This window comes from Deinococcus sedimenti (assembly GCF_014648135.1).
Lineage (GTDB): Bacteria > Deinococcota > Deinococci > Deinococcales > Deinococcaceae > Deinococcus > Deinococcus sedimenti.
The window spans coordinates 331,484-443,000 of the sequence record NZ_BMQN01000002.1; the positions used below are offsets into that span (position 1 = coordinate 331,484).

Annotated in this window: 114 protein-coding genes, 1 tRNA gene and 1 riboswitch (2 of these 116 cut by a window edge); of the genes, 65 read left to right on the top strand and 50 right to left on the bottom strand. The window is 70.7% G+C overall.

Annotated elements, in window-relative coordinates; all coding sequences use genetic code 11:
• The 3 genes from IEY69_RS08335 to IEY69_RS08345 all read left to right on the top strand — a co-directional run.
• Positions 1–97: the end of a hypothetical protein gene (locus IEY69_RS08335; protein ID WP_189072665.1), read on the top strand. It extends 857 nt beyond the left edge of the window; 97 of the gene's 954 nt are visible here — the last part of the coding sequence; its start codon lies off the left edge, out of view; it ends in the stop codon at positions 95–97.
• Positions 94–1,086, top strand: a complete 993-nt coding sequence (locus IEY69_RS08340) for a FadR/GntR family transcriptional regulator (RefSeq protein WP_189072666.1) — start codon at positions 94–96, stop codon at positions 1,084–1,086. The genes IEY69_RS08335 and IEY69_RS08340 overlap by 4 nt, the downstream gene beginning before the upstream one ends.
• Positions 1,087–1,202: 116 nt before the next feature.
• Entirely contained in the window at positions 1,203–1,739 is a 537-nt protein-coding gene (locus IEY69_RS08345; RefSeq protein WP_189072667.1) for a hypothetical protein, read from the top strand.
• A 10-nt stretch (positions 1,740–1,749) separates the two neighbouring features.
• Here the strand turns inward: IEY69_RS08345 and IEY69_RS08350 are convergent, their stop codons facing one another.
• The 5 genes from IEY69_RS08350 to IEY69_RS08370 form a co-directional block, all read right to left on the bottom strand.
• Positions 1,750–3,456 (bottom strand): helix-hairpin-helix domain-containing protein, encoded by a 1,707-nt coding sequence (locus IEY69_RS08350; protein ID WP_189072668.1) that lies wholly within the window; start codon positions 3,454–3,456, stop codon positions 1,750–1,752.
• 104 nt (positions 3,457–3,560) lie between these two features.
• Positions 3,561–4,346, bottom strand: coding sequence for a histidinol-phosphatase (locus tag IEY69_RS08355; RefSeq protein ID WP_189072669.1), 786 nt, complete (start codon positions 4,344–4,346; stop codon positions 3,561–3,563).
• 25 nt (positions 4,347–4,371) lie between these two features.
• The gene (locus IEY69_RS08360) at positions 4,372–4,965 is read right to left on the bottom strand and encodes a hypothetical protein (RefSeq protein WP_189072670.1); all 594 of its coding nucleotides are present in this window, start codon (positions 4,963–4,965) and stop codon (positions 4,372–4,374) included.
• A 49-nt stretch (positions 4,966–5,014) separates the two neighbouring features.
• Positions 5,015–6,007, bottom strand: coding sequence for an MBL fold metallo-hydrolase (locus tag IEY69_RS08365; RefSeq protein WP_189072671.1), 993 nt, complete (start codon positions 6,005–6,007; stop codon positions 5,015–5,017).
• Positions 6,008–6,083: 76 nt separating this feature from the next.
• On the bottom strand, positions 6,084–6,968 hold the full coding sequence (locus IEY69_RS08370) for an EamA family transporter (RefSeq protein ID WP_444542399.1): 885 nt from the start codon (positions 6,966–6,968) through the stop codon (positions 6,084–6,086).
• A gap of 190 nt (positions 6,969–7,158) precedes the next feature.
• Here IEY69_RS08370 and IEY69_RS08375 point away from each other — a divergent pair, with 190 nt between their 5' ends.
• From IEY69_RS08375 to IEY69_RS08410, 8 genes are all read left to right on the top strand, one after another.
• The gene (locus IEY69_RS08375) at positions 7,159–9,156 is read left to right on the top strand and encodes a M14 family zinc carboxypeptidase (RefSeq protein WP_189072673.1); all 1,998 of its coding nucleotides are present in this window, start codon (positions 7,159–7,161) and stop codon (positions 9,154–9,156) included.
• Positions 9,157–9,483: 327 nt separating this feature from the next.
• Positions 9,484–10,407, top strand: coding sequence for an ornithine carbamoyltransferase (gene argF / locus IEY69_RS08380; protein WP_189072858.1), 924 nt, complete (start codon positions 9,484–9,486; stop codon positions 10,405–10,407).
• 134 nt (positions 10,408–10,541) lie between these two features.
• The gene (locus IEY69_RS08385) at positions 10,542–11,192 is read left to right on the top strand and encodes an SIMPL domain-containing protein (protein WP_189072674.1); all 651 of its coding nucleotides are present in this window, start codon (positions 10,542–10,544) and stop codon (positions 11,190–11,192) included.
• A gap of 7 nt (positions 11,193–11,199) precedes the next feature.
• Positions 11,200–11,718: a GNAT family N-acetyltransferase gene (locus tag IEY69_RS08390; protein ID WP_189072675.1), complete on the top strand. Its 519-nt coding sequence runs from the start codon at positions 11,200–11,202 to the stop codon at positions 11,716–11,718.
• Complete coding sequence (locus IEY69_RS08395) at positions 11,715–12,227, top strand: NUDIX hydrolase (RefSeq protein WP_189072676.1); 513 nt, start codon at positions 11,715–11,717, stop codon at positions 12,225–12,227. Before IEY69_RS08390 ends, IEY69_RS08395 begins: the two co-directional genes overlap by 4 nt.
• Complete coding sequence (locus IEY69_RS08400) at positions 12,220–12,546, top strand: hypothetical protein (protein ID WP_189072677.1); 327 nt, start codon at positions 12,220–12,222, stop codon at positions 12,544–12,546. Before IEY69_RS08395 ends, IEY69_RS08400 begins: the two co-directional genes overlap by 8 nt.
• On the top strand, positions 12,543–13,466 hold the full coding sequence (argC, locus tag IEY69_RS08405) for an N-acetyl-gamma-glutamyl-phosphate reductase (protein ID WP_189072678.1): 924 nt from the start codon (positions 12,543–12,545) through the stop codon (positions 13,464–13,466). The genes IEY69_RS08400 and argC overlap by 4 nt, the downstream gene beginning before the upstream one ends.
• A 1-nt stretch (position 13,467) precedes the next feature.
• Positions 13,468–14,304 carry a shikimate 5-dehydrogenase gene (locus IEY69_RS08410; RefSeq protein ID WP_229783762.1) on the top strand — a complete coding sequence of 279 codons (837 nt, stop codon included), beginning with the start codon at positions 13,468–13,470 and terminating at the stop codon, positions 14,302–14,304.
• 57 nt (positions 14,305–14,361) lie between these two features.
• On the opposite strand, the gene IEY69_RS08415 is transcribed toward IEY69_RS08410, so the two are convergent.
• The 3 genes from IEY69_RS08415 to IEY69_RS08425 all read right to left on the bottom strand — a co-directional run bounded on the left by IEY69_RS08415 (position 14,362) and on the right by IEY69_RS08425 (position 17,397).
• On the bottom strand, positions 14,362–15,129 hold the full coding sequence (locus IEY69_RS08415) for a segregation and condensation protein A (RefSeq protein ID WP_229783763.1): 768 nt from the start codon (positions 15,127–15,129) through the stop codon (positions 14,362–14,364).
• A gap of 25 nt (positions 15,130–15,154) precedes the next feature.
• The gene (gene trpS / locus IEY69_RS08420; RefSeq protein ID WP_189072679.1) at positions 15,155–16,153 is read right to left on the bottom strand and encodes a tryptophan--tRNA ligase; all 999 of its coding nucleotides are present in this window, start codon (positions 16,151–16,153) and stop codon (positions 15,155–15,157) included.
• Between the two features lie 242 nt (positions 16,154–16,395).
• Positions 16,396–17,397 (bottom strand): LacI family DNA-binding transcriptional regulator, encoded by a 1,002-nt coding sequence (locus tag IEY69_RS08425; protein ID WP_174368203.1) that lies wholly within the window; start codon positions 17,395–17,397, stop codon positions 16,396–16,398.
• Positions 17,398–17,555: 158 nt separating this feature from the next.
• Here IEY69_RS08425 and IEY69_RS08430 point away from each other — a divergent pair, with 158 nt between their 5' ends.
• From IEY69_RS08430 to IEY69_RS08455, 6 genes are all read left to right on the top strand, one after another.
• A complete protein-coding gene (locus tag IEY69_RS08430; protein ID WP_189072680.1) occupies positions 17,556–18,086 on the top strand; it encodes a copper chaperone PCu(A)C in 531 nt (176 codons plus the stop codon).
• A 13-nt stretch (positions 18,087–18,099) separates the two neighbouring features.
• Positions 18,100–18,810 carry an SCO family protein gene (locus tag IEY69_RS08435; RefSeq protein WP_189072681.1) on the top strand — a complete coding sequence of 237 codons (711 nt, stop codon included), beginning with the start codon at positions 18,100–18,102 and terminating at the stop codon, positions 18,808–18,810.
• Positions 18,807–19,652, top strand: coding sequence for a cytochrome c oxidase assembly protein (locus IEY69_RS08440; protein WP_189072682.1), 846 nt, complete (start codon positions 18,807–18,809; stop codon positions 19,650–19,652). The genes IEY69_RS08435 and IEY69_RS08440 overlap by 4 nt, the downstream gene beginning before the upstream one ends.
• 442 nt (positions 19,653–20,094) lie before the next feature.
• Positions 20,095–21,360 carry an NAD(P)/FAD-dependent oxidoreductase gene (locus IEY69_RS08445; protein ID WP_189072683.1) on the top strand — a complete coding sequence of 422 codons (1,266 nt, stop codon included), beginning with the start codon at positions 20,095–20,097 and terminating at the stop codon, positions 21,358–21,360.
• Between the two features lie 5 nt (positions 21,361–21,365).
• Complete coding sequence (locus IEY69_RS08450; protein ID WP_373291011.1) at positions 21,366–21,983, top strand: VOC family protein; 618 nt, start codon at positions 21,366–21,368, stop codon at positions 21,981–21,983.
• A 66-nt stretch (positions 21,984–22,049) separates the two neighbouring features.
• Positions 22,050–23,090, top strand: coding sequence for a branched-chain amino acid aminotransferase (locus IEY69_RS08455; protein ID WP_189072685.1), 1,041 nt, complete (start codon positions 22,050–22,052; stop codon positions 23,088–23,090).
• 50 nt (positions 23,091–23,140) lie between these two features.
• On the opposite strand, the gene IEY69_RS08460 is transcribed toward IEY69_RS08455, so the two are convergent.
• Positions 23,141–23,947: a hypothetical protein gene (locus IEY69_RS08460; RefSeq protein WP_189072686.1), complete on the bottom strand. Its 807-nt coding sequence runs from the start codon at positions 23,945–23,947 to the stop codon at positions 23,141–23,143.
• 128 nt (positions 23,948–24,075) lie between these two features.
• On the opposite strand from IEY69_RS08460, the gene IEY69_RS08465 reads away from it, so the two are divergent.
• From IEY69_RS08465 to IEY69_RS08500, 8 genes are all read left to right on the top strand, one after another.
• The gene (locus IEY69_RS08465; protein ID WP_189072687.1) at positions 24,076–25,971 is read left to right on the top strand and encodes a 1,4-alpha-glucan branching enzyme; all 1,896 of its coding nucleotides are present in this window, start codon (positions 24,076–24,078) and stop codon (positions 25,969–25,971) included.
• Between the two features lie 95 nt (positions 25,972–26,066).
• Positions 26,067–26,363 carry a hypothetical protein gene (locus tag IEY69_RS08470; protein ID WP_229783766.1) on the top strand — a complete coding sequence of 99 codons (297 nt, stop codon included), beginning with the start codon at positions 26,067–26,069 and terminating at the stop codon, positions 26,361–26,363.
• Positions 26,364–26,908: 545 nt separating this feature from the next.
• Positions 26,909–27,916, top strand: a complete 1,008-nt coding sequence (locus IEY69_RS08475; protein WP_373291012.1) for an FAD:protein FMN transferase — start codon at positions 26,909–26,911, stop codon at positions 27,914–27,916.
• A gap of 38 nt (positions 27,917–27,954) precedes the next feature.
• Positions 27,955–28,512: a DUF2271 domain-containing protein gene (locus IEY69_RS08480; RefSeq protein WP_189072690.1), complete on the top strand. Its 558-nt coding sequence runs from the start codon at positions 27,955–27,957 to the stop codon at positions 28,510–28,512.
• A gap of 13 nt (positions 28,513–28,525) precedes the next feature.
• Positions 28,526–29,137 (top strand): PepSY-associated TM helix domain-containing protein, encoded by a 612-nt coding sequence (locus IEY69_RS08485; RefSeq protein ID WP_229783769.1) that lies wholly within the window; start codon positions 28,526–28,528, stop codon positions 29,135–29,137.
• Between the two features lie 108 nt (positions 29,138–29,245).
• Complete coding sequence (locus IEY69_RS08490) at positions 29,246–30,031, top strand: nitroreductase family protein (RefSeq protein ID WP_189072691.1); 786 nt, start codon at positions 29,246–29,248, stop codon at positions 30,029–30,031.
• 43 nt (positions 30,032–30,074) lie between these two features.
• Positions 30,075–31,262, top strand: coding sequence for a trans-sulfuration enzyme family protein (locus IEY69_RS08495; protein ID WP_189072692.1), 1,188 nt, complete (start codon positions 30,075–30,077; stop codon positions 31,260–31,262).
• Between the two features lie 98 nt (positions 31,263–31,360).
• Positions 31,361–32,365 carry an NADP-dependent oxidoreductase gene (locus IEY69_RS08500; RefSeq protein WP_189072693.1) on the top strand — a complete coding sequence of 335 codons (1,005 nt, stop codon included), beginning with the start codon at positions 31,361–31,363 and terminating at the stop codon, positions 32,363–32,365.
• A gap of 96 nt (positions 32,366–32,461) precedes the next feature.
• On the opposite strand, the gene IEY69_RS08505 is transcribed toward IEY69_RS08500, so the two are convergent.
• The 5 genes from IEY69_RS08505 to IEY69_RS08525 all read right to left on the bottom strand — a co-directional run bounded on the left by IEY69_RS08505 (position 32,462) and on the right by IEY69_RS08525 (position 35,870).
• Positions 32,462–33,463 (bottom strand): isocitrate/isopropylmalate dehydrogenase family protein, encoded by a 1,002-nt coding sequence (locus tag IEY69_RS08505; protein ID WP_189072694.1) that lies wholly within the window; start codon positions 33,461–33,463, stop codon positions 32,462–32,464.
• Positions 33,464–33,625: 162 nt separating this feature from the next.
• Positions 33,626–34,024, bottom strand: coding sequence for a copper resistance CopC family protein (locus IEY69_RS08510; protein WP_189072695.1), 399 nt, complete (start codon positions 34,022–34,024; stop codon positions 33,626–33,628).
• 64 nt (positions 34,025–34,088) lie between these two features.
• Positions 34,089–34,541: a DUF1775 domain-containing protein gene (locus IEY69_RS08515; RefSeq protein WP_189072696.1), complete on the bottom strand. Its 453-nt coding sequence runs from the start codon at positions 34,539–34,541 to the stop codon at positions 34,089–34,091.
• Positions 34,542–34,698: 157 nt separating this feature from the next.
• Positions 34,699–35,187 (bottom strand): hypothetical protein, encoded by a 489-nt coding sequence (locus tag IEY69_RS08520; protein WP_189072697.1) that lies wholly within the window; start codon positions 35,185–35,187, stop codon positions 34,699–34,701.
• Positions 35,188–35,231: 44 nt separating this feature from the next.
• Positions 35,232–35,870, bottom strand: coding sequence for a rhomboid family intramembrane serine protease (locus IEY69_RS08525; RefSeq protein ID WP_189072698.1), 639 nt, complete (start codon positions 35,868–35,870; stop codon positions 35,232–35,234).
• A gap of 80 nt (positions 35,871–35,950) precedes the next feature.
• On the opposite strand from IEY69_RS08525, the gene IEY69_RS08530 reads away from it, so the two are divergent.
• The 4 genes from IEY69_RS08530 to IEY69_RS08545 all read left to right on the top strand — a co-directional run bounded on the left by IEY69_RS08530 (position 35,951) and on the right by IEY69_RS08545 (position 40,666).
• Complete coding sequence (locus tag IEY69_RS08530; RefSeq protein WP_189072699.1) at positions 35,951–36,886, top strand: aldo/keto reductase; 936 nt, start codon at positions 35,951–35,953, stop codon at positions 36,884–36,886.
• Positions 36,887–36,969: 83 nt separating this feature from the next.
• Entirely contained in the window at positions 36,970–39,447 is a 2,478-nt protein-coding gene (hrpB, locus tag IEY69_RS08535; RefSeq protein WP_189072700.1) for an ATP-dependent helicase HrpB, read from the top strand.
• The gene (locus IEY69_RS08540) at positions 39,447–40,139 is read left to right on the top strand and encodes a class I SAM-dependent methyltransferase (protein WP_189072701.1); all 693 of its coding nucleotides are present in this window, start codon (positions 39,447–39,449) and stop codon (positions 40,137–40,139) included. The genes hrpB and IEY69_RS08540 overlap by 1 nt, the downstream gene beginning before the upstream one ends.
• A gap of 38 nt (positions 40,140–40,177) precedes the next feature.
• Entirely contained in the window at positions 40,178–40,666 is a 489-nt protein-coding gene (locus tag IEY69_RS08545; protein ID WP_189072702.1) for a hypothetical protein, read from the top strand.
• A 3-nt stretch (positions 40,667–40,669) separates the two neighbouring features.
• Here the strand turns inward: IEY69_RS08545 and IEY69_RS08550 are convergent, their stop codons facing one another.
• Both IEY69_RS08550 and IEY69_RS08555 read right to left on the bottom strand, forming a co-directional pair.
• Positions 40,670–41,443 (bottom strand): methyltransferase domain-containing protein, encoded by a 774-nt coding sequence (locus tag IEY69_RS08550; protein ID WP_189072703.1) that lies wholly within the window; start codon positions 41,441–41,443, stop codon positions 40,670–40,672.
• A 237-nt stretch (positions 41,444–41,680) separates the two neighbouring features.
• On the bottom strand, positions 41,681–42,298 hold the full coding sequence (locus IEY69_RS08555; RefSeq protein WP_189072704.1) for a Rad52/Rad22 family DNA repair protein: 618 nt from the start codon (positions 42,296–42,298) through the stop codon (positions 41,681–41,683).
• A 217-nt stretch (positions 42,299–42,515) separates the two neighbouring features.
• On the opposite strand from IEY69_RS08555, the gene hisB reads away from it, so the two are divergent.
• From hisB to IEY69_RS08570, 3 genes are read left to right on the top strand one after another with little or no spacing between them, the layout of a single operon-like run.
• Complete coding sequence (hisB, locus tag IEY69_RS08560; RefSeq protein ID WP_189072705.1) at positions 42,516–43,103, top strand: imidazoleglycerol-phosphate dehydratase HisB; 588 nt, start codon at positions 42,516–42,518, stop codon at positions 43,101–43,103.
• Positions 43,100–43,753 (top strand): imidazole glycerol phosphate synthase subunit HisH, encoded by a 654-nt coding sequence (gene hisH / locus IEY69_RS08565; protein ID WP_189072706.1) that lies wholly within the window; start codon positions 43,100–43,102, stop codon positions 43,751–43,753. The genes hisB and hisH overlap by 4 nt, the downstream gene beginning before the upstream one ends.
• 3 nt (positions 43,754–43,756) lie before the next feature.
• A complete protein-coding gene (locus tag IEY69_RS08570) occupies positions 43,757–44,035 on the top strand; it encodes a barstar family protein (RefSeq protein WP_189072707.1) in 279 nt (92 codons plus the stop codon).
• Between the two features lie 18 nt (positions 44,036–44,053).
• On the opposite strand, the gene IEY69_RS08575 is transcribed toward IEY69_RS08570, so the two are convergent.
• Positions 44,054–45,022, bottom strand: a complete 969-nt coding sequence (locus tag IEY69_RS08575; RefSeq protein ID WP_189072708.1) for an NAD(P)/FAD-dependent oxidoreductase — start codon at positions 45,020–45,022, stop codon at positions 44,054–44,056.
• Positions 45,022–45,732, bottom strand: coding sequence for a tRNA (5-methylaminomethyl-2-thiouridine)(34)-methyltransferase MnmC2 (mnmC2, locus tag IEY69_RS08580; RefSeq protein ID WP_189072709.1), 711 nt, complete (start codon positions 45,730–45,732; stop codon positions 45,022–45,024). Before mnmC2 ends, IEY69_RS08575 begins: the two co-directional genes overlap by 1 nt.
• 157 nt (positions 45,733–45,889) lie before the next feature.
• Here mnmC2 and IEY69_RS08585 point away from each other — a divergent pair, with 157 nt between their 5' ends.
• The 5 genes from IEY69_RS08585 (at position 45,890) to IEY69_RS08605 (ending at position 53,884) form a co-directional block, all read left to right on the top strand.
• A complete protein-coding gene (locus tag IEY69_RS08585; RefSeq protein ID WP_189072710.1) occupies positions 45,890–47,902 on the top strand; it encodes an elongation factor G in 2,013 nt (670 codons plus the stop codon).
• 67 nt (positions 47,903–47,969) lie between these two features.
• Positions 47,970–48,215, top strand: coding sequence for a hypothetical protein (locus IEY69_RS08590; RefSeq protein WP_189072711.1), 246 nt, complete (start codon positions 47,970–47,972; stop codon positions 48,213–48,215).
• Positions 48,216–48,235: 20 nt separating this feature from the next.
• Complete coding sequence (locus tag IEY69_RS08595; RefSeq protein WP_189072712.1) at positions 48,236–51,445, top strand: AAA family ATPase; 3,210 nt, start codon at positions 48,236–48,238, stop codon at positions 51,443–51,445.
• A 28-nt stretch (positions 51,446–51,473) separates the two neighbouring features.
• A complete protein-coding gene (locus IEY69_RS08600; RefSeq protein ID WP_189072713.1) occupies positions 51,474–51,830 on the top strand; it encodes a DUF6915 family protein in 357 nt (118 codons plus the stop codon).
• Positions 51,827–53,884 (top strand): hypothetical protein, encoded by a 2,058-nt coding sequence (locus IEY69_RS08605; protein ID WP_189072714.1) that lies wholly within the window; start codon positions 51,827–51,829, stop codon positions 53,882–53,884. The genes IEY69_RS08600 and IEY69_RS08605 overlap by 4 nt, the downstream gene beginning before the upstream one ends.
• Before the next feature lie 4 nt (positions 53,885–53,888).
• Here the strand turns inward: IEY69_RS08605 and IEY69_RS08610 are convergent, their stop codons facing one another.
• Entirely contained in the window at positions 53,889–54,554 is a 666-nt protein-coding gene (locus IEY69_RS08610; RefSeq protein ID WP_189072715.1) for a hypothetical protein, read from the bottom strand.
• A gap of 71 nt (positions 54,555–54,625) precedes the next feature.
• Between IEY69_RS08610 and IEY69_RS08615 the strand changes: the two genes are divergently transcribed.
• The 4 genes from IEY69_RS08615 (at position 54,626) to IEY69_RS08630 (ending at position 58,005) form a co-directional block, all read left to right on the top strand.
• Positions 54,626–55,645 (top strand): threonine aldolase family protein, encoded by a 1,020-nt coding sequence (locus IEY69_RS08615; RefSeq protein WP_189072716.1) that lies wholly within the window; start codon positions 54,626–54,628, stop codon positions 55,643–55,645.
• A gap of 71 nt (positions 55,646–55,716) precedes the next feature.
• Positions 55,717–56,679: a CPBP family intramembrane glutamic endopeptidase gene (locus tag IEY69_RS08620; RefSeq protein WP_189072717.1), complete on the top strand. Its 963-nt coding sequence runs from the start codon at positions 55,717–55,719 to the stop codon at positions 56,677–56,679.
• The gene (locus IEY69_RS08625; RefSeq protein WP_189072718.1) at positions 56,676–57,080 is read left to right on the top strand and encodes a YkvA family protein; all 405 of its coding nucleotides are present in this window, start codon (positions 56,676–56,678) and stop codon (positions 57,078–57,080) included. The genes IEY69_RS08620 and IEY69_RS08625 overlap by 4 nt, the downstream gene beginning before the upstream one ends.
• Positions 57,081–57,303: 223 nt before the next feature.
• The gene (locus tag IEY69_RS08630; protein WP_189072719.1) at positions 57,304–58,005 is read left to right on the top strand and encodes a hypothetical protein; all 702 of its coding nucleotides are present in this window, start codon (positions 57,304–57,306) and stop codon (positions 58,003–58,005) included.
• A gap of 49 nt (positions 58,006–58,054) precedes the next feature.
• Here the strand turns inward: IEY69_RS08630 and IEY69_RS08635 are convergent, their stop codons facing one another.
• Together IEY69_RS08635 and IEY69_RS08640 are read right to left on the bottom strand one after the other, a co-directional pair.
• On the bottom strand, positions 58,055–58,558 hold the full coding sequence (locus IEY69_RS08635; RefSeq protein WP_189072720.1) for a DUF456 domain-containing protein: 504 nt from the start codon (positions 58,556–58,558) through the stop codon (positions 58,055–58,057).
• A gap of 96 nt (positions 58,559–58,654) precedes the next feature.
• Positions 58,655–58,731: transfer RNA gene (locus tag IEY69_RS08640), tRNA-Met, on the bottom strand.
• A 173-nt stretch (positions 58,732–58,904) separates the two neighbouring features.
• Between IEY69_RS08640 and fni the strand changes: the two genes are divergently transcribed.
• Complete coding sequence (fni, locus tag IEY69_RS08645; RefSeq protein ID WP_189072721.1) at positions 58,905–59,915, top strand: type 2 isopentenyl-diphosphate Delta-isomerase; 1,011 nt, start codon at positions 58,905–58,907, stop codon at positions 59,913–59,915.
• Between the two features lie 173 nt (positions 59,916–60,088).
• Positions 60,089–60,964 (top strand): MJ1477/TM1410 family putative glycoside hydrolase, encoded by an 876-nt coding sequence (locus tag IEY69_RS08650; protein ID WP_189072722.1) that lies wholly within the window; start codon positions 60,089–60,091, stop codon positions 60,962–60,964.
• Positions 60,965–61,054: 90 nt separating this feature from the next.
• Here IEY69_RS08650 and ychF read toward each other — a convergent pair whose 3' ends face one another.
• The 3 genes from ychF to greA all read right to left on the bottom strand — a co-directional run bounded on the left by ychF (position 61,055) and on the right by greA (position 63,421).
• Positions 61,055–62,152 carry a redox-regulated ATPase YchF gene (gene ychF / locus IEY69_RS08655; protein ID WP_058976023.1) on the bottom strand — a complete coding sequence of 366 codons (1,098 nt, stop codon included), beginning with the start codon at positions 62,150–62,152 and terminating at the stop codon, positions 61,055–61,057.
• Between the two features lie 350 nt (positions 62,153–62,502).
• A complete protein-coding gene (locus IEY69_RS08660) occupies positions 62,503–62,874 on the bottom strand; it encodes an SH3 domain-containing protein (protein ID WP_189072723.1) in 372 nt (123 codons plus the stop codon).
• 76 nt (positions 62,875–62,950) lie between these two features.
• Positions 62,951–63,421 carry a transcription elongation factor GreA gene (gene greA, locus IEY69_RS08665; RefSeq protein ID WP_189072724.1) on the bottom strand — a complete coding sequence of 157 codons (471 nt, stop codon included), beginning with the start codon at positions 63,419–63,421 and terminating at the stop codon, positions 62,951–62,953.
• A gap of 130 nt (positions 63,422–63,551) precedes the next feature.
• Here greA and IEY69_RS08670 point away from each other — a divergent pair, with 130 nt between their 5' ends.
• Positions 63,552–63,878 carry a hypothetical protein gene (locus IEY69_RS08670; protein WP_189072725.1) on the top strand — a complete coding sequence of 109 codons (327 nt, stop codon included), beginning with the start codon at positions 63,552–63,554 and terminating at the stop codon, positions 63,876–63,878.
• Between the two features lie 59 nt (positions 63,879–63,937).
• On the opposite strand, the gene IEY69_RS08675 is transcribed toward IEY69_RS08670, so the two are convergent.
• The 3 genes from IEY69_RS08675 to IEY69_RS08685 all read right to left on the bottom strand — a co-directional run bounded on the left by IEY69_RS08675 (position 63,938) and on the right by IEY69_RS08685 (position 66,602).
• Complete coding sequence (locus IEY69_RS08675) at positions 63,938–64,984, bottom strand: phosphohydrolase (RefSeq protein ID WP_189072862.1); 1,047 nt, start codon at positions 64,982–64,984, stop codon at positions 63,938–63,940.
• A gap of 7 nt (positions 64,985–64,991) precedes the next feature.
• The gene (locus IEY69_RS08680; protein WP_119673757.1) at positions 64,992–65,789 is read right to left on the bottom strand and encodes an enoyl-CoA hydratase/isomerase family protein; all 798 of its coding nucleotides are present in this window, start codon (positions 65,787–65,789) and stop codon (positions 64,992–64,994) included.
• Positions 65,790–65,882: 93 nt separating this feature from the next.
• A complete protein-coding gene (locus IEY69_RS08685; protein ID WP_189072726.1) occupies positions 65,883–66,602 on the bottom strand; it encodes a phosphorylase family protein in 720 nt (239 codons plus the stop codon).
• 352 nt (positions 66,603–66,954) lie between these two features.
• Between IEY69_RS08685 and IEY69_RS08690 the strand changes: the two genes are divergently transcribed.
• The 4 genes from IEY69_RS08690 (at position 66,955) to IEY69_RS08705 (ending at position 71,232) form a co-directional block, all read left to right on the top strand.
• Entirely contained in the window at positions 66,955–68,127 is a 1,173-nt protein-coding gene (locus tag IEY69_RS08690) for an S-layer homology domain-containing protein (protein WP_189072727.1), read from the top strand.
• 241 nt (positions 68,128–68,368) lie between these two features.
• Entirely contained in the window at positions 68,369–68,710 is a 342-nt protein-coding gene (locus tag IEY69_RS08695) for a hypothetical protein (protein ID WP_189072728.1), read from the top strand.
• 56 nt (positions 68,711–68,766) lie between these two features.
• Entirely contained in the window at positions 68,767–70,812 is a 2,046-nt protein-coding gene (locus IEY69_RS08700) for a single-stranded-DNA-specific exonuclease RecJ (RefSeq protein WP_189072863.1), read from the top strand.
• Positions 70,813–70,878: 66 nt separating this feature from the next.
• Positions 70,879–71,232, top strand: coding sequence for a DUF3349 domain-containing protein (locus tag IEY69_RS08705; RefSeq protein ID WP_189072729.1), 354 nt, complete (start codon positions 70,879–70,881; stop codon positions 71,230–71,232).
• An 82-nt stretch (positions 71,233–71,314) separates the two neighbouring features.
• On the opposite strand, the gene IEY69_RS08710 is transcribed toward IEY69_RS08705, so the two are convergent.
• Genes IEY69_RS08710 through hemL form a run of 3 tightly spaced genes read right to left on the bottom strand, consistent with a single transcriptional unit; the run spans position 71,315 to position 74,121 of the window.
• Positions 71,315–72,331: an NAD(P)/FAD-dependent oxidoreductase gene (locus IEY69_RS08710; RefSeq protein ID WP_189072730.1), complete on the bottom strand. Its 1,017-nt coding sequence runs from the start codon at positions 72,329–72,331 to the stop codon at positions 71,315–71,317.
• A gap of 3 nt (positions 72,332–72,334) precedes the next feature.
• Positions 72,335–72,763: a CoA-binding protein gene (locus IEY69_RS08715; protein ID WP_189072731.1), complete on the bottom strand. Its 429-nt coding sequence runs from the start codon at positions 72,761–72,763 to the stop codon at positions 72,335–72,337.
• Complete coding sequence (gene hemL / locus IEY69_RS08720; protein ID WP_189072732.1) at positions 72,760–74,121, bottom strand: glutamate-1-semialdehyde 2,1-aminomutase; 1,362 nt, start codon at positions 74,119–74,121, stop codon at positions 72,760–72,762. The genes IEY69_RS08715 and hemL overlap by 4 nt, the downstream gene beginning before the upstream one ends.
• Before the next feature lie 123 nt (positions 74,122–74,244).
• Between hemL and IEY69_RS08725 the strand changes: the two genes are divergently transcribed.
• Complete coding sequence (locus tag IEY69_RS08725) at positions 74,245–75,531, top strand: glutamate-5-semialdehyde dehydrogenase (RefSeq protein ID WP_229783773.1); 1,287 nt, start codon at positions 74,245–74,247, stop codon at positions 75,529–75,531.
• 70 nt (positions 75,532–75,601) lie between these two features.
• Here IEY69_RS08725 and dxs read toward each other — a convergent pair whose 3' ends face one another.
• The 5 genes from dxs to IEY69_RS08750 all read right to left on the bottom strand — a co-directional run bounded on the left by dxs (position 75,602) and on the right by IEY69_RS08750 (position 80,885).
• Positions 75,602–77,491: a 1-deoxy-D-xylulose-5-phosphate synthase gene (dxs, locus tag IEY69_RS08730; RefSeq protein ID WP_189072733.1), complete on the bottom strand. Its 1,890-nt coding sequence runs from the start codon at positions 77,489–77,491 to the stop codon at positions 75,602–75,604.
• On the bottom strand, positions 77,488–78,186 hold the full coding sequence (locus IEY69_RS08735) for a hypothetical protein (protein ID WP_189072734.1): 699 nt from the start codon (positions 78,184–78,186) through the stop codon (positions 77,488–77,490). The genes dxs and IEY69_RS08735 overlap by 4 nt, the downstream gene beginning before the upstream one ends.
• 129 nt (positions 78,187–78,315) lie before the next feature.
• Positions 78,316–78,993 (bottom strand): PspA/IM30 family protein, encoded by a 678-nt coding sequence (locus tag IEY69_RS08740; protein WP_189072735.1) that lies wholly within the window; start codon positions 78,991–78,993, stop codon positions 78,316–78,318.
• Positions 78,994–79,155: 162 nt separating this feature from the next.
• The gene (locus IEY69_RS08745; RefSeq protein WP_229783775.1) at positions 79,156–79,920 is read right to left on the bottom strand and encodes a hypothetical protein; all 765 of its coding nucleotides are present in this window, start codon (positions 79,918–79,920) and stop codon (positions 79,156–79,158) included.
• A 77-nt stretch (positions 79,921–79,997) separates the two neighbouring features.
• Positions 79,998–80,885, bottom strand: a complete 888-nt coding sequence (locus IEY69_RS08750; protein ID WP_189072737.1) for a LysR family transcriptional regulator — start codon at positions 80,883–80,885, stop codon at positions 79,998–80,000.
• 127 nt (positions 80,886–81,012) lie between these two features.
• Between IEY69_RS08750 and mnmE the strand changes: the two genes are divergently transcribed.
• Complete coding sequence (gene mnmE / locus IEY69_RS08755) at positions 81,013–82,329, top strand: tRNA uridine-5-carboxymethylaminomethyl(34) synthesis GTPase MnmE (RefSeq protein WP_373291015.1); 1,317 nt, start codon at positions 81,013–81,015, stop codon at positions 82,327–82,329.
• Positions 82,330–82,665: 336 nt separating this feature from the next.
• Here the strand turns inward: mnmE and IEY69_RS08760 are convergent, their stop codons facing one another.
• Entirely contained in the window at positions 82,666–83,088 is a 423-nt protein-coding gene (locus IEY69_RS08760) for a VOC family protein (RefSeq protein WP_189072739.1), read from the bottom strand.
• Between the two features lie 52 nt (positions 83,089–83,140).
• On the opposite strand from IEY69_RS08760, the gene IEY69_RS08765 reads away from it, so the two are divergent.
• A complete protein-coding gene (locus IEY69_RS08765) occupies positions 83,141–83,716 on the top strand; it encodes a TetR/AcrR family transcriptional regulator (RefSeq protein ID WP_189072740.1) in 576 nt (191 codons plus the stop codon).
• Between the two features lie 59 nt (positions 83,717–83,775).
• Here IEY69_RS08765 and ruvA read toward each other — a convergent pair whose 3' ends face one another.
• The gene (gene ruvA, locus IEY69_RS08770) at positions 83,776–84,375 is read right to left on the bottom strand and encodes a Holliday junction branch migration protein RuvA (RefSeq protein ID WP_189072741.1); all 600 of its coding nucleotides are present in this window, start codon (positions 84,373–84,375) and stop codon (positions 83,776–83,778) included.
• A gap of 258 nt (positions 84,376–84,633) precedes the next feature.
• Here ruvA and IEY69_RS08775 point away from each other — a divergent pair, with 258 nt between their 5' ends.
• The 4 genes from IEY69_RS08775 (at position 84,634) to IEY69_RS08790 (ending at position 89,988) form a co-directional block, all read left to right on the top strand.
• Complete coding sequence (locus tag IEY69_RS08775; RefSeq protein WP_189072742.1) at positions 84,634–85,251, top strand: GNAT family N-acetyltransferase; 618 nt, start codon at positions 84,634–84,636, stop codon at positions 85,249–85,251.
• A gap of 268 nt (positions 85,252–85,519) precedes the next feature.
• A complete protein-coding gene (gene metG, locus IEY69_RS08780; protein ID WP_189072743.1) occupies positions 85,520–87,520 on the top strand; it encodes a methionine--tRNA ligase in 2,001 nt (666 codons plus the stop codon).
• A 250-nt stretch (positions 87,521–87,770) separates the two neighbouring features.
• Positions 87,771–88,616, top strand: a complete 846-nt coding sequence (gene rapZ / locus IEY69_RS08785) for an RNase adapter RapZ (protein ID WP_189072744.1) — start codon at positions 87,771–87,773, stop codon at positions 88,614–88,616.
• Entirely contained in the window at positions 88,609–89,988 is a 1,380-nt protein-coding gene (locus tag IEY69_RS08790) for a gluconeogenesis factor YvcK family protein (protein ID WP_308425453.1), read from the top strand. Before rapZ ends, IEY69_RS08790 begins: the two co-directional genes overlap by 8 nt.
• Before the next feature lie 64 nt (positions 89,989–90,052).
• Here IEY69_RS08790 and IEY69_RS08795 read toward each other — a convergent pair whose 3' ends face one another.
• The gene (locus IEY69_RS08795) at positions 90,053–90,640 is read right to left on the bottom strand and encodes a hypothetical protein (RefSeq protein WP_229783777.1); all 588 of its coding nucleotides are present in this window, start codon (positions 90,638–90,640) and stop codon (positions 90,053–90,055) included.
• 156 nt (positions 90,641–90,796) lie between these two features.
• Between IEY69_RS08795 and IEY69_RS08800 the strand changes: the two genes are divergently transcribed.
• Positions 90,797–92,176: an alpha/beta hydrolase gene (locus IEY69_RS08800; RefSeq protein ID WP_189072746.1), complete on the top strand. Its 1,380-nt coding sequence runs from the start codon at positions 90,797–90,799 to the stop codon at positions 92,174–92,176.
• A gap of 63 nt (positions 92,177–92,239) precedes the next feature.
• Here the strand turns inward: IEY69_RS08800 and IEY69_RS08805 are convergent, their stop codons facing one another.
• From IEY69_RS08805 to IEY69_RS08820, 4 genes are all read right to left on the bottom strand, one after another.
• Positions 92,240–92,884 carry a thiamine diphosphokinase gene (locus IEY69_RS08805; protein WP_189072747.1) on the bottom strand — a complete coding sequence of 215 codons (645 nt, stop codon included), beginning with the start codon at positions 92,882–92,884 and terminating at the stop codon, positions 92,240–92,242.
• Positions 92,881–93,855, bottom strand: a complete 975-nt coding sequence (locus IEY69_RS08810) for an ABC transporter ATP-binding protein (protein WP_373291016.1) — start codon at positions 93,853–93,855, stop codon at positions 92,881–92,883. The genes IEY69_RS08805 and IEY69_RS08810 overlap by 4 nt, the downstream gene beginning before the upstream one ends.
• Before the next feature lie 13 nt (positions 93,856–93,868).
• The gene (locus IEY69_RS08815) at positions 93,869–95,416 is read right to left on the bottom strand and encodes an ABC transporter permease (protein WP_189072749.1); all 1,548 of its coding nucleotides are present in this window, start codon (positions 95,414–95,416) and stop codon (positions 93,869–93,871) included.
• A gap of 365 nt (positions 95,417–95,781) precedes the next feature.
• Positions 95,782–96,816, bottom strand: coding sequence for a thiamine ABC transporter substrate-binding protein (locus IEY69_RS08820; protein ID WP_189072750.1), 1,035 nt, complete (start codon positions 96,814–96,816; stop codon positions 95,782–95,784).
• A 51-nt stretch (positions 96,817–96,867) separates the two neighbouring features.
• A riboswitch (TPP riboswitch) is annotated at positions 96,868–96,967 on the bottom strand.
• 86 nt (positions 96,968–97,053) lie between these two features.
• Between IEY69_RS08820 and IEY69_RS08825 the strand changes: the two genes are divergently transcribed.
• A complete protein-coding gene (locus tag IEY69_RS08825) occupies positions 97,054–97,500 on the top strand; it encodes an NUDIX domain-containing protein (RefSeq protein ID WP_189072751.1) in 447 nt (148 codons plus the stop codon).
• On the top strand, positions 97,497–97,970 hold the full coding sequence (locus tag IEY69_RS08830; RefSeq protein WP_189072752.1) for an NUDIX domain-containing protein: 474 nt from the start codon (positions 97,497–97,499) through the stop codon (positions 97,968–97,970). Before IEY69_RS08825 ends, IEY69_RS08830 begins: the two co-directional genes overlap by 4 nt.
• Here the strand turns inward: IEY69_RS08830 and IEY69_RS08835 are convergent.
• On the bottom strand, positions 97,949–98,659 hold the full coding sequence (locus IEY69_RS08835) for a hypothetical protein (protein ID WP_189072753.1): 711 nt from the start codon (positions 98,657–98,659) through the stop codon (positions 97,949–97,951). The two genes, IEY69_RS08830 and IEY69_RS08835, sit on opposite strands and share 22 nt — an antisense overlap.
• A 167-nt stretch (positions 98,660–98,826) precedes the next feature.
• Here IEY69_RS08835 and IEY69_RS08840 point away from each other — a divergent pair, with 167 nt between their 5' ends.
• On the top strand, positions 98,827–99,306 hold the full coding sequence (locus IEY69_RS08840) for a MarR family winged helix-turn-helix transcriptional regulator (RefSeq protein WP_189072754.1): 480 nt from the start codon (positions 98,827–98,829) through the stop codon (positions 99,304–99,306).
• A complete protein-coding gene (locus IEY69_RS08845; RefSeq protein WP_189072755.1) occupies positions 99,303–100,919 on the top strand; it encodes an MDR family MFS transporter in 1,617 nt (538 codons plus the stop codon). The genes IEY69_RS08840 and IEY69_RS08845 overlap by 4 nt, the downstream gene beginning before the upstream one ends.
• 74 nt (positions 100,920–100,993) lie before the next feature.
• Here the strand turns inward: IEY69_RS08845 and IEY69_RS08850 are convergent, their stop codons facing one another.
• Complete coding sequence (locus IEY69_RS08850) at positions 100,994–103,132, bottom strand: DNA internalization-related competence protein ComEC/Rec2 (protein WP_189072756.1); 2,139 nt, start codon at positions 103,130–103,132, stop codon at positions 100,994–100,996.
• Positions 103,133–103,179: 47 nt separating this feature from the next.
• Positions 103,180–103,689, bottom strand: a complete 510-nt coding sequence (locus tag IEY69_RS08855) for a helix-hairpin-helix domain-containing protein (protein ID WP_189072757.1) — start codon at positions 103,687–103,689, stop codon at positions 103,180–103,182.
• 169 nt (positions 103,690–103,858) lie between these two features.
• On the opposite strand from IEY69_RS08855, the gene rpmH reads away from it, so the two are divergent.
• The 4 genes from rpmH (at position 103,859) to yidC (ending at position 106,459) form a co-directional block, all read left to right on the top strand.
• Positions 103,859–104,002, top strand: coding sequence for a 50S ribosomal protein L34 (gene rpmH, locus IEY69_RS08860; RefSeq protein ID WP_046844501.1), 144 nt, complete (start codon positions 103,859–103,861; stop codon positions 104,000–104,002).
• A 74-nt stretch (positions 104,003–104,076) separates the two neighbouring features.
• Complete coding sequence (gene rnpA / locus IEY69_RS08865) at positions 104,077–104,577, top strand: ribonuclease P protein component (RefSeq protein ID WP_189072758.1); 501 nt, start codon at positions 104,077–104,079, stop codon at positions 104,575–104,577.
• Positions 104,578–104,594: 17 nt separating this feature from the next.
• Positions 104,595–104,828 carry a membrane protein insertion efficiency factor YidD gene (gene yidD, locus IEY69_RS08870; RefSeq protein ID WP_229783799.1) on the top strand — a complete coding sequence of 78 codons (234 nt, stop codon included), beginning with the start codon at positions 104,595–104,597 and terminating at the stop codon, positions 104,826–104,828.
• A complete protein-coding gene (gene yidC / locus IEY69_RS08875; protein WP_189072760.1) occupies positions 104,825–106,459 on the top strand; it encodes a membrane protein insertase YidC in 1,635 nt (544 codons plus the stop codon). Before yidD ends, yidC begins: the two co-directional genes overlap by 4 nt.
• A 59-nt stretch (positions 106,460–106,518) precedes the next feature.
• Here yidC and IEY69_RS08880 read toward each other — a convergent pair whose 3' ends face one another.
• The 4 genes from IEY69_RS08880 to IEY69_RS08895 all read right to left on the bottom strand — a co-directional run bounded on the left by IEY69_RS08880 (position 106,519) and on the right by IEY69_RS08895 (position 110,501).
• On the bottom strand, positions 106,519–106,845 hold the full coding sequence (locus IEY69_RS08880) for a hypothetical protein (protein ID WP_189072761.1): 327 nt from the start codon (positions 106,843–106,845) through the stop codon (positions 106,519–106,521).
• Between the two features lie 131 nt (positions 106,846–106,976).
• Positions 106,977–107,450: a heme-binding domain-containing protein gene (locus IEY69_RS08885; RefSeq protein WP_189072762.1), complete on the bottom strand. Its 474-nt coding sequence runs from the start codon at positions 107,448–107,450 to the stop codon at positions 106,977–106,979.
• Positions 107,451–107,581: 131 nt separating this feature from the next.
• On the bottom strand, positions 107,582–109,516 hold the full coding sequence (locus tag IEY69_RS08890) for a heavy metal translocating P-type ATPase (protein WP_229783779.1): 1,935 nt from the start codon (positions 109,514–109,516) through the stop codon (positions 107,582–107,584).
• A gap of 202 nt (positions 109,517–109,718) precedes the next feature.
• Positions 109,719–110,501, bottom strand: a complete 783-nt coding sequence (locus IEY69_RS08895; protein WP_189072763.1) for a mycothiol transferase — start codon at positions 110,499–110,501, stop codon at positions 109,719–109,721.
• 129 nt (positions 110,502–110,630) lie between these two features.
• Here IEY69_RS08895 and IEY69_RS08900 point away from each other — a divergent pair, with 129 nt between their 5' ends.
• Complete coding sequence (locus IEY69_RS08900; RefSeq protein WP_189072764.1) at positions 110,631–111,047, top strand: META domain-containing protein; 417 nt, start codon at positions 110,631–110,633, stop codon at positions 111,045–111,047.
• Between the two features lie 78 nt (positions 111,048–111,125).
• Here IEY69_RS08900 and IEY69_RS08905 read toward each other — a convergent pair whose 3' ends face one another.
• Positions 111,126–111,517 carry the 3' portion of a hypothetical protein gene (locus IEY69_RS08905; RefSeq protein ID WP_229783780.1) on the bottom strand. It continues 439 nt past the right edge of the window, so only the last 392 of its 831 coding nucleotides appear in the window; its start codon lies off the right edge, out of view; it ends in the stop codon at positions 111,126–111,128.

The following is a 111,517-nucleotide window of genomic DNA, read 5'->3' on the forward strand; positions in this document are numbered from 1 at the left end:
CCCCGACGAACTCAGCGACCTGATCCAGGCCATCGAACGCCTGCGCGTCAGCCTGCACCTCGCCCTGAACCGCCTGCGCCCCGGAGGCCGCCCATGACCGGCCCCGGCCCCCACCCCGACCTCACCTTCGCCGCCGACCCCCTGGAAAAACGCTCCCTGGGCGAACACATCGCCGCGCACCTCCAGGAACTCCTCCTCGACGGCCGCCTGAAACCCGGCGACACGCTGCCCAGCCAGCGCGACCTCGCCCAGCGCTACGGCACCAGCGTCGCCGCCGTCCGCGAGGCCATCAGCATCCTCTCCGCCAGCGGCGTCGTCGACGCCCGACCCGGCCGCGGCACCGTCATCCTGCCCGTCACGCAGCAGGCCCCCAGCATCAACCTCTGGCTCGGCGCCGTCCACGACGAACACGAAGCCCGCGCGTTCCTCGACACCCGCCAGGCGCTCGAACACTACACGATTGCCCAGGCCGCCCGGCACGCCACCCCCGAACAGCACACCGACCTGCTGGAACACCTGCACCGCATGCGCGACGCGCAGGGCGAACCCGAAGCGTTCATCCAGGCCGACCTCGCCCTGCACATGGCCATCGCCCACGCCGCCGGAAACCCCGTCGTCCTGCGCCTCCTGCGCGCCATCCACATGCCGCTGGCCAACCTGCTGCGCGCCATCAGCACCGACCTGATGCTCGCCGGACGCTTCCCGCACCTGTACACCACCCACGAACAGATCATCCACGGCATCATCCGCCGCGACCCCCACGCCGCCACCGCCGCGTTCGACCACATGCTCGACCAGACCACCGAAGGCGGCACCCTCGAACGCGCCCTCGGCCACCCCGAACAACCCGAGACGCCCCTCGGCCCCGACTTCCTCGAGGACCTCCACTGGAACCTCACCCGCCTCATCGGCCCCATGGCCGACGTCCTCATCCCCGAAGCCGCCAGCGAACTCGGCCTCGACCCCGACGCGCTGACCCGCACCCACCTCACCCGCTACCTCGGCAACCTCGCCCGGCAACTCCCCGACGGCAAACAAGCCGAATGGACCGCCCTCAGCAGCCTGCTGGAAAAGAGATACGGATGAAGCCGCACGCCCTTCCGTACGTCATCTGACGCAGGGCAGCGAGAGAAGGTTTCTCTACACTGACCCCATGATCTGGCGCGACGACACGCAGTAGGCCCCACCGGAGGGGGCCTGCCATGGCCAAAGGAATCTGGAGGCGGGAGCGACACGCTCGCCGCATCGCCGCTCGTCGGCTCAGCCTTCAACTGCGCGGTTTCCAGTTCAGGCAGTGGACCTCGCCTGACGTGGATCAGGCGTGGCCGCGCGCCTGCTGGAAACGGATCGGACAGTTTGATGAGCACTGGGAAGCGCAGGTGTGCGCCTCACGCCACCCGGGCTCCCGCCTGATCACCGTCCGCCGAACCCGCAAGGGGCGAACCCGGATCATCTGCCACCGGGTCGGTTATGTCCAGCGGCTAGGCGCTCCGTTTCGCACAGCCGTGATGACCTGGGAACTGGAGGACATCCAGCGTCAGCATCAGGACCGACTCGCGCGGCGCGTCCTTCAGGACGGCGGGCTCAGGGGCGGCGTCGCTGCCGCCACACGCAAGGACCGCCGACGCTGGCGGCGAGCCGGTCGGGAAGCATGCCGACTGGCCCTGCGAGGCGAAATCGACCGGGCCGATGATCTCGACCCCCAACCGCGACGACTGGGGGTGGACTGGATTTTGTAAGCGCCCCGGGTTATGACCGCCCCGCCCGCTGCGCCTGTACGAAGGCCAGGAACGCGTCGCGGTCCAGGGTGTTGATGACGTGGGCGGGGGTGAGTCCGGCCTTGCGGGCGACCATGACGCCGTAGCGGGCGTCGGCGAGTCCGGCGGGGACGTGCGCGTCGGTGTTGATGGCGAACTTCACGCGGTCCCGCCACTGCAGGGCCACGCGCCAGTCGAGGTCCAGGCGGTACGCGTTCGCGTTGATCTCGACGACGGTGCCCCGCTCGGCGCAGGCGGCCATCACGGCGTCCAGATCCAGCGCGTAGCCGGGGCGGCGCAGCAGCAGGCGGCCCGTGGGGTGCCCCAGGATCGTCACGAGGGGGTGGCGGGCAGCCTGCACCAGCCGTTCGGTCTGCCGTTCGGCGGGCAGCGTGAAGAGGCTGTGGACGCTGGCGACCACGTAATCCAGTTCGGCCAGGACGTCGTCCGGGTAGTCGAGGCTGCCATCTTCGAGGATGTCCACCTCGGCGCCCGCCACGAGCGGCACGCCTGCCGCCTGTAACTCGCGGATCTCCTTCAGTTGCGCCTGGAGGCGTTCGATACTCAGGCCGTTCGCGTAGTGTGCGGCGCGCGAGTGATCCCCGGTCCCCAGGAAGGCGTGCCCCAGCCGCACCGCCGCGGCGGCCATGTCCGCGATGCTCGCCGCGCCGTCCGACCACGTCGAGTGCGTGTGCAGCATCCCGCGCAGGTCCGAGACGGTCACCAGTTCATCCGGGTGGGGGAGGGCCTCCCACACGCCGTCATGTTCCGGCTCGCGGTACTCGGCGGGCCGCAGCGGCAGGTCCAGGGCTCGCATCACGTCCGCCTCGGTGGGCGTGTCCAGCACCTCGCCGCCGCGCATCAGGCCGTGCCCGCTCAGGTCGAAGCCCCGTTCGGTCGCCTCGGCACGCAGCGCCTCGCGGTACGCCGTGCCGCCCCCCATCATCAGGTCCAGCGCGCCCCGCACGCCCTCACGCGGCGCGAACGCCACCTCGACCGGCACGCCATCCACCCGCCCCGCGAACAGCGGTTTCTTCCCGACGCGTTCCAAGCCCTCCACCACGCCCGCCAGCCGCGCCGTCACCACGTCCGGGTCGGCGGTGACGGTCACACGCGCCACCCGCACCGTATCCAGCCCCCGGCGCACATCCCCCGCCACGCGCGCCTCCAGCCCATCCAGCACGCGGCACAACCCCTCCGCCACCTCAGTGGCCGTACTCAGGTGCTGCCGCTCCTGCGCGCTCAGCGCGAACTCCACCGCTGCCAGGAACGACGCCGCACTCTTCGCCCCGAACCCCTTCAGCGCCGCCACCCGCCCATCCCGGCACGCCTCCCGCAGCCCCTCCAGCGAATCGATCCCCGCGTCCCACAGCGCCCGGATCTTCTTCGGCCCCAGACCACGCACCCGGAACAGACTCAGTACGCCCGCCGGAATCAGACTCGCGGCATCCTCCAGCGGCCCGAACACCCCCGACTCCACGAACCCCACCAGATCCAGCGCAATCGCCTTCCCCACCTTCGGCACGCCCGCAAAGCCCCGCGCCACCAGTGCCTCCACCTCATCCGCCGACGCCTCCAGGCTGCGCGCCGCACTCCGGAACGCCTGCGCCCGGAACGGATCATCCCCCACACCCAGCAGATCCAGCAGATCCGCCGTCGTCTTCAGCACCCCCGCCAGGGACTTCTTCGTGACATCCATACGCCCAGACTAGCGGGCTGCTGGCTCTGAGCCAGAGCCTCCGCGTGAACCCCTCAGTCCGCTGCGCGGCCAGCTCCCCTCAAGGGGAGCCAGGAGGTCAGGCGTTATCCGTGCCGCACGCGTCCCTGGTACGTGACGATCCGTCCGCCGACGTCGTGAATCTGCTTGATGGCGTCCGTGAAGCGGTGCCCGACCTCCTCGGGTTTGTGCGCGTCGCTGCCGAGGACGAAGGGAATGCCGCGTTCGGCGGCGGCGCGCGTCAGGTCGGGGGCGGGGTACGCCTCCGCGATGGGTTTGCGCCACCCGGCGGTGTTGAAGTCCAGGGCGAGGCCGCGTTCGGCGATGACGTCCAGGGCGTGCAGCGCGGCGTACCCGTCCGGGTCGCGGTGCCCGAATTTCTTGGGCAGGTCCAGGTGCCCGATGGAGTCGAACAGGCCACTCTTCGCGGCACCCTCGGCCAGCGCGTAGTAGTCACGGTGCAGGCCGCCCAGGTCGCGGCTGTCGTACTCGGCGATGAATTCCGGGTTGTCGAAACCCCACGCGCCGATGTAGTGGATGCTGCCGATCACGTAATCCCACGGGTGCGCGCTCAGCACCTCCTCCACGTACCGCTCCGTGCCGGGGTGAAAGTCCGCCTCCAGGCCCAGCCGGATCTCCAGCAGCCCCGCGAACTCCGCCTGGGCCTCCTGCACGTCCTGCACGTACTGCGCCAGCTGGTCGCGGCGCATCCGCCACGGCGCGTCGTACCACGCGGGCATCGGCATGTGGTCCGTGAAGCAGATGCCCGCCAGTCCGGCGTCCAGCGCCGCCTGCGCGTACTCGCGTGGGGTGCCGGTGGCGTGCCCGCACAGGGGCGTGTGCATGTGCGAATCGAACAGCGGGGCAGTCATGCCCACAGGGTACGGCAGGGCGCGATCAGCGGGCGTGACAGGTCACGAACCGCAGGGTGACCTCCAGCATGCCCGCGAGCAGTCCGCCCACCAGCACGTTTCTCACCAGTTCCGTCGGGGAGACCGGGGTCAGAGCGGGCAACAACACGGTGCCGAGCTGCGCGGCCCGCACCGCCCATGTCCAGCGCCTCAGGGCCGCTGGGGCGGGGGTGTTTGTCTCGGCGGCGGTCTGGACAGGAGAGAACCACCACGCGGCGGCAAGCACGCCCAGCGAATTCAGTCCTGTGCCGAGCCGTTCCCCCGGTGCCTCGCTTGCCGCGAGCAGCGCGTACAGGACGCCCCCCACGTTCAGGACGAGCAGCACCCAGCGCCAGACGCGGAGAGCCTGGGTGCGTGCGGCGGGCTGCTCGGCCGCCTCGACAGAGACCATCCAGCGGGTCAGGTTCGCTGTCAGCCAGATCAGCGGGACCATGAACAGAAGAGCCACGATGGGCGCGGTGGGAGGCGCCCCGGTCGGTGCGATGGTCAGCGCGAACTGCACGCCCAGCAGCGTCCACAGCCACCGGCCGGTCTGCCGCGCGGCCGGGGCAGGTGATCTTTGGCGGTCCTGAATGGTCACCCAGGCAGGATAGGGGAGAAGTCATCCCGGCGCGGGTGAACCTGCGCCCTTACGCGTCCAGCCAGCCGTCCGGGAAGGGTGCGTTGGGGTGGATGGCCTGCGCGGCGTGCAGCATGACGGCCCAGTCCTCGGGGCGGTAGCGGCGGGACAGGTGCAGCAGCGTCAGCGCGGGCACCCCAGCCGCGTGGGCGAGGGCGGCGACCTGCGTGACGGTGGTGTGTTCGTGCCGCGTGGCGAGTTCCTGGTCGGCGGGGGCGTACTGCGCCTCGGCGTACAGCATCTGCACGTCACGCAGCAGCGGCGCGAGGCGGGCGTGCTGCGCGGCGTCCAGCAGGAAGTCCGTGAGGTACGCGACGCTGTCCCCGGCCTCCCGGTCCAGCAGGGCCGCGCGGAGGTTGTCCGCGTCGTGCGGTTGGCCGTTCACGTCAATCTGTCCGGTCACGCCGCTTTTCAGGGCGGCCAGCCAGGGGCCGGGACGCAGCCCCAGACCTGTCAGGGCGGCAGTGTTCACGCGCGCCCGGTCGGGTTCGCGCAGGATGAAGCCCAGGCTGCGCCCGTGGTGCTCCAGTGGGACGGCCTGCACGGTGACTTCCGGGGTAGTGAGGATCGTGCCGTCGTGCGCCCGGGTGCCCGCGTCATGCGCCACGGCGAAGGTCTCGTGCGCCTCAAACCGGAAGGCCTGCACGTACGTGTCGTGCACGTCATGCACCACCCACTGCCCGCGCAGCTCGGGCGCGTGGTTCCACCAGAATCCCTGGAAGCGGTGCCCGAGGATGCGGGCCGTGCCGGGCGGGCCCCAGGCGTGCGTGGGTGCGGGGCGGTCGAAGGTCGCGCGGAAGAAGTCGTCGAAGCCGCCCACGTGATCCATGTGCAGGTGCGACAGCAGCAGGTGGTCGGTGGCCTGCACCTCCGCGAACGGCAGCGCGTCCAGCACGCGCGCGCCGCAGTCCAGCAGCAGTCGCGTCTGCCCCTGCCCGCTGTCCGCCACGACCCACAGCGCGTTGTCCTCTGCCGGTCGGCCCAGCACCTGTGACCTCAACATCCGCCCAGTGTGCCGCGCCGCGCGGGCCGGACGCATACGCCGACTGGCTTGCAGGTGCCGACGGGGAGATCCAGGGTCAGCTGGTGGGTGGCGGGCGGGGCCGCCACCAGCGACCGCCGAACACGTGCAGGGTCAGGCCCGCGAAGACCAGCAGCGCGCCGATGGCCTTGCCGGGCGGGAACGCCTCCTGGTAGGCCAGGGCGCTGGCGATCAGGCCGAACACCGGCACCATCAGCGACAGGGGCGCCACGCGCGCGGCGCCGTGCCGCTGGATCAGGACGGACCACAGCCCGAACCCCAGCACGGTGTTCCCGACGCCCATGTACAGGATCGCCGCCCAGAACCCCCAGCCCCTGTGCGTCAGGGTGTGGCCCACGGCGTCCCACCCGCCGGTCAGGCCCGCCAGCAGCGTCAGCGGGATGGGGGGGATCAGGGCGCTCCAGACGACCAGGGACAGCATGTTCGCGCCGCCCGAGGCCCGCACCACGAGGTTGCTGCCCGCCCAGCCCAGCGCGGCCAGCAGCGTCAGGATCAGGCTGACCAGGGGGAGGTCCCCGCCGGATAGCGCGCCGATGACGGCCATGCCGCCGAACGCGGCCGTCATCCCGGCGGCCTGCCAGGGCTGGATGCGTTCCCCGAGGAGACGGGCGGCCAGGATCGCGGTGAAGAACGCCTGCATCTGCATGAGCAGCGAGCCCAGGCCCGCGCTCATGCCCAGCTGGATGGCGAGGTACAGCAGGCCGAACTGCACGACGCCCACCAGCAGCCCGTAGCCCCACAGCAGCCGCGCGGGCAGCTGCGGGCGAGGGACGAAGAACACGGCGGGCAGCGCGGCCACCGCGAAGCGCAGCGCGGCCACCAGCAGCGGGGGGGCCTCCGCGACACTCCACTTGATCACGATGAAGTTCACGCCCCAGATACCTGTGATGAGCAGGGCCAGCAGCAGCGCGCGGGCGTTCAGGGGAGGCAGGGGCGCGTGGGCGCTCATTGGGCGGGAGTGTACGCCCGATTCGGCCACTGCGTTCGCATATCCGGGACAGTGGAACTTTCGCTTGCGCGACAGGGGGGTGTTACAGTAGCGCAGCACCATACAACCCAGGCCAGCACCTGCCGGAGCCCACCCGGACGGGTACTTCGCCGCTGGAGGATCCATGCATAAAGGTCTGTCCGTCTCCCTGCTCAGCGCCGCCCTGCTCCTCGCATCCTGCTCGCAGACCCCCACCGCACCCCAGGCCGCCCCCGCGACCGGCACCGGCACGCTGGTCGCCACCGCCGACGAGTGCAGCACCTTCCAGCAGTACCCGGTCGTCGTGTCCCGCATCGACTTCAAGACCCAGCGCGACTGGCTGGACATCGTCAAGACCTTCGAACCCGTCGGCGGCGGCCTGGAAGACGGCTACGTGCTCCTCGACGTCGGGCAGGCGGACTTCGAGCGGCTGCGCGTGACCGGCATGACCCGCGGCTGGACCGTGAAGATCGACCGCGCCGAGACCGAACGTCACAGCGCCTCCCTGAAGAACCCCCTGGGTGCCCTGAGCATCAGCGGCTACAGCTGCTACCGCACCGTCGAGGAAACCTACGCCAGCGCGCAGGGCCTCGCCACGCAGTACCCGAACCTCGCCAGCTGGAGCAGCATCGGGTCCTCCTGGCTGAAGAGCAAGGGACGCGGCGGGTACGACATGAACGTCCTGAAACTCACGAACAAGAGCACCACGGGCACCAAACCCCGCCTGCTCATCACGGCGTCCATCCACGCGCGCGAGTACACCCCCGCCGAACTCAGCACCCGCTTCGCGGAGTACCTGCTCGCCAACTACGGCAAGGACGCCGACGTCACCTGGATGCTCGACACGCAGGAAGTCTGGCTGGTCCTCCAGAGCAACCCGGACGGCCGCAAGAAAGCCGAGGCCGGCGCGTCATGGCGCAAGAACGTGAACGACACGCAGGCGTGCAGCAACGGCCTGTACGGCGTGGACCTGAACCGCAACTTCAACTACGCCTGGGGCACCGGCGGGTCCAGCGCCGACCCCTGCAACGAGACGTACAAGGGCACCGCCGCCGCCAGCGAAATCGAGACGCAGAACCTCCAGAACCTCATCCGGGCGGCGTTCGCGGACAACCGCGGCCCGGCCCGCACCGACGCCGCACCCAACACGACCAGCGGCATCTACATGGACATCCACAGCTATTCCCAGCTGGTCCTGTGGCCCTGGGGGGACACCACCACCGTCGCCCCCAACGGCACGCAGATGCAGAGCCTGGGCCGTAAATTTGCGTACTTCAACGGCTACACCCCGGAACAGAGCGTCGGGCTGTACCCCACCAGCGGCACCACCGACGACTTCGCGTACGGCGAACTGGGTGTCCCCGCGTACACCATCGAACTGGGCACCGCGTTCTTCGAGTCGTGCAGCACCTTCACCGGCACCACCCTGCCCAAGAACCAGGCGGCCCTTCTGTACGCCCTGCGCGTCGCCCGCCAGCCGTACACCATGGGCAGCGGCCCGGACAGCGTCACCCTGAACGCACCCGCCAGCGTCGCCACGGGCGCCAGCTTCACCCTGAGCGCCAGCGCCACGAACACCCGCTTCAACACCAGCAACGGCGCCGAACCCACCCGCACGATTACCAGCGCGGAGTACTTCATCGACACGCCCCCCTGGGCCGGCGGGACCGCCCGGGCCATGACCGCTGCGGACGGCACGTTCAACGCTGCCACCGAGAGCGTGCAGGCCAGCGTGTCCACCACCGGCCTCAGCGCCGGGAAGCACACCGTGTACGTCCGCGCGAAGAACAACAACGGCACCTACGGCCCGGTGTCCGCGCTGTTCGTCACGGTCGGCGCGACCACCGGCACGACCACCACGTACACCGGCACGCTCGCCGCCGCCGGGAACGCCTACCAGACGTCTGCCAGCGGCTTCACGTACGCGGGCGGCACCCTGAAAGGCAACCTGACCGGCCCCACCGGCACCGACTACGACCTGTACCTGCAGAAACTCTCCGGCACCACCTGGACGCAGGTCGCCGCCAGCGAGGGCAGCACCAGCACCGAGGCCATCAACTACGCCGCCGCGAGCGGCACATACCGCTGGCGCGTGTACGCCTACAGCGGCAGCGGCAGCTACAGCCTGACGGAAACGAAGTAAGGGAGTGGGTTGTGGGCCGTGGGCTGTAGGACCAGCGCTGTTCTCCCACAACCGACACCCCACATCCCACACCCCCCTTCTGCATGTCCAGTCATCCGGAATGCATATTCATGCGTGACCCGCGTGGGGTGATCCTGCGCCAACCGGAAGCGGGTATACTCCTCGCCTATGACGAAAGTCGCCCGCTCGCAGAAAACCCAGGCCAAGGCCAGCGCCGCCCCGAAGAACACCGGAGCGGCGCGCAAGGCTGCCACGAAAAAAGATGCAACCCCTGCGCCGGTCACCGCGCCCGTGCTGCTCACCCCAGCCACTCTCCCGAAACCTGTCATGGCCGGGCGGGACTTCCTGAGCAACCTCGACATGACCGCCGCCGAACTGCGCGCCGTCATGGACACCGCCCACTCCATGAAACGCGGCGAGTGGCGCGCCGTGAAACCCCTGGCGGGCCTCAGCATCGCGCTGGTGTTCGAGAAGGCCAGCCTGCGCACCCGCACCACCTTCGACGTCGGCATGTACCAGCTCGGCGGGCACGCCATCACCCTCAGCAACACCGAGATCGGCCTCGGCACCCGCGAACGCGTCAGTGACGTCGCCCGCAACCTGGAACGCTGGGTGGACGCCGTCATGGGCCGCGTGTACCTCCAGCAGACCCTCCAGGAACTCGCGCAGCACGCCAGCATCCCCGTCATCAACGGTCTGAGCGACATGCTGCACCCCGCGCAACTCCTCGCCGACTACCAGACCATCGAGGAAGAATTCGGCACCGACCTGCGCGGCCGCCGCGTCGTGTACATCGGCGACGGGAACAACCTCGCCAACAGCCACATCCACATGGGCATCCTGACCGGCACCGACGTCACCGTCGTCACCCCCGTCGGCTACGAACCCAACGCCGGAGTCCTCATGGACGCCGTCCGCGCCGGAGTCAACATCACCCTCACGAACGACCTCGCGGCCGTGCAGGGCGCCGACGTCCTGTACACCGACGTGTGGATCAGCATGGGCCAGGAAGCCGAAGCCGACATCCGCCGCCGCGCCTTCCAGGGCTACCAGGTCACCCCCGAGATGCTCGACACCATCGCGCCCGACGGCATCTTCCTGCACTGCCTGCCCGCCCACTACGGCGAGGAAACCGTCCCCGAAGCCACCGAACACCCCAAGAGCCGCGTCTTCGACCAGGCCGAAAACCGCCTCCACGCGCAGAAAGCCCTGATGTACCACCTCATGGGCGACCTCAAACCGCGCTGGTAAACCGGATTTTGTCTTGAGCCTATCCTCGCACGGAACGCCTCCGCGCACTAGACCCTGAAAAGGGGCGTTCCAGACGAGGAAAACGCTGATTACACTGGCGCTCCTGTCCAGACCGGACAGCGCAGGAGGTCAGCATGGCAGAGTACGCAATCATCGAGCGGCCCGTCGGCGTCAGTGTGTTCGGTTCATCCCTGAAGCGCGTACCACCCGACCGGGCCGTGCTGAACTTCGCAGTGCGACACACCGATCCGGACGCGAAACAGGCCTACGCCAGAACGCAGGCAGACATGCTGACCATCGCCGCGCATCTGAACGGAGAGTCCAGCATGACCTACGGTCAGAGCGGCATCGAACTGTACCTGTGTGAGCGGTCCCGGCGGGACGAGTCCAGTCCAGCTCCATACGAGGCGCGTGTGAACTTCGAGGTTCACCTGACCGACCTGGCCCGCCTCGAACATCTCATGACCGATCTGGTGGCGCTGCACGTCCATCACTTCACGTCCACACGGTTCACGACCTCCCGCCTGCGCGACATCCGGCAACAGGTCCGCCGCGAAGCCGTGAAGGCCGCGACGGAAAAGGCCATGCTGTACGTCGAGGAAACCGGTGTCTCACTGGGCCGCCTGCTGCACATTCAGGACCTCAACCCGGATCAGTTGAAACGCCACAGCGGCCACACCCCCGCACCCATCCTCGACGATCTGCTGGTCACGCCGGATATATCCCTGCATCCCAACTCCGTCACGGTCGGCGCGGCCGTCACCCTCGTCTACGCCCTGACCTGAGGTCCCCATGACCATCCTGCACACTTCCCGTCTGACCCTCCGGCCCCTGACGCCGGACGACCTGCCACGCGTGCTGGCGTACCGGAACGACCCGGAGGTCGCCCGGTATCAGGGCTGGCCGCTGCCCGCCACGCCGGACAGTGTGGCGGGGCCCGTGTCGGACGCGCCGCTGGGGGCGCCCGGCTGGGTGCAGCGTGCCGTCACCCTGACCAGTGGTGAACTGGTGGGGGACGTGGGCCTGAACACGCAGGGGCCGCAGGCGGAACTCGGCGTGACGCTCGCCCGCAGCGCGCAGGGGCACGGGTACGCCCGCGAGGCCCTGCACGCCCTCGTCACCCACGCGTTCGCGGACCTGGGCCTGCACCGCGTCCACGCCAGCATCGACCCGCGCAACACGGCGGTCGCAGGCCTGCTGACCCGTCTGGGCTTCCGGCACGAGGGGACCAGCCTCCAGAGTTACCGGCACCGGGGCGAGTGGACCGACGACGCCCTGTACGCCGTCCTGGCCGCCGAGTGGACCGCGTGACCGGGATCGCGGAGTGGCTGGACGTCGTGAACGAGCACGACGAGGTCATCGGTCAGGCTACCCGCGAGGATGCCTACGCGCGCGGCCTGACCGTCCGCGTCATCAACGCCTTCCTGATCAACCGCGCGGGCCAGTTGTGGATTCCGCGCCGCACCGCGCACAAACGCCTGTTCCCCGGCTGCCTCGACATGAGCGTCGGCGGACACGTCGAGCGCGGCGAAACCTACGAGCAGGCGTTCCGGCGCGAGACGCAGGAGGAACTGAACCTGAACGTGGACGACCTCCCCTGGCAGCAGATCGCCGCACTCGGACCGCGCGACGGCCTGAGTGCTTTCATGCACGTGTACGAACTGCGCCGCGACGACCCGCCTACCTTCAACCCGGACGATTTCAGCAGCGCGCAGTGGTTCACGTCCGCCGAACTCATCCTGCGCATCGAACAGGGCGACCCCGCCAAGGGCGACCTGAAGCGCCTCGTACAGCTGTGCTACGGAGTGGGCCATGCGTGACGCGCCGTTCCTGCTCGCCCGCCTCCATTTGCCGGAGGAGCGGACGACGTCGTTCATCTACCGGCGATTCGAGGACAACGTGGGCGCGATGGACGGCAGCGTCTTCAGCTTCCAGCGCACCGGAGAGCCGGTGAACGCGTACGCGTGGTGGGAGAACCATGACCCGGAGGTGATCGGGCGAGGCGGGCACGGCGTGATCCGCATCATGCCCATGACCCCGGACCTCTGGACGCACCTGAAGCCCGGAACGTCCCTGGCTATGACTCATGAACGCCTGCACGCGCAGGTCACTCAGTCTCTGATGGAGAATCAAGCATGACAGTCCCCAAGGTATTTATCGACGGTGAGGCCGGAACGACGGGCCTGCAGATCCGCTCCCGGCTGGAGGGCCGGGCGGATATCGAGTTGCTGAGCATCGACCCGGCGCGGCGGAAAGATGCGGACGCGCGGGCGGAGTTGCTGAACGCGGCGGACGTGTCGATCCTGTGCCTGCATGACGACGCGGCGCGCGAGGCGGTCACGTTGACGACGAACCCGGCCGCGCGGCTACTGGATGCGAGCACGGCGCACCGGGTGAATCCGGCGTGGGTGTTCGGCTTCCCGGAGTTGAACGCGGGGCAGGCGGACGCGATCCGCGCGGCGCGCTTCGTGGCGAACCCCGGCTGTTACAGCACCGGGGCGATCTCGCTGCTGGCCCCGCTGACGGCCGCGGGCCTGATCCCGGCGAACTTCCCGGTCAGCATCCAGGGGTACAGCGGCTACACGGGTGGGGGCCGGGCGCTGGTGGACGCGCACGAGAAGGGTGAGGCTCATCCGATGAAGGGCGCGTTCCTGAGTTACGCGCTGGGGCTGGGGCACAAGCACATCCCCGAGACGATGCGGTACGGGGGCCTGAGCCGCACGCCGATCTTCACGCCGAACGTGGGCGCGTGGGCGCAGGGCATGACCGTGACCATCCCGCTGCACCTGCAAGAGCTGGGTACCACGCCGGACGCGCTGCACGCGGCACTGAAGGGTCACTACGCCGGGCAGCGGTTCGTGCGGGTGTTCGAGATGAGTGCCAACCCGGAGGTGCTGGACCCGCAGACCCTGAACGGCACGAACGACCTGGAGCTGTTCGTGTACCCGTCCACGGACGGCGAGCGGGCGCTGCTGGTCGCGCGGCTGGACAACCTCGGGAAGGGCGCGGGCGGCGCGGCGGTGCAGAACCTGAACCTCATGCTGGGTCTGGAGGGCTGAGGTGGCGTCCGGCGCGAGCAAGCTGGACATCAATCGGGGCACGACACTCTGCATGAGCGTGTCGGCCCGTCCGAGCAACTTCGGGACACGCTTTCACAATCACCTGTACGCGGCGCTGGGCCTGGATTTCGTGTACAAGGCCTTCGGCGTGCAGGACATCACGGGGGTGGTGGCGGGCATCCGGGCGCTGGGCGTGCGGGGCTGCGCGGTCAGCATGCCGTTCAAGGAGGCGGTGATTCCGCTGCTGGACGAACTGGACGCCTCGGCGGCGGCCATCGGGTCGGTGAACACCATCGTAAACACGGACGGCTACCTGAAGGCGTTCAATACGGATTACACCGCCATTCAGCTGCTGATCGAGCGGCACGCGCTGAACCGGGACGCACGGGTGGTCCTGCGCGGCAGTGGCGGCATGGGGAAGGCCGTGGCGAGCGCCCTGCGGGACGCGGGCTTCACGCGTGGCGTGATCGTCGCCCGCAACGAGGCCGCCGGGCGGGCACTGGCGGCGCGCTGCGGCTGGGACTGGCACCCCACGACGCCCGACGTGCAGGGCGGCGACCTGCTCGTGAATGTCACGCCGATCGGCATGACGGGCGGCGCGGAAGAGCACGACCTGGCCTTCACGCCTGACGCCATCGCGCGGGCGGGCACGGTGTTCGACGTGGTCGCCCTCCCCAGCGAGACGCCCCTGATCATGGAGGCCCGGCGGCAGGGCAAACCCGTCGTGACCGGGCTGGAGGTCGTGGCGTTGCAGGCGCTGGAGCAGTTCGTGCTGTACACGGGTGTGCGCCCCTCGGACGAGCAGGTTCAGGCGGCCGTCGAGTTCGCACGGACCTGACTCGCAGGAAAGACGTGGGGAGAGGCCGGTGCGACCTCTCTCCCAGTTCATCGGCGGTCAGTCCTGCGGCAGGTGGGACTGGACCTGAATGTCGCCGTACGTGTCGGTCTGCTCGACGCTGAAGTTTCCTTCCTTCACGCCTTCGAGCAGCGCGGCGAAGTAGGTGGTCTGTTCACCCCAGTCCTGGGTGGGAATGCCGCGGAAGGTGAAGGTGCGCAGGCGGCGGCCGAAGGCGCGCAGCGCGCCCAGCGCGTCGGCCAGCGAGAGGCGCTCGCGGGCCAGGAGGGGCACCTCGACCTGCCGGACGGCGTTCTGCGCGGCCTTCACGAGTTTCGCGAGGCTGCCCTGCGGGTTGCGGGGCCGTTCACGGCGCGGGAGGTTCACGGGGACGGCGCGGGCGGGAATCAGGCCCTCGCGTTCGCGGCGGCGCGCGGCCAGGAACCCCACCAGCGCGTCCAGTTCGGCCAGGGCCTCCACGCCCTCCAGTACGTCGTCCAGCGGCTCGAACCAGTCACCGCCCGCCTCCGGCTCGTCGGGTTCGGGTTGCGGCAGCAGCAATCGGGCCTTCAGCGCGATGACGGCGGCCAGGGTGGGCAGCAGGTCCGGGTGCGCGTCATTCAGTGGGCCGCCGGTGACCGCCTGCGCCCACGCGAGCACGTCGCGCGTGAGGGGCAGCAGGGGCACCTCGCCCGGCTGGACGCGTCCCGTGCGCAGCGCGGAGGCCAGTTCCGCCAGGGTGCCGCTGAACGCGGGGAGCGCCACGCTGAAGCCCACCCCGGCCGGGGGCGGCGGGGGGGGAGTGGGCAGCGCGGGCGCGGCGATCACGGCAGGGGGCTACGGTCGGCGGGGCTTACAGGGTCAGGAAGCCGACTTTCTCGCGGACTTCCGCCATGATCGGCTGCGCGATCGCGCGGGCCTCGCGCGCCCCCTGCGCCAGGGCGTCACGCACGAAGTCCGGGTCGGCCTTCAGCGTCTCGGCCCGCTCCTGGATGGGCGTCAGGTGCGCCGTGATGCCGGTCATCAGCTGCTTCTTGCAGTCGATGCAGCCGATCCCGGCGCTGCGGCACCCGGCGTCCACGGTCTGGATGGTGTCCAGGTCGCTGAACAGCTTGTGGTAGTCGAAGATCAGGCACTTGGCGGGGTCGCCGGGGTCGGTGCGGCGCACACGGGCCGGGTCGGTGGGCGCCACGCGCAGCTTCTGCCAGATGGAATCGAGGGGCTCCAGGATGCCGATGGTGCTCGTCTCGCCCTTGCTCTTGCCCATCTTGCCGTTGCCGTCCACGCCGGGAATCCGCAGCGCGTCCCGGTTGTACACGGCTTTGGGTTCGGGAAACGTCTCGCCGAACGCATGGTTGAACTTCCGGGCGATCTCGCGCGTCAGTTCGATGTGCTGCGTCTGGTCCTCCCCGACGGGCACGGTGTCGGCCTTGTACAGCAGGATGTCGGCGGCCATCAGCGTCGGGTACATCAGCAGGCCCGCCGGGACGCTCTCGAGCTGCGCGGACTTGTCCTTGTACTGCGTCATGCGTTCCAGCTCGCCGACCGGCGTCAGGGTCGTGAAGATCCACGACAGTTCCTGATGCTCGGGCACGTGCGACTGCACGAAGAACGTGACCTTGCTGGGGTCGAGACCCACCGCGAAGTTCGCGACGGCCATCTCGAAGGTCCGCTGCGCGAGCAGTTTCGGGTCGGACGCGGCGGGGTTGGTGATGGCGTGCAGGTCCACCACGCAGTAGAGGCTGTTCTTCCCGAACTCCTCGCCCAGCCGCACGTAGTTGCGCATGGCCCCGAAGTAGTTCCCGATGTGCGGTTCACCTGTGGGCTGAATCCCTGAAAAGACGCGCGGCATAACCCGGAGATTCTAGCGGTGTTCAGAGGGGGTGGAGGGTGGTGTGCCCGGAACCACCCTGAACCGAGCGAAGCGAGAAGCCGGTCAGGACAGCGGCCCTGTGTGCAGGTGATGGGGGCGGGGTTCACCCATCACCGGAACGCAGGACCGCTGGGGAGCATGCAGGATGGCTCAAACAGGGCGAGTGGACCGCAGGCAACCGCCCACGACCCACTCCCCACTGCCCACAACCCACTTCCCCCTTACGCGCTGCCGCGGATGATCAGGCGGGGTTCGAAGCGGCGGGCGCGGGCGGGGCCTTTGTAGCCGTTCAGGCGTGACAGCAGGAGCTGCGCGGCTTCGTAGCCCATGCTCTCGACGGGCTGGTGCAGGGTGGTCAGGCCGCGTTCGGCGGCCCATGGCTGGTCGTCGAAGCCGATCACGCGGACGTCCTGCCCGATCTTCAGGCCGCGCAGGCGGACCTCGTCCAGCAGCGCGCCGGCGAGCATGTCGGCGGACGCGAACACGGTGCAGGGCAGTCCGGCCTCCTGCGCCTGGTCGAGGACGGTGGCGGCGGTGTTGCGCGCGGCGAGGGAATCGAAGGAGCTGGTGTACTCGGCTTTCACGGTGCGTCCGGCGGTGTCCAGGGCGCTCATGAAGCCGCTGCGGCGGTCCTCGAACACGCGGGTGGTGAACAGCTGGTCCAGTTCGGTCTCGACCCACACGGCGTACAGGTCGCCGCTGAACTGCGCGGCGTATTCGCCTGCCATGCGGCCGCCCGCGACGTTGTCCATGAACGAGGAGTCCACGTTGTCCGCGAAGGCGTCCACGAGTACGGTGGGTTGCTGGGTGCGCAGGCGCCGCTCGTGGAACATCTGCGTGAGGTTGTACGTCGCCATGACCAGCCCGTCCGCCTGATAGGCGAGTGTGTGCGAGCCCAGGTAGCGTTCCAGGCGCGAGCGGTCGAGCAGCGGGAAGATCGCGACGTCGTAGCGGGCTTCCTGGAAGGCGGTTTCCAGTCCGTCGAGGAGGCGGACGTAGAATTCGGTGGTCAGGACGGGCAGCAGGACGCTGATGGTGTAGCTGCGGCCGCCCGCGATGCGCCGGGCGTGCGGGTTGGGGGTGTATTCCAGGTCCGCGATGGCCTTGAGCACGCTCTCGCGCGTGGCGCCCTTGACGGCCACGTGATTGTTCAGCACCCGCGAGACGGTACCGACCCCGACTCCGGCGTGCCGGGCTACATCCTGAATGGTGGGTTTGCGCATGATATTGAAACCCAGGATACGCTTTTTTTGGAACGGGTTCCATGCCTTTCATGAGGGCCAGGAGCGGCAGGGTAGGGGAGGGACAATACCGCCCGGCACGCGCGCCTACACTGCACCCTGACGGTTGCCCCGCGCCGGGCACCCCTGAAGGAGCGACCATGACTGCACCCCGCCGCGCCGCCCCCCGACGGCCCCTGCTGATCGCCGCGCTGCTGATCCTCGCCGCCGCGCTGGCCGCTGGCCTGCTGCGCCCCCGGAGCGACACCGCGACCACCCCCGCGACCCAGACCGCCGCCCAGGCCACTCCCACACCGGCCAGCGGCAGCCTGCCCGCCACCGTCACGGATGCCCGTGTGGTCGCCGTGCCCCCCGGCATCCGCGAGACGAGCGTGTTCGCCACCCTCCGCGCCACCAGGGACGCGGACGTCCGCATCACGGGGGTGAGCAGCCCTGCCGCCGGGCGCGCCATGCTGATGGTCACCCGCACCCGGGACAACATGACCGGCATGACCATGACCGACAGCCTCACCCTCCCGGCGGACGGCACACTGAGCCTCAGCGACACCGGCGACCACGTCATGCTCATGAACCTGAAAGAACCCCTCCAGCCCGGGCAGACCATCCCCATCACCCTGACCGACGACCAGGGCCGCACCCTGACCATCCAGGCGCCCGTGATGAAACCATGACGGTGAACCCCCGATGACCAGCGAACCCGCCCCCAACTCCAAGACGATGAGCCCCGAGCAGATCAGCCCCGAGACGACCAGCGCGCCCCCCGCGCGGCCCTGGTACGTGTCCGCCATCCTGGCCGTCGCCGCCGTGACCCTGCTGCTGCTGGGCGCCTGGGGCGCCGCGCGGCTGCGCAGCCCCTACCCGTTCTTCGGCACCGCGTACCCGCAGGGCACCAATGCGACGGGCTTCACCGGCACCGTCAGCGACACCCCCACCGCCCCGCCCCGCGCGTTCACGTTCACGCCCGGACAGGGACAGGTCACCGCCGTGTTCTTCGGGTTCACGCACTGCGCCAGCATCTGCCCCCTGACCCTCTCGTACCTGAACAAGGTCCGCGATGCCCTGCCCGACGACCAGAAGGCCCGCTTCCGCATCCTGCTCGTCAGCGTCGACCCCGCCCGCGACACCCCAGGTCGCCTGAACGAGTACGCCTCGTACTTCGGCAAGGAAGGCGTCGGTGTGCACATCCCCGAACCGCAACTGGCGAAAGTCGCCCAGGCGTACGGCGTCGGTTACCAGAAGGCCGACGTCAAGGGCGCCGACTACCAGATCAACCACACCACCGCCACCTACCTCATCGACGCCCAGGGCCACCTGCGCGTCCTGTGGGACTACACCCAGCTCCCCCAGGTCGCCCGCGTCCAGGCGGACCTGCAACACGTCATGGAGACCCAATGAGCGCCACGCCCAGCACCCTCAACCCCACGCTGGCCGACCTCCTCAGCCCCAGCCCAGACCCCCTCTTCCTGATCCCCACCCTGCTCCTCGCCGCCGCGTACGCCTGGGGTTCCCTCCGCGCGCACCGCGAAGGACGCAGTCAGGACTGGCCCGCCTGGAAAGCCGCCCTGTTCGCCCTGGGCATCCTGCTGCTGCTCATCACCACCCAGAGCCGCGCCGCGACCCTCACCCAGAGCAGCATGGCCCTCTACATGACCCGCCTCATGCTCCTCGCCGAAGCCATCCCACCCCTCCTCATCCTCGGCCTACCCCGCCTGCGCCCCGACCCCCGGCGCGGCCCCGGGCGGGTCCTCAACCTCCTCCTCGACCCCTGGGTCGCCCTCGCCCTCTGGACCGCCGTCATCGTCTACTGGAACGTCCCCGCCGGCTTCAACGCCAGCATCGTCAGCAACACCGCCGCCCCCCTCCTCCCCGCCCTGTACCTCCTGAGCAGCCTGCTCGTCTGGAGCGTCATCCTCCGCCCCCTCCCCACCGTGCAACCCGCCGACATCGGCTCACGCGGCTGGTTCGGCCTCCTCGCCGCCCTCCCCATGATGGCCGTCGCCAGCGTCTGGCTCTACAGCCCCCGCGTCCTCTACACCCCCTACGTGAACGCCCTGTGCCTCTGGAACTACACCCCACTCCAGAACCAGCAGATCAGCGGCTGGATCATGATGCTCGCCGGACTCCCCGCCCTCGCCCTCGCGTTCATCCAGCTGTTCGCGTGGCTGATCAAACTGTCCGAAACGCAGGGCATGCCGCCCGCTCGGCCCACGGTCGAGACGCCGGACGCTGAGAACTGAAGTTCGACTGACGACCCCACCCCCCAGCCCCCTACCCCAGAGGGGCAGGGGGGGCTCACGTTGCACTGGGCAAGAGGTTCTACTCGTGCGTTATGCGGGTATCGAGCGGTGACGGGTCCGGCCTCGACGCCATCCTGCCGTGAAGGTGGAAGGCCCGGACGCTGCGCGTCCGACGGCTCGGGGTGATCTGCGGCGGCGGGCCGGGCAGGCAGGTGCGGGCGGCTGATCGACTCTGTCCTTTCTCCTCCCCCCTTGAGGGGGAGGCCGGGTGGGGGGTGGCGGGCCGCGCCCGCCCTCGCGGTTCCTCACAACCCACAGCCCATAGATCAGAGCCCCGCGCGCCCGCCCCCAGCCACCCACCCCACTCCCCACAACCCCCTCCCCCTTCACGGTCCGTCCATTCATTCAGTTGCGGTGGGTGGGGGCTTGTTAGCCTGCGCGCATGTATGACGTGGTGGTGGTGGGTGCGGGGTTGGCGGGTCTGACGGCGGCGCGGGTGTTGTCGCGGGCGGGGGAGCGGGTGCGGGTGCTGGAGGCGGCGCCGGAGGTGGGTGGGCGCGTGCGGTCGCGGTCGGTGGGTGGGTTCGTGCTGGACGCGGGGTATCAGGTGTTGTTCCCGGCGTACCCGGCGGTGCGGCGGCATGTGAATGTAGGGGCGCTGGACTTGGTGGCGATTCCGCCGGGCGCGGTGGTGGTGCGGGGTGCGAAGCGGGAGACGCTGGGGAGTCCGTTCGGGGATCTGGCGGCGTTGCCGGGGACGCTGGCGGCGCGGTCTCTGGGCGTGGCGGATAAGGCGCGGGTGGCGGCGCTGGCGCTGCGGTTGCGCGCACCCGCGCCGTTCGAGTTGCTGCGCGGGCCGGATGAGTCGACGGAGGGGTACCTGCGGCGGCAGGGGTTCAGTGAGGGGGCGTTGGATGCGTTCTTCCGGCCGTTCTTCGGGGGGATCTTCCTGGACCGCAGCCTGGGGACGAGTGCGCGGTTGTTCCGGTATTACTTCCGGATGCTGATGGACGGCGGCGCGGCGCTGCCCTGCGCGGGCATGGGGGCACTGACGGCGCAGTTGGCGGAGGGGCTGGAAGTCAGTGTGAACGTCTCCGTGCAGCGTCTGACGACGCATGCGGGGCACGTGACGGTGCACTCGGCGGCGGGGGAGCTGGAGGCGCGGCAGGTGATCGTGGCGACCGATCCGGGCACCGCGGTCCGGCTGACCGGCGCGGACGTGGCGCGCGGCAGCGTGAGCAGCACGTACCTGCACTACGCGAGTGCCGGGCAGATCGACCGGGAGGCGCGCCTGCTGCTGAACGCCGAGGAGGGTTTCATCAACAACGCCCACTGGCTCAGCAACGCCGTGCCGGGCCGCGCCCCGGCGGGCGGGCACCTGCTGACCGTGACGGTCCTGGGCGAACCGGACCTGGACGACGACGCGCTGGACGCCCGCGTGCGCGGCGAGCTGGGCCGCTGGTACTCACCGGCGCAGGTGCAGGCGTTGCGGACCTTGCTCGTGGAACGTATCCGGCACGCGCAGTACCCGCAGCCGCCCGAGTACGCCGCCGTGCTGCCCGGTCACGCGACGCCCCTGCCGGGCGTGATTATCGCCAGTGAGGCGACCGCCATGAGCGGCATTCAGGGCGCGATGGAAAGCGGTGAGAAGGCCGCTGCGATCGTCCTGAACGACCCGGTCGGCATGAGCCGCCCACGGGGCGGGTGAAGCCCGTGGCGGGCACCGGGGCGCGTCTGGATCATCTGGTGGTGGCAGCCCGTTCACTGCCGGAGGGGCGGGAGTGGTTGGAGGGTCGCCTGCGCGTGCCGCTCCAGCCGGGCGGCGAGCACGAGGTGTTCGGCACGCACAACCTGCTGCTGTCGCTGGGGCCGGACGCGTACCTGGAGGTGATCGCCGTGAATCCGGACGCGCCGCCGCCCGCGCGGGCGCGCTGGTTCGCGCTGGACACGCCGGGCATGCAGGAGCGGCTGTCGCACGGTCCGGCGCTGGTGCACTGGGTGGCGCAGGTGCCGCAGGTTCCGACCGGGCCGGACGCGCTCCCGCTGTCGCGCGGTGAGAACCGCTGGGTGCTGACCGTCCCGCCAGACGGTTCACTGCCGGGGGGCGGGGCCGCGCCGTCCCTGATTCACTGGTTGACGCCGCCGCCGCCCACGCGCCTGCCGGACGTGGGGGTGCGCCTGTCGGGCCTGCGGCTGGGTTCGCCCGAACCGGACGGGCTGCGCGCGGCAATGGACGCCCTGCGGTTCCACGGCGAGGTGGAGGTCGTGGAGGCCCCGCAGGTGGAACTGCACGCCACGCTGGATACGCCGCACGGGCCGGTGGAGCTGTAGGGGTGCCGTGGAGTCGCGTCCGGGAGTCTTGACCCCCACCGTGCGGGGTGCGCCACAATGGGCGTCATGAGCACCCAGACTGCCCGCCCGCCCGTGGATCTCGACTGGAACACGCTGGGATTCAGTTACGTCCGCACCGACGAGCGCTACCTGTCGCACTGGCGGGACGGCGCGTGGGACGCCGGGACGTTGACGCTGGACAACGTGCTGCACATCAGCGAGGGGTCAACGGCGCTGCACTACGGTCAGCAGTGCTTCGAGGGCCTGAAGGCGTACCGCGCGGCGGACGGCAGCATCAACCTCTTCCGCCCGGATCAGAACGCGGCGCGCATGCAGGCCAGCTGCCGCCGCCTCCTGATGCCGGAGGTCAGCACCGAGCAGTTCATCGAGGCGTGCCGTCAGGTCGTGCAGGCCAACGAGCGCTGGCTGCCCCCCTACGGCAGTGGCGGCGCGCTGTACCTGCGCCCGTACGTGATCGGCGTCGGCGACAACATCGGCGTGCGCAGCGCCCCGGAGTTCATCTTCGGCGTGTTTTGCATTCCCGTGGGCGCGTACTTCAAGGGGGGCCTGACGCCGCACAACTTCATGACCAGCGACTTCGACCGCGCCGCGCCGCACGGCACGGGCGCAGCGAAGGTCGGCGGGAACTACGCCGCGAGCCTGATGCCCGGCGCGCAGGCCAAGGAGCGGCACTTCGCGGACGCGATCTACCTCGACCCGGCGACCCACACGAAGATCGAGGAGGTCGGCGCGGCGAACTTCTTCGCCATCACGAATGACGGCGCGACGTTCATCACGCCGAAGTCGCCCAGCATCCTGCCCAGCATCACGAAGTACAGCCTGCTGTGGCTGGCCGAGCATCGCCTGGGCCTGAACGTCGTCGAGGGGGACGTGTTCATCGACCGCCTGGACGAGTACGCCGAGGCAGGCGCGTGCGGCACCGCGGCCGTCATCACGCCCATCGGCGGCATCCAGCACGGCGACACCTTCCACGTGTTCCACAGCGAGACCGAGGTCGGCCCGGTCACCCGCCGCCTGTACGACGAACTGGTCGGCATCCAGTCCGGCGACCGCGAGGCGCCCGAGGGCTGGATCGTCAAGGTGTAACGGCGTAGGACGCAGGAGGCGGCCCGCGCACCGCGAACCGCCTCTCGTGTTTACCGGGAGAGGTGGATGGGCGTGACGGTCGCGGCGGTCAGGCCCAGGGTGGCGTCGGCCTGGGTTTCGGCGGGCGTGTCGCCCCAAGCCTGCATGATCAGGTGCCGGGCGCCGCGTTCGCGGGCGGCGTCGCATGTGGCGCGCAGCAGGGCGTGACGCAGGGTGGTGTGGCGCAGCGCCGGGTGGACGCCGGGACTGCCGATGGTCAGCGTATCGCCGTCCAGCCACGCGCGGCAGACCCCGACGCCCTGCCCGGAGGCGTCCAGCGCGACGTGACCCACGGTGTCGTCCGACCCGTGCGCGCCGGGGATGAGGACGGCGTCGCCCACGAGCGTGTGGCCCAGCCGGTCGGCGTACGTGGCCTGCGCCTGCCGCCGGACGGTCCGGTCCGGCACGGCGGCCAGCGGGAGGATCCGGACCCCCTCTGGGATCGGGGCGTCCGGGGTGGGGAGGGAGCCACGCCAGTCGGTGAACTGACCCGCCTGCCGCCAGCCGAGCCTGCGCAGGGCCTCTCCGGGCAGCAGGGCGTCGTCCGCGTAGGCGCTCAGGAGCGTGCCGGACGCCGAGGCGGCCCGCAGGAGGGTCAGGGCGACCTGGGCCTGTCGGGGGCCGGGGTGGGCACCGCCCAGCACCTCCAGGTCCGCGCGGGGGGTGCGGCGCAGGGCGATCACGCCCGTCCCGTCCGCTGCCGTCCACGCGGAGACCAGCTGCGGCAGCAGGGGACGCAGGTCGTCCGCGCCGCAGCCCAGCAGGTCGGCCAGGGTCGGGAGAGCCAGGTCGGGCGGTGTGGGAGTGGCGGTCGTCACGGGGGCAGCATAGGGGGTGGGAACCGCCTGCCGCGGCGCAGATGAATGGTCCGGCTGGCCCTGAGCATTTCCTTCATGTTCAGTTCCGGTTCCGGTGGCCCCGGAGGGCCGCGGCTAGACTGACCTTCATGAATGAACCGCTTCCGCTGGATCACGGGCACCTGCAGAAACTGGTCACGGCGGACCTCGTGCGCCCGGACCACCTGCTGGGCGCGCATGTCGTCACCGAGAACGGCGTGCCGGGCGTGCGTTTCGGCGTGTGGGCACCCAACGCGCACCACGTGAGTGTCGTCGGGGACTTCAACGGGTACAACGGCTTCGACAACGCCCTGGAACGCCTGGATTTCGGGTACTGGGGAGCGTTCGTGCCGGCCGCCCGACACGGCCAGCGGTACAAGTTCCGTATCACCGGGCCCGACGGCCGCACCGAGGACAAGATGGACCCCTACGGCGCGTTCTTCGAGGTCCGGCCCGCCACGGCCAGCATCGTCTGGGATCAGCCGTTCAGCTGGTCGGACGACGGCTGGATGGCGCACCGCAGCGCAGGCTTTGAGCAGCCCGTCAGCATCTACGAGGTGCACCTGCCGTCCTGGGCGCGCCGTGAGGACGGCTGGTTCCTGAACTACCGCGAGCTCGCGCACCGCCTGGGTGAGTACGTGCAGTTCATGGGGTACACGCACGTGGAACTGCTGGGCGTCATGGAGCATCCCTTCGACGGCTCGTGGGGGTACCAGGTGACCGGGTACTACGCCCCGACCAGCCGCATGGGCAACCCCGAGGACTTCAAGTACCTCGTGAACCACCTGCACAGCCTGGGGATCGGCGTGCTGCTGGACTGGGTGCCGGGGCACTTCCCGACGGACAGTGCGGGCCTCGCGAACTTCGACGGCACGCCCCTGTTCGAGTACGCCGATCCCCGCAAGGGCTTCCATCAGGACTGGAACACGTTCATCTTCGACTACGGCCGCAACGAGGTCGTGATGTTCCTGATCGGCTCGGCGCTGAAGTGGCTGCAGGACTTCCACGTGGACGGCCTGCGCGTGGACGCCGTGGCCAGCATGCTGTACCTGGACTTCTCCCGCACCGAGTGGATCCCGAACGTCCACGGCGGCCGTGAGAACCTGGAAGCCATCGCGTTCCTCAAGCGCCTGAACGAGGTCGTGCACCACATGGCGCCGGGCTGCATGATCATCGCCGAGGAGAGCACCTCGTTCCCCGGCGTGACCACCCCGAGCCCGTTCGGGCTGGGCTTCGACTACAAGTGGGCGATGGGCTGGATGAACGACAACCTCGGGTACTTCGAGAAGGACCCCCTGTGGCGCAAGCATCACCATCATGCGCTGACGTTCTTCAACGTGTACCGCACCAGCGAGAACTATGTTCTTGCGATCAGTCACGACGAGGTCGTCCACCTGAAGAAGAGCATGGTCATGAAGCTGCCCGGCGACTGGTACGCGCAGCGCGCCGGGTACCGCGCGTTCCTGACCCTGATGTGGACCACGCCCGGCAAGAAACTGCTGTTCATGGGGCAGGAGTTCGCGCAGCCCACCGAATGGAACCATGACATCGGCCTGCCCTGGCACCTCGCGGATCACCCGGACCACCGGGGCGTGCTGAACCTCGTGCGGCGCCTGAACGGCCTGTACCGCACCCGCCCGGACTGGCACGTGGCGGACACCAAAGAAGAAGGCATGCTGTGGGTGAACGCGGACGACGTGGAGAACAGCGTGTACGCCTTTATTCGCCGCGATCCGCAGGGAGGCGCGTGGAGTCTCGTCGTGGCGAACCTGACCCCCGTGTACCGGGACCTGTATCCGATCGGCGTGCCACAGGGCGGCACCTACCGCGTCCTGCTGTCCACCGACGACGGGGAGTTCGGTGGGTTCGGCACCCAGCAGCCCGACCTGGACGCCAAGGACGAGGGCTGGCACGGGCAGACGCACCACCTGCGCCTGAACCTCGCGCCGAACAGCGTGCTGGTGCTGACTCCCACAGGTGAGACGATCGTCAGCGACACCCGCTGAATCACACGCGGCTGGGCCCGGGGAGCTGCAGGCCGGGCGAGGGTCACGGGTCGCCCAGGCAGCCGGGTGGGGTGGGGCGTGCTTGAATGCAGCGCGTGACCACTCCGCCCGATCCCCGTTCAGGGACGCCCCGCCCCCGTCCAGCTCCGGACGCCCTGACCGCCGTGAGTTTCCTGCTGCTGGCCCTCCTGGCCGCGCTGCTGCTCTGGCCTCTGCTGGCGGGAGGCGCCGCTCCCAGTCCATACCTCATTGGTGGGTTGCTGCTGGCCCGACTGGGTGTGCAGCTGCTTCGAGCCCGCCGTGATCCGCGGTTGCGCCGCCCGGTCAGCTGGGCGCTGGACCTGCTGATCATCGCGCTGATCTTCAACGTCGCCAGCCGACAACCAGCCTGAGAGCAGAATGCACAGCGGTGTTCAGGTTCGTTGAAGGGACAACGGCACGCCCTTCAATTCCACTTCCAACCACGGTCTGTCTCAGGTGCTCGCTTCGCTCGATTCAGAGGGATCGAGGGATACCCTCGGTACCTCTGAACTCTGCTGGCAGAGGTCAGGAGAGACACCCGCACCACCTCTGAACCGAGTGGACTCGCCGAGCTGCGCAGCAGAGCGAGTGTCCGGATAAGACCCCGGTGGAACGTGGGTTTCTGGGGCGTGTCCCTAGCGCTGGGGTGGGTCGGAACATCGCTGTCAGCGGCGGCGTTGAAGCCGCCTGGACCCTGAATCAGGCGGTCATCGGCCGCGCCACAGAGTACGGACCGGAGCACACCGGCAGCCTGAAGAGGGGCGCTGGGTCGTGATTCATGGTGCGACCGGCAGAACGTGCGGGGATGGGCCGGGCACCGAACTGCACGTCGGGTCAGCGGTGGTGCGCACCACGTGTCCCGCTGGCCGGGCAGGTTTTAACGCTCGCGTCAGGAATGCAGCGCAGAATGCAGCGCGTGATCCTGACCGCCCTGCGCAGCGCGCTGCGTCCCCCACACCGCCTGCATGCCACCTACGAGCGCCTGCTGGGCACGGAGGTGGAGGTCCAGGTCGTGGCCCGCACCGCCGAGCAGGCCCACGCCGCCGAGCACGCCGCCCTGACTGAAATCGAGCGACTGACCCGGATCTTCAACCGCTTCGATCCGGAGAGCGAACTGCGCCGCTGGCAGGCCCGTCCCGGCGACACGCATGTGCCCCTGAGCCTGGAACTCCTGCAGGTGCTGCGCCTCGCCGACCACTGGCGGGCGCACAGCGGCGGCGCCTTCCACGCTGGCGCGGACGCCCTGGCGCAACTGTGGCAGCAGGCCGCCGCGGCCGACACGCTGCCCAGCCCGGACGCGCTGGCGCGGCAGGTCAGCGCGCTGCGCGCCGCCCCGTGGACCCTGCATGCCGACGGCAGCGCCACCCTGCACGCCAGCGGCCCGCTGGGCCTGAACGCCCTGGCCAAGGGCTACATCGTGGACCGCGCCGCACAGGTCGCGTCCCGACACGCCGGGGTGCGCAGCGTCCTGATCAATGCGGGTGGGGACCTGCGCGTGATCGGACCGGCCCGCGTGGAGGTGCTGATCGCCGATCCGTTCACCGCGCAGGACGACGCGCCTCCCGTCGCGCGCATCGGCGTGCGCGAGGCCGCCCTGGCCACCAGCGGGCAGGCTCACCGCGGCTTTCAGGTGCAGGGGCGGCACTACTCGCACGTGCTTGACCCGCGCACGGGCCAGCCGGTTCAGGAGGTGCCGGGCGTGACCGTCACCGCGCCCGAGTGCGTGACGGCCGACGCGCTGGCCACCGTCCTGAGCGTCCTGGAACCGCGTGCCGGTCTGAATCTGCTGTCCAGTCTGCCGGACTGCGAGGCGATGATCGTCACGGCTGACGGGCAGCGGCACGTCTCGCCCGGCTGGACCGGGGTGCCCCTGCCGCGCCGCACGGTCCGGCCTTCCCGGCGCCCCCTGTTAACCGCCCGCTAACCCCCGCGCGGCACGCTGCCCGCAGGAGGATCCACCCCATGACCCACACGCGCCGCACCGTCCTGCACCGACTCGGCCTGACCGCCGCCGCCCTGACCGTCTCCCGCTTCAGCCCCGCCCAGGCCGCCGCCGCCAGCCCCGCCAAGAAATGGCCGACCGGCATGAAGCTCGACGTGACCTTCACGGTCGCCACGAAGGCCAGCGGCCGCGTGAAACGCCCCTACGTCGCCGTGTGGATCGAGGACGAATCCGGGAACACCGTGCGCAACCTGACCGTGTGGGTGCAGCAGTCGCGCATGAATCCCCGCTGGCTGAGCGAACTGCGCCGCTGGTACCGCACCAACGCCGACCTCCTGACCACGGTCAGCAGCGCCACCCGCAACCCCGGCACGTACGCTGTCGCGTGGGACGGCAAGACCGACAAGGGCGCCATGGCCGCGCAGGGCACGTACTACGTGTGCGTGGAGGCCGCCCGCGAGCACGGCCCGTACTCGCTGGTGCGCGAGAAGGTCACGGTGGGCGCCGCGGCGTTCAGGAAGACCCTGACCGCCGACAACGACATCGAGGCGGCCAGTGTCGCTCTCGGCAAAGCCTGAACCCGGTGCGGGTGTGCGGCGGCCCGCCCCGCGCCCCCGCACCCTGAAGGCCCGCACGAACGTCTGGCTGCGCTGGGCGCACACGTACACCAGCATGATCAGCCTGCTGGTCGTGCTGTTCTTCAGCCTGACCGGCATCACCCTGAACCACCCGGACTGGGTGTTCGGTACGGGGGAAGTCACCCGGACCGTGACCGGCACCCTCCCGGGCGGCTGGATCAGGGGCGGGCAACCCGACTGGCTGACCGTCGCCGAGGAACTGCGCGCCCAGCAGGGCCTGAAGGGCCGCGCCAGCGACCCGCGCGCGGACGACCAGCAGGCCGACATCTCCTTCCTGGCGCCCGGCTACAGCGCCGACACCGTCATTGACGTCAAGACCGGCACGTATGAGACCACCATCCTGGAACAGGGCGCCGTGGCCGTCATGAACGACCTGCACAAGGGCCGCGACGCGAGCCCCGCCTGGAAGTGGGTCATTGACGTCAGCGCCGCGTTCCTGGTCGTGATCTCCCTGACGGGCCTGGGCATCCTGCTGTACCTGAAAAAGACCCGCGTGCAGGCCCTGACCGTCATGGGCATCGGGGCCGTCCTGACCGTGCTGCTCGCGTGGCAGGGCAGTCGCTAGCCACGCCCGCACCCTGCCGCCACCCCCTGCCGCGCCGCTCGGCAGGGGGTGGCGTTCTGTCGCGCCGCCCGCACTTGCCCCGGCGGGGCGGCGGGTATGCTGCGCCGCATGACCGATGACCGCCACCGCCGCCCCGAGGACGTCCGCGCCTTCTATGACGCGCACCGCACCGTCCGCCAGTACCAGACGCACGAGGACGGCACGCCCCTGCCCATGCCCGAGGAGCACCTGGACGTGATCCTGCACGCCGCGCAGCGCGCCCCGACCGACGCGACCGCGCAGCTGTACTCCCTGATCCGAATCACGCGGCCCGAACGGCGCGCCCGCGTGGCCGAACTCACCACGAACGCGCACATCGCCACCGCCAGCGAGGCGTTCGTCGTGTGCGCCGACGTGCGCCGCGTCCAGCGTGTGCTGGAGGTCGCCGGGAAGGAAGCGGGCACGTGGCCCGCCATCGCCGTGCACTTCGGCATCGGGGACGCCGTCATGGCGGGCACGAACCTCCTGACCGCCGCCGAGATGCTCGGCTACCAGGGCTGCTGGATCGGCGGCGTGCTGAACGGCTTAGGCGGCATCATCGAGGAACTGAAGCTCCCGCAGGGGGTCCTGCCGTTCGCCGCGCTGACGATCGGCCGCCCCGCCGAGGACGCCCCGTACCGCCCGCGCGTGCCCCGCCCGCTGGTCATCCACACCGACGCGTACCACGAGGCCACCGACGAGGAGATCCGCCACGCCACCGAGATCATGAACCCCATCGCCGCCCGCAACGGGAAACCCGGCGACTGGGCACGCCTGCTCACCATGTACTTCGGGCAGGGAGGCGGCATGGAGAAACGCGAACCCGCCCTCGTGGCCGCCCTGAAGAAACAGGGCCTCTGGTCGGGCGGGGAGTAAGGGGCAGAAGGGGAGGGGCCGCGCACCTTCGTACAATGCGCGGGTGAGCGACCCCAAGCCCGCCCCCACCTACGACCTGACCACCCTGGCCGCCCGCGCGGGCGAGGAGGCCCGCCCCAACCGCGCCGCCGCGCTGGTCGAGCCGATCTACCAGAGCACCGTGTACGCCTTCGCGGACCTGGACGACCTCGACCGCGCCATGAGTGGTGAGGACCCGTCGGCGTTCTACTACCGCAATGGCACCCCGAACGCCGCGACGCTGGAACGCGCCCTGGCGACCCTGGAGGGCACCGAGGCGGCGCTGGTCGCCGGGAGCGGCATGGCGGCGATCAGCGCGGCGCTGCTGGGCGTGCTGAAGGCCGGGGATCACGTGATCACGGACGCGCGGGTGTACGGCGTGACGTACGCGCTGCTCGCCGAGGAATTCCCCCGCCTGGGCATCGAGGTGTCCTTCGTGGACGCCTGCGACCTCAGCGAGGTAGAGGCCGCCTTCCGCGCGAACACCCGCGTCGTGCACGTCGAGAGCCTCACCAACCCGCTGCTGACCGTGCCGGACGTGCCCGCCCTGGCCCGGCTGGCCCACGGGCGCGGCGCGCTGCTGAGCGTGGACAACACCTTCGCCAGTCCCGCCATGTTCCGCCCCGCCGAGCACGGCGCCGATCTGGTCACGCACTCGGTGAGCAAGTACCTCAGCGGGCACTCCACGGCGTTCGGCGGCGTGCTGTGCGCCTCCGCCGAACTGGTCGCGCTGGCCCGCACGCGCCTGCTGCGCCTGGGCGGCACCATCAGCGCCTTCGACGCCTGGATGACCATGCAGGGCCTCAAGACGCTGGGCCTGCGCATGCGCGCCCACAGCGGCAACGCGCAGGCCATCGCGGACGTCCTCGTGAACCACCCGCGCGTGAAGGCCGTGTACCACCCGGGCCTCAGCGACCACCCGCAGTTCCACCTCGCCATGGACCTCTACCCGAACGGTTTCGGCGGGATGCTCAGCGCCGACATCGAGGACGCCCCACGCTTCGTGAAGGCCCTCGCCGGGCGGATTCCGCTGGCCCCGTCCCTGGCGGACGTCGTCACCACGCTGTCCTGGCCGTGGGGCACCTCGCACCGCCCCCTGCCCGAAGCGGAACGCCGCCGCCTGGGCATCACCCCGAACCTGCTGCGCCTGAGCATCGGCATCGAGGACATCGGCGACCTGCTCGGCGACTTCGAACGGGCCCTGGACGAGTAAGCCTGGGGTTCAGGGGCTGGGTGTCCGGGCTGCTGTGACCGTTTCAACGTCACCGCGCTTACCATCACGGCCTCTCATGAAGGCGCACAGTGGCCCGCATGACGACCTCACGCGAAGTGCAACTCGCCGCCCGTCCCGTCGGCGCCCCCAGGGACAGTGACTTCAACCTCGTGGACCTGACCCTGCCCCAGCCCGCTGCCGGGCAGATTCAGGTCCGCAACCTCTACCTGACGGTCGACCCGTACATGCGCGGCCGCATGAACGACGCCAAGAGCTACGCCGCGCCCTTCGCGCTGGGCGAGACCATGACCGGCGGCGCGGTCGGCGTCGTCACGCACAGCGAGGACGCCAGCGTGCCCGTCGGCGCGCACGTCCTGCACGACCAGGGCTGGCGCACCCACGCGAACATCGACGCGCGGCGCGTGAAGGTGCTGCCCGAACTGCCTGGCGTGCCCCTCAGCGCGTACCTGGGCGTGCTCGGCATGCCCGGCCTGACCGCTTACGCGGGCCTGCTGCGCACCGCTGAATTCAAGCCCGGCGACGTGGTGTTCGTGTCCGGCGCCGCCGGAGCCGTGGGCAGCGCCGTCGGGCAGATCGCCCGCCTGAAGGGCGCGTCACGGGTCATCGGCAGCGCGGGCAGCGCCGACAAGGTCCGCCACCTCGTGGACGACCTGCGCTTCGACGCGGCGTTCAACTACAAAGGCGGCCCGGTCGCCGAACAACTGAAAGCTGCCGCGCCGGACGGCATTGACGTGTACTTCGACAACGTCGGCGGCGAGCACCTTGAAGCCGCCATCGGCAGCATGCGCGTTCAGGGCCGCGCCGCCATCTGCGGCATGATCAGCATGTACAACGCCACCGAACCCACCCCCGCGCCCCGCAACCTCGTGCAGATCATCGGCAAGCAGCTCACGCTGCGCGGCTTCCTCGTCACGCCCCACTACGACCTGTTCGACACCTTCGCGCAGGAAGTCGGCGGCTGGATCGCCAGCGGCGAACTGAAATTTGACGAGACTGTCGTCGAGGGCATCGACCAGACGCCCGCCGCGTTCATGGGCCTGCTGCAGGGCCAGAACACCGGGAAGATGATCGTCAAGCTGTAAGACTCCGGTTGAAGGGTTTGTTCAAACCGTTCACTCCGGGCATAGAGGAGAGGGCCGGACACGCTGAGCGTCCGGCCCTCTCTTGCTGGTGTCTGCTTATGCTAGGGCGGCGATGACGGCGTTCGTGAACTCCTCGGTCCCGGCAGTGCCGCCGAGGTCGCGGGTGCGGGGGCCCTCGGTGAGGACCTTGTTCACGGCGTTGTCGAGGCGGCGGGCCGTCTCGTGGTCGCCGATGTGGTCGAGCATCAGGACGGCCGCGAGGATGGTCGCGGTGGGGTTGCTGATGCCCTGACCGGCGATGTCGGGCGCCGAGCCGTGCACGGACTCGAAGATGCCGAACTTGTCGCCGACGTTGCCGCTGGCGGCAATGCCCAGGCCGCCGACCAGACCGGCGGCGAGGTCGGAGAGGATGTCGCCGAACATGTTCGTCATGACCATCACGTCGAACTGCTGGGGGTTGCGCACGAGCTGCATGGCGGCGTTGTCCACGATCATGGTGCTGGTGTTCAGGCCGTCCACGGTCTTGGCGTGGTCGAGGATGGTGTTCAGGAACAGGCCCTGGGTGACGGGCAGCACGTTGGCCTTGTGCACGACCGTGAGGCGCTTGCCACGCTTCATGGCGAGGTCCGCGGCGAACTTGCCGATGCGGTCGCTGGCGTCCTTGGTGATGACGGTGTCGGCGATGGCGGTATCGCCGTAGCGGCGCTCCTGCTCGACGTACAGACCCTGGGTGTTCTCGCGGACGATCACGAGGTCGACGTTCTCGTACGCGCCGGGCACGGGGCGGGTCTTGGTGGGGCGCACGTTGGCGTACAGGCCGTACTTCTGGCGCAGGTGACGGATCGCGCCGAAGAACCCGGCGGGTTTCTCGCCGCTGGGGCTGGTGGCCGCGCCGAACAGGGTGGCGTGGGTGTTCTCGACGGCGTCGTACGTCGCCTGGGGGACGCTGGTGCCGTGGTCGAGGTAGTACTCGTACCCGGCCTCGGCGTGGACGTACTCGGCGTCGAAGCCCGCGGCGTCGAGCACGCGGCGGGTCGCGGGGATCACTTCGTGGCCGATCCCGTCGCCTTCAATCAAGCAGATGCGATATTTCGCCATAACCTGTTCAGTGTAAGCCCAGTTACGACTGCGCGGGTCTGTCCGTCACGTCAGGAGGCGTCACCCGCAGCGTGACGGCGTGCGCGGTCGCCACTGAACTGGAAGCGATTCCGTGTTGGACGGGCTGCACGGAATCACTCCCGAACGCCGGGCGCGCCGCGTTCAGCGGACCCGGAAGGTGCTGCTGCTCGTCACGGGATGCCCGTCCTCCGACAGGATCTTCCAGGCGATCACGTACTGACCGGACTTCAACCTGGGTTTCAGGGTCAGGGCCAGCCGGGCCGCCGCGCCGCTCAGCTTGACGGGCACATTCGCCAGCGCCGCCGAGTCGGCCTTCTCCGCCAGGGCGCGCCGCGCCGCCTCGGCGACCGTCACGCCCGCCGGGACGGCCATCACGCGGAACGTCGAGAAACGCAGTTCCACGGGCTCGCTGAACGCCAGGGTCACGGACTTCGGGGCGGTCACGGTGGCGTTCAGCGCGGGGGTCACGCCCGACACGGCGGTGTGGGCAGAGGCGGCGGACAGGGTCAGGGCAGCCAGCAGGGGCAGGATGTTCTTCATGAGATGACCTCCAGGGTCGGGAAGGGGTAGAGGGGAGGAAGCGGACCTCCCCCCAGAGGAGCACTTACTTGACGGTGGTCCTGCTGGCCGGGCCCTCGGCGGGGTTCGTGTCGTCCCACGCGACGACGCTGCCGTCGCTGTACGTCTGGTAGATCTTCCAGACGACCTCACCGGCCGCCGCCGGGTTCTTCGCCTGGAAGAAGAAGCGGGCGTACTCCATGGGCGCCACGCGGCCCTTCCAGACCACTTCAGTCACGAGGCCAGCCGCGTCCTTCTTCACGGTGCGCGTGAAGCCGGGCGTGACCTGGAAGCGGCTGATCACCACCCCGACGGGCACCACGAGGCGGATCTGGGTGGTGGCGATCTCCTTCTCGGTGGGGACGTTCAGGCGGTACGTCTCACTCTTCCCGGCGGCGGACTCGGTCAGGCCGGTCTCGGTACGGACGGTGGCGTGTGCCCCCGCGACGGACAGGAACAGGGCGGCGGCCAGGGGCAGAACGGTTTTCAGGTTGAACATGGGTAAACTCCAGGGTGGGTCAGGGGACGCCGCAGGCCACGCGGGCGCGGTCGTCGGAAGGTGCGGGGAAGCAGGGGATGTGGGGCATGGTGCGCGCGGGGCCGCCGGGCCGGGTGCCCCATCAATCTGGCAGTGGCAGCTCCGGCGTTGGCGCAGGTCAGGCGTGCGGTGGTGCGCGGGCGTCCGCGTGACGCAGCGCGAACGTGACCGGCCCGGCGGTGCGGGTGGTCACGTGGAGGGCGCGCTGGGCCTGCGGGCTGACGCGAGGCCCGTCGGCGGCGGCCAGCGCAAAACCGGTCGTCAGGCAGAACGGGCAGTGGGGATCACCGTGCGCGTGGTGCGGCGGGGCGTTCGGCGCGGCGTCCGTCAGGTCGTGCCCGTCCGCATGCGCGGCACTTGCCTCAGCCGTGCGGGAAGCAGGTGGGTCGCAGGGGACGCCCGCCACATGGACGTGGGCAGCGGCCTCGGTTGGAGCCTCGTGCCCCCCGGCGACGGTCTGCGTCAGCGTCCCCAGGGTCAGGCCCAGTCCACCCGCGCCGGGGCTGCGGGTCAGGTGCGCCAGGGATGCCAGCACCGCGAGCAGCGCCAGCACCCAGCGGCCCACCCGGATCGGGGCAGGGCGCAGGGGGCGGGGCGGAGCTCGCATCGTGCCGAGCATAGCCCGACCCCCCGGTGAGAATGTCCTGCCGGTCAGCGCGGGAAACTGGACGTGGGCCGTGCCGGGGGACGCTTGCGGTGGAGGATCGCCGCGGCGATCAGGCCGCCCACGAAGCCGAACAGGTGCGCCTCCCACGACACGGCCGGGTTCGCCGGGAGGACGCCCCAGAGGATGCCGCCGTACAGCAGGAACGCCGCGACCGCCACGCCGACCGCCAGTGGGGTGCGTTCCCACCAGCCGACGCCCAGCAGGTACGCGAGCAGCCCGAACACCAGTTCGCTGGCTCCCAGGTGCACGCTGCCGCCCCGACCGAGCAGCCACACGAGTCCGCCGCCGATCAGGACGATCAGCAGCAGTGCCGCCAGGAAGCGCGCGACGCCGCGCAGGGCGCTCATGAACGTCAGGACGGCCAGCGGCACGGTGTTTGCAATGAGGTGCCCGAAGCCCACGTGCAGGAACGGCGCGGTCAGCACGTGCCAGAACGTGCCCGGGGCGCGCGGCTCGATGCCGAACTGGTCCAGCTGCCCCTGGAACACCAGCTGATCGGCGCCCTCCTGCACCCATAGGCCCGCGATCAGGGCGGCGGTGACGGTCGCGGCGCGGCCCAGGCTGGTCGCCGGTCGTGGGGTGCCGGTGGAGCGCGTGAAGGTTTGGCGGGGTGGGGCGCGCATGCCCCAGCATGCCTCACGGGGGCCGGGGCGCGCGTCCATCCTTGGGTGCAGCTCATGTCGGGTCGGCGTAGGCTGCCCGCATGAAAACGCGAACGCTGGGACATAGCGGCCTGACCGTGTCGGTCGTGGGGCTGGGCTGCAACAACTTCGGGGGACGGCTGGATCAGGCGGGCACGACCGCCGTGGTGCGCCGCGCGCTGGACGCGGGCATCACGCTGTTCGACACCGCCGACATCTACGGCAATCGGGGCGGCAGCGAGGAAACCCTGGGCCGCGCGCTGGGCGCCGAGCGGGCGAACATCGTCCTGGCGAGCAAGTTCGGCCTGGACATGGGCGAGGGCCGGGGCGGTGCGCGGCCCGCGTACATCCGCGAGGCGCTGCACGCCAGCCTGCGCCGCCTCGGGACCGATCACCTGGACCTGTACCAGCTGCACCGCCCCGACCCGGAGACGCCCATCGAGGACACGCTGGGCACCCTGAACGACCTGGTGCAGGAGGGCCTGGTGCGCGCCGTCGGCGTGAGCAACATGCCCGCCGCCGACGTGCGCGGGTCGGACGCCCTGGCCCGGCAGCACGGCTGGGCGCGCTTCACGTCCTGCCAGGACGAACACAGCCTGCTCGTGCGGGACGTGGAGGCCGACCTGATTCCCGCCATGCGCGACCTGAACCTGGGCCTGCTGCCGTACTTCCCGCTCGCCAGTGGCCTCCTGACCGGCAAGTACCGCGCCGGGGCCGACCTGCCCGAGGGTGCACGCATCACCGGCAGTCAGAATGCGCAGGACCGCTACCTGAACGAACGGAACTGGGCGGTCGTGGAGGACCTGCGCGCCTTTGCCGAGGGCCGGGGGCACACGCTGCTGGAGCTGGCGTTCAGCTGGCTGCTGTCCTTCGACGTGACGAGCAGCGTGATCGCCGGGGCCACGAAACCCGAGCAGATCGACGCGAACGTGGCCGCCGCCGCATGGACCCTCACGCCCGAGGAGCTGGCCGAGGTGGACCGCATCACCGGTCGCTGACCCGCCCCCCCTCCTCCAGGTGGGAGGGAGCACCCGCCCCACCTCCTACCCACTGCCCACTTCCGGCGCACCGCGCCCTTACCATGCGGGGCGTGAAGTTGCCGATCGAGGACGTCACGGGGGAGGTGCGCGCGGTGCTCGCGGCGCATCCCCTGGTGGTCGTGCAGGCCCCGCCGGGCGCGGGCAAGAGTACGGGGTTGCCGCTGGCGCTGCTGGACGAGCCGTGGCTGGCCGGGCAGGGCGTCGTGATGCTGCAGCCCCGCCGGGTCGCGGCCCGCGCGGTCGCGGCGCGGCTGGCGGAAGGGCTGGGCGAGGAGGTCGGCGGGACGGTCGGGTACCGCGTGCGTTTCGATTCGCGCGTGTCGGCCGCGACGCGGCTGGAGGTCGTGACCGAGGGCATCCTGACCCGCCGCCTGCAACGCGACCCGGAACTCGCGGGCGTGGGGCTGGTGATCCTGGACGAGTTCCACGAGCGCAGCCTGAACGCCGATCTGGCGCTGGCGCTGCTGCGCGAGGTGCAGGGCGCGCTGCGGGACGACCTGCGGGTGCTGGTCATGAGTGCCACGCTGGACCCGGCGCTGCCCGGTCGGCTGGGTGCGCCCCTGGTCGAGAGCGCGGGCCGCGCGTACCCGGTGGAGGTCCGGTACCTGCCGACCGACCCGGTGGGCCGCGTGGAGGATCTGGTGGCGCGGCAGGTGCGCGCCGCGCTGGACGCCGAGCCGGGGGACGTGCTGGCGTTCCTGCCCGGCGTGCGTGAGATCCGCGCGGCCGCCGCGCTGCTGTCAGATGTGGACGCCGTGGTGCTGCCCCTGTACGGCGACCTGCCGGTGCGCGAGCAGGCGCGCGCGCTGCAGCCCGACCCGGATGGGCGGCGCAAGGTGGTCCTGGCGACCAGCATCGCCGAGACGTCCCTGACCATCGACGGCGTGCGCGTCGTGGTGGACGGTGGGCTGAGCCGCACGCAGGCGTTCGACCCGGCGACCGGCCTGACCCGCATGGTCACGGGCCGCGTCACGCGCGACGCCGCGACGCAGCGCGCAGGCCGCGCGGGCCGCACCGCGCCGGGCGTCGCGTACCGCCTCTGGAGTGAACGGACGCAGCCGCTGCTGCCCGCCGCGCGTCCGCCGGAGGTGCTGGACTCGGACCTCGCGCCGCTGACGCTGGAACTCGCGCAGTGGGGCGTGACCGACCCCGCGACCCTCCACTGGCTGGACGTGCCCCCGGAACGCCGCGTGCAGACCGCGCGGGGCGTGCTGCGGGACCTCGGCGCGCTGGACGACGCGGGCCGCGTGACGCCGGAGGGCGCGCGCCTGCTGGACTTCCCCACGCACCCGCGCGTCGCGCACCTGCTGACCGCGCCGGGTGACCCCGCGCTGGCGGCGGACGTGGCGGCGCTGCTGGAGGAACGCGACCCCCTGCCCGCCGGATTCGGCGCGGACCTGACCGACCGGGTGCGCGCCCTGCGCTCCTGGCGGTGCAAGGATGGCAGTAGGGGAGACGTCGCCGTGCTGGAGAGGATCGAGCGGCTGTCCCGCCAGTGGCGCACCCTCCTGAAGGTCCGCGCCGACGACCGCGACCCCGACCCGTTCGCGGTGGGCGCGCTGGTCGCCCGCGCGTACCCGGAACGCGCCGCGCTGGCCCGCGAGGAGACCAGTGGCCTGCGCCGGGGCCGCTTCCTTCTCGCGGGCGGTCAGGGCGCCGCGCTGCCCGAGGGCGACGCGCTGGCTGGAGCGCGCGCCCTGGCCGTCGCGCACCTGGACGCCGCGCAGGCGGAGGGGCGCATCTTCCTGGCCGCGCCCCTCGACCCGGCCGCGCTGGACGCCGGGGCCACGTGGGTGGACGCCGTGCGCTGGGACACCCGCACCGGCACCCTCGTCGCGCAGCGGGAACGGCGCTTCGGCGCGCTCGTGCTCGAAGCCCGGCCCCTGCGGGACCTGCCGGCCGCCGCCCGCGTGGACGCCCTGGCCGCCGCGATCCGCGACGAGGGCCTGCACCTCCTGACCTTCAGCCCCGACGCGCAGGCGCTGCGCGACCGCGTGGAGTCCGTGCGGTTCTGGCGGCCTGAGGAAGACTGGCCGGACCTGAGCGACACCGCGCTGCTCGGCACCCTGGAGGACTGGCTGGGACCGCACCTGGACGGCGTGCGCAGCCGCGACGACCTGGGGCGCGTGAACCTCCTCCCGGCCCTGCAGGCGCAATTGCCCTGGCCCCTCCCGGCCCGACTGGACGAGCTGGCCCCCACGCACCTGACCGTCCCCACCGGCAGCCGCATCCGCCTCACGTACCGCCCCGGCGAGGCCCCGATCCTGGCGGTGAAGTTGCAGGAACTGTTCGGCCTGGCCGACACGCCCGCCGTGAACGAGGACCGCACGCCCGTGCTGCTGCACCTGCTGTCGCCCGCCGGGCGGCCCGTGCAGGTCACGCAGGACCTCCGCTCGTTCTGGAACTCCTCGTACTTCGAGGTGCGCAAGGACCTGCGCGGCCGCTACCCCAAACACCCCTGGCCCGACGACCCCTGGACGCACGCCCCCATGAAAGGCACCAAGAAACGCGGCGTGTGATGGGCACGCGCCGGGACGCCCTGACCGCCGCGCTGTACGGCCCGGTCGGGTGGCCCCGCGCCCGGCGGATCGCGGAGCGGCTGCGGCCGCACCTGCCGACCGGCGGGTCGCTGCTGGACCTCGGGGCAGGCACCGGGCACACGGGCGCGCTCCTGGCCCGGCAGGGCTGGGTGGTGACGCTCGCGGACGTGCCGCCGCACCCGGGCGCGTGGGGGCAGCGGCTGATCGCGCAGCCCACCGCGCGGCACCTCGCGCGGCGTTACGGGTTGGTGCGGGTGCTCGCACCGGGGGCGCTGCCGTTCCCGGCCGCGCACTTCGACACGGTGCTGCTGGCCTTCGTGCTGCACCACTGCCCTGACCCGCGGGCGGTGCTGCGCGAGGCCGCGCGGGTTGCCCGGCAGCGGGTCCTCGTGCTGGAGGACGTGAGCGTGGACGGCCAGCGGCCCGGCCCTCTGGCGCGCACCCTGGACGCGCTGGTGAACCTGGAAGTCGGGCACCCCCACGCGCAGCGCAGCCACGCCGACTGGCTGCACCTATTCGAATCGCTGGACCTGACCATCCACGCCGGGGAACGCTGGACCTCGCGGGAACTCGGCGTGCCCACGGGTCACGCGCTGTACCACCTGCGGCCCCCTGGACCCGGTCGGAAAGCTCCGGTGGGGGTGGAATGCCCCCCGAGGCGGCTCACCTGAGGCATCTCCTGGCGTATCGGGCTGCCATGCTGCCCGGTATGCGCCCTGCCGTTCTCACCTGTGCCCTGACCCTGCTCACCCTGACCGGATCCGCCCACGCCGCCGACTACTCGAAGACCGTGTGGAGCATCGCCTCGGGTCAGTCGGGGCAGACCCCACTGATGGACACGAACGTGATGGGCGAGATGGTCATGCGCGCCTGGGTCACGCCGCGCGGCGTGCCGGTGCAGGGCCTGATGTTCATCTACATGCCGAAACTCAGCACCAACCACTGGGCGGTGATGCTGGTCGAACCGCAGGGGCAGGCTGGCGAGTTTTTCGGTGCCCGCACTCTGAAGTTCGTGCGGGCCGCGAAGAAGGACGGCCAGACCGCCAACCTGTACACCCTCGGGGACGGCATGTTCAAGGGCCTGTATCTGATGGACGGGAAGGTGAAGGACAGGAGCGGCAAGATCATGCACATCCTGATGCTGCTCACGCCGCAGATGGCGCAGCAGGAACCCGACCCGGCACAGTTCCTGAAGTGACGCTCAGGTGGGGCGGCGCGCGGTGAACAGGGTACGGGTGAAGGCGTAGTACACGCGCTCGCCGGGGTAGGCGGCGTGGAGGCGTGCGCGGTAGGCGGTCAGGAAGCGCTGCTGGCCGGGTTCATCCAGGCGGCTGAGGTACGGGACGAGGGCGGTGCCTTTCGTCCAGTCGATCAGGCCGTCCGCGCCGTGCAGCACGACCGGGTAGACCCTGCTCAGGGCGATGATGTCCACGCCGCCCAGCGCGTCGAGCAGTTCCGCGTACCGGGCGGGGGGCAGGACGGGGGACGCGCCATGCGCAGTGCCGAAACGGGCGTACCCGCCCAGTTCGTCCTGGAAGTCCAGGGCGGTGTCGGTCAGGAGGCGGTGGCTGGGGTGGTCGTGATTGGCGGGCACCTGCGCGGCCAGCACGCCGCCGGGATTCAGGTGCGTCCACAGGTGCGCGAGGAGCGCGGGGTGGTCCGGCACCCACTGCAGCGAGGCGTTCGCGTGGATCAGGTCGTACATGCCGTCCAGTTCACTGAGGTCGCCCCGGCGGAAGTGGAGGTTGGGGGCCTGCTGCGCCTGTGCCCGCTCCAGCATCTCGGCGCTCTGGTCGAGTCCGGTGACCTGCGCCTGCGGGAAGCGCAGGGCGAGCGTCAGGGTGTGTTCGCCCGTGCCGCAGCCCAGGTCGATGACGCTGGCGTAGGGCTGGTCGGGGATCAGGGCGTGCAGGTCGCGGACGGGGGCGCTGCGGGCTTCGCGGAAGAGGTGGTACTGGTCGGGGTTCCACGTCATAGGTTCAGCGTAGGCGGGTCGCCGGACAGAGTGTGCGTACCTCAGTGGTGACAGAGGGTGGGGCGTGACGGGCCGACCCGCCCGCGTGCCTGACGCCGGGCGGGTCGGCGATCTTCAGCAGGGCTTACAGCAGGCGGGCGAGGGTGCCGCCCAGCAGCATCAGCAGCAGCAGGCTGAGGGTCAGGGTCAGGAGACTGCCGGGTGTGGGGCGGCCGTGCTCGTCCCGGCCCCGCCAGATCACGCGGCCCGTCCGGAGTGCTGCGGCGTGGGCTGCTGCGGGGTCGGGTGCAGGCTGCCCAGCGCGGCCTTCAGGTGCTTGTACACCTCGCGCTGAAGGTCCAGATCCTCGGGCAGTTCGTAGCGCAGCTGCTCCATGGCCTGCATCAGGTGCGCGCCGCCGGGCGTGCGTTCGTGGTCGGGGCGGGCCCAGTCGGGCAGTTCGGGCGTCTGGGTGGGCCTGCGGGCAGCGTCGTCCCAGTCGGCCCAGGTCTTGGGCAGGTCGTACAGGTACCGGCCGATCCCGAAGTGCACCGCGCAGCGTTTCAGGGCGTCCGAGGAGGCGGCCTTCAGGGTGCCCAGGTCGCCTTCCGGGGCCTCGCCGATGTCCTCGCGTGTGACGCCCAGGACGGTCAGGCGGCCCTTCACGGTGGGCTGGCGGGTGCCGGGGATGACTTCGATCTCGAAGGTCCAGGCGTCGGGGCAGATGGCGTCCAGGCGGTCCTGCACCGCGCGGGCGTCGATGTGCGCCAGCATCAGCGCGCGGCTGCGGTCCCGGCTGTAGGCGGCGGGTTTCCACGCCACCATGTGAGCGGGAAACGGGGCCTGAAGTCGTTTCTGAACATCGCTCAGTTTCATGCGTTTAGTTTATAACAGAATGGAATTACGGTCAAGACAGAATGACCCGCCGGTCGGAGGCGGGAGCGAATCGGCGGGAAAGCCCACCCAGCGCAGCTCTGAGCTGTAAGCTCTGGGCGCTGAGAGGGAGTGCCCCGCCCCACTTCCCACGCACCGCCCCCCCCTCCCATCGACAAGGCCACACACCCCTCCCCCCTCGTCCCCTAGCATGCTGAGCATGAGCCGCACGGCCACCGTCACCCGAACCACCAGCGAAACGGACATCACCGTCACGCTCGACCTCGACACCACCACGTACCAGCACCCCCAGACCGGGCACGGCTTCCTGGACCACATGCTCGACGCGCTGGCCCGCCACGCCCGCATCGGCCTGAGCGTCCGCGCGACCGGCGACCTGCACATCGAACCGCACCACCTGATCGAGGACACCGGCATCACCCTCGGACAGGCCCTCACGCAGGCGCTTGGCGACCGCAAGGGCATCGAACGGTACGGCAGCGCCTTCGTGCCCATGGACGAAACGCTGGCGCATGTCGTGCTGGACCTGTCGGGCCGCGCGCACCTCGCCTTCGAACCCGAGACGCTGAACGTCTGGGGCGACGCGGGCGGCATGACCCACTACCATCTGCGGGAATTCCTGCGCGGCCTGTGCAACCACGCCGGGATCACCCTGCACGTCCGCCTCCTCGCGGGCCGCGAGGCGCACCACGTCATCGAGGCCATCGTGAAGGCCGTCGCGCGCGCCCTGCGGGACGCCGTGCAGGTCACCTCCCAGACCATGCCCAGCACCAAGGGCAGCCTGTGAGCACTCCCGCACCTGCCACCGAGGGCCGGCCCGAGGTCCTGCTGCTCGACTACGGCGCCGGGAACGTCCGCAGCGCCGCCAAGGCCCTGGAACGTGCGGGCATGACCGTGCGCGTCAGCAGCGACCCCGCCGACGTGCCCGGCGCGCGCGCGCTGGTCGTGCCCGGACAGGGGCACTTCCGGCAGGTCATGGACGCCTTCGACACCAGCGGCTTCCGCCAGCCCGTCCTGGACGCCGCGCAGGGCGGCACGCCCATCCTGGGCATCTGCGTCGGCATGCAGATGCTGCTGGAAGGCAGCGAGGAAGCGCCCGGCGTGCAGGGCCTCGGCCTGATCCCCGGCACCGTCCTGCGCTTCCCGCCTGATGCGCAGCGGAAGGTGCCGCAGATGGGCTGGAACAGCCTCGATAAGGTCGGCGACAGCCCCCTCCTGAACGACCTCGCGTGCCCGGCGTACGCGTACTTCGTGCACTCCTACTACGTGCCCCTGACTGTCGACGTGGACGCCGGAGCGGTCACCGAGTACGGCGTGCCCTTCTGGGCCGCGTTCAGCCACGGCAACCTGCACGCCACGCAGTTCCACCCGGAAAAGAGCGGCGCGGTGGGCCTCGCCATCCTCGAACGCTTCCGCCGCAACGTCATAGAGAACTGAGGCGTGACGGGCCGGACGGTCACCGTGAACTGCGCCGGAGTGCGGGACGAAGCCGGATTCTGGGCCGCTTACATGCGGGACGTGCCGGACCTCCATCCCGGGTTCGGCCGAAACCTCGCTGCTTTCCGCGACGCGTTGTGGGGGGGCCCCGGCTGGCCCGACGTCGAGGAGATCCGCTTCACGAACTCGGATTCACTCGGTTCTCTGCGGGGCGGCACGTTCATGCCGTGCCTTGAGGAGATCGCGCGCGAGGTCGGTTCCGTGCGGCTCGTATTTTCCTGAGCGCAGGCTGATCGCTGGTCAGCCGGGCCGGGCCACGCTCATCAGGTCGCTGGCCAGTTCAGCCGCGAGCAGGGGCCCGAGCAGGAAGCCCTTGCTGCTCAGGCCGGTCAGCCGCCACGTGCCGCCCTCCTGCGGTCCGGCGTTCAGGCCGGAGAGGCGCGTGCCGGTCCAGTGCCCGGTGACGCGCGCGCCCCGCAGGTCAGTGAGGGCCGCGCCCTTGCCGAGCAGCCACCCCAGCGACGCCAGCGGCAACCCGTCCGGGGTCCAGGTGGGGGAGGGCGTCTCGAAGGTCGCGCCGAGCACCCCGCCGCGCGCATCCGGGGCGAGATACGCGCCGAAACTGAGCGGCACGCGCGTCACCGCACGGTCGAGGGTCAGGAGGGTGCCGCGCCGATGCGTGGCGGCCTCGCCGCGCCACGTGACGCCGACCGAACCGCCGCAGAACACCACGGCGTCCCCGTTCAGGGTGCCCCCGCCCGCCAGCGTCACGGTGCTGGCCGTCCAGCTCTTCGCGCGTCCGGTGACGACCTGCGCGCCGGACGCCTGCACGAGCGCGCGGGTGAAGGCCGGGCCGTCCACCCACCCGCCATCCGGGAGGTGCAGGACGTGCCCCCAGCCGGGCGCCAGAGGTTCCGGCGCGTCTGCTGGGCTGAGCCACGCATGCCTGAGCGCGGCCGGGAGGTTCCGTTCGAAGCGGGCGCGTGCGTGGTCGTCCGGGATGGGCCGCAGCACGCCGGACTGAGCGTGCGGCACCGCGTGCCCCGCCACCTCCAGGTCGCGCAGCAGCGCCCACGTGAAGCGCATGCCGTCCAGCGCGTGGGCGTCCACCCCGCCCGACTGGCCGCGCACCGGGTTGATCAGGGCGCTGGGCACGTCGCTCGCGCGGTGCGCGCCTGCGTCCACGACGGTCACCTGCGCGCCCGCGCGGGCCAGGAAGTACGCCACGCTGGCCCCCGCGATGCCCGCCCCGATCACGACGACGTGCATCAGCCCTTCCGGATCGCGCGCAGGCACTCGCGTTTACCGGGCGCGCCGGGGCGGCGTTCCACGCGCAGCCCGGCGGCCTCCAGCGAGCGGCGCACGTGCCCGGCGGCGCTGTACGTCCCCAGCACGCCCCCCGGCGCCAGTGTGCGGGCCAGTCGCGCCGTGAACTCCGGCGTCCACACGTCCGGATTGCGGCTGGGCGAGAACCCGTCGAGGTACAGCGCCGTCGCCCAGCTTTCGGGCAGGTCGGCGGTCAGGACGTCCGCGAACGTGACGCGCAGGGTCGCGCCGCCCGCCGTGACCTCGATCTCGCCGGAACTCTCCCCGGTTGGCCCACCGTCCGCCTCGGGCCAGGCGTCCAGCAGCGCCCGCCACGCGGGGTGATCCTCGGCCTCGCCGCCGCGGGCCACGTCGCGCAGCAGGGCGCGCGGGGCCGGGTCGAACTCAAACGCGTGGTACACGAGCGGAACTCCGCGCGCCTCGCAGCGGGCCAGGGTCGCGCGGGCGTTCACGCCCACCCCGAAGCCCACCTCCAGCACGCGCGGGGCGGGGTGCTCGTGCGTGCCCGTGCCCTCCAGAAAGACGTGCCGCGCCTGCGACGCCGCGCCGTGCCGCGACCCGTACGCCTCGCCGAACCGGGCGTTCAGGGCGGTGCGCGACCCGTCCGGCGTGACCAGCACGTCACCCTGCTCATCAGCGTAACCTTCACTCATGGGGCGAAGGATACCGGGCGGAGCGACAGGAGGAGCGGGTGGTGGCCACCTGACCGGGTGTACACTGGCGGCACCAAAATTTCTGTTGCCCGCGTGCGTTCGCCGGTCGCTGCCGCCCGTCCCGAAGGGGTGTTCGGGGAAGGAATGGTGATCTTTCGTGCCTCACCGCATTGTGAGTCTGGCCGCGCACAGCGGCACCGGGAAGACGACGCTGGCCGAGGCCCTGCTGCACCGCAGCGGGGTCATTTCGCGCATGGGGCGGGTGGAGGACGGCACGACCCGCAGCGACCACACGGACGCGGAGAAGGCGCACGGGTTCTCGATCCAGACCGGCGTGCTGCGCCTGACCCACGAGGGCACGGACGTGACGGTGCTGGACACGCCGGGCTTCGCGGACTTCGTGCGGGAGATCCGGGGCGGCATCCGCGCGGCGGACAGCGTGCTGGTGCTCGTCAGCGCGGTGGGGGGTGTGGAGGTCGGCACCGAGCGCGCCTGGGCGACCGCCGATCGCTTCGGCATGCCGCGCGTCGTGGTGGTGAACAGGATGGACCGGGACCGGGCGGACTTCTTCGCGGTGCTGGCCGACGTGCGGGCCAGTCTGAAAGGGCCGGTCGTGGCGGCGTTCCTGCCGGTGGGGGAGGGGCCGGACTTCCGGGGCGTGGTGAACGTCCTGACGGGTGAGGTCAGCCCCCCGCAGGACCTCCCGCCCGCCCTGAGCGGCGCGCTGCGCGAGGCGCGGGACGCGCTGCTGGACGCCATCGTCGAGACGGACGACGACCTGATGGGCCGCTACCTGGAGGGCGAACCCATCGGGGACGACGAACTGGAGGCGGCGTACCTGCGGGCCGTTCACGCGGGCACCCTGTATCCGGTGCTGCCCGTCAGTGCCGTGACCGGCGTGGGCCTGGACGCACTGCTGCACCTGATGGTGCGGGGCCTGCGCAGCGCCCGTGAACGCGGCCCGCTGACCGGCGTGGACGGCCAGACCCGCGAGCCCACCCCGGACGCCCCGCTGAGCGCGCGGGTGTGGCGGGTGTCCATCGACCCGTTCGTCGGGAAGGTCGCGTACGTCCGGGTGTGGAGCGGCACGCTGCGCCCCGGCGACACGCTGCGCAACACGTCGCAGGACGTGGACGTGCGCCCCATGCACCTGTACGTCCCGAACGGCAAGGACCTCACCGAGGTGACCGAACTGCCCGCCGGGAGCATCGGCGTGCTGACGAAACTCCCGGACCTGCACGCCGGGGACACCCTCGCCGACCCCGCGCGGCCCATCACGTACGACCCGCTGTGGCTGCCCGACCCCGTGCACACGGTCGCCATTCACCCCGCCACCCGACAGGACGAGGACAAGCTCGGCGCGGCCCTCGCGAAACTGCGCGAGGAGGACCCCACCCTGCACTACGCCCGCGAACCCCAGACGGGCGAGCAGCTGCTGTCCGGCATGGGCGACATGCACCTGGGCATCGCCGTGGAGAAGCTGGCCGCGCAGGGCGTCACCGTGACCACCACCCCGCCCCGCATCCCGTACCGCGAGACCATCCACGCACCCGCCGAGGCGCAGGGCAAACACAGGAAACAGAGCGGCGGGCACGGCCAGTACGGCGACTGCAAGATCCGCATCGAGCCCGGCGAGGGCTTCGCGTTCCGGTCCGCCGTGGTGGGCGGCGCGATTCCCGGCAAGTACATCCCCAGCATCGAGAAGGGCGTGCAGGACGCCATGCAGCGCGGCGCACTCGCCGGGTACCCCATGCAGGACGTGCACGTCACCGTCCTGGACGGCAGCTACCACGACGTGGACAGCAGCGACATCGCCTTCCGCACCGCCGGCAGCCTCGCCCTGAAAAACGCCGTCACGGGCGCCCGCCCCGGCCTGCTGGAACCCGTGATGCAGCTGCGCGTCCGCGCGCCCGCCTCGTTCACCGGCGACCTGATCAGCGACCTGCAGACCCGCCGCGCCCGCGTGCAGGGCATGGACCCCGAGGGGACCGTCATCACCGTCACCGCGCTCGTCCCACAAGCCGAACTCCAGACGTACAGCGCCGACCTGCGCTCGCTGACCGGGGACCGCGGCGCGTTCAGCGTGAAAGCCCACGGGTACCAGCCGGTCCCGGAGCACCTCGCCCGGAAGATCATCGAGGCGCGGCAGGGGGAACTCGCGCAGGCGTGACGGTGCCCGGCATTCTGTCCCCCTGACTGTCCCTGCCCGCCCGGCAGGATGCAGGCGTGATCGGCGCATGAGTCCCCTCCGCTCGTACACCTCCTGCCCCGGCTGTGGTCGCGCCGCCCCCCGGCACGAGGCCCTGACGTTCTGCCCGCTGTGCGGCGCGCGGCTGCTGGGCGCGTGCCCCGGGTGCGGGCAGCCGCTGCGGGACCCGCTGCGCCCGGACTGCCCGCACTGCCACGCCCCGCTGCTGCTCGCGGTCTGCCCCACGGACACCCCCGCCGGGGCGGGCCGCGACCGCACGGCCCGGCGCAACTGACCGTGCTTATACTTCGGAAGATGACCGTGACGCAGGCGGTGGACCTTCCGGCCCTCTGGGCACAGGTGCAGGCGGGCGCGGGCCCGAGAGTGGCGTACCTGCACGGCGCGAGCGGCAGCGGCAAGAGCCACCTCCTGCGGCAGGTGGGGGACGGAGATCACCGCCGCGTCCACCTGAACGCCCCGGACCTGACCGGCACGCTGATCGGGGCACTCCAGGCCCGCCTGACCGGCCGCGACCCGGACGTCCTCGCGTTCCTGCGCGCGGCCCGCCCGGACCTGCCCTGGCCCATGACGGCGCAGCCCCCCACGGGCGACGCGGCGGCCGGACCGCGCGCCCTGGCGGACACCCTGAGCCTGCTGGCGCAGGAGCAGGGCGGCGCGCTGCTGACCGTCGATCACCTGGACCGCGCCGCGCCCGAGGACTTGGACCTGCTGCGGGCCTGCTGGCGCGCGGCGGCGCAGGGCCGCGCCCCCCTGCTGCTGCTGATCGCCGGGCAGACCGAGGTTCCGGAGTTCCTGCAGGACGCCCGCCGGATCGCGGTGCTGAACCCCGGATCGGACGTGCAGGCGCACCCCATGCCGCCACTGGACGACGCTGCCCTGCGGCACCTGCTGCGCGGAACGCTGGGCGCGGTCGACGCGAACCTCGCCCCGTGGCTGCTGGCCCGCGCCGACGGCCTGCCGCTGCACGCGGCCGCGCTGATCGGCCACCTGCGCGCCGGAGGGTTCCTGCGCCCCGTGGGCGGCGCGTGGACCTTCACGCCCCCACCCCGCGCGGACCTGCCCGGCACGCTGGACGCCCTGCTGCGCGCCCGCTGGCACGCCGCGCAGACCGAGGAAGCTATGTGCGACGTGCTGAACCTGCTGGCCCTGAGCGCTGCGCCCCTGACCCTGGGCGACCTGGGCGTCCTGACCGGCCTGGACCGCGCCGCGCTGGACCGCACGCTGGACACCCTGCACGGCGCGGCCCTGATCCACACCGAGGCGCGCGAGGGTGACCTGCACGCCGCCCTGACCCACCCCGGGTTCGCCGCCGTGGGACGGCAGACCCTGACCCCGGCCGAGGACCGCGACCTGCGCGCCCGGCTGGCCCGGCACCACCGCGACCCGCACGAACGCGCCCGGCACGCCCGGCTGGCCGACCTGCCCGGCGCGGACGACCTGACCGAGCAGGCCATGGCAGTGGCCCGCGCGACCGGCGCGCACAGCCTCCTGGCCGAGCACGCGGCCGCCGCGCTGACCCGCACGGACGACCCCGGGAGGCGCGCCCGGCTGCAGGTGGAGCTGGGCCGGGCGCAGCTCGCGCAGGGCCTGAACCGACAGGCCGCCCGGACCCTCGCGGACCTGCCCGACCCGGACGACGCGGCGCGCGAGGCGCACCTGGAAGCCCTGCTGCGCCTCGGCGAGTACCGCGCGGGCCTCGACCTGCTGGCCGCGATGCCCACCCCGCTGAGCGCCCCGCTGGCCGTCCTGCACGCCAGATTCATGTCGGACGCCGGGGACCTGGACGCTGCTGCGCCCCTCCTGGACGCGCTGCTGACCCTGCCCGGCGCCGACCCCGTGCAGGTGCGCTTCGCCCGCGCGCACCACGCCCTGCTGCGCCGCGACCCGCACGCCCTGCACGCCGAGGCCCAGGCGGCCCTGCCCCTGGTGACGACCGACGCGCAGCGCGCCGACCTGCTGAACTACCTCGCGCTGGCCCACACGTGGTTCACGCAGTACGACGACGCCGACCGCACCTACCGCGAGTGCCTGGACGTGCAGCGCCGCAGCGGCCAGGAAGCCCGCATGCAGACCGTGTACGCGAACCTCGGGAACCTGCACCTCGCCCACGCCCGACTGCGCGACGCTCAGGACGCCTACGCCACCGCCCTGAGTCTCGCCCGGACCGGCAGCACCACCCTCATCGAGATGAACGCCCGCGGCATGCTCGGCGTGTCCATGGTCATGGCCGGACAGGAAGCCGGACTGGACCACATGCTCGCCTGGCAGGCCTACTACCGCGAGCACCTGCCCGCCACCGCCCCATTCCTGACGGCGCACACGGCCGCCGCCCTGACCCTGTTCGGCCGGGACGACGAGGCCCGCACCCTGATCGACCTGTACCCACCGGACACCTACCGACCCTTCGGACTGGCGCACCTGATTCTCGCGCAGCTGCACCTCACCTGGGGCGACCTGGACCGCGCCCGCACGGTGCTCGACGACGCGCCCGACTACGCGGGTGACCCCCTGGGCGAGATCGAACGCCTCTCGTACCGCGCGTTGCTCCTGGCCCTGGAAGGCGACCTGAACGGCGCGGAAACGCTGCTGCGCGAGGCACTCGCCCACCCCGGCGCGCCCAGCTACCCCGCCACGCTCGCCATGCTCCACTGGGCCCTCCTGGGCGTCCGGCACCGCCAGCACGCCCCCCAGGACGAACTCCGCGCCCTTGGCGCACAGGTCCACGCGTTCCTGACCACCTCCGGCGGCCTCGGGCACCTGCGCCTCCTCGACCGCCTGTTCCCCGAGGACCGCGCCCAGCGCCACGAGTACCTGGAACCCGCCGCCCCCCACACCCGCCCCGCGTTCCTGCGCACCCTGGGCCACTTCGACCTGGAAGAACACGGCGAGGTCCGCCCCTGGAAGGCCCGTAAGGTCCGCGAACTCCTCGCGCTGCTGCTGTGCGCCCACGTCAGCGACCGCGGCCCCACCGTGCCCCGCGAGACCCTCCAGGACGCCCTGTGGCCCGACCTGCCCGCCCCGCAGGCGGAAGGGAACTTCCGCAAGACCCTCGCCCGCCTGCGTGACGCCCTCGGCACCGCCGCGCACATCGACCGCGCCGGAACCGGCTACGCCCTGAGCGGCCTGCGGTCCGACCTCACCCTGTACCTCAAGGCCCTGCACGACCACGACCTCAGCGCCGCCTGCGCCTGGTACGAGGGGCCCTTCCTGCCCGGCGTGGACCTCCCCGACGTGGACGACCTGCGCGCCGCCCTGCACGCCCGCTGGCGCGCCGCCGCCCTGCAACTCGTGCAGGAAGAGCCCACCCCGCAGGCCACCCGCCTCCTGACGCAACTGCTGCGCGACGATCCCTTCGACCCGGACGCCCTGAGCCTCCTGCCCACGTACCCCGCCGACCCCGACGGCAGCCTGCGCCGCCTGTGCGAGACGCTGCGCGCCCAGCACCTGCGAGAACTCGGCGAGGTCCCCCCCGAAATCGAACGTGCCCTGCACCTGCACGCCTGACCCAGCCCCGCCCCGCGTACCCTGGGGCATGGCGCACCCGTACCACCACGCGATCAGCTCCAGCCGACAGTTCGGCGGGACGCCCGACGAGTACCTGCCCATCCACAACTGGTTCGACCAGACCAAGGCGCACCTGCCGGACGTCCGCCACCGCGCCGTCCTGCACTCCAGCCTGGGCATCTTCCTGTGCGAACAGGTCTTCGGGACGACCCTGACCCTCAGCACCGGCAAGAAGGTCCCCGTGCGATTGATCGGCGAGCAGCACGTCCGCGAGGACATGGGCGGCGAGATTCCCACCGTGCAGGACTGGCTGGGCGACCTGCCCCTGCGCCCCTGGATGGCCCGCGGCGCCGCCCGCCTGAGCGAACAGGAGGACGGACCGTGAGTGTCTTCCCGCAGGGGTTCACCCGCCGCCTGCAGCGCGCCGGGGTGACCCGCGTGCAGTTCGCATACCACTGGCACAGCGACGAAATGCAGCTGGAACTGGAGGTGCTCGGCGAAGACGGGCAGGCGCTGACCCTGCCGCCGGAACTGCAAGGGGAGATCCGGGAGGGGATTTACAGGGCAGATCTCGGTGGGTATCGCACGTACCTGTGGGACCTCGCCAGCGGTGAGGTGGTCCCGTTCGGGCAGCTGACGTACCTGACGGGCGACAGTCAGGACGGCACCTATCAGGTGACCTTCACTGGCGACCCGCAGGAGACACTAGCGGCCCACAGCACCCCCGGCCCGACGCGGGAACAGGTGGACGCCTGGGTGACCTCGCCCGACCCGCAGGTCCGCGCGGCGGTTGCCGGGAACCGGTCCGTGCCGGACGACTGGGTCACGCCGCTGCACGGGGAACTGGACCCGTCCGTCGCCTGGGCCATGCGTGACCGACCACGGCGCACCCTGTCACTGTCGAAACAGCAGACGGAGGCTGGGAACCCCGCCACCCTGCCCCGCACGCTGGACACCCTGGCCCGCAGTCAGTGGGCGCAGGTGCGCCGCGCGGTCGCCGCGAACCCCAGCACACCGGGCCGCACCCTGACCGACCTAGCGGGGGACCCCGAATGGCGCGTCCGGATTGCGGTCCTCAACAACCCGTCGGTGGGCGAGGACGTGCGCTCGGCGCTGCTGACGTTCTTCAGGGGAGCAGGCGTGAACCTGCGCCGCACTGCAGCCCGGGACGAACCTGTCCCACCGGACCTGCTGAACACGTACGCCGCCGACCCGGACCCGACCGTCCGCGCCGCCGTCATGGACCGCGCCGACCTGCCTGCCGCCCTGCTGGACCACCTGAAGGCCGACCCGCATCCGCTGGTGCAGGAAGCCCGCGGGTATCGCAGGGACAAGACTGGCGAGGCTCCCTTCGATTCGTCCTGGCCGCCCGAGGAGCAGTGGCGGGTGATCCAGACTGCTGAGGAGGACCGCTGGGGGCGCAATGCCATCTGGTCGCTGGCACAGGCACCCAACCTGCTACCAGAGGTGCGCGACGTGCTGCGGACGCAGCCGGGTGCGTTCGCGGCCCTGCTGAAACGCGACGACCTGACCGATGCGGAGCTGATGAACATGCTCGGGTATGGCTCCCTGCCGGTCTGGGCGCTGCCCATCCGGCCACTCGCGGCAGAGTTCTTCCAGAAGCTACTGCCCAAACTGGGTGAGTACGAACAGGGCGAACTCGCCGAACGTCCGGACCTGCCGCCCGACGTACGGGACACGCTCCTGAATTCAAACAACGTGGAAGTCCAGCTAAACATGGCCCAGAAAGCGCCGCTGGACGAGCCTCTGGCCCACCGCCTCGCCAGTGACCCAGAAGCCTGGGTTGCTAGGGCATTACTGGAAAACCCGACGTTGCCGCCTGCCGTAGCACGCGAGGTGTTGGCCCGCCTGGGACCGGACACACTCAACCCGTACATTCACACGAAGGAACCACTGCCGCCCGACCTGCTGGGCGTGTACGCCGAGGTCGCCACCGGGGACGTGCTGCTGAACCTCGCCGCCAATCCGGTCACGCCACCCCTGCCGATCATCGAGCAGTTGCGGGCGTTGGGGCCGGACGCGCTCCCGACCCTGCTGACCGACCCGACCACCCCACCTGGGATGCTGGCGCGGTTGGTGGGCACCGCGCACGACCTCCTGCTCGTGCATCACCCGAACTTCAACGCCGACCACCTGCGTGCCCTGATCACGCAGAGCATCCGCTCACCCCGCTTCTGGAACGCTTTCGGAGAGGAGGAGCGGCGCAACAGCGTACTGATTCACGCCATGCTCTCCTCACCGTTCATGACCCCCGACCTGTGGGACACGCTGGTATCGGTGCCGCACTTGGACTGGCAGCAGCGGGCCATGGTCGCTGCCCGCCCGGACCTGCCCGAGTTCATCGCGCGCCGACTCAAGGACGACCCCGTGCAGACCGTCGCGCGGGCGGTGCGGCGGGACCTCTGGCCGGACCCGTAGCCGTTCAGGGTCCCATGCCCGGGAAGGTCTCCCGGATGACCCGGCCGTTGTGGAAGGTGGTGACCTGATCGCCCCGGCCCGGCGCGCCGATGACCGTCCAGGTGGGGGCGCGCCGCAGGGTGTCCACGTCGGTCAGGGGTTCGTCGGGCGGGCCGCGCAGCCACAGGAGTTGCGTGGCGCTCAGGCCGACGCTGGAGGCGCGGGGCTGGCTGCTGAGGCGCTGCACGTCACGGGGTGGGGGCGTGAAGCTCAGCGTGCGGTTCAAGCGAGCCTCGTCCACGAAGGCGAAACGGAAGGTCGCGCAGGAATTTACCTCCAGTCCCTGCCACCAGCGGGGGAGAGGCCCGTTCCCGCTGCTGCCTGAGACGGGTTCCACCGGTCCCCGTGGTTCGAGCGTGAGGATGATGGCCTGCGGCGTTCTCTGCTCGCGGACGTGTCCTTTCACGCCGATTTCAACCTCGCGCGGGCCGGTCTGTTCGACCTGCGTGACCCGGACCGGGGTGCTCAGCGGCACGGCGTACTCGATGGTGCCGTTGCCCCGGACGCAGCGCAGCGGGCCGCCACCGTACACCCAGGCGTCCCGTCCGGCCATTCGCGCCAGTTCCGGCGGGAGCGTCGGGGGCGGAGCGTGGCAGGCGACCAGTAGGAGCAGGGCAGGCCAGGGGCGCATCGTCCAGGCATACCACCTCGTGTCCCGGGGCGCGTCCCACTTTGGGTGCGGCGCGGCGTAGCATCCGGGGCATGACTGAACTCGCCCGCCTGATTGCCGATCTGCGTTCCGATACCGTCACAACCCCCACGCCTGCCATGCGCGAGGCGATGGCGCAGGCGCCGGTGGGCGATGACGTGTACGGCGAGGACCCGACCGTGAACGAGTTGCAGGCGGAGGTGGCGCGCCTGACCGGGCACGAGGCGGGGCTGTTCATGCCGTCGGGGACGATGACGAATCAGGTGGCGATCGCGCTGCACACCCGCCGGGGCGAGGAGGTCATCTGCGCGGAGGGGTCGCACATCTACGAGTGGGAGCTGGGCATGATGGCGACCTTCAGTGGCGTGGTGCCGCGCTTCGTGCCCGCGCCGCTGGGTGTGCCCGCCCCGGAGGACGTGCGCGCCGCGATCCGCCGCAGCATCCACCAGTCCCCGAGCGGGCTGATCAGCCTGGAGAACACGCACAACAAGGCGGGTGGGACGGTGATCCCGCTGGACGTGCTGGCTGGGATTCGCGCGGTGGCGACCGAGGAGGGCCTGCCGCTGCATCTGGACGGCGCGCGGGTGGTGAATGCGGCGGTGGCGCTGGGGGTGCCGCTGCGGGACGTGACGGGGATGTTCGACACGGTCAGCGTGTGCCTCAGCAAGGGCCTGGGTGCGCCGGTGGGCAGTGTGCTGGTCGGCAGCGCCGCCCAGATGCGGCAGGCGCACCGCTACCGCAAGATGATGGGCGGCGGCATGCGGCAGGCGGGCGTGCTGGCGGCGGCGGCGCTCGTGGCCCTACGCGAGGGGCCCGCGCGGCTGGCGGAGGATCACCGCCGCACCCGTGAACTGGCCCACGCCCTCGTGAACGCGGGTTTTGACGTGAACCTGACGGCCGTGCAGACGAATATCATCTACGCCACCGTGCCCGACGCGGCGGCTCACGCGGCCCGCTGGAGCGAGCAGGGCGTCCTGTGCAACGCGCTCGGGCCGGACAGTGTCCGCTTCGTGCTGCACCATCAGGTGGACGACGAGGCGCTGGCGGGCGCGATCCGCGTGCTGACGGCCTGACGCGTGGCGTGGGGCGCGCCTCAACTTTCCGTTGACGCGCCTGTCGGCCCGTGCGCGGTAGGCTCGGGGGCATGACCGTTCCAGAGCCTGTCGCGCCCAGTGTGCCGCCCGTTCCGCCTGCCGATCCTGCCGGGGTGCGGGCGGTCAGTGGGAACCGCGCGGCGCTGACGCTGCTGGTCGTGCAGAACGTGGTGTCGGCGGTGCTAATGGGTGTGGGGGCGCCGCTGGGGCTGGCGCTGCTGGGGGCGTTCGCGGTGGTGGTGCTCGTGGCGTTCACGGCGTTCCGGAACACGATGAATGCGCTGCTGCGGGATTCGCGCTGGCGGACGCCGCCCGCATGGGGCGTGGCGCTGGCGGCGTTCGCGCTGGCGTTCCTGGCGTCGCGGGCGTTCGTGCTGGCGTTCGTGACGCTGGTGCCGTCGTCCGCGAACGCGGTGCCGCAGTTCCTCAGTCAGGGGGCGGACGTGTGGGTGCTACTCCTCGCGGCGGGCCTCCTGATCCCCTTCGCGGAGGAGGTCGCCTTCCGGGGTCTGCTGATGCGCGGGCACGAGCGGGCGGCGGGGTTCACGGTCGCGGCGGTCACGAGCACGCTGGTGTTCTCGCTGGCGCACGGCGTACCGGCCAGCGTGGTGGGGATCATCCCGCTGGCGTACGTGTTGGCGCGCGTCGTGCAGCACACGGGCAGCCTGTGGAACGGCGTGATCGTGCACGCGCTGAACAACACCATCGCGGTGGGGCTGGGCACCCTGCTGGCGGGTCGCCTCCCGTCCGACCCGGAGCGGGCGACCGAACTGCTGAAGAACGAGGCGCTGCGCCTGCCGATCGCCGGGGGTGCGGCGCTGTTCGGGACGGTGGTGCTCGTCGTGCTGCACCTGTGGCTGACCCCGAAGGCGGACCCGCAGGAGCGCAGCGCGCCCGGCCCGTGGCTGAGCGGCGCGTTCGTGATCATGCTGCTGTTCGGCCTGAGTGCGGGGGCGCTGACCCTGCCGGGCGTGGCGCAGTGGGTCACGGACCTGCGCGGCGCGCTGCGATGACCGACCCGGCCCGGCAGGGCCTGTGGGCGCGCGTGCGGGCGTTCGCGCGGCACCTGAAGGCGGAACTGCTCGCCCTGAGCCTCGCGGCCCGCGACCCGCGCAGCCCCTGGTACGCGCGGGCGTGGGCGCTGCTGGTCCTCGCGTACGCGCTGAGCCCCATCGACCTGATCCCGGACTTCATCCCGGTGCTGGGGCAGCTGGACGACCTGCTGCTCGTCCCGGCGGGGCTGTGGGTGGCGCTGCGCCTGATCCCGCCAGAGGTGCTCGTGGACGCCCGGCGCGAGGCGGCGACCCACCCACAGAAACTGGCCCGCAGCGCGCTGGGCGCGGCGCTGATCGTGCTGGTGTACGTGGCCCTGGTCGTGCTGGCGTGGGCGTGGTGGCGCGCCCGCAGCGGCTGATAAGGGCTCCGGTTGAAAGGTTTGCAAAAACTTTCAACCCGAGCGGATGCGACTCGCAGAGCTGCGCAGCAAAGCGGGTTCCGGGCGTGGAGTTGGCAACCCGGTGTGGTTCCGGGTGGTTAACGAAACAGACGGAATCCGTATGACAGGCGGAGGTTGACGGGCGGACCGGCAGGGCATCCGACTCCGGCACACGGCCGGGGGAGCGGGTAGCATGCTCCGGATGGCCCGTTCCCGCCCGACTGCCCCTCCCGCCCCTGTTCCCGAGGCGCCGCTGCCCGCCTCGATCCTGGCCGGGCCGCGCCTGTTCGCCCGCGCGCTGGCCCCCACCGAGCCGCTCGCGTGGCGGTACCTGGGTGTGGTGGCGGTCGCGGCGGTGCTGTCCGGAGGGGCATACGCGGCGCTGGTCCGCCCGGCGGTGAACCTCGCGGCCGAGGTGGCGGGCGGCGCGTCCCCGCTCGCATCACACGCGCTGAACGTGATCGGCGGGGCGTTCCTGTCCATGTTCACATTCGGGCTGATGTGGGGCCTGGGTCTGCTCGGTGCGGGCCGCGCGGGGCGCCCGGCGGAGGTGTTCGGCGCGACCTTCGCGCTGCTGCCGCCCCTGTACGTGCTCGTGATCGTCCTGAGCTTCCTGATTCCGGACGGCGCGTGGCGCCCGGCGGCGGACGCGCTGGCGGCGGTGGGCAAGGACCCGAACGCGGCGCAGCGGCTGGGGCTGGCGGGTCTGAAGACCACCTCGGCGGCGTTCCTGCTGCTCGTGGTTACGCTGGTGGCGCCGCTGGTGCAGTCCGGGCTGGCGTTCGTGGCGTTCCGCGAACTGACGGGCCGGGCGGGCCGCGCGGCGCTGGGCGCGCTGCTGCCACTGCTGCCCGCGCTGACGGTGGGGTTCATCGCGCTGGCGCCCGTGCTCCTGGCCCGCTGAACGGGAACCGCCCCGCGGGTGGGCGGGGCGGGGAAGAGGTGGGATCAGGTCAGAACACGCTCTTGGCTGGGTCCCACAGGCGCCACAGTTCGTACAGGCCGATCAGGAGGTGCAGGACAACTTTCGCGGCGATCCCGGCCAGCAGGCCGATCAGGGTGCCCCAGGCGCTGCGCAGCGCGTCCATGGGCGCCTTGCGCACGATCAGCAACTCGGCGGTCAGGGCGCCCAGCAGCGGCCCGACGATCAGGCCGAACGGGATGATCGGCAGGATGCCCACGATTCCGCCGATGATGGCGCCCCACACGGCCTGTTTGCTGCCGCCGTACTTGCGGGCGCCCCAGGCGGAGGCGACGTTGTCGATCATGCCGATCAGGACCGTGATGACCCCGAAGGTCATCAGGAACGGCAGGTCCGGCCAGGGCTGGAAGCCGTCGACCAGGGTGGCGGCGACGCTGCCGATGAAGATGATGGCGGTGGCGGGCAGGGCGGGCACGAAGGTGCCGATCATGCCGATTACCCACGCGACGAGGAAGATCAGGAACGCGAGACTCACGCGCCTCAGTACGCCACACGCGGCGCGTTCGTTCCCAGGGCGGCCGTCCCGCGTGGTGGGCACAACAGAAGAAACCCCCACCGAAGTGGGGGTGTTTGGTTGCAGGGACAGGATTTGAACCTGCGACCTCCGGGTTATGAGCCCGACGAGCTACCAGACTGCTCTACCCTGCGTTACTCTGGTTCTTCTTTTCGCTCTTTCTTCGCGTTGCCGCGTTCAGTGCTCAGGAATAGTATCTCCCGTTTCCGGATCTGTCAACACCTGCGTGCCGGTCCTCCACTGTCCATCAAGGATTGGCGGGCACAGCGACAGTCCACCCCGGGACGGGAAAGGTACGCTGGGCAGCGTGACCACGCCCGAGCCGACCGACCTGCCCACCCGTAAACTGCGGCACATCGAGGCTTGCCTGCGCCCCGACAGTCAGTACGCGCGGCAGACCACCGGGCTGGAGGACGTGCCCTGGCCGTACCGGGCCCTGCCGGAACGCAACCTGGAGGACGTGGACCTGCGCACCACCTTCCTGGGCCGCCCTCTGGCCGCGCCGGTCCTGATCGGCGCGATGACCGGCGGGGCCGAGGCGGCGGGCCGCATCAACCGTAACCTCGCCGTGGCGGCGCAGCGGCTGGGGATCGGCATGATGCTCGGCTCGCAGCGCGTGATGCTGGAACGCCCGGAGGCCGCCGCGTCCTTCCAGGTGCGGGACGTCGCGCCGGACATTCCCCTGATCGGGAATCTGGGCGGCGCGCAGTTCCTCCTCGGCTACGGTCCCGAGCAGGCCCGGCGCGCGGTGCGGGAAGTCGGGGCGGACGCGCTGGCCATTCACGTGAATCCGTTACAGGAGGCCATGCAGGTCGGTGGGGACACCCGCTGGGCGGGGTTGCGGGACCGGCTGGCCGAGGTGCTACTCGAACTGGACTTCCCGGTGATCCTCAAGGAGGTCGGGCACGGCCTGGACTCGGCGTCGGCGGCCCTGGCGGCCCCACTGGGGTTCGCGGCGCTGGACGTGGCCGGGGCGGGTGGGACCAGCTGGGCGCGCGTGGAGCAGATCGTGCAGTTCGGCGAGGTCCGCACGCCCGACCTGTGCGACCTGGGCGTGCCGACCGCGCAGGCGCTGCGGGACGCGCGACTGGCCGCGCCGGGCGTGCCGCTGATCGCGTCGGGCGGCATCCGCACGGGCCTAGACGCCGCGCGCGCCCTGTGCCTGGGAGCCGGGGTGGTCGCGGTGGCCCGCCCGCTGCTGGAACCTGCCCTGGCGAGCGCCGAGGCGGCCGAGGCGTGGCTGGCGAACTTCATCCATGAGCTGCGGGTGGCGCTGTTCGTGGGCGGTTACGCGGGCGTGACCGAACTGCGCTGCTGAACGACCCGCACCGAGGCGCGCAGGGCAGGAAAGGAGAGCGGCGCCGTGCGGGTGTACGATCCGGACGACGGCCGTTCTTTCCCCGTCCGCTGGAGGCCCCATGCCCTTCACCTGTTGTCTCCGTCCCATGTCTGCCCGGTGGTCTGTCCGGAGCTGGTCCGGGCGGTGTTGAGGTGGCGGCGCGGGTCTGGTGGGCGGCCCTGCTGCTGGGCGGCTGCGTCGGCCTGTCACTGGAGTCCGGCGTGAACAGGCTGCCGGTCCCGCTGAGTCAGGCGCGCACCTGGGGGTACCAGCTCACCGGGTACGGCAGGGACCGGTTGTCACGCGTGACGGCCTCACCGTTCGACGTGGTCGTGGTCGACACCATGGATGACGATGGTCAGCCCTGGCCCGCCCCGGAGGTCGCGCGTGCCGCCCGCGCGCACGTCCTGCTGGGCTACCTGAGCGTCGGCGCGGCCGAGGAGTACCGCCCGTACTGGCAGCCCGGCTGGCGCCACGGAATCCCCGCGTGGCTGCTGAACGAACAGCCCGACTGGCCCGGCAACTACGACGTGGCCTACTGGGACGCCGACTGGCAGGCGCTGACGCTGCGCGAACTGGACCGCGTGATCGACCAGGGCTTCACCGGCGCGTACCTGGACCTGATCGACGCCTACGAACAGCACCCGGACCGGCCCGCTGCCCGCGCCGAGATGGTGGGGTGGGTGTGCCGCCTCGCCGCGCACGCCCGCGCCCGCCGCGCCGGGTTCCTGATCGTCCCGCAGAACGCCGCCGAACTCATCCGCGACCCCCTCTACGCCCCCTGCGTGGACGCTCTGGGCAGCGAGGAAACCTACGTGTACGCCATGAACCGGCCCACCGAGGCCGCCCGCCGCGACGCTCTGCTCGCCGACTACGCCCTGTGGAAGGCCGCCGGGAAACCCGTGTTCACCGTGGACTACGCCGACCAGCCCGACCTGATCGGGCGCACGTACGCCCAGGCCCGCGCCCAGGGCCTCATCCCCTACGTCACCGTCCGCGAAGCTGACCGCCTCACCCCGGGTCAGTAGAGGAGGGGAGCCGGCGCTTAAATCTCCGGTTCCCCTCCAACTCGCTCCGCTCGGGTGAAACGGACCTCGCAGACCGTTCCACCGGAGAGATCACATGTTGTGCAGGACGTTCATGATGTCGCCGTCCTTCATGACGTACTCCTTGCCTTCGGTCCGCACCCAGCCCTTGCTCTTGGCGTTCGCCCAGCCGCCGGCCTCGACCATCTTGTCCCACTCGATGACCTCGGCGCGGATGAAGCCGCGTTCCAGGTCGCTGTGGATCTCCCCGGCGGCCTCCGGGGCCTTCTCGCCGCGGCGGATCGTCCAGGCGCGCACTTCCTTCTCGCCGCTCGTGATGAACGTGATCAGGCCCAGCGTGTCGTACCCGACCGTGACGAGCTGGTCCAGGCCGCTCTCCTGCACGCCCAGTTCCTCCAGGAACGCGCGGGCCTCGTCCTCTGGCATCTCGGCCAGTTCACCCTCGATCTGCGCGCTGATCTTCACGACCTGCGCGCCCTCGGCGGCGGCGTACTCGCGCACCCGCTGCACGTACTCGTTGTCCTCGGTCAGGTTGTCCTCGCCGACGTTCGCGACGTAGATCACGGGTTTGGTGGTGATCAGCCCGAACTCCTTGGGGATGGGCGCGTCGTACGTCCCGGCGCGGGCGGGTTTGCCCTCGGACAGCACGGCGATGATCTGCTCGGCCAGTTCCGCCTGCTCCTTGGCGTCCTTGTCGTTCCCCTTGGCTTTCTTCTGGAGGTTCTGGAGGCGTTTTTCCAGGCCGCCCAGGTCCGCGAGGATCAGTTCGGTGTTGATCGTCTCGATGTCGTCGATGGGGTCCACGCGGCCCGCGACGTGAATGACGTTCCCATCTTCGAAGCAGCGGACGACGTGCGCGATGGCGTCCACCTCGCGGATGTTCGCCAGGAACTGGTTCCCCAGGCCCTCGCCCTTACTGGCGCCCTTCACGAGGCCCGCGATGTCCACGAACTCCACGAACGTCGGGATGATCGGCGGGACGCGCTCACCCTTCGTGAACACGCGGCTCAGCGCGGCGAGGCGCTCGTCCGGGACGGTCACGCGACCCACGTTCGGTTCGATCGTCGCGAACGGGTAGTTCGCCGCGAGCGCCCCGGCGCGCGTGATGGCGTTGAACAGCGTGCTTTTGCCCACGTTGGGCAGACCGACGATACCAATAGCAAGACCCATACAGACTCCTTCCACGCGCCACTTGGCACGGCGCGGCAACCCTGACAGTGTACAGGGCCGCGCCCGCCCCGGCACCTGCTGCCCGGTCCGCCTGCTACATGTCCGGTGTCTCGCGTCCTGCGGCGCTGCCCGGCACGAAAACACCCCTGCCAGGGCAGGGGCGTGGGTGGGTGGATTAGGTTGCACGGTCCGCCAGAGGCCCGGGGTTTGACCGCACCGGGCGTCATTGGATCAGGTGCAACGCGCCCAGTGTCTCCGCATGGCCGCGTTCGATTTGTAGCTCTTCTGGCAGTATGGGTCGTTGTTAAACCCTCGTCCAAGGTCAGGATGAGACCCCCGGGCCATGGTGTTCAGCGGGCCATGAGGGGCCGGTCGAGCGTGTCGCAGGCGACGCCGTCGTGGTTGAGGTCGCGGCTGCCGGAGTAGGCCGCCTCGGTGCGGCGCAGGCCCTTCAGTCCAAGTGGCACGAGCTGTCGGCAGTCTCCGCTGACGTTCACGGTTGTCCGGAGGACCCAGCCGCGCCTGGGTCCCTGCTGCACGTCGCACCACAGGGCGAAGCAGCGGCGCAGGTCGAGGCGGGTGCCAGCGGGCAGGGAGCGCAGCGGCGCGCTGGTCTGGTTCGGTACGGGGTAGAGCGTGGCGGCCGGGACGACCCAGGCGGGTGTGGCGAGCGCCACGCCGCTCAGCATCAGCGGCAACAGGAGGCGGGTCAGGCGGGGCATGGTCCCGCTCAGTGTACCGGGCACGGTGAACGCCTCCCTTCACCCGAGGGGGGGGAGGCGCAGGGCGGTGCTGGGCTTACTGGTAGTCGACGCTGAGGATCTCGAACTCGGCGCTGCCCTTGGGGAGCTGCACGGTGACCTTCTCCCCGGCGCGGCGGCCGGCGAGGGCCTTGCCGATGGGGCTGGCGTCGCTGATCTTGCCGTTCAGGACGTCCACCTCGTACGTGCCGACCAGCTCGAACTGGTGCTCCTTGCCCTTCGCGTCACGCACGCGAACCTTGGCGCCCAGCCCGGCGCCTCCGGTGGCGTCCTCTTCGATGATCAGGGCGCGTTCCAGCTGACGTTCGAGTTCGGAGATGCGGGCCTCGTTCTCGCTCTGCTGCATGCGGGCCTCGTCGTACGCGGCGCTTTCTCGCAGGTCGCCGTCCTCGATGGCGCGGCCCATGTTCTCGGAGATCTCCTCGCGTTTGGTGGTCTTCAGGAAGTGCAGGGTTTCGACCAGTTTGTCGTACCCGCGCTGGGTCATCGTGATGCGATCCTTCGTCATAGACAGTCAAGTATAGGCGGTTTCCGGTGGTGGCGAGGTGGAACCTGACCGGTCGTTCCGGCCGGCAACATGAAGGTCACCCTGCCGTTTCCCCATGTGACGGCGCTACGGAGCCCGTACCCTCCGGGACATGACACGAGACGACGCGAGCGACTACGCCCCCGAGGGCGAGATCCGGGACGACGGCACCACCGGCGAACTGCTGAACGACAAGATGGCAGCCGAGGATCTGCTGCGCGGCGCCGCCAGTGCCGAGAGCAGCAACCCGAACGACCAGCCGGGTTTTCAGGACGGCGTACTGGGCGGCAGTGACTTCGAGGACCGCCAGGGCACCCCGAACAACGACGGGGACAGCGACCTCGAAGGCCGCGCGGCAGGCGGCGAGGGCACGCACCGCAGCGGCGGCATCGACGGCGGCCCGGCCCGCACGATGCCGCTCCCCGGCGCGAAGAAGTAATTCACTCAGTCAGGGGGGACCCCGGCCACACGGTCAGGGTCCCCTCGACGTAGGGTGATTCAGCGGGTCTCGCTGCTGATCCCCAGGTTGTTCGCGACCGCCTGCTGCACCTGCTTCTGCGTGTCCATCACCTCAACCTCGACCTGAGCGCCGCTCTCGAGGTCCATCACGAAGTGGTCACCGTCCAGCCGGACGCGCGAGAGGATCTGCTCCTCACCCTCCGGGCGGGTGGTGGCGCGCAGGTCCACGAACCGCCGCAGGGGCGTGCGGATCACCTTCGGCGCCAGGATCTCCTCAACCTGGAAGATCCCGCCGGAGTTGTTCATGGTGACGCTGATCAGCACCGGCTTGTCCCGCCCGCGCTCGATGACCACCTGATCCACGGCCAGCGCGCTGATCGAGTGGATGTCCACGCTGCCCAGGCTGAACGCCTTGCGGCCGCGGCCCTTGGTGATGTCCGTGCCGTCCGCGACGGCCACGATCCCGCCCTCCATGGTCAGCGGTGCGGGGTTCAGGTCGTGGCAGTTGATGGCGCCCAGGATGAACGAGCGCACCTTCACGCGTTTGAACGGGTCAGGGTACAGCGGCGTCATGATCCGGTCGATGATCGGCAGGGCCAGCGCCACGCCGTGCGCCTCGTGACCCACGCGGTGAATCTGATTGCCGATATCGTGCAGCATCGTCCCCAGGATGACGGTCAGGAACACATCGTCCGTGTCGCCGACGCCACTTTCCATGATGTCGGTCCGCACGCCACCCTCCAGCAGGAGTTCGGTGATCGCCAGGCCCGCCGCACCCGTGATGAACGCGTGCACCCGCCCGTGGTCGTTGTACCCCAGCTTGCGCATGGTGATGTAGTTGGCCATGTCCCAGTGCGCCAGCGCCTCCGGGTCGTTTCGCAGGGCGTCGTACGCGGCCAGCGCACGTGGGTACTCCCGCAGGTCGGTGCGGATCGCCTGGTTGGCCTCCTCGATCAGTTTCGCGCGGGGCGTGGTGAACTCCACCACGCGGGTCTTCCCGGCAGTGGGGCCCTCCTCGCGGCCCGCCACGTCACTGACCTTGCCGCCTTCGACCTGCAGGCGGAACTTCTGCTCGCCTGCGCCCATGCCGTCCTCATTCACCCTGGAACTCCGCGCGGCGCTTGTTCAGGAAGGCGTCCACCCCCTCACGGAAATCCTTCGTGGCGACCGTCATACCGAACAGGTCCGCCTCGACCTCCAGCCCGGCCTCCAGCGTGGTGTCCAGCCCGCGGCGCACCGCCTCCTTGACCAGGGACAGCGCGATCGGGGCGTTCTTCAGCATCAGCTCGGCCACCTCGCGCGCCTTGGTCAGGGCGTCGTCCGCGACGTAGTTCACGAGACCCATGCCCAGCGCCTCGTCGGCCTTCACCTGACGGGCCGTGAGCATCAGGTCCAGCGCGCGGCCCGCGCCGACCAGCCGCGCCAGACGCTGCGTGCCGCCGAAACCGGGAATCAGGCCCAGGGACACCTCCGGCAGGCCCAGGCGGGCGGTCGTGGCGGCCACGCGCACGTCGCACGCCAGCGCCAGTTCCAGCCCGCCGCCCAGCGCGAAACCGTTCACGGCCGCGATCACCGGAATCGGCAGCGAGGAGATCTGATGCATGACGTCCTGTCCGGCCAGGGACAGCTCGCGGCCGTCGTACACGCCCTCCAGGTTCTCGAATTCGCTGATGTCCGCGCCCGCCACGAACGCCTTGTCCCCGGCGCCCGTGATGATCAGCGCGCCGACCTCGGCGTCCTCCACGATCAGGTTCACGGCCTGCGCGATCTCCGACAGGGTGTCGGCACTCAGGGCGTTCAGCGCGCGTGGGCGGTTGATGGTCAGCACCGCGATGGGGCCATGCTGGTCGATCTGCACGTTGTTGAACTCGAATTCATCCAGTTGGGTCATGCGTTTATCCTGCCACAGCCCGCTCCGGCCACCAAGAAATCCAGTAGCACAGCAGGTGCCGCCCGGATGGACGGCCCCCGACGCGACCGGCGGTCAATCGCGCGCGGCGAGCGTCACGATGGCGTCCAGCGCCACACGCACCATGCGGTCCACCCCGGCGGCCAGCACGTCGTCCGGCACCAGCTGCGGATCGCCGATATCGTTGCTGCAGGCCGTCAGGCACGCCGCGCGCAGCCCCCGCTGAGCGGCCACGAGGAAGATCGCGCTGGCCTCCATCTCGAAGCCCAGCACGCCCCGCCCCGCCCACAGCCGCGCGTGCTCGGGCGTGCTGGCGTAGAAGGCGTCCTCGGTCATGACCAGCCCCACGTGGTGCGGGGCGCCGCTGGCACGGGCCGCCTGCACGCTGGCCTCCACGACCTCGAAGCTCGCAGAGGGCGCGTACGGCGCGCCGCCGAGCATCTGCCGGGTGGTCCCGTCGTTCGGCACGGCCGCCGTGGCGATCACCAGATCACCGGGCGCCACGCTGGGGGTCGCGCCGCCCAGCGTCCCCACCCGGATGAGGGTCCGCGCGCCCAGCCGCGCGAGTTCCTCCGCGACGATCGCCGCGCTCGGGCAGCCCATCCCGGTCGTCTGCACGCTGACCGGCACGCCCTGATACGTGCCCGTGAAGCCCAGCAGCTGCCGGTGACTGGTGTACTCCCGCGCGTCCTGTAAGTATGTCTCGGCAATGTGACGCGCGCGGTTGGGATCGCCGGGCAGCAGAACGTAAGGGGCGACATCTCCAGGCTGGGCTCGAACATGAATCTGACTCATGCGCCGGAGTATAGGGGGCGGGCCGCGCCCTCCTGCCGCAGGAAGTGAGTTGCATGGGGGTGAGAAACTGCTCATGAAACAGGAACGTGACACTCCAGACAGCTTTCTCATCAGACCGCGAAATAAGGCCGACAGCACGACAAAACACGACCTCATGGAGAGAGGCGATTTTGCCATGCCCCACTCACGTTGAAGGCAGAGGTCAGTTCAGCCTCATAAATCATGTGTTCTGGCCTCCAGTCGGCATGGCCAGTTCACAAAGACCTCACTGGTCCTGCCTACCGTGAAGCCCAGAGGAGCACGTCACATTGTGCCGATGTTTCCGATTCAGACCGCTCAAGGAGAACACAACATGCGCAAATCACTGATCATCGCGTCCACCCTGGCCCTCAGCCTCGGCGCAGCCAGCGCCCAGACCACCACCACGACCGCCGCCCCCGCCCAGGTCACCCTGAGCGACGTTCCCGCCGGTCACTGGGCCAAAGACGCCGTGGACAAGATCGTTCAGTGCGGCCTGATCCAGGGCTTCCCCGACGGCACGTACCGTGGCAACGAGAACCTCACCCGCTACCAGGCGGCCCTGATCTTCTACCGCGCCCTCCAGACGGGCGCCCTGAGCGGCTGTGGCTTCGGCGCGACCGACATGACCACCATCGCCAACGGCATGCAGGAAGTCAGCACCGAACTGGCCGCCATCGCCAGCCGCGTCACCGACCTCGAGAAACTCACGGCCGACCAGCAGGCCCGCATCGACGCCCTTGAAGCGAAGATCAACGGCATGGATACCGGCGCCGCCAGCACCGACGTCGTGGCACTGAACGCCCGCATCGACGCGCTGGAAGCTGCCATCCGCAACATCCCCGCCGGTCCCCAGGGTCCCGCTGGCCCGACCGGTCCCCAGGGCCCCGCTGGTCCTGCCGGCCCCCAGGGTCCCGCCGGCACCAGCACCTCGGCCACCGTGACCACCCCTACTCCCACCACCAGCACCACCGTCGTGATCGGCGAGCCCACCCCCACCGTCACCACCCCCGCCCGTGACATCTATGCCGGCGTGTACGGCAGCGCCAAGATGGCCGGGAAAGGCTCCGAATGCCTGAGCCTGTCGGACAAGAAGACACCAGTCAACTACTGCCTGGGTGGCGGAGCGGTCGTCGGTAAGAACAACGTCGTCGGTCCGATCGGCGCCCGCGTCTCTGCCGAATACCAGCCCGGCTGGAATGCCGTCAGCGCCGACGTGAACGCCACCTACGCCCTGAACACGGGCAGCCGCGTCACCCCCTACGTGGGCGCCGGCCTGGGTCTGACCAGTGGCCAGCAGCGCAACAACACCAGCCAGAACGTCAGTGACGTGTACGTGAATGCCATCGCGGGTGTGGACTTCAACATCACCGACAGCATCGCCGTGTTCGCCGAGTACAACGGCCGCTACTACACCAGCAACAAGGGCTACGCCACCGGGCTCGACAGCGGCGCGGGCAACGGCCTGAGCAACGGCGTGAAAGCCGGCGTCAAGTTCTTCTTCTAAACCTCGTCCTAGTGATGAACCCCGGCTCTGCGCCGGGGTTTTCTCGTGTTTCCAGAGAGGATGGAAAGTTGACTGACAAAGGTGTTCGATTGAAGGTCAGGGTGTTTACCCGTCCACTCCACGTCCTGCCCCTGTCTTTCTCAGGTGTCGATTCAGAGGTCTCGAGGGAGATCATCAAGACCTCCGATTTCTGCTGTGAAACAGCGACAGACCTCCGCCAGAGCGACTACACTGTGCGGTGATGCGGCTCGTTTCCTTCCTTCAGGTGCTGCTCCTGCTGGGTATCGCCGCGTACCTGGCACTCGTGACCCTGGAAAACCCCGGCGTGGTCCGCCTGCCCCTCCCCACCGGCAGCGGCGAACTGACCGTGCCGGTGGGTGCAGGAGTGACGCTATTCCTGCTGCTTGGGGTGCTGTTCGCGACCCTGCTCCTCCTGCCTTCCCTGTGGAGCGAGCGGATGCGCCGCACGCGCGAGGCCCGACTGCGGCGGCAGTCAGAAGACCGGCTGACCGCCACCCTTCAGGCCCGGCTGGGAACAGCGACACTCCCGGACCCCGTCACGGCGTCTGAGGCGACTCCGTGACCGCGCCCCGCTGGGTCCTGGCACCGCCCGCCAGCCGCAAGGAACTGCTGCGCGTCATGCGGGAATGGCGGGTGTCGCCCCCACTGGCGCAGGTCCTCACGGGGCGGCACCTCACCCCCGCGCTGCTGGACCCGCCCCTGACGCTGACGCCGAACCCGGCGCTGCGCGAGGCCGCCCGGCGCATCGTGACCGCGATCAGGGCGAAGCAGCGCATCCGCATCCACGGGGACTACGACGCGGACGGCGTCAGTGCCACCGCCACTCTGGTCCTGGGCCTGCGGGACCTGGGCGCTGACGTGCACGGCTTCATCCCGCACCGCCTGAACGAGGGGTACGGTGTCCACCCGGACAAGGTCGAGGAGCACGCCGCCGCCTGCGACCTGCTCGTGACCGTGGACTGCGGCGTCACCAATCTGGAGGAGGTCGCGGCCCTGATCGCGCGGGGCGTGCAGGTCATCGTCACGGACCACCACGCGCCCGGCGACGACTTCCCCGACGCGCTGGTCGTCCACCCACGCCTCACGAGCGGCTACGACCATGACCTGCACAACCTGACCGGCGCGGGCGTCGCGTACCACCTCCTGTGGGCCGTTCATGAGGAACTCGGGCTGCCGGAACCGCGCGCCCTGACGGCGCTCGCGACCCTGGGCACCGTCGCCGACGTCGCGCCTCTCATCGGGGAGAACCGCGCGCTGGTCCGCGCCGGACTGGACGCCCTGCGCGACACAACCCTGCCGGGCCTGCGCGCCCTGCTCGACTCCGGCCGCGTGAAACGCCCCACCGCGCGGGACGTGGCGTTCATCCTCGCGCCGCGCATCAACGCTGCCGGACGCCTCGGCGAGGCCGACGTCGCCCTGGACCTGCTGACCACCCCCAGCGCGCACGACGCCAGCCGCCTCGCGGAATACCTCGAGATCCGCAACCAGGAACGCCGCAAACTCCAGGACGACATGTTCCAGCACGCCCTGACCCTCGCCGACCCAACCGAGCCCGCGCTGGTCGTCACGCACCCCGACTGGCACGCGGGCGTCATGGGCATCGTCGCCAGCAAACTCGTCGACGCGTACCACAAACCCGTGTTCATCGTCGCGCAGGGCAAGGGCTCCGTGCGGTCCACACCCGGCATCAGCGCCGTCGAGGGCCTGCGCTACAGCCAAGACCTCCTGAAACGCTACGGTGGGCACCCCGGCGCCGCCGGATTCGCCATCGACCCCACCAACATGAACGCCTTCCGCGACCGCATCCACGCGTACGCCCGCCAGTTCCCCACCCCCTTAGCGCAGGTCCGCCTGGACGCACCGCTGCCCGCGCTGGCCGCCAGCCTCGACCTGCTCCAGGAAACGCACACCTTCGAACCATTCGGCGAGGGGCACGCCCTGCCGCTGTGGCACCTGCGCGAACCCCTCACCGAGACCCGCCTGGTCGGCAAGAAAGGCAACAGCCTCCAGTTCAAGGTCGCGGGCCTGCGCGGCATCAAATTCGACGAGACCGACGACGCACCCGGCGAACGCGACCTGGGCGCGCACCTCGTCAGCAGCGAATGGCGCGGCCAGACCCGCCTGGAATTCCACGGACAGGCCCTGCGCCCCACCGCCCCCATCGACCTCGACGCCCCCACCCCCGAGCGGCCCACCCCGCGCCTGAACCCCAAAGCCGCCATGGAACACCTCCGCGCCGGAGCCAGCGCCTACGCCGAAGGACCCGTCGCCGCGTACCTGCGTGACAACGTCCCCGGCCTCACCCTGGTCACAGGCACGGACATGCACCCCGGCGGGGAACTCATCCTGTACGCCCTCCCACCCGAGGACACCCTGCGCGGCTGGCTGCACGCCACGCAGGCCCGCCCCACCGCCAGCCTCGCCTTCGCGTTCGGCCCCAAGACCCTCGCGGAACTCGAAGGTAGCCTCAGCCGACACCACCTCAGCGTCCCACCCGCCAACCCCCTCCTGAACCCCGGCACCCTGGAAGCCGCCGCCGACGCCTACCGCCGCTGGCAGTGGGCCCACCACTGGCGCACCCTCAGCGACGACGGCTGGACCGCCAGCGTCCACGCCATGCTCGGCGAACCCGTACAGGAACGGGAAGCGGTCAGCGCCGACTGAACAGCGTCCAAGTATCTAACGGTCTAGCGTCTGTGCGGGAGAGGTACTCCCTTGTACGCTTCGTTCGTGACGGACCCCAGCACGGATGCCCTGCCGGATGAACTCAAGAACGGTGCTCAGTGGCTACGACACGTTTTTCCAGATGGGATTCCTGAGCAGCAGTACCATGCACTTCTCGCTGTGCTTGATCCTGAATTCTCCGATCGGCAACTCGCCCGGCTCATCGCCCATGTCACAGGGCGCGACTATGCTTACGTGCTCAATGACCTCTACCGTATTCAGGCCACCCTGCCTGCCGACCTGGACCTTGAGCCTGTCCGACAGCACTTGAACAATCAAGGATTCCCTGATGCCTTGGACGCCGACGGCTCACACGCCAAGTCGTCACTACAGCACCCTCACCACGGTCGTGATCGATAATCTAGCGTTTTGAGAAGGAGTCAGCTTGATGTGAGTGCGGTCACCCCATTCCTGTGCGTTCAAGTCATCGTCCCTCAGCCCTTCACGTTCCCGTGACGCGGCGGGCGAGGGTCCAGCCGCTGAGGAGTGCGGTTTCCACGCGGGGGCCGTGCTCGTCGGGGGTGAACCAGTCGCCGCACCAGCCGAGGCGTAGTTCGGGGTCCCAGTGGCATGGGCCGGGCGCGGGGCGGGTGGGGATGGCGTAGCGCCAGCGGTGCGCGAAGGTGTGCAGGGTGGGGGGGAGGTCGCCCGTGATCTCGGTGGCGGCGCGCAGCAGGTCGGGTATGACCTCGTCCGGGGTGCGGTCGAGGTTCGCGCGGCTCCAGTCGGGCGTGGCGTGCAGGGTCAGCGCGGGCGGGTGCCCGGCGGGGCGTTTGGTGTGCTCGCGCGCCAGCCACTCCAGGATGGGGTGGTCGGCGCGCAGGGCGGGCCAGGTGACGTCCAGATCGTGTTCCAGCACGATGCCTGCCGCCCAGCACGGCGCGTACTCGACGGCGGCGACCCGTTCGGCGGTGCCCTCGGAGTCGCTGCCGCGTAGGTCGAGGTCCGCCAGGAGGGGGGCCAGTTGCGGCGCGGGCAGGTTCAGGAGGAGCGTCCCGGCGTCCCAGGTGGCACCGTCGCGGGTGTGGACGCGCCAGCCGCCGGGGCGGCGTTCCAGGCTGGTGACGGTTACGCCGGTGGTGACCTCCAGCCCACGGGCGAGGGTGCGGCCCAGGGTGCTGAGGCCCTGCGGGGGCGCGTAGCGGGGGTGCCCGTCGCCACCACCGCTGATCTGACCGGCCTCCCCGCGGGGGATGCCGCGCGTCCACTCGGCGTTCCAGCCTTCCCGCACCCCTGCCTCGGCCAGTGCGCGGGTGCGGTCGTGGCGGGCGGTGAAGAACCGCGCCCCGTGATCCAGTCGCGCCTCGCGCCCGTCGGGGAGGGCCACGCGGCGGGTGGCGGCGCGGCCCGACACGCCCCGCACCTTGTCCAGCAGCGTGACGTGCTGCCCCGCCGCGCCCAGGTCACGCGCCGCGGCCAGCCCGCCCAGGCCCGCCCCGACCATCAGCACGCCCGGCATGCGTTACAGGAGCGCCCGGTGATCGGCGAGCAGGCAGCGGTCCTGCACGACGTCGATGCCGCGCGCCGCGAGTTCGCGGGCGGTCGCGTCGTCGCGGATGCCGAGCTGCAACCACACCACCTTCGGCGGGGTGGTCATGGCCAGGATGTCGGGCAGGTGCTCGCGCACCTTGTCGCTGCGGCGGAACACGTCCACGATGTCCACCGGGGTCGTGATCTCCGCCAGGGTCGCCACGGCCTTGTGCCCGAAGAAGCTCTCGCCGCGCGCCGCCAGCGCCGGGTTCACCGGGATGATCGTGTACCCCTGGCGGTGCATGTACTCCGGCACGTAGTACGCGGGTTTCATGGCGTCGTGATGGAAGCCCACCACGGCGATCACCTTGTGGTCGGTGAGGATCTGCCGCACCTGCGCCGTCTGGGTCACCAGGGTCATGCGCCCAGGTCCCGGCCCAGATCGAGGTACGCGGCCCGAGCGGCGTCCAGCGTGGCGTTCAATTCCGCGTCGCCGTGCACGCCACTGACGAAGATGCTCTCGAACTGGCTGGGCGCCCAGTACACGCCCCGGCCCAGCATGCCCTGGAACCAGCGGGCGAAGGCCTTCGTGTCGCTCGCGGCGGCGTCCGTGTACGTCCGCACGCTGCCGTCCGGCGCGTCCAGGTGGAAGGCGGTCAGCATGCTGCCGATGTGGTTGATGCTGATCGGCACGCCCGCTGCTGACGCCGCGTCCCGCAGACCGTCGGCCAGTGCCGTCGTGTACGCCCCCAGTCGCGCGTACAGGTCCGGGTCGGCCTCCAGCGCACTCAGGGTCGCTAGGCCCGCCGCCATCGCCAGCGGGTTCCCGCTGAGCGTCCCCGCCTGATACACCGGACCCTGCGGCGACACGAAGTCCATCACCTCGGCGCGGCCCCCGTACGCGCCCACCGGCAGGCCACCGCCGATGATCTTGCCCCAGCAGATCAGATCCGGACGCAGGCCCAGCAGGCCCGTCGCGCCGCCCAGCGACAGCCGGAAGCCCGTCATGACCTCGTCCGCGATCAGCAGCGCCCCGTGGGTCTTCACGCGGTGCAGCGCCGCCAGGAACTCCGGCGTGGGAATCAGCACCCCGGCGTTCCCCACCACCGGCTCGAAGATCACCGCCGCGACCTCCGATCCGCGCGCGGTCATCAGGGCGTCCAGCGCCGCCGGATCGTTGTACTCGGTGACCAGCGTCAGGCCCGCGTACTCCTCGGGCACGCCCGCGCTGCTCGGGGCGGCCGCGCCCAGCGCCCCGTCCGCGTTCGTCAGCAGGCCACTCCCGGCCTCCACCAGCAGGCCGTCCGCGTGCCCGTGGTAGTTCCCGCGGAACTTCACGATGAACTTCCGGCCCGTCACGCCACGCGCCAGCCGCAGCGCACTCATGGTCGCCTCGGTGCCGCTGCTTACGAAGCGCACGCGGTCCACGCCCGTCAGGCGCGTCACGAGTTCCGCCAGCAGCACCTCCCGCTCGCCGGGCGCGCCGAAGCTCGTGCCGTACTGCAGCGCGTCCGCGATCGTCTCACGCACCGCCGGGTGGTTGTGCCCCAGGATCATCGGCCCCCACGACCCGATGTAATCCAGCAGGCGCGTGCCGTCCGCGTCGGTCAGATACGCGCCGTCCGCGCGGGCGATGAAGCGCGGCGTGCCGCCCACGCTACGGAAGGCCCGCACCGGACTGTTCACCCCGCCCGGCGTGACGGCCCGTGCGCGCGCGAACAGCGCCTCCGAATGCGCCGTGGGCGTGGGCGTAGGAGCAGCTTGCAACTCGGTGGTCATGCCCCCCACCTTACCGGAGGCCCGTGAGGCCCGTGGGCAACCCAGCGCACACTGACCGCAGCAGCTGGAGGAGGTCTGCACCGCGCGCCGGGCCGGACGGGAGGGGCGCGCTACGCTGGCGGGATGAGTGAGTCGTCCCCCAACCTGACCATCCGGGAGATGGGCGTGCGGGCCCGCGCCGCCGCGCGCGTGCTGCGGTCGCTGCCCACCGCGCGCAAGGTGGCCGCGCTGCACGCGATCGCCGCCGGACTGCGCGCGAATGCGCCCGCGATCCTGGCGGCGAACGCGCAGGACGTGCAGGCCGCCGTGGAGGCCGGGCTGCCCGAGCCGATGGTGGCCCGCCTGCGCCTGGACGCCCGGATGCTGGACGGCATCGCGGCGGACGTGGAGGCCGTGTCACGCCTGCCCGACCCGGTGGGGGAGACCACCCCCGCGCGGGAGCAGCCGAGCGGCATCCGCGTCAGTACGCGGCGCGTGCCGCTGGGCGTCCTGGGCGTCATCTACGAGAGCCGCCCGAACGTGACCGTGGACGTCGCCGCGCTGGCCCTGATGAGCGGGAACGCCGTGATCCTGCGCGGCGGGAAGGAGACCGTGCGCAGCAACGCCGCGCTGGAGGACGTCATCCACGCCGCGCTGCGGGAGCAGGGCCTCCCGGCGGATGGGGTCCAGGTCATCCGCGACCCGGCCCGCGAGCGGATGCTGGAGCTGCTGAAACTGGACGATCTGGTGGACGCGATCATCCCGCGCGGCGGGGCTGGACTGCACCGCTACTGCGTGGAGAACGCCACCGTGCCCGTCATCGTGGGCGGCATCGGCGTGGTGCACGTGTACCTCGACCCCAGCTTCACCCGCGACCCCGAGGACCGCGCGCGCGCCTTGGAGATCGTCCGGAACGCGAAGGTGCAGAAACCCAGCGCCTGCAACGCCCTGGACACCCTCCTGATCCATGAGGCGGCCCTGGACGCCCTGCCGGACATTGCCCGCGACCTCCAGGCGCACGGCGTGACCCTGCGCACCGACCCGGCCGCCCACGCCGCCCTGAGTGCCGCCGGGATCAGCAGCGACCCCGCCACGGACGCCGATTACGGCACGGAATTCCTGGCCCTGACCGCCAGCGTGAAGACCGTGACCTCCTTCGAGGAGGCGCTGGACTTCATCGCCGCGCGCGGCAACCACACCGACGTGATCCTCACCCGCGACGACGTGCAGGCTCAGCGGTTCATCGAGGACGTCGACAGTGCAGCCGTCGTCGTGAACGCCAGCCCCCGCTTCAACGACGGCGGGCAACTCGGCCTGGGCGCCGAGGTCGCCATCAGCACCCAGAAACTCCACGCCCGCGGCCCCATGGGCCTGCGCGAACTGACCACCACGAAATGGATCGTGGAAGGCAACGGCGAGGTCAGGGAGTAGATGGTTGAAAGTTGATGGTTGATAGAGGGTCTTCCCTTCCATCAACCATCAACTATCGACCATCAACCTGCTACACCCCGAGCGGGACGTCGACGCCGAGTTCGGCCAGCACGGTGCGGATGGCCTGCGCGTCGATGCCGGTGCGTGCGTGGACGCTCTCGACGGTCGCGTGCTCCTGGAATTCGTCGGGGATGCCCAGGACGCGCACGGGGGTCCGCAGGCCCTCGGCGTTCAGGAATTCCAGCACGGCGCTGCCGAAGCCGCCCACGACGGTGTTGTCCTCGACGGTGATGATCGCGCGGGCACTGCGGGCCACGTCGCGCAGCATCGTTTCATCCAGGGGTTTCACGAAGCGGGCGTTCACGACGCCCACGCCGTCCAGTCCGGCGGCAGCCTTCTGCGCGTACTCCAGGCCCTTGCCGCCGGCCAGGATGACCACGTCGTCGCCGTCCTGCACGCGTTCCCAGGTGCCCCACTCCAGGGTCGGCCAGGTGCCCTCCGGGACGGGCGTGGTGTTGCCGCGCGGGTAGCGGATCGCGAAGGGACCGTCGTGCGTCTGCGCGTACTTCAGCATGCCGCGCAGTTCCGCCGCGTCCCTCGGCAGGCCGATGCGCACGCCGGGAATGGAGCGCAGGAAACTCAGGTCGAACACGCCGTTGTGCGTCGCGCCGTCCGCACCCACGATCCCGGCACGGTCGATGGCGAACGTGACGTTCAGATTCTCGATGGCGACGTCATGCAGCACCTGATCGTACGCGCGCTGCAGGAACGACGAGTAGATCGCCACGACGGGGCGCAGGCCCTGCAGGGCCATCCCGGCGGCGGCGGTCACGGCGACCTCCTCGGCGATGCCGACGTCCAGGTAACGGTTCGGGTGCGCCTTCGAGTACCCGACCAGTCCGCTGCCCTCGCGCATGGCGGGCGTGATCACGAACGTGCGCGGGTCCTGCGCGGCCAGTTCGGTCATGGCGTCGCCGAAGGCGTTGCTCCACGAGTACGCCTTGCTGGCGCTGAACTCGCCGGTGCTGGGGTCGAACTTGCCCGGCCCGTGCCAGTAGATCGGGTCGGCTTCCGCGTAGCTGAGGCCCTTGCCCTTCTTCGTGACGACATGCAGGATGGTTGGCCCATCCAGATCCACGAGGCGTTCCATGAGCCACACGAGTTCCTGCACGTTGTGCCCGTCCACCGGGCCGACGTAGCGCACGCCCATCGCCGCGAAGGGGTTCACGCTGGCCGGGTCGAAGAAGTGCCGCGTGGAGCTCTTGGCGCGGCTCATGAAGCTCGCCAGGGGCTTGCTGACGGCCTCCATGGCCTTCTTGCCCGCGCCCTCGCCCTCCTGGAACCATTTCTGTACCTGCAGGCCGCGCATGAACTTGTTCATCGCGCCGACGTTCTCGCTGATGCTCATCTCGTTGTCATTCAGGACGATCAGCATGCGGCGGTTCATGTCCCCGATGGTGTTCAGCGCCGCCAGCGCCATGCCGCCCGTCAGGCTGCCGTCCCCGATGACGGCCGCGACCTTGTAGTCCTGGCCCAGCGCGTCGCGGGCCATCGCCATGCCGAGCGCGTTGGCGAGGCTGGTGCTGGCGTGACCGACCGTGATCGCGTCGTGCGGGTTCTCGCTGACCTTCGTGAAGCCCGACAGGCCCCCCTCCTTCTTGATGGTCGCCATCTGGTCGCGCCGCCCGGTGAGGATCTTGTGCGCGTACGCCTGATGCCCTACGTCGAACAGAATGCGGTCACGCGGGGAGTTCAGCACGTAGTGCAGCGCCACGATCAGGTCGGTCGCGCCCAGCGAGGACGCGAGGTGCAGCCCCCCGACCGAGCACACCCGCGTGATCTCGTCCCGCAGTTCCTGCGCCAGCGTGGGCAGCTGCTCACGGGAGAGCTTCTTGAGGTCGTCGGGGCTGCCCACGCGGTCCAGCAGGGGCGTGCCGGTCGTCTGTCTGATGTCGGTCATGGTTGTCCTCCTGAACGCGGGGCGAAGTTCCGCTCCGTCAGGAGCAGCCCCTCGGGCGTGCGTACCTCGCCCACGAACGGCGTGAACCACAGCTGCTGCGTGGCCGGGAACAGTCCGCCCACCGTGTCGCTGATCTGCCGTGTCACCACCCACACGTCGAAGCGCCCGCCCGGCGTCCTCACCGTGCGGCGCTCCTGCACCAGGTAGGAGTACGTCAGGGTCCCTGTTCCCTTGACGGTCCCGTCGTCCCCGACGAGCGTCACCTGACTCTGCCCGGTCCAGGTGAGCCCCACCCGCCACGCCTCGGTCGCCGGGTACTCCAGCCACGCGGGTTGCAGCCGCACGGTCACGCCCGGCTTGCGCAGACCCAGCAGCCGCACGCCCTGCGCGTCCGCCACGCGGTACCACGTCTGATCCGCGCCGCGTCCCGTCATGCGGGTGGCTGTCACGGCCTCTCCACCGAACAGCGTCGGGCCGAGGTTCTGCACCACGTACGGCACGCCACCGGCTGTCTCACCTTCCGGCTGGTACGCCCACCGGAGCCCGGTCTCCTGCGGGTAGAACGACACGCGACTCAGCGGCGTGCTGCTCTGCACGGTGCCCGGCGCACTCGCCTGCGGCGCGCACGACCCCAGCCCGGCACACAACACCGAGCCCAGCAGGGCCGCCAGAAGGGAAAATCGGGGGGCGGGCATGGGTCCAAGCTTAGAACGCCTCATTGCCCTCATTCTGTCAGCAAACATGAAGTTCACCTGACGAACGTCCCCCCAAAGAGGGAGGGGCACCCGCAGCCGTGCCGCCGGGTGCCCCTCCCTCGCCGGATTTCAGCTGCCGCTGCCGCCGCCCTGCACCTTGGCCTTCAGGGCCGCCATGGCGTCGTCGAGCGCCTGACCGCGACCGAGGTCCTTGAGCTGCTCGTCGAAGTCGTTCTCCTTGCGCAGGTCCTGCATGGCGCGGTTGCGGTCCTCCATGCCGGAGACCTTCTGCTCCATCTCCTCGAAGGCGTCCATCGCGCCGCCCGCCTTGTCGAAACCGGACACGCGGTCCAGGGTCGCCCCGGCCTGCGCGGTCTTCTGCCGGGCAGCCAGCAGGCTCTTCTTGCTCTCCATCTCGTCGATCTTCGCTTCCAGCGCCCGCAGTTGCGTCTTGAGCTGCTCGACGGTGCTGGACTGCACCTGCAGCTGCTCCTCGAAGCCCGCCGCGAGATCCTTGGCGTTCTGCGAGCGGCGCAGCGCCTCGCGCGCCAGGTCCTCGCTGCCGCCACGCAGGGCCTCCTCGGCCTTCTTCTCGTACTCGGCAGCCATGCGGCGGTTGGTGTTCGCCTCACGTTCCAGCTTGGCGTTCTGGCTCATGGCGTCGGCGACCTCGCTGCGGGCCTCGGCGTACGCGGCGCGCATGTCACGCAGCGCCTGCTCGATGATCTTGCCGGGGTCTTCAGCCTTGCTGATCAGGTCGTTCACGTTCGCGCGCAGCAGGCGCGAGAGGCGGTCAAGGATGCTCATGGTGGTTCCTCCTGGGGAAAGTGGGGCTTCAGCCGCAGCTTACCCCCCACCAGAACGCGCGGGCACCCCGGAGGGTTCCACCCCTAAGAACACGTGAAGACCGCGCCACACGAAGGAAGAGGAACCCGCAGGCTCCCCTTCACGATCAGGTCCGCCGATTCCTCAGAACACGATGGGTTTCAGGCCCACGCTGTCCGACCCGCACGCGACCGTCAGCACGCCGCCGTTCGGGGTGGTGGTGCAGCCCAGCGCGCGCAGGCCCGCCAGTGGGAAGATCAGGTTCTTCCCGTCCGTGGCGGGCGCCAGGGGGAGTTCCACCGCGCCCGCATCGGTCTGCGCGGCGCGCTGGCCGACCGTGACGGTCAGGGTGCCCTGATCGGCGTTCGACAGGCGGTACTTCCCGCCGCCCAGCGACGTGACCTTCACGACGCCGACCAGATCGCTGCCCAGCACGTACGGCTGGCCCTTCACGACCCCGGCGGGCGTGGCGACCTTGACGGTGGTCGTCGAGGCCGCCACCTTGGCTGTTGGCGCGGCGTCCACGACGACCAGCGTCTCCTTCTCACCCAGCGCGCTGAGCAGCACGAAGTTCGGCGCGGCGTCCTTGACCAGCAGGACGCTGGATTTCCCGGTGGTCTTCCAGTCCCCGGCCCGCGCGGCCAGTTTGCCCTTCACCAGCGGACGCAGGCTCGCGGCGGGCGTCTGCACGTACAGGCACACGGCGTTCACGCTGAGCTTCAGGCTCTCGGGGCAGTCCATCAGGCGGCCCTTCACGACCGAGCCCACCTCGACCGCCAGGGCACTGACGCCCCTGTTCGTGGTGGCCGAGGCGGCCGGCGCCTTGGTGGGCGTGGCAGGGGCCGTCTGGGCCAGAGACGCCGGGCCCAGCAGGGCGAGGCTCAGGGTGACACTCAGGGGAAGACGCATACCCGGCATGCTAGAGCGCACGCATGAGAAACCCGGCCCCCCCATGAAGGCCGCCCCTCATGAGCAGACCCCGGTACTCAGGGCCGCGCCGCCACCAGCAGCTCTGCCAGCGCCCGCACCTCCGCAGACAGCAGCGCGGCGGGCGCCGTGACCAGCGTGTGCGTGACCGTCACCGCCGGAGCCTCCAGGCCCACGCTGACCACCACCCCGGCCTGCACGTCCCGCGCGACGAACCCGGCGGGCATGATCGCCACGCCGTCCCCGGCCCGCACGCCCGCCAGCACCCCCCACAGGCTCCCCAGTTCCAGGCCCTGCGACGCCGACAGGCCCACGCCGTCCAGCAGCCGTTCGGCCTGACGGCGCACGCCGCTGCCCCGCGCGGACCACAGCAGCGTCTCGCCGCGCAGCGCGTGCGGCGCCACGTACCCCAGGCCCGCCAGCGGATGACCGGGCGGCGTGACCAGCCGCAACTGATCCTCGCCGACACGGTGCAGATCCAGGTCCTCCACCGCCCGCTGGGGCGACGTGACGATCAGCGCCGCGCCCAGCCGCCCGGCGCGGACCTCCTCGATCAGCGTCCCGGCGGGCCGCGCCACGATCCGCAGGTGCAGCCCGGCCGTGCGGGCCCGGCGCACCAGGGCGCTGGCCTGCTCGCTCAGCGCGAACGACAGACCCACCCGCAGCGCCGCCGCCGGGCGTTGCCGCGCGCCGCTGATCTGCCCGGCGACCTCCGCGAGGTTCCGCGCGATCGCCTGCGCGTGCGGGAGCAGCCGCTCTCCCGCCTCGGTCAGGGCCACGCCGCGCCCGTGACGGACATACAGCGGCTGCCCGAACTGCTCCTGCAGGGCGCGCAGCTGACCGCTCACGGCAGGCTGACTGAGGTTCAGGGCCTGCCCGGCGCGGCTGACGCTGCCCAGTTCCGCGACGACACTGAACGTGACGAGATGCTCCGGGTTGATCCTCACGCGCCGCGCCTCACGCCCTCATGGTACCCGCGCCACCGATCGGACCGGATGTTTCTAGCCCTGGCATCATGTCGCCCGATGCGTTGGGGCACGGTGGCGCCCGGAGTGCATGCGCTACCCTGCCCGCGTGACCCGCTCCGGCCTGCAAGACACCATCGCCGCCATCGCCACCGCTCCCGGCAGCGCGGGCGTGGGCATCGTGCGCGTCAGCGGCCCCCACGCACTGACCGTCGCCGACCGGGTGTTCCGGGGCCGACGCGCCCCGTCGCGCACGCCCGGCGGCCGCTTCCTGTTCGGGCACCTGCTGGACGCCAGCGGCGAGGTGCTCGACGAGGGCCTGTGCCTGATCTTCAAGGGCCCGCGCAGCTACACCGGCGAGGACGTCGCGGAACTCCAGACGCACGGCAGCCCCGCCGTCCTGGCCCGCGTCCTCCAGGCCACGTTGGACTGCGGCGCGCGCCCCGCGCGGCCCGGCGAGTTCACGCTGCGCGCGTACCTGAGTGGCCGCCTGGACCTCGCGCAGGCCGAGGCGGTCCTGAACCTCATCGAGGCGCAGACCGACACCGCCCGCCGTCAGGCGACCCTGGGCCTCAGCGGGGCGCTGGGCGACCGCGTGGACGGCGTCGCGCGCGGCGTGACCCGCACCCTGGCCGCCATCCAGGCCCTGCTGGACTACCCCGAAGAGGGCGTGCCGGACGAGGACCGCACCCTTCCGCTGGCGCAGGCCGAATCGGACCTGCGGGACCTGCTGGCGTCCGCGCGGGCGGGGCAGGTCGCCACGCGCGGCGCGCGACTGGCCCTGATCGGGCGGCCCAACGCGGGCAAGAGCAGCCTCCTGAACGCCCTGCTGGGCTTTGAACGCAGCATCGTCACGCCCATCGCCGGGACCACCCGCGACTACCTGGAAGCCGCCGTGGAACTCGCCGGGGTGCCCGTCACGTTGGTGGACACGGCGGGCATCCGCGAGACCGGGGACGCCATCGAGGCCGCCGGGGTGCGGCAGGCATTGAGCCTCGCGGGCGCTGCCGATCTGGTCCTGGCGCTGGAGGACGGCAGCGCCCCCCGCGAGGCCCTGCCCGCCGACCTGAGCGGCGCCCGCGTCATCCACGTCCGCACGAAAGCCGACCTGCCGGACGCGTGGACCGACCCGGCCGCGCTGAACGTCAGCGCCGTGACCGGCTCGGGCCTCCCCGCGCTGCGGGACGCGATCCAGGCGGCGCTGCTGGGCGACACCGCGCGCGGCGAGGCGTGGCTGACCACCGAACGGCAGGCCGACGCCGCCCGCCGCGCCCTGGCGCACATCCAGGCCGCGCAGACCCTCCCGGACGACCTGGCCGGGTACGAACTGGAAGAAGCCCTGCGCGCCCTGGCCGAACTGACCGGCCGGGACGTGCAGGAGGACGTCGTGGACGCCGTGTTCCGCAACTTCTGCGTCGGGAAGTAGCACGTGGGCCAGACAGACGTGTTCGTCATGGCCAGGCAGAGCGAGTGAATGTTGCGCAGCAGGACGGAGCATGGAGGCGTCAGACGTCTGTTGCGTTGACAGCAGAAGTCAGAGGTCTCGAGGGCATCCCTTTAGAGCTCTGAATCGAGCGGATTTCCACAGTTGCGCTGCGGAGCGAGCACCTGAGAAAGCCGGCGATTGGACGGGGAGTTGAAGGGCGTGGTGTTGGTCCTGAAACTGAACACCGCGGTGACGCCGTGAATCGGAGAAACGATCTGGGTGAGCGGCGCCACTGCGGCCCACTCACCCGGATGCCCGCTCCTTGACTGGGTGGGATCAGGTGGGGGAGGCGGTCTGTTGCGCCAGCCACTGCGGATCCGGAGCGACGAATTCCAGCAGTTCGACCGTCACGCCGTCGGGAGCCTGAAGCTGCACGCGTTTCTGCCCCCAGGGCTCTGTGGTGACTGGCAGGACGAAGCTCAGACCGGCCTGTTCCAGACGGCGGGCGTCGGCTTCGACGTCCGGGACGATCAGGGCCAGCATGACCCCGGAGGTCTGCTGCCGACTGAGGTCAGGTCCGGCCGCCGGGTGCCCCTGGCGTAGCAGGTCGAGGTGCAGGCCGGGCAGGTCCGGGTGCTGCAGGCTGACGAACCAGTCCAGTTCGGCGGTGGGGGAAAAGCCGAAGTGCTCGCGGTAGAAGTGGGCGCTGACGACGGGGTCGGCGCTGAGGACAGTGATGCTCAGGGCGGTCAATGACATACTCACCTCCAGATAAGAACAGTCATACCGGTACGAGTGTAGCATGTCGGTGATGCGACAGAATCCTGCCCGCCGCGCGGCCCTGCTGGACGCCGCTCTCACCCTGCTGGCCACGAAAGGCTCAGCCGCCCTGAGTTACCGCACCCTGGACGAGACCGCCTCCCTGCCCGTCGGCACCGCCGTGAACTACTTCCGCACCCGGGCCGACCTGCTGCTTCAGGTCACGCGCCACGTCCTGAACCGGCTGAGCCCCGACCCACAGGTCCTGGCGGCCGCACTGCACCACCCGCACCCGACTCGGCACGCTGCTGTCCTCCAGCATCTGCTGGAGCGCATGCAGCGGGAACGCGACGCCACCCTGGCCCTGCTGGAACTGCGCCTGCTGGCCCGGCGACACCCGGAGCTTCAGGACGCCTTCCGCGCCACCCTGCACGAGAACCTGACCCTAAGCCGGCAGTTCAGTGAAACGCAGGGCTTCACGCAGAGCGACGAGGAGTTCCTGATGGGCTACCTGCTGCTCAGCGGGTTCGTGTTTGAGGAGTTGACCCTTCCCGGCCTGCTGCCGCCAGAACTCGGGACGCGACTGATCCAGATGCTGACGGCACCGGCCCCGGATCAGCCCGGCTGACCCGGCCAGAGCCGTGGTGGTCCAGGGGACGGGCTGCTGGAGAGAGGCGTGGCTCGAGCCTAGCGCAGTCTGCCCAGGCTCTTGCGGATCAGGCTGTCGGCGCTCAGGTCGGGGTCGGCGGAGAGGAGTTCGGCGACCACGCCGCGCACCTGCGCCTCGCGGAACCCCAGGGCGAGGAGGGCGTCCACGGCGTCGCGTCCGGCGGTGCTCGTGACCCGCGCGGCCTTCGCGCCGCCCCCTGCTGCGGGCGCGGCGAGGTGCTCGGGGATCTTCCCCTGGAGTTCAAGCACGAGCCGTTCGGCGGTTTTCTTCCCGACGCCGCTGACGCTGGACAGGAGTTTCACGTCCCCGCCGAGCAGTCCGGCGGCCAGGGCGCTGACGGGCATGGCGGACAGCAGCGCCAGTGCCAGCTTGGGGCCGACGCCGCTGACGCTGGTCAGCAGGTCGAACACGCGGACGCTGTCGGCGTCGTGGAAGCCGAACAGCAGCTGGGCGTCCTCGCGGACGATGAAGCGGGTGTTCAGTTCGGCGGTCTCGCCGACGGTCAGTTTGCCGAGGGTGCTGACGGGGCACTGGACCTCGTAGCCGACGCCGCCCGCGACGACCACGGCGCTGTGCTCTCGGATTTCCCGGACGGTGCCGGACAGGTAGGCGATCATTGCCTCCATTCTACATTCCGCTGTGAACAGAATGCGGGTGTGATACGGACTCCGGTTGAAAGGTGTGCAAAAACGTTCAACCCGAGCAGACTCGCAGAGCTGCGCAGCAGAGCGAGTAAGAGAGAAACGCCCCTCCGGGCGTGGAGTTGGCAATCCGGTGTCGTTCCGGGTTGTGAACGAAACAGACGGAATCCGTATAGGGCAGGTTCGCACCACTCAGAACGGCCTCTGCACGACCGATGTGCTGCACTGTGGAGCATGTTCACCCTGCGCCCCGCCCGCGAGACCGACCGCGCCGCGCTGTACCGCATCTGCCTGCAGACCGGCGCGAGCGGCGAGGACGCCACCCACCTGTACGCCGACCCCCTGATCCTGGGGCATGTGTACGCCGGGCCGTACCTGACGCACGCGCCGGACTTCGCGTTCGTGCTGGAGGAACAGGTCAGCGGCGAGGTGATGGGCTACGTCCTGGGCGTGCCCGACACCGAGGCCTTCGAGGCGACCCTGGAACGCGCGTGGTGGCCGCCTCTGCGTGAGCTGTACCCCGACCCGGCCGGCATTCCGCGTGAGGACCGCACGCTCGACCAGCGGATCGCGGGCCTGATCCACCACCCGCCCCGCGCGCCGCAGGCCGTGTTGAGCGGGTACCCGGCGCACCTGCACATCGACCTGCTGCCTGCCGCGCAGGGCGGAGGACGCGGCCGGGCGCTGATGACCAAGCTGCTGGACGCCCTGCGCGCGGCTGGCGTGCGCGGCGTGCACCTCGGCGTGGGCGAGTCGAACGTCCGCGCGCAGGGCTTCTACCGGCACCTGGGCTTCCAGGAACTGAGCCGCGCGCCCGGGAGCGTGACCTTCGGCCTGACCCTGAACCCGTGACCGCATGCCCTGTCTGGACAGACGGAGCGTGCCGCACGCCACCGGGCGCATTCTCACCCGGCCCGCAGCGGGGTACACTGGCGGTCATGCCCGGGAGACCCGCCATGCGAATGCCCCCGCGACCCTGACCGACCGTCAGGAGCCGCGCGGGGCGTTCCGGTTCAGACGGGACGCCCCGCCCGCCATTTCACGCCCCCGCCCGCAGCCCGTATCCTGAACCGGTTGCCCCCGGCGCAGCCCACCGCGCCGACGGGAAGGAAGGACGCCCATGAGCCAAGACCCGTTTTTCATCACGACCGCCATCGACTACGCCAACGGCGCGCCCCACATCGGGCACGTCTACGAGAAGATCCTCACCGACGCCATCGCCCGCTACCAGCGCCTCGCGGGGCGGGACGTGTTCTTCCTGACTGGCACGGACGAGCACGGCGAGAAGATCGCCAAGGCCGCCGCGAAGGCCGGGCAGACCCCGCAGGTGTTCGTGGACGACCTCGCCACGCGCGCCTTCAAGGGCCTGTGGGACCGCCTGGAAATCAGCTACGACGACTTCGTCCGCACCACCGAGGGGCGCCACAAGCGTTTCGTGCAGGACGTCCTGCAACGCGTGTACGACGCCGGGGACATCTACTTCGACGAGTACGAGGGCCTGTACTCGGTCGGCGCCGAGCGTTACGTCACCGAGAAGGAACTCGTCGAGGGGCCTGACGGCGTGCGCCGCTACCCCGGCGACAAGGACCCGCCCGAACTGCGCCGCGAGGCAAACTACTTCTTCCGCATGGAGAAGTACCAGGCGTGGCTGCTGGAGCACATCCAGACGAACCCGGACTTCATCCAGCCCGCCGGGTACCGCAACGAGGTCATCGAGATGCTGCGTGAACCCATCGGGCCGCTGAGCATCTCCCGGCCCAAGAGCCGCGTCCCGTGGGGCATCGAGCTGCCCTGGGACCCGGACCACGTCACGTACGTGTGGTTCGACGCGCTGCTGAACTACGTGTCCGCGCCCGTCAGCAAGGGTGCCAAGCCCGACGTGATCGGCACCGCGTGGCACGTCATCGGCAAGGACATCCTCAAGCCGCACGCGGTGTTCTGGCCGACCATGCTCAAGGCCGCCGGGCTGCCCCCCTACCGCCGCCTCGTGGTGCACAGCCACATCCTCGCGGAGGACGGCCGCAAGATGGGCAAGAGCCTCGGGAACGCCATCGACCCCGAGGCGCTCGTGGGCACGTACCCCGTCGACGCGATCCGCTACACCCTGCTGCGCGAGGCGACCCTCAGTGCCGACAGCCCCTACGGCGAGGGCATCCTGGTGAACCGCCTGAACAGCGACCTCGCCAACGACCTGGGCAACCTGCTGTCGCGCACCGTCAGCATGATCCAGAAGTACCGGGGCGGCGTGATTCCCGCCGCCGCAGAACTCAGCGACCGCGACCGCGAGATCGAATCGGCCGCACTCGCCCTGCCTGGGCAGATCCTGGGACTCGTGGACGACCTGAAGATCAACATGGCGATCGAGGCCGCCATGAACTTCGTGCGCGACCTGAACCGCTACATCGCCGAGAGTGCCCCGTGGACCCTCGCCAAGAGCGAGGCGACCCAGCGCCGCCTGGACACCGTGCTGTACACCGCCGCCGAGGGCCTGCGCGTCGCCAGCGTCGCCCTGGAGGCCGTGATTCCCGTCAAGGCCCGCGAACTGCGCGCCCAGCTGGGCCTGGGCGGCCACACGTACGCCCTGCAGGCCGCGTGGGGCCTCACGCCCGCCGGGACGCGCGTGCAGGGCGGCGCGATCCTCTTCCCGAAACCCGAACCGAAAGACACCCCCACCCCCGCCGCGCCCGCCCCGAAGCCCGGCAAGAAAGAGAAAGCCATGACCCAGACTGCCCCCGAACCGACCACCACCGCCCCCACCACACCTGCTGCTGCCCCTGCCCCCGAGGCGACCGAGACGCTGATCAGCATCGACGAGTTCGCCCGCATCGACCTGCGCGTCGCGGAAGTCATCGCCGCCGAGGCCGTCGCCAAGGCCGACAAGCTCCTGAAACTCACCGTGAAACTCGGCGAGGAGGAACGGACCGTCGTCAGCGGCATCCGCAAGTGGTTCGAACCCGAGGCCCTGGTCGGCCGCAAGGTCATCCTGGTCGCCAACCTGAAACCCGCCAAGCTGCGCGGCATCGAATCGCAGGGCATGATCCTCGCCGCCGAGGACGACCAGGGCAACCTGGACCTCGTCGGCCTGGGCCTGGACCTGCCCAGCGGCACCAAAGTCCGCTGAGCTGGCCTCAGACTGACCCGCACCGCCGCCCGCGCGCCCCCACGCGCCGGGCGGCGTTCACGTTGCATGGGCGGAATTCAGAGGTATCGAGCGGCCTCCTCAATACCTCTGAATCGAGCAGAGCGAGCACCAGAGAAGGGGAGCGGTTGGAAGTGGAGCCCTGGGATGTAGTGGCCCCAGGGTGGAACTGGAAACCGCTGATGACGGTCCCGTCACGGGCGCACGTGCAGCGCCGGGCTACACTGCACCCATGCCGTTTGTTGTCGTGTCCGGTCTGTCCGGCAGTGGAAAAAGCACCGCGCTGCGAACCCTGGAGGACGCCGGGTTCTTCATCACGGACAACCTCCCGCCGGAACTCTGGGGCGCGATGCATGACCTCGTGGGGGCGCGCGGCCTGCGCTGCGTCGCGATCAGCGCCGACGCCCGCACCCGCGAGTTCCTCAGCGCCCTGGACGACAGCTACCTGCGCCTGTCCCGCCGCCGCGACGACCTGCGCGTCCTGTTCCTCGAGGCGAACGACGACGTCCTGCTTAAACGCTACAACTTCACCCGACGAGAACACCCGCTGGGCGAGAACCTGATGTTCGACTTCGCCCGCGAACGCGAACTGCTCGCCCCGCTGCGCGCCATTGCCGACACGGTCATCGACACCACCAACCTCAGCGCCAAGGAACTCGCCACGAAGGTCCTGCGCGTCTTCCGGCTGGAACACGACTTCCACCTGCGCCTGATGTCCTTCGGCTTCAAGCACGCCCCACCCCGCGACGCCGACCTGGTGCTCGACGTGCGCAGCCTCCCCAACCCCTACTACGACCCGGAACTGCGCCCCCGCACCGGCCTGGACCCCCAGGTGTCCGCCTACGCCTTCCACGGCGAGGCCAGCGAGCAGTTCTACGCGGACCTGCGCGACTTCGTGCGCGTCGCCGCCGAACGCGCCCGCGCCAGCGGCCGCCACGGCTACACCGTCGCCATCGGCTGCACCGGTGGGCAGCACCGCAGCGTCGCCGTCGCCTCGCGCCTCGCGCAGGACCTGAAGGACCTGCACGTCGATATCATGGACCACCGCGACATGAAAGAACACGACCCCCATGAGTGACCCGCCGCTCCCTCAGCGCGCGACCCGGCCCGGACCAGCCGGGGCGTCCCGGCGCGCCGACCTGCTCCAGCGCGGCCAGCTGGCCGGCCGCCGCGCGCGCATGTGGATGTCGCCCGGGCTGGGCGTCAAACGCTGGCTGGCGCTGTTCGTCATCTGCACCCTGATCGGCGCGGTCGGCGTGCTGCACTTCACGTGGACCGGCCCGCTGCACTTCACCGCCACCCGCTGGATCCTCTGGGTGAACGCCCTGATCCGGCCCGAGGTCATGCCGCTGTACGTGGGCGGCGTCGTGCTGATGATCCTGGCCCTCACAGGCGCCCTGTGGAGCATCATGATGCTCAACCGCTCCGTCCTGAGTGGCACCGGCACCGCCCCCGGTCAGGCCGTGGACCTGATGTACCAGAACCGCCACCTCGCGCGCGGACCGCGCATCGTGACGCTCGGCGGCGGCACCGGCATGTCCAACCTGCTGTCTGGCCTGCGGGTGCACACCGGGAACACCACCGCCATCGTCACCGTCGCCGACGACGGCGGCAGCAGCGGCCGCCTGCGCCAGTCGCTGGACATGATCGCTCCCGGTGACCTCACGGACTGCTACGCGGCGCTGAGCGACAGCCCCGTCATGGCCCGCCTCCTCCTGCACCGCTTCCAGCGTGGCGACGGCATCGAGGGGCACACCTTCGGGAACCTGATGCTCGCCACGCTCAGCGAGCAGGAAGGCAGCCTCAGCGAGGCCATGCTGGACATCCACGAGGTGCTGCGCATCCGCGGCCACGTGTACCCCGCCACCACCCAGCCCGTCACCCTAGTCGCCCATCTGAGTGACGGCCGGACCATCCGCGGCGAGAGTCAGTTCGCGCAGCAGGTCGGCGCCGCCCGCATCGGGCACGTGACCCTGGACCCACCCGACCTGCCCGCCCTGCCCGAGGTGCGCCAGGCCATCCGCGACGCGGACCAGATCGTGCTGGGCCCCGGCAGTCTGTACACCAGCATCATTCCGGCGCTGCTTGTACCGGGGGTCGCGCAGGAACTCCGGCAGACGACCGCCCCCCTGATCTACGTGGCCAGCCTGATGACCGAACCCGGCGAGACCGACGACCTGACCTTGGAAGGCCACGTGCAGGCCATCACCCGCCACCTGGGCCGCGCCCCCGACTGCGTGCTCGTGAACAACGCCGTTCCGGCCCGCGCCATCATCGACCGCTACGCCGCTGAGGGCGCGCACCTCCTGAGCCTCAGCGGGGCCAGCCGCGACCTGCGGGGCCGCAGCGTGATCCTGCCCCTGCTGCACCCCGGACAGGCCCGGCACGACCCGGCCGCCCTGGCGCAGGCCCTGCTGTACGCCGCGCCCCGCCGCGACCAGACGAGCTGAACACCGCGAGTAACCACGACGCAGGGCGACCCCAGAAGGTGGTCGCCCTGCCGTGCAACGTGACTTACAGACCCAGCAGACCCAGCGCCACCGTCTCCGTCAGTTCCTTCTGGAACGGTTGCACCAGGGCACGTTCCTGCGCGGTGCCCGTCTGCACGTCACGGTTCAGATCCGGCAGCTGTCCGCTCTGAATCGCCTGAGCGGCCTGCGAGAAGTCGATGCTGGGCAAACCCAGTGCCCGGTTCACGCCCGTCCGCACCACCGCGTACCGCTCCGCGCTCATCTTCTGCTGGGTCAGGGCGGCCGCCTGCGCCTGCCGGGCCGCGCCGACACTGCCGCCCACCTCGCGCAGCACCGTCATCATCTGGAACAGGTTCGGATTCTGCCCGCTCTGAATGTCCGTCCACACCTGCTGCACCCCGGTGAACGACGATCCCATCGCCTGCTGCACCTGACGGCGCACCCGCACGAACTTCTGCACGTCCGCCTTCGTCAGCTCACCCGTCACGTTCCCAGTCGGGGCGGGCGGCGTGACCGTCCCTCCCTGCGACTGCGTCTGCGCCGGAGGCGTCTGCCAGTTCGCCAGGAACGACCGCGCCGGCTGAATCACGAAGAACCACGCCAGACCGCCCAGCAGCGCCAGCACCAGCACCGTGCCACCACCGCAGCCCAGACACCCGCATCCCCACCCTCTGCCACTTGATCTCATACCTGCCGGTACGCGGCGCACCGCCCCCGGGTTCCCGGGCATATAGTCAGGACACCGACCGTCCTAACCCACCCGGCGCACCCGCGCCCAAGGAGCCCCATGAAGCGTTCCGTCACCGCCAGTCTGCTCGCTGCTCTCGCCCTGTCCGCCTGCGCCACCAGCCCCGCGCCCGAACCCGCACCAGTCAATACCCGCGCCCAGGACACCCGCACCTTCACGGCTGTCACCCCCACCCTGACCGCCCTGCCCGGCGCGACCATCGTCCAGGGCGTCATGCCCGGCCTGCGCGGCAACGCCGCCTACGCCATCGAAGTGCCCACCACCTGGAACGGCCAGCTGATCATGTACGCCCACGGCTACGCCGGCGACGGCCCCGAACTCAGGGTGCAGCTCCCGGCCCTGCGCGCCTACTGGCTCAGCCTCGGGTACGCCTGGGCGGCCAGTTCCTACAGCGCCAACTACTACGACGTGCAGGCCGGCGTGGAGGACACCAACGCCCTGGCCAACGCTTTCAGCACCCTGACCGGCAAGGCCAAGCCCACCAAGACGCTGATCATGGGCGTCAGCATGGGCGGCCACGTCGCCGGCGCCGCCATAGAGAAGGAGACGGCGCAGACCGCAAAGAACAGGACCACGTACGCCGCCGCCATGCCCGTCTGCGGCGTCATGGACGAGGAGTACGAATTCCAGTGGCTGGGTGACTACACCCTGGTCGCCGCTCAGCTTGCGGGCCTGGGACCCAAAGCCTTCCCGCAGGGGACCGACACATACAAGGCCCTGCTGCCCGACATCCTGAACGCCAACTTCAGCTCGTACAGCGGCGCACTCTGGCAGGAGAACGCCACGCAGGGCGCCAAGCTCCGCGAGATCGCCCGCAACCTCACAGGCGGCGACCGGCCCGTGTTCAACCTCGGCTTCCGCGTCGCGGCCCTCCAGGGCGCCGTGTTCAGCACCGGCGGCTCGGACGGCACCGTGACCGGCATCCTGCCCCGCAACATCTACGGGAATGCGAACACCACCTACCGCTGGACGACCGGCGCGACCCCCACCCCGGCCGAGGTCGCCTTCAACGCCAGCATCCTGCGCGTCACGCCCGCCCAGAACCCCAACCCGACCCTGAACGGCAGCGTCCGGTACCTGCCCCGCGTGAACGGCGAGATCAGCGTGCCCGTGCTGACCCTGCACACCACGGGGGACTTCTACGTGCCCTTCAAGCACCAGCAGCTGTACCGCGCCGCCGTGACCGCCGCCGGAAACGGCGACCGCCTCGTGCAGCGCGCCATCCGCGCCGCCGGACACTGCGAATTCACCGGACCCGAACTCGTCGAGGGCTTCAACGACCTCGTGAAGTGGGAAGCGGGCGGCGCGAAACCCGCCGGGGACGACGTCACCACCCCCGCCGTGCTGGCCGACCCGAACTACGGCTGCAGATTCACCCGCAGCACCCGCCCCGGCGTGGACGCCTGCCCCGCGAACTGAGGGGAGTGGGAAGTAGGGAGTAGGAACAGAGGGGGCATTCCGGTTCGGGGTGCCCCCCTCGCTTTATTCCGGCAGGGAGGGCAGCACCGTCAGCAGGGCGCGGCCCTCCCGCAGCGAGGCGGTCACCGTGTCGCCCTGCGCCTCGTTGCTGACCGTCCAGCCGCTCCCCAGCGGAATATCCGCGTCAGAGAGCGGCCAGCGCACGCCCTCCAGGCTCAGGCCGCGCAGGTCCGTCACGGCCAGCACGCTCAGGGTCGCGCCGCGCGGCACCACCAGCGACAGGGGAGAGGCGGGCGTCAGCGGCCAACCCCACTCGTCCCCGCTGCTCAGGGTCAAGCGCAGGCCCTCACGCTCGGCTAGGCGCACGGCGAGCAGCGCCAGCGCCAGCGTGTGATCGAAGCGCCCACCGAACGCGCCCAGCAGCACCAGCTCCGTCGCGCCCCGCTCGCGCGCCACGCGGATCGCCAGTTCCGCGTCCGTCTCGTCCTTCGCCGCCGGGTGGACCTCGCGCGGGGCGTCCACGAACACGCCCGCCGACGAGTCGAAATCCCCCACCCACACGTCCACGCGAACACCCAGGCCCCACATGCCCAGCAGTGCCGCGTGCCGCGCCCCGCCATCCGCCGCGACCACCACGTCCGGGCGAGGCAGCGCCGCCAGCAACGGCGAATCCACCAGCCGACCCCCCACCAGCACCCACGCGATCACGCCCGGTCCTCCGGCAGACGCCGCACACCTGACGCCTCCACGCTCAGGCGCAGGCGATCCCCGTCCAGCGCCGCCGCCTCCCGCGCACTCAGCGTCAGGGACAGCGGCCCCCACGCGTGCGCGACCGTGACCTGCACGCCCCCCTCCACCGGCTGCCGCGCCACCACCGGCCACCACTCACCCACGCCGGGCCGCAACGCTTCCTCCGGCATGAACCGCACCCAACCCGGCCCGTCCGGCAGCAGGTTCGACTCGCCCAGGAACGCCGCCACCCACGCCGTCGCGGGCCGCGCGAACACCTCCTCCGCCCCCCCCACCTGCACCAGTTCACCCGCCCGCATGACCGCCACCCGCCCGGCCAGTGCCCGCGCCTCCCGCTGATCGTGCGTGACCAGCAGCACCCCGGCCCTCACCCGCGCGAACAGCGACCGCAGCCCCGCGCGGAGTTCGGCGCGCAGCCGCTCGTCCAGGTTCGACATCGGCTCATCCAGCAGCAGCAGCCCCGCCCCCGTCGCCAGCGCCCGCGCCAGCGCCACCCGCTGCGCCTGCCCCCCCGACAGCTGCGCCACCCGCCGCGCCTCCAGCCCCGGCAGATCCACCAACGCCAGCGCCTCGCGCGCCCGCGCCTCCGCCACCCCACGCCCCGCCCCCCGCACCCGCGGCCCGTACGCCACGTTCCCCAGCACGCTCAGATGCGGAAACAGCGCGTAATCCTGAAACACCAACCCCACCCCACGCGCCTCCGGCGGCAGGCCCGTCACGTCCCGACCCGCAACCGCCACCGACCCCGCATCCGGCCGCTCCAGGCCCGCCACCACCCGCAGCACCGTGCTCTTCCCGCACCCACTCGGGCCCAGCAGCGCCACCGTCTCACCCGCCGCCACATCCAGCGACACGCCCCGCACCGCCGCCACCCCACCAAACGACTTGCGGAGACCGGCGAGGGACAGGGCAGCGGGAAGGTCGGTCACGCGGGACAGCATCTCACGTCACCTCGCCTTCGCCGCCGTCCAGCAGCGTGAAGGCCAGCGTGGCGAGGATGAGGAGCGCGGTCGCCAGCGCGCAGGCCTCGCCGAGGTTGCGTTCGCCGGGGCGGCCCAGCCGCTCGTACAGGCCGGTGCTGAGGGTCGCCCACTCGGGCCGCGTGAGCACCAGCGTCGCGCCGAACTCGCCCAGCACGGTCGCCAGGGCCAGCGCCCCACCGCCCCGCAGGGCCGGGAAGGCGAGGGGCACGGTGACGGACCGGAACGCCGCGCCGCGCGAGGCGCCCAGCGAGCGGGCCGCCTCGAACAGCCGGGGTGGAATGGCCCGCAGCGCGGGCAGCAGCGAGCGCACCACCAGCGGCCACGCCAGCAGCGTGTACGCCGCAATCAGCATGGGCAGCGTCGCGGCCAGCACCGGGTACGCCAGCAGGTACCCCACCGCGAGGCTGACCGGAGAGACCATCAGCGGCAGCAGCGATACCAGATCCAGCGCCCGCGACCCGGCCCGCCACGCGCCCAGCGCGTACAACCCGCCCAGCAGCGTGGCACCAGCCAGGGCCATCAGCCCGAAGCGCACGGTGTTCCACACCAGCAGCGGCGTGTCCGGGTCCGCCAGCACCCCCTGCCAGTACCCCAGCGTGAACCCCGACGTGCCCAGCACACCCCGCACCACCACCGCGACCAGCGGCGCGAAACACACCAGCGCCACCACGCCCCCCAGCCCCAGCAGCGCCACCCGCGCCCCGCCCCGCGCACGCGGCATGCCACCCAGCGGCACGCCCACCCCGCCCCGCGACAGCGCCACGTACGCCCACGTCGCCAGCAGCGTGAACCCCAGTTGCCCCACGATGAGCGCACTCGCCTCCGACAGGCGCAGTTGCAGCGCCGTCAGGGTGTAGATCTCCACCTCCAGCGTCGCGAACCGCTCCCCGCCCAGTGCCAGCGGCAGGCCGAAACTCAACGCCGAGTACAGGAACACCAGTACCACCCCCGCCAGCACCCCCGGCAACGCCAGCGGGAGCGCCACGCCCAGCGCCGCCCGCCAGGCCGACGCCCCCAGCGACCGCGCCGCGCCCACCATGTTCCCCGGCACCCGCGCGAACCCCGCGTAACTCAGACGCACCAGCACCGGCAGGTTGAAGAACAGGTTCCCCAGCACCAGCAGCGTCGGCGTGTCACTCAGGTCCACGCCCAGCAGGCGCGTCACCCACCCCTGCGGCCCCAGGAGCGCACTCAGGCCCAGCACCGCCACCAGCGTCGGCGTCACGAACGGCAACAACAGCAGCCGCAGGAACACCCCCTTCCCACGCACCTCGAACCGCGACAGCAGGAACGCCAGCGGCACCCCGATCAACGCCGCCACACCCGCCGTCACGCCCGCCTGCGTCAAGGTCCACCCAAGGCGACCCTGGAAGTACGGGTCACGCCACACGTCCAGGGTCACGCCACCCTCACGCAGCGTTCTAGCCAGCGGCAGGACGAGGCACAGGGCCACGAAGATCAGGCCGGGCAGGGCGAGGAGCCAACCCTGGAGTTTCGTGCGCGTCATGGGTGGGCGCCTGCGGCGGGCTGCCCCACCCCCCACCCCCCATCCCCAGGGGGGACGGGGGAGCGGTCGCTGCGCTCGGCAAGAGATTCTTTCGGTGCGGTGTTGTTGTGTTGTGCGGTGGCGTGTCTGGCCTCGACGCCATCCTCCGCAACCGCCGAAGGCCCGTGCGCTGCGCGCACGACGGCTCGTGGGCCTGGACGGTAGAGGGGCAGGGTGTCTTGGGGCATGTCGGCAGGTTCTACTTGTTCAGCTCAGGCGAAAGCAGGTGTGCAGGCTCCCCTCTAAGGGGAGCTGTCAGTGCAGCTGACTGAGAGGTCCTGCGCAGCAGTTGTGTTGCTGTTCCCACTTCCCACTCCCCACTGCCCTCACCTCGCGCGGAGCACCTGCGTCACCCACGCGTCCACGAGGCGCTGGGGGTTGCTGGCGACCTCTGCCTTGATGGGGGTGGGTTGGGGTTCCTGCGCGAAGGTGAACACGGGGTTCAGGGGGGTGCCTTTCACGGCGGGGTAGATCCACATGCGGGTGGGGATGTCGGTCTGGATGGGGGCGCCCAGCATGAAGTCCACGAATTTCCGGGCGAGGGCGGTCTGCTTGGTGCCTTTGAGGATGCCGACACCTTCGAGCTGGGTGGAGGTGCTGCCGGGCAGGAAGAGGTTTCCGGTGGGGGACTGGGCGGGGAGTTTGGTGGGGGTGAAGCCGTCGGCGTAGAAGACTTCGGCGGCGGGGCTGCTGGCGTAACTCAGGACGATGGGGTACTTGCCGCCGTTCCTGGTGAAGTCCTTGTAGTAGGCGTCGCTCCAGCCGCGCGTGACCTTCATGCCGCCCGCGCGGGCGGCGCGCCACCAGTTCCACGCGCCGGTTTCGCCGTAGTGGTTGACGGTGGCGAGGAGGAACGCGAGGCCGGGGCTGCTCGTGGCGGGGCTCTGCACGACCGTGAGCTTGGCGTAGGCGGGGGTTTTCAGGTCGTCGAGGCTCTTGGGCAGTGCGACGCCGTTCTTCTCGAACCACGCGCGGTCGTAGTTCAGGGCCACGAAGCCGTAATCGACGGTGTTCAGCAGGCCGTCGTCGCCCAGGCGGTACGCGGCGGGCACGCGGGACAGCGCGGGGCTCTTGTACGGCTGGAGAATACCCGCCTGCCGGGCGCGGGGCAGGAGACTGTTGTCGAGGCCGTACACGACGTCGGCGATGGGGGCGCGGCGGGTGAGGATCAGGCGGTTCAGGAGTTCCCCGGCGTCGCCGCCCTTGATGAAGCGCACCTTGGCCCTGTTCTGCGTCTCGAACGCGGCGATCAGTTTCTTGTCCACGTCGAACGAGTCGTGCGTGATGACGGTCAGGGTGGTCTGGGCACTGGCGGCGCCAGCGGCGGCGAGTGCGGTCAGCAGGATCAGTATGTTGCGCATAAGAAAGTCCCCTCGCGTCACGAGGGGAAGCGGTGGGCCGTCACCACGGGTGTGGGCGGCCGGTCACGCTCCCTCCGCCGGAATGACCCGGATCAGGTTCCTGGGGTAAGTCTCAGCCCGCCGATCTCAGCAGGCACCCCCGGTGACGCACCCGGCAGGATAGCGCAGGCCGCCGCACGGGGAGTGTCCTGCGTCACCGGTTGCGGTTGCCGCGCGCGGCGCGTGCCACCCTGGCGCATGCGGAATCTGCTCGTGTGGGTGGTCGTGCAGGATGAGGGGGGCCGGGTGCTGCTGGGGCGCCGGGACGGCTCGGCGTACGGGCATGGCCTGTGGGGCCTGCCGGGCGGCGGCGTGGAGCGCGGTGAGGGCCTCCCCGAGGCGGCCGCGCGCGAGGTCTGGGAGGAGACGGGCCTGACCCTCGACCCGGCCGCGCTGGCCCTGCTGGGCGTGCGCCGCTACGAGGTGGACGGCGCGCAGGGCACCGATTTCCTGTTCTGCGCGCGGTTCTGGGAGGGCGAGCCGCAGCCGCTCCACAAGACCTCCGAGGTCGCCTGGTTTGCCCCCGACGCGCTGCCAGCCGACACCCTGCCGTGGATCGCGCCGCTGCTGGACGCCCACCTGCGGCGCGGGGCGCGCCTGACCGAGCAGTTGCGCGACGTGCGCGAGGCCCGGGTGATCGCGTGACGTTTCATCTGGTGGCGTGGCTGATCGTGCAGGACCATGCGGGGCGGGTGCTGCTGGGCCGCCGCTCCGGGTCGTCGTACGCCGATGGGCTGTGGGGCCTGCCGGGCGGGCACGTGGAGGCGGGGGAGACGCTGGCGCAGGCGGCGGCCCGCGAGGCGCTGGAGGAGGTGGGCCTGCGCGTGAACCCGGCGGGCCTGACCTGCCTGGGGGCCTGCCGCTACCACCTGGACGGGATGGGAGGCCTGGACGTGTTCTTCCTGACCCACGCGTGGGCAGGCGAGCCCACGCCACTGGAGAAGACCTCGGAGGTCGGGTGGTTCGACCCGCACGCCCTGCCGGGGGACGCCCTGCCATGGCTGCCGGGCGTGCTGGACGCGCATCTGCGCGGCGGGGTGCGCCTCTCGGAGATGCTGGACGGCTGGGCGGCGCTGCGGGAGGTCGGGGCGGGTCAGCCGCGTGGGATTTCGTAGGCTTCGAAGCGGACCTTCGTGACCCGGTACGTTCCCTTCGCGGCGCTGCCCTGGAGCTTCAGGGTGGTGTACAGGTACCCGACGATGTGCCCGGCGAGGTCCACCGAGACCCGGACGTCCAGTTCGTCGCGCTTCTGCCCGTCGGGGCTCACGTAGCGCAGCGCGCCGCCCAGGGTGGGTGTGGCCTTCAGCGCGGCGGGGGCGTTGCGGGTCAGCCAGTCGCGGACCTCGGCGTTCAGGCTGCCGGGCAGGAGGGACTGGCCGTTCACGACGAGTCGCCCGGGCCCGACCTGCACGAGCTTGCCGTACGACGCGGCGGCCTTCACATCCGGCTGGGGAATCTCGCGCAGCTGGCCGTTGGCGACGGTCAGCACGCGGGTCAGGCCGCTCGCCTCACCCAGGGCGTAGCCGGTCATGGTGTCCAGCAGGAGTTCGGGGCGGCCGTCGTTGTTCACGTCGCGCTGCCCGGCGAAGGTGTTGCGCGGGTCGAGCCGCCACTGCCGCTGCGTGAGACTCACGCCCTGAAAGCGCAGGACGAAACCGGTCAGGGGGCCGCTCGTGTCCGGGTCGAAGGGTTGCAGGGTGGTGATGGTCACGCCGGGCCGGTCGAGCAGCAGGGTCGTGGGTTGCGCGTGCGCGGTGCCGAGCAGGCTCAGGGTGGTCAGCAGGAGTCGGGTGGTGTGGGTCATGGGCGGGTCCTTCGCCGTGTGGCGGGAGTGCTGACCGGAGCGTACGGAACGGGTGGGACAGTTGCCGGGACACTTCGGTGCCCCCGAATGGTGAGCTGAGGTGTTCCCGCTGGATGAACACTTTCCGCTGGCGGCAACTCATTTCATTTGAAATACTTCCATCTGAAATGAACGCCGCCCCCCTTCACCCCACCGCCCCGGTCATGGACGACCTGTACGGCCTCGTCCGGCTGATCCTGCGCTTCTCCCGGCGCGTGCACCACGTCCTGGACGACCCGCTGGAAACCGCGCTGGGCCTGAACACCAAGGAACTGCTCGTGCTGGCGACCATCATGGACGGCGCAGGCACCCCCGGCGCGGTCGCGCAGGCGCAGAACCTCCCCGCGCCTACCGTGACCCGCATGGTCACCAAACTCGTGCAGGCCGGACTGGTGCGCCGCGTCAGCGACCCCGGCGACCTGCGACTGCAACGCCTGGAACTCACGCCCGACGGGCAGGCCACCCGCGCCCGCACCCGCGCGGTCGCGCAGGACATCGTCCACGCGCACTTCGGACACCTGCCCCCCGAGCGCGTGCAGGCCGCGCTGGCCGCGCTGGCCGATCTGGACGCCGCCCTGCACGCCCCCACCACAGGAGAGCCGCAATGACCCCCACCCCCGCGACCCACAGCGGCCTGAACGAACGGGAGAAGATCCTCGCGTTCGTCGGCATCCTGACCGTACTGTTCCTGTCCAGCCTGAACCTCACGGTCGTCGGCAGCGCCATGCCGCGCGTCATCAGCGACCTGGGCGGCTTCCACCTGTACGCCTGGGCGTTCACCGCGTACTCCCTGGCGACCACCATCACCATTCCCATCGTCGGCACCATCAGCGACCGCTACGGGCGCCGCCCGCTGATCCTGCTCGGCATCGCCGTGTTCACCCTGGGCAGCGTGCTGCTGGGCTTCGTACAGAACATGGAACAGTTGATCATCCTGCGAGCCGTGCAGGGCATCGGCGGCGGCACCCTGATGGCCATGAGCTTCACCGCCATCGCCGACCTGTTCACACCCATCGAACGCGGCCGCTACCAGGGCTACACCGGCGCCGTCTGGGGCGTCAGCTCCGTCGTCGGGCCCCTCGTCGGCGGCTTCCTGACCGACCACCTGGGGTGGCGCAGCGTGTTCTTCGTGAACCTGCCCTTCGCGCTGCTCGCCGCGTTCTTCATCTGGCGGTACTTCCGCCTGCCCGCTCCCGGCGGACGCGGGCATTTCGACGCCCCCGGCGCCCTGCTGCTCGGTGCGTCCGTCACCACCCTTACCCTGGCCCTGTCGTGGGGCGGCGGCACGTACGGCTGGGGCAGCGCGATCATCCTCGGGCTGCTGGCCGCCACCCTGGTCACCTTCGGCGCGTACGCGTGGCACAGCGCCCGCCAGGAACGCCCCATCCTCGACCTGCGCCTCCTGAAGGACCGCGGCATCGCCATCGCGTCCCTCGCGGGCTTCCTGACGAGCGCCGGCATGTACGCCGCGATCCTGTACCTCCCGCTGTACATGCAGGGCGTGCGCGGCAGCAGCGCCAGCGGCAGCGGCCTCGCCCTGGCCCCCCTGATGTTCGGCATGATCCTCACCAGCACCCTCAGCGGGCAGGTCGTCAGCCGCACCGGGCGCTACAAGACCCTCATCCTGGCGGGCGGAATCGTCGCCACAGTCGCCCTGTTGTTCGCCACCACGCTCGGCACCGGCACGCCCATCCTGATCGCCGTGGGCATCATGGTCCTGCTGGGCCTGGGCCTGGGTCCCGTGAACAGCCAGCTGACCCTGGCCGTGCAGAACGCCGCGCCGCGCGAGCAGTTGGGCAGCGCCACCAGCGGCAACCAGTTCTTCCGGCAGATCGGCGGCACCCTGGCCGTCAGCCTGTTCGGCGCGCTCGTGAACGCCCACCTGAACGCCAACCTCGCCGCGCAGCTGCCCGACGCCGCCCGCACCCTCCCGGCCCCCGTGCAGGACGCCATCGCCAACCCGAACCTGCTGACCAGCCCGCAGGCCACCGCGCAACTCGGCGCGGGCCTGAGCCGACTGGGCGACGCGAACCTGCTCCAGCCCATCCTGGACGCCCTGCGCGGCGTCATGGCAGGTGCCATCGATCAGGTGTTCCTGGTGTCCGCCGTGCTGGTCGGCCTCGCGTTCCTGGCAACCATCGCCCTGCCCGAACGCCCCCTGAAGGGCTGCGCCGGACTCGCCCCCCGCGCCGAGAAGCTGGAGGTCGGCGCCACCGACTGACGGGAAGTAGAACGTGGGAAGTGGGGAGTGGAACTTCGGCTGGCCCGATCCACTCCCCACTTCCCACTCTCCACTCACGGCACGGGCCAGCGGATCGTGCCCAGCTGATCGGTACGCCACGCCCGCGAGTGGACCTGCGCCAGCCGCGTCAGCACGTCCGGGTGAGGGTGCCCGTAGGTGTTCCGTCCCACGCTGACCACCGTGTCGGCGGGGGTGGTCTGCGCCAGGAGGGCCGCGCCGGTGCTGTGGCGGCTGCCGTGGTGCGCGGCCTTCAGGAGGTCCAGCGGCCCGGCGACGAGTCGTTCCTCGACGGGGGCGGGCAGGTCGCCCAGGAACGCGGCCCGCCACCCGCGCGACTCCAGGCGCAGGGCGACGCTGTTGTCGTTGTCCTCGGTGCTCCACGCGTGTCCGGCGGGCCACAGGACGGTCAGGGTCGCGCCGTCCGAGCTGACCTGATCGCCCCGGCGGACCTCCCGCACCGGAACGTGCCGCTCCTGCGCGGCCAGCAGCACGGCGGTCAGCACCGGATCGTCCGTCTTGCGCTGCCCGATCCAGACCTCCCCGACCGGCATGGCGCGCAGCACACTCGCCGCGCCCTCGATGTGGTCGGTGTCCGCGTGCGTGGTGACCAGCACGTCCAGCTTCCGCACGCCCAGGGCACGCAGGGTCGGCACGACCGTGTGCGCTCCCACGTCGTAGTCGCTGCCCACTGAACCCCCGGCGTCCACGAGGACCGTCAGGTGGGGGAGGCGGATCAGGGTGCTGTCCCCCTGCCCCACGTCCAGAAAGACGACCTCGCGCGCGGGGTGCAGTCGTCCCGGCAGGGTCGTCAGCAGCAGGCAGGCCAGCCCCGCGCCCAGCGCGGTGGGCGCGCGGACGCGCCCCAGCAGCCACAGCCACCCGGCCAGCACGGCCGCCCCGTACGCCAGCAGGCCGCCCACGCCCACCTGCCCCCAGGTCAGGACCGGGGCCTTCCCGAAGGTCCGGGCGACCAGCAGCAGCGCGTCGGCCAGGACCCCGTTCACCACGTTCAGCGGCAGGGCCAGCGGTCCCAGCAGCCCCGCCAGGAACCCCAGCGGGACGAGCAGGGCCATGATCCCCCCGGCCAGCAGGTTGGCGGGCAGCCCCACCAGCGGCACCTGCCCGAACGTCCCCGCGATCACCGGCAGCGTCCCGGCCTCGGCCAGCAGGGTCGCGGCGAGTCCCAGCCGCAGCCAGCGCGGCCAGCGCCCCGGCAGCAGCCCCGCCACCCGCTCGGACTGCGTCAGGGCCAGCACCGCCAGGAACGACAGCTGGAAGCCCACGTCCGTCAGCCACAGCGGATAGAGGAGCAGGCACGCCAGTGCCGCCAGCGCGATCACGCCCAGCGGGTCGGGCCGCCCGCGCCCCAGCGCCAGCGCCAGCAGGACCGCGCCGCCCATCAGCACGGCGCGCGTGATGCTGGCCGAGGACTGCACGAGCAGCAGGTACGGCCCCAGCAGCAGCACCGGCAGCCCGAACCGCCACGCGGGGGCCGCGCCCAGCCGCGTCAGCAGCAGGATCAGCGCGCCGGTCAGGATCGCCACGTTCTGCCCGGACAGCGCCATCAGGTGCGCCAGCCCCGCCCGCGCGAACGCGTCCCGCACCGCCTCGCCCTCGCTGAACTGCTCGCGGCTGATGTCCCCCCGGTCCCCGAGCTGGGTGGCCTGCATCAGCGCGCCCTGCCGCTCCGTCAGGCCCGTGGTGAGGCCCCGGCGGAACCAGCCGCGCAATCCGCCCTGCGGCTGGAACTCCCGCACCCGCGCCCCCACCAGCGAGCCGCCGGGCGTGACGCTCAGCAGACCCCCCTGCGCGCGGAACCACGCCGCCTGATCGAAGCCCCCGGGCGTGCGGCGGCCCTCCGGGGCGAGCAGGCGACCCGACACCCGCAACTGCCCCGGGCCCTGCGTGGGCTTCGGCGCCAGGGTGAGTCGCGCGGGCGGGTCGCGCAGCGTCAGGAACTGCCCGTCCCACTCGCCCTGCACCGTCACCAGTGCCCCGAACCACGGGGTCAGGGCGTTCGGGCGGGTCAGGACCGCGTGAGCCGAGGCCCAGCCCGCCGCGCCGCCCAGCAGCACCAGCAACAGGAGTACCGGGCGGGCGTGCCACAGCACCAGCCCCGCCCCGACCAGCAGCGCCACCACGCCCCACCCCTGCCCCAGCGCGAGCAGGATGCCGCCGATCACGCCTGCCACTGCCGGGACCGGCCACGGCAGGCTGCCCGCGCGGGGCAGGGGCGCGTTCAGAACGACACCAGCGGTTCCAGCGCCTGCAGAGCCGCCGGTCCGATGCCCTTCACGCGGTCCAGGTCCGCCAGCGACCGGTAGGGCCGCCCCGCCACGATCCTCGCCGCTAGCGCCGGGCCGACCTTCGGCAGGGCCTCCAGCTGCTCCAGACTGGCCGAGTTCAGGTCCAACCGCCCCGAGATCAGCGGTTCGATGCTGCTCGTGGTGGGGTAGACCGGCGCCTCCGGCGTGGCGGGTGCAGGCGAGGTCGCCGCAGGGAGCGCCGCGCGGGTCACGGTCGGCACGCGCGGCTGCGGGAACAGCGCCGGAACCAGCGTGAACGCCGCCGCGAGCAGCACCGCGCCGCCCAGCACGAGCGTCCAGGGATCCAGGCGGAATCTGGGCAGCTGGCGGGTCAGGGTGGGCGGGGTGCCGCCCGGGGTGGGGGCGTGCCGACCCGCCTGGAGGCCTGTGGATGACGTGGGGGAGGACGCGGGGCGACCCGGTGCCGCCTCTGAACTGGGCATCGGTCAGCTTAGAAGTCTGTCAGGGGGCGCGCTGCCTCATCTGCCCTTTGCCCTGCGGGCGGACGTCATGCTATATTCCCGGAGTTTGCCTCCCGAGGGAGGCGTTCCCGCGTGACGCTGCGCGCCCGGCCAGGAGGCCAGCGGCTCCGTGGGAAAAGAGGAGAGCACCATGAAGCGTACCTACCAGCCCAACAACCGCAAGCGCGCCAAGACCCACGGCTTCCGCGCCCGCATGAAGACCAAGTCCGGCCGGAACATCCTCGCGCGTCGCCGCGCCAAGGGCCGTCACCAGCTCACCGTCGCCGACGAGTAAGCTCCCCCCCCGGAGCGGCCCTCATCGCACAGTCTGATCCCCCCAGCGCCACGCAGGAACGGCCCCGCCGTCCGGTGGCGCTGGACTCGTTACGGGGCGACCGGGAATTCCGCAAGGTCCGCGCCCACGGGCAGGCGGTGCGCGACCCGCTGTTCACGCTGCGCGTCACCGAGTACCGCCCCCGCCACGGCGAGACGTGGCGGCCCCGCGCGATCATCGGCATCGTCGTCAGCAAGAAGACCCTGAAGCGGGCCGTGGACCGCAACCGCGCCCGCCGCCGCGCCCGCGAGGCCCTGCGCACCCTGCCCGGTGGCCTCCCGGCCTGCCGCGCCATCCTGCTGCCCAACCCCGCCATCCTGGACGTGCCCTTCACGGACCTCCAGGCCGCCCTGACACGCGCCCTGAGCCGCGCGCCGGGACGGGGCGGCAAGGGCAGCAGCGGCAAGGGCGGCGCCCAGAAGGGCCGGGGGGGCGGGAACCCGCGCGGCGGCGGACGCGTATCTGCCCCCGTGCCCCCCGCCATTCAGCCCGCGCTAGACTCACCGGAACCCGACCCGCACGGAGGGACCGCGTGAACGCGCCCCGCAAACTGATGGTCCGGGCCGTCCGTTCCTACCAGCAGCACCTCTCGCCCCGCAAGCCCGCGCCCACCTGCCGCTTCACCCCGACCTGCTCGGAGTACGCCGCGCAGGCCATCGAACGGCACGGCGCCGTCCGCGGCGGCTGGCTGGCCGCGTGGCGCGTCATGCGCTGCAATCCCCTGGTGCCCGGCGGGTTCGACCCGGTCCCCGAGCACTTCCCCAAGAGGCAACCCCGAAACCCATGAAGACACGACACCTGCTTCCAATCGCCGCCCTGGGCGGCATGCTGCTGCTCAGCGGCTGCGGTCAGACCGGCCCGCTGCCCACCTTCGGCAAGGCCATCACTCCCGAGTGGATCAAGGCCGACTTCGACGGCCAGCCCGGCGACGAGTACATCGCCACGAGCAACCTCCAGGACGTGGTGTTCAACGCCCGCGGCGAGATCATCGGCTGGTACGTCAAGGGCTACGCCGGCACCCCCTACATCAAGAAGAAGGGTGACGGCACCTACGACTTCAGCGCCCTGACCAACCAGAAGGGCATCGTGAACATGGTCGCCGGGCGCAAGGCCCTGGCCGTCGAGGACAAGGCCGCCGGACTCGACCCCGCGCAACCCGCCGAGACGACCATCCCGACCGGCCTCACCACCGACCTGAAAGCCAACCGGCAGGACGCCGTGTTCCGCTACACGCAGGGCGGCGCGACTGTCACGAAGACCGTCACCCTGCATCCCCGCAACTTCAAGGTCGACCTGCAGACCGATGTGACGGGCGGTTCCGAACGCGTGAACATCCTGTTCCCGGGTCTGGGTAAGGCCGACAACCCCCGCGTGCAGGCCTACGCGCAGGGCGCCGCGCAGCCGGCCGCCGTGCAGGGCAGCGGCACCCTGAACGTCGAGAACATCCAGTACGCTGCGTTGCAGGAGAATCCCAGTCAGGTCGCGCATGCGCTGATCATCCGGCCGCAACCGAACGCCCCCGTGCAGGACAGAGCGATGACCGGTACGGCCCCCACCCCCGACACCGTGAACGTCACCCTGACGGGTGGCAGTCAGGGGCTGATCACGGCGTCCGTGCCGACCCCCAGCTTTCTGGAAGTGTACGGCGGGAAGAACGAACTGATCCACCTGTATCAGAGCGGCTACACCGATCTGCCCGGCCTGTTCAAGCCGAACTTCTTCGGTCAGATCAGCCTGCTGATCGTGAAGCTCATGGAGCAGATGTACAAACTGATCGGCAACTGGGGCCTGGTGCTGGTCCTCCTGACGATCCTGCTGCGCGCCATCATGTGGCCGCTGATGCAGGTGCAGGGCCGCACCACCGCCCGCATGCAGGTCATGCAGCCCAAGATCAAGGAAATCCAGGAGAAGTACAAGGACCGCAAGGACATGGACTCCCAGCGGGCCATGCAGGCCGAGATGGCCCAGCTGTACAAGGACTACAACTTCAACCCGGCCGGGTGCTTCTCCACGTTCCTGCCGTTCCCGGTGCTGATCGCCCTGTGGTCCACCATCCGCAACTTCGAGTTCGACAGCGGCTTCCTGTGGCTCCCGGACCTCGCCATTCCCGACCCGTTCTACCTGCTGGCGCTGGTGTACCTGATCGTGAACATCGGCCAGCTGTACGTCATGACCCGCAAGACGCCGGACATGTTCCGCCAGCAGGCGTTCATCTACCTGATCTTCCTGTACTTCGCGCTGACCTTCCCGGCGGGCGTGACGATCTACATCATCCTGTCCACCCTGATCGGCATCGGGCAGCAGATCCTGATCAACAAGCAGGTCGAGAAGGAAACCGCCACCATCGGCCAGAAGGTCGAGAAGGCCCCCGCGCGGCCCGCCAAGGCCAGCAAGACCATCGACGCGCCCAAGAAGTAAGCCCCGTCGAGGGAAAGCGCCCACCCGCAGTCAGGGGTGGGCGCTTTTACTGGTGAGGTTCAGGCCTTGTCGCTGTCTGCCTTCGTGTCCGGGTCGGTCGTCGCGCCGCTGGCGGGCAGGCCGCCCTGCATGCTCCCGAACGAGGTGGGGTTCACGTCCGTGCCGCCCTGCGCGTCGGGGCGCGGGTCGGTCGTCAGGCTCACCTGCTGCGCCTGCGAGGTGGTGTCCCCCGCGTCCGCGTTCACGTCGCTGACCCCGGTGTACTGCCCCTCGGTGGCGGCGTCCCCAGCGTACTTGGGCGTGCCGGTGTTCCACTGGCCCTGATCGTTGATGGTCTCCTGCGAGACGTTCGCGTTCGCCTGCCCGTTCGGTCTGCCCTCTCCCATGATGCTGCCTCCTGCCCCGCCCGCGCGGGGACCAACTGGATTGAATGCGTCGCCGCCCAGCGTAGGCCCGCGCAGGCTGGAATCGGGTGGGGGCCGCGTTCACCAGACCTTACGGCGCGGCCCGGTCCGGCTTAGCGGCCCTCGGACTCGCCACCCTCGCGTTCCCCACCGAAGGTCGCCTCCAGGCCCGCCGCGAGCTGTTCCTTCTCCTGCGCGTTCAGGCGGGCTTCCGGGTGCAGGGGGAGGTAGGTCGGTTCGGGCATGCTGCCGGACCGGACTTCCTTGGCTGCCTCGTCCGCGTCGCGGCCGTAGCCGGGGACGTTCACGTTGAATTTGCTGCGGCCCTCGTCCACGTGCCGCTGCACCAGCCAGGAGATGGGCGCCACGTTGCTGTACCAGGGCCACACGGTCGCGTGACTGTGGCAGTCCGCGCAGGCCCGCGTGAACAGCGCCTCCGTCTGCGGGCTGTCCCACTTCGGCTGCGCCTGAACGGTAGGATTGGCGTGGGCGCGGCCATACGGCACGAGTTGCGCGACGACGAACAGGCCGACGAGCCCCAGCAGCACGCGGGGCAGGAGGGGACGGCGGGTGGGATTCAGTCTCATGGTGCCTCCGGTGAACTCTGAAGCTCAGCCTGTGCTTCCTGGTCCATACCGGGATGTGTCTTGACCTGCGGGAACCTTAAGGGGCGCGGTGCCACCCCACTGCTTCCCGCGCCCCGCCTCCCGACTTCTCCTCACACCCGGTGGCGCAGCAGGCGCAGGCCCATGAATACGACGAACACCGTGCCGCCCTCGTGCGCCAGGACGCCCAGCGGCAGCGGCACCTTGCCCGCCACGGCGAGCGGCGCGACGATCAGGATCACCCCGAACGCGAACAGCAGGTTCGTGATCACGGTGCGCCGCGCGTCACGGGCCAGCCGGACGGCGCCCGCCAGTTTCCCGAGGTCGTTCTGCATGAGAACCACGTCCGCGCTCTCGATGGCGACGTCGGTGCCCGAGGCGACCGCCACGCCCAGGTCCGCGCGGGCCAGGGCGGGCGCGTCGTTCACGCCGTCCCCGACCATGGCGACCGGGCCGGGCAGCTCACCGATCAGGCGCAGCTTGTCCTCGGGCAGCAGACCCGCGCGGTACTCACTGAGGCCCACCTCGGCGGCCACGCTGCGGGCGACCTCCTCGCGGTCCCCGGTCAGCATGACGCGGTGGGCGACGCCGCTGGCCTTCAGGGCGTCCAGCGCGGCGCGGATGTCGGGCCGCAGGGCGTCCGCGACGCCCATCACGCCGGTCACGCGCGGGCCGACGCCCACGATGACGCTACTGCTGCCGCGCGCGCCCAGGTCACTCAGGGCTGCCTGCTGGGTGGCGTCCAGCGTGGCACCCTGTCGGTCCGCGAGGCGGACGTTCCCCGCCCACGCGACCTGCCCGTCCGGCAGGCGTGCCTCTATGCCGTGACCGGGAATCGCCTGCGCGTCCGTCACGGTCAGTGGCGTCACGCCGCGTTCCTGCGCGGCGGTGACGATGGCCTGCGCGATGGGATGCTCGCTGTGGGCTTCCAGTCCGGCGGCCAGCGCCAGCGCCTGCCTCTCATCGTCCGCGTGCACGGCGGTCAGGGTCATGCGGGCCTGGGTCAACGTGCCGGTCTTGTCGAACGCCACGGTCTGCACGCCCGCCAGGGCGTCCATGGCGGCGCTGCTCTTGAACAGCACCCCGGCGCGCGCGGCGGCCGCCATGGCCGAGAGCATCACAGCCGGCGTGCTGATCACCACCGCGCACGGGCTGGCGACCACCATGAACGTCATCGCGCGGTACCACGCGTCGTCCACGCTCAGGCCGAACCCGAAGCGCAACAGGGCGTACACGGCGGGCACGAGGGCCAGCACGATCATCGCGTACGGGCTCTCCCAGCGTTCCGTGAGGCTCTCGGTGCGGCTCTTCTGCGTCTGCGCCTGCTCCATCAGGCCCACCAGTCGCGCCAGGGTGCTCTCGCCCGCCGGGCGGATCACTTCGGCCTCCACGCTGCCGTTCAGGTTCACGGTCCCGGACGCCAGCTCCGCACCGGGGGCCTTGTCCACCGGGACGCTCTCGCCCGTGATGGGGCTCTCGTCCACGCTCGTCTGGCCCCGAACGACCCGCGCGTCGGCGGCGACCCGCTCGCCGGGCCGCACGACCAGCAGGTCCCCGATGCGGATCTCGCCCAGTTCGCACCATTTCTCCACGCCGTCCCGGCGGACGGTGGCGCCCTCCGGGTTCAGGTTCATCAGGGCCTGGATGGCGCTGGACGTGCGGCCCATCGCCCAGTCCTGCAGGGTGTTGCTCAGGCTGAACAGGAACAGCAGGATCGCGCCGTCCGCCGCCTGCCCGATGCTCGCCGCGCCCATGGCCGCGAGGACCATCAGCAGGTCCACGTCCAGCTTGCGTTTGGCAAACAGCGAGTGCAGCGCCTCGCGCCCGGCAGGAATGCCGCCTGCCAGGAACGCCGTGACGTACCCGGCCCACTGCACCGCCGGGAGGTGCAGGAGGTACTGCCCAACCAGGCCCACGATGAGGCCCGCGAGGGTCAGGGCGGTGAGGGTGACGGCGCGGCGCAGCTCCGGCGACATCGTGAAGCGCGGCCCGGGCTGGTCGTTCTGTGGGGGCCGGTCGCGCGTGGGGGTAAGGGTCTGGGTGGTCACGGGATGCCTCCGGGGTGGGGGAGAGGAACAACCCTCCTTAATAGGAAGGATTCTCAATAAGAGGATTCTACTCCCCCCGCCCCCCGAACTCAACGCAGAACACCCACCGGAATGCTCGGCAATCCCAGGCCGCCAGACCCGAACGCCGCCTCACCGGACAACAGCGAGGCGGCACACATCGGCTCAGGACTAGAACCTCCGCTCAACCGGGCCGTGCCACCCGCGTGACCGTCACGTCGGTGGTGCCCAGCCCGCGCCGGACCGTGAAGGTGCTGCTCACGCCCGGCGCGGCCCCCAGGCGCAACTCGTGAAAGTACGCGCCCTGCACGTCCACCCCGTCGATCGCGACGATCTCATCCCCGGTCTTCAATCCCGCCTGAGCGGCCGGGCTCCCGTCGAATACCGTGCGGCAGCGCACGCCCCGCCCGTCCGCGAGCGGTTCCAGCCACGCGCCCGTCATGCCCAGCCCCTGCAACCCCGGATGGTGCCGCCGCAGCAACCGCAGCTGGCCCCGGTGATTGATCTCGTCCTCGAACACGTGGAACCACATGAAGTGCCGGTTCCCCGTGCTGCCCCAGAAGGGGAGGGGTTCGTCCAGCCACGCGTCATCCCGTGAACCCAGCAATTCCAGCGTTCCGGCGCGCACGCGGGCCAGTTCCTCCAGGTAGTGCCGCAGCGGGCGCCCCCGGATCTCCGCGCGGCCCTGCTCCCCGAGGTTCAGCCCCGGCCGGTACTGCGCCTCTAGGGCACTGTCCGGGTCCGGGTGCCCGTCGCTGATCAGCTGGTAGATGCGCTCCACGGCCGCCATGTGCGCCAGCAGCATCCCGGCGCTGTTCGCGTGCCCGTCCGGAATCAGGTCCAGTTCCTGTGGCGTCCAGCCCTGCACGGCGTCCAGCGTCGTCTCGCGCGTGTACGTCATCATCCCGACCAGGCGGGCGATCATGGGCGTGAAACCGGGCCGGTCCGTGAGCAGCGTGGAGGACATGTGAGCAGCATACGGGTCCGGAGCGGTCGCGTCCGCAGCGGGCCTGGCTTGATCGCACGCCGGGGGGGCGCATGAGCCGCATGACAGGTCCGGTCAGATGTCGGTCACCCCGGCGGCACATCTTCGCGCATGTTCCGCCTTCTCCCGCTGGCCCTCCTGACCGCTCTCTCGACCACGACGGCAGCCACGCCTGCCCCGCTGCATGGCATCTGGCAGCTGACCGGCTTCAGCGTGAACGGCCACGCCATCGCGACTCCCGACACGACCCTGTTCATCTCCGGCGAGCGTGTGAGCGGCCGGCTCGGGTGCGGGTCATACGAGGGCCGTCTGAACGTGGAGCGCGGCACAGTGCAGATGCAGGTCGGCCCGGACGCGCCCGCCCCGACCGTCCGCTGCCTGTACGCCCAGCCCGGCGCGTACCACGCGGCGCTGAATGCCGTCACCGGGTACGCCATCACCCGGGATACGCAGGACCTCGTGCTGTTCTCCAAGCAGGGCCGCCTGACCTTCACCCGCATCGGGTACGTCACGCCCGCGAAGAAGTAAGCGCCGGGCGCGGGGGCGGAGTCAGCCGAGCTTGCGCTGACTCCGCCCCCGCGCCCCGTCTGGGGCTGGCGTCCGGCGTTACTTCAGTTCGGCGGCGAGGTTCAGCACGGCTTTCTTCAGGGTGACGGCCCCGGCCCCGGCGGAGAGGACCTCGCCGGTGCTGCCGTCCACGATACGGGCGACCGCGCGGGCGGCGCCGCTCCCGTCGGGTTCCACGGTGATCTCCAGTCGCTGCCCGTGGCTCAGGCTGGTCGCGGCGGTGTTCAGCACCCAGTCGGCCCAGTTGATCTTCTCGGCCTGCGGGGCGTTCGCCTTCGCCTCCTGCTTCTCGCGGTACGCCTGGGTCTTCTGGTCGACGTGCGTGCGGATGACCTCGAAGCGTTCGGGGTTCGTGAGGGTGTCGAAGGGGACCTCGTCGCCGCTGTCCGGGTGGTGGACGAGTGCGTCGGGCTGCATCTTCTTCACGACGC

Coding starts and splice junctions, on each gene's coding strand:
- IEY69_RS08675 (WP_189072862.1), bottom strand. CDS start 64,984: ATGGGCGCAGGCGAGCAGAAGTTCCGCCTGCAGGTCGAAGGCGGCAAG.
- IEY69_RS08725 (WP_229783773.1), top strand. CDS start 74,245: ATGAGTGAGTCGTCCCCCAACCTGACCATCCGGGAGATGGGCGTGCGG.
- IEY69_RS08550 (WP_189072703.1), bottom strand. CDS start 41,443: ATGACGTGGAACCCCGACCAGTACCACCTCTTCCGCGAAGCCCGCAGC.
- rapZ (WP_189072744.1), top strand. CDS start 87,771: ATGCCGTTTGTTGTCGTGTCCGGTCTGTCCGGCAGTGGAAAAAGCACC.
- IEY69_RS08895 (WP_189072763.1), bottom strand. CDS start 110,501: ATGTCCTCCACGCTGCTCACGGACCGGCCCGGTTTCACGCCCATGATC.
- IEY69_RS08825 (WP_189072751.1), top strand. CDS start 97,054: ATGCGGAATCTGCTCGTGTGGGTGGTCGTGCAGGATGAGGGGGGCCGG.
- IEY69_RS08800 (WP_189072746.1), top strand. CDS start 90,797: ATGAAGCGTTCCGTCACCGCCAGTCTGCTCGCTGCTCTCGCCCTGTCC.
- yidC (WP_189072760.1), top strand. CDS start 104,825: ATGAAGACACGACACCTGCTTCCAATCGCCGCCCTGGGCGGCATGCTG.
- IEY69_RS08600 (WP_189072713.1), top strand. CDS start 51,474: ATGGCGCACCCGTACCACCACGCGATCAGCTCCAGCCGACAGTTCGGC.
- IEY69_RS08595 (WP_189072712.1), top strand. CDS start 48,236: ATGACCGTGACGCAGGCGGTGGACCTTCCGGCCCTCTGGGCACAGGTG.
- IEY69_RS08445 (WP_189072683.1), top strand. CDS start 20,095: ATGTATGACGTGGTGGTGGTGGGTGCGGGGTTGGCGGGTCTGACGGCG.
- IEY69_RS08525 (WP_189072698.1), bottom strand. CDS start 35,870: ATGCGCGCCCCACCCCGCCAAACCTTCACGCGCTCCACCGGCACCCCA.
- IEY69_RS08695 (WP_189072728.1), top strand. CDS start 68,369: ATGCGGCTCGTTTCCTTCCTTCAGGTGCTGCTCCTGCTGGGTATCGCC.
- IEY69_RS08435 (WP_189072681.1), top strand. CDS start 18,100: ATGACCAGCGAACCCGCCCCCAACTCCAAGACGATGAGCCCCGAGCAG.
- IEY69_RS08480 (WP_189072690.1), top strand. CDS start 27,955: ATGACCCACACGCGCCGCACCGTCCTGCACCGACTCGGCCTGACCGCC.
- hisB (WP_189072705.1), top strand. CDS start 42,516: ATGAGCCGCACGGCCACCGTCACCCGAACCACCAGCGAAACGGACATC.
- IEY69_RS08385 (WP_189072674.1), top strand. CDS start 10,542: ATGGCAGAGTACGCAATCATCGAGCGGCCCGTCGGCGTCAGTGTGTTC.
- IEY69_RS08625 (WP_189072718.1), top strand. CDS start 56,676: ATGACCGACCCGGCCCGGCAGGGCCTGTGGGCGCGCGTGCGGGCGTTC.
- IEY69_RS08740 (WP_189072735.1), bottom strand. CDS start 78,993: ATGAGCATCCTTGACCGCCTCTCGCGCCTGCTGCGCGCGAACGTGAAC.
- hemL (WP_189072732.1), bottom strand. CDS start 74,121: ATGACCACCGAGTTGCAAGCTGCTCCTACGCCCACGCCCACGGCGCAT.
- hrpB (WP_189072700.1), top strand. CDS start 36,970: ATGCGGGGCGTGAAGTTGCCGATCGAGGACGTCACGGGGGAGGTGCGC.
- IEY69_RS08735 (WP_189072734.1), bottom strand. CDS start 78,186: ATGCCCGCCCCCCGATTTTCCCTTCTGGCGGCCCTGCTGGGCTCGGTG.
- IEY69_RS08845 (WP_189072755.1), top strand. CDS start 99,303: ATGACCCCCACCCCCGCGACCCACAGCGGCCTGAACGAACGGGAGAAG.
- IEY69_RS08745 (WP_229783775.1), bottom strand. CDS start 79,920: ATGCGTCTTCCCCTGAGTGTCACCCTGAGCCTCGCCCTGCTGGGCCCG.
- IEY69_RS08610 (WP_189072715.1), bottom strand. CDS start 54,554: ATGCGCCCCTGGCCTGCCCTGCTCCTACTGGTCGCCTGCCACGCTCCG.
- IEY69_RS08715 (WP_189072731.1), bottom strand. CDS start 72,763: ATGACCCTGGTGACCCAGACGGCGCAGGTGCGGCAGATCCTCACCGAC.
- IEY69_RS08685 (WP_189072726.1), bottom strand. CDS start 66,602: ATGAGTCAGATTCATGTTCGAGCCCAGCCTGGAGATGTCGCCCCTTAC.
- IEY69_RS08630 (WP_189072719.1), top strand. CDS start 57,304: ATGGCCCGTTCCCGCCCGACTGCCCCTCCCGCCCCTGTTCCCGAGGCG.
- dxs (WP_189072733.1), bottom strand. CDS start 77,491: ATGACCGACATCAGACAGACGACCGGCACGCCCCTGCTGGACCGCGTG.
- IEY69_RS08340 (WP_189072666.1), top strand. CDS start 94: ATGACCGGCCCCGGCCCCCACCCCGACCTCACCTTCGCCGCCGACCCC.
- IEY69_RS08530 (WP_189072699.1), top strand. CDS start 35,951: ATGAAAACGCGAACGCTGGGACATAGCGGCCTGACCGTGTCGGTCGTG.
- IEY69_RS08500 (WP_189072693.1), top strand. CDS start 31,361: ATGACGACCTCACGCGAAGTGCAACTCGCCGCCCGTCCCGTCGGCGCC.
- IEY69_RS08510 (WP_189072695.1), bottom strand. CDS start 34,024: ATGAAGAACATCCTGCCCCTGCTGGCTGCCCTGACCCTGTCCGCCGCC.
- yidD (WP_229783799.1), top strand. CDS start 104,595: ATGGTCCGGGCCGTCCGTTCCTACCAGCAGCACCTCTCGCCCCGCAAG.
- IEY69_RS08820 (WP_189072750.1), bottom strand. CDS start 96,816: ATGCGCAACATACTGATCCTGCTGACCGCACTCGCCGCCGCTGGCGCC.
- IEY69_RS08400 (WP_189072677.1), top strand. CDS start 12,220: ATGCGTGACGCGCCGTTCCTGCTCGCCCGCCTCCATTTGCCGGAGGAG.
- IEY69_RS08465 (WP_189072687.1), top strand. CDS start 24,076: ATGAATGAACCGCTTCCGCTGGATCACGGGCACCTGCAGAAACTGGTC.
- IEY69_RS08815 (WP_189072749.1), bottom strand. CDS start 95,416: ATGACGCGCACGAAACTCCAGGGTTGGCTCCTCGCCCTGCCCGGCCTG.
- IEY69_RS08505 (WP_189072694.1), bottom strand. CDS start 33,463: ATGGCGAAATATCGCATCTGCTTGATTGAAGGCGACGGGATCGGCCAC.
- IEY69_RS08520 (WP_189072697.1), bottom strand. CDS start 35,187: ATGCGAGCTCCGCCCCGCCCCCTGCGCCCTGCCCCGATCCGGGTGGGC.
- IEY69_RS08885 (WP_189072762.1), bottom strand. CDS start 107,450: ATGAGACTGAATCCCACCCGCCGTCCCCTCCTGCCCCGCGTGCTGCTG.
- greA (WP_189072724.1), bottom strand. CDS start 63,421: ATGACGAAGGATCGCATCACGATGACCCAGCGCGGGTACGACAAACTG.
- IEY69_RS08425 (WP_174368203.1), bottom strand. CDS start 17,397: ATGCGCAAACCCACCATTCAGGATGTAGCCCGGCACGCCGGAGTCGGG.
- IEY69_RS08790 (WP_308425453.1), top strand. CDS start 88,609: ATGAGTGACCCGCCGCTCCCTCAGCGCGCGACCCGGCCCGGACCAGCC.
- IEY69_RS08670 (WP_189072725.1), top strand. CDS start 63,552: ATGACACGAGACGACGCGAGCGACTACGCCCCCGAGGGCGAGATCCGG.
- IEY69_RS08390 (WP_189072675.1), top strand. CDS start 11,200: ATGACCATCCTGCACACTTCCCGTCTGACCCTCCGGCCCCTGACGCCG.
- IEY69_RS08660 (WP_189072723.1), bottom strand. CDS start 62,874: ATGCCCCGCCTGACCCGCCTCCTGTTGCCGCTGATGCTGAGCGGCGTG.
- IEY69_RS08590 (WP_189072711.1), top strand. CDS start 47,970: ATGAGTCCCCTCCGCTCGTACACCTCCTGCCCCGGCTGTGGTCGCGCC.
- IEY69_RS08700 (WP_189072863.1), top strand. CDS start 68,767: ATGCGGGAATGGCGGGTGTCGCCCCCACTGGCGCAGGTCCTCACGGGG.
- IEY69_RS08760 (WP_189072739.1), bottom strand. CDS start 83,088: ATGTCATTGACCGCCCTGAGCATCACTGTCCTCAGCGCCGACCCCGTC.
- ychF (WP_058976023.1), bottom strand. CDS start 62,152: ATGGGTCTTGCTATTGGTATCGTCGGTCTGCCCAACGTGGGCAAAAGC.
- IEY69_RS08365 (WP_189072671.1), bottom strand. CDS start 6,007: ATGTTGAGGTCACAGGTGCTGGGCCGACCGGCAGAGGACAACGCGCTG.
- IEY69_RS08880 (WP_189072761.1), bottom strand. CDS start 106,845: ATGGGAGAGGGCAGACCGAACGGGCAGGCGAACGCGAACGTCTCGCAG.
- IEY69_RS08375 (WP_189072673.1), top strand. CDS start 7,159: ATGCATAAAGGTCTGTCCGTCTCCCTGCTCAGCGCCGCCCTGCTCCTC.
- IEY69_RS08440 (WP_189072682.1), top strand. CDS start 18,807: ATGAGCGCCACGCCCAGCACCCTCAACCCCACGCTGGCCGACCTCCTC.
- trpS (WP_189072679.1), bottom strand. CDS start 16,153: ATGCCGCGCGTCTTTTCAGGGATTCAGCCCACAGGTGAACCGCACATC.
- IEY69_RS08490 (WP_189072691.1), top strand. CDS start 29,246: ATGACCGATGACCGCCACCGCCGCCCCGAGGACGTCCGCGCCTTCTAT.
- argF (WP_189072858.1), top strand. CDS start 9,484: ATGGCCGGGCGGGACTTCCTGAGCAACCTCGACATGACCGCCGCCGAA.
- IEY69_RS08835 (WP_189072753.1), bottom strand. CDS start 98,659: ATGACCCACACCACCCGACTCCTGCTGACCACCCTGAGCCTGCTCGGC.
- IEY69_RS08515 (WP_189072696.1), bottom strand. CDS start 34,541: ATGTTCAACCTGAAAACCGTTCTGCCCCTGGCCGCCGCCCTGTTCCTG.
- IEY69_RS08620 (WP_189072717.1), top strand. CDS start 55,717: ATGACCGTTCCAGAGCCTGTCGCGCCCAGTGTGCCGCCCGTTCCGCCT.
- IEY69_RS08545 (WP_189072702.1), top strand. CDS start 40,178: ATGCGCCCTGCCGTTCTCACCTGTGCCCTGACCCTGCTCACCCTGACC.
- ruvA (WP_189072741.1), bottom strand. CDS start 84,375: ATGATCGCCTACCTGTCCGGCACCGTCCGGGAAATCCGAGAGCACAGC.
- IEY69_RS08840 (WP_189072754.1), top strand. CDS start 98,827: ATGAACGCCGCCCCCCTTCACCCCACCGCCCCGGTCATGGACGACCTG.
- IEY69_RS08345 (WP_189072667.1), top strand. CDS start 1,203: ATGGCCAAAGGAATCTGGAGGCGGGAGCGACACGCTCGCCGCATCGCC.
- mnmC2 (WP_189072709.1), bottom strand. CDS start 45,732: ATGAGTGAAGGTTACGCTGATGAGCAGGGTGACGTGCTGGTCACGCCG.
- IEY69_RS08615 (WP_189072716.1), top strand. CDS start 54,626: ATGACTGAACTCGCCCGCCTGATTGCCGATCTGCGTTCCGATACCGTC.
- metG (WP_189072743.1), top strand. CDS start 85,520: ATGAGCCAAGACCCGTTTTTCATCACGACCGCCATCGACTACGCCAAC.
- IEY69_RS08430 (WP_189072680.1), top strand. CDS start 17,556: ATGACTGCACCCCGCCGCGCCGCCCCCCGACGGCCCCTGCTGATCGCC.
- IEY69_RS08690 (WP_189072727.1), top strand. CDS start 66,955: ATGCGCAAATCACTGATCATCGCGTCCACCCTGGCCCTCAGCCTCGGC.
- IEY69_RS08855 (WP_189072757.1), bottom strand. CDS start 103,689: ATGCCCAGTTCAGAGGCGGCACCGGGTCGCCCCGCGTCCTCCCCCACG.
- IEY69_RS08350 (WP_189072668.1), bottom strand. CDS start 3,456: ATGGATGTCACGAAGAAGTCCCTGGCGGGGGTGCTGAAGACGACGGCG.
- IEY69_RS08900 (WP_189072764.1), top strand. CDS start 110,631: ATGTTCCGCCTTCTCCCGCTGGCCCTCCTGACCGCTCTCTCGACCACG.
- IEY69_RS08555 (WP_189072704.1), bottom strand. CDS start 42,298: ATGAAACTGAGCGATGTTCAGAAACGACTTCAGGCCCCGTTTCCCGCT.
- argC (WP_189072678.1), top strand. CDS start 12,543: ATGACAGTCCCCAAGGTATTTATCGACGGTGAGGCCGGAACGACGGGC.
- IEY69_RS08455 (WP_189072685.1), top strand. CDS start 22,050: ATGAGCACCCAGACTGCCCGCCCGCCCGTGGATCTCGACTGGAACACG.
- IEY69_RS08680 (WP_119673757.1), bottom strand. CDS start 65,789: ATGACCCAACTGGATGAATTCGAGTTCAACAACGTGCAGATCGACCAG.
- IEY69_RS08575 (WP_189072708.1), bottom strand. CDS start 45,022: ATGCACGTCGTCGTGATCGGGGCGGGCATCGCGGGGGCCAGCGTGGCG.
- IEY69_RS08355 (WP_189072669.1), bottom strand. CDS start 4,346: ATGACTGCCCCGCTGTTCGATTCGCACATGCACACGCCCCTGTGCGGG.
- IEY69_RS08710 (WP_189072730.1), bottom strand. CDS start 72,331: ATGCCGGGCGTGCTGATGGTCGGGGCGGGCCTGGGCGGGCTGGCCGCG.
- IEY69_RS08775 (WP_189072742.1), top strand. CDS start 84,634: ATGTTCACCCTGCGCCCCGCCCGCGAGACCGACCGCGCCGCGCTGTAC.
- IEY69_RS08765 (WP_189072740.1), top strand. CDS start 83,141: ATGCGACAGAATCCTGCCCGCCGCGCGGCCCTGCTGGACGCCGCTCTC.
- IEY69_RS08540 (WP_189072701.1), top strand. CDS start 39,447: ATGGGCACGCGCCGGGACGCCCTGACCGCCGCGCTGTACGGCCCGGTC.
- rpmH (WP_046844501.1), top strand. CDS start 103,859: ATGAAGCGTACCTACCAGCCCAACAACCGCAAGCGCGCCAAGACCCAC.